We start from the raw sequence: 110,490 nt of genomic DNA, 5'->3' as shown, positions 1-110,490 counted from the left end.
CCGCGAGTCGAGGGGTGGACTGGCCTTCGACTCTCAGGTGCGCGAACTTCACCTCTTCAGGCTATCGGGCCGCCGCGCGATCTCGCTGTGCACGATGTACAACGAAGCTCGCTCCAGGCACCGCCGCGTCGACAAACGGGCCGGCGCGGTCGGCGCTACTTCGCGGCCGGACGCAGCCGCAATTCCTGCATGCCGCCGTCGACCGCGAGTGAGACCCCGGTGGTCGACCCCGAGATGGGACTCGCGAGATAGGCGACCGCACCGGCCACCTCGTCGGCGGAGACGAGACGGCCGTGCGGCTGGCGTGCCTCGAGAGCGGCGCGCTCGGCGGCCGGGTCGGCAGCGGAATCGAGCAGCCTGCCGATCCACGGAGTGTCGGCGGTGCCGGGGTTGACGGCGTTGACCCGGATGCCTTCGCGCAAGTGGTCGGCGGCCATCGCCCGGGTGAGCGCGGCGACCGCGCCCTTGCTCGCGGAGTACAGCGCGCGCTCGGGGAGGCCGGCCGTCGCCGCGATCGAGGCGGTGTTGACGATCGCCGCTGACGGGGAGTGACGGAGGTAGGGCAACGCCGCTCGGGCCACCCGCACCATGCCGAGCACGTTGATGTCGAAGACCCGGTGCCACTCGGCATCGGGGTTCGATTCGATCGTGCCCTGGGCGCCGATGCCGGCATTGTTCACGACGATGTCGATGCGCCCGAGTTCGGTCGCGACCCGCTCGACGCCGGCGCGTACGCTTTCGTCGTCGGCCACGTCGACCGCGACCGCCAGGTCGGCGTGCGCCGCGGCATCCGGTTGCAGATCGAAGACGGCGACCCGGGCGCCGCCCTGCTGGAGTCGTGCCGCGATGGCGTCGCCGATTCCGGATGCTCCGCCGGTGACGATCGCGACGAGGCCGCTGAATTCGCTGCTCATGAGGTGTCCTTTCGGGTCAGGCGGAGACGTAGTTCTGACGCTGGCGCCCGAGACCGTCGATCTCGAGCTCGACGACGTCGCCGGCGGAGAGGTACGGGAACCGGCCCGACAACGCCACGCCCTCTGGGGTGCCGGTGAGCACGAGATCCCCGGGCTCGAGCGTGAGGTACTGGCTGAGCGTCCAGACGATCGTGTCGATGTCGAAGATGAGGTCGCTCGTGCGCGAGTCCTGTCGCGGCTCGCCGTTGACGAAGCTCCGCAGCCGCACGTCGTCGGCGTCGAGCTCGTCGTCGGTCGAGAGCCACGGGCCGATCGGGCAGAACCCGGGCGCGCTCTTGCCCTTCGACCATTGGCCGCCCGACACGGCGATCTGCCAGTCGCGCTCGGAGAGGTCGTTCACCACGACGTAACCTGCGATGTGCGCCCGCGCCTCGGCGGGGGAGTCGAGGTAGCTCGCACGCGCCCCGATCACGATGCCGAGTTCGACCTCCCAATCGGTCTTCTCGCTGCCGCGGGGGATCGCGACGTCGTCGTACGGGCCCACCACCGTGTTCGGGGCCTTCATGAACATGACGATCTGCTTCGGCGGCTCGGAGCCCGATTCTGCTGCATGCGCCGCGTAATTCATGCCGACGCAGTAGACGGCCGACGGCCGGGCGATCGGAGCGCCGATGCGCAGGTTCGCGGCCCCCGGCACTTCGGGCAGCTCCCCGGCGGCGCCGGCGGCGCGGGCACGTTGGATGCCATCGCCGCTCAGGAAGGCGCCGTCGATGTCGTCGGTGATCGCCCGCAGGTCGAGCGCGCGATCGCGGTCGAGGAGAACGGGGATCTCTGTGCCGACGTTGCCGAGCCGGGCGAATCTCATGCTGGTCCTCTCCATCGGGTCTGCGCCGCAGGAACATCTGAACTCTGGCTGGGGCGCAGGCGGAATCAGACAGATTCTTGCACATCTGGCCGCGGTTGACACAAGAGACATCGGATGTTTATGCTCGGGATGCCACGAAAGGACCTCATGAGCATCATCGTCAGCGTTGATACCCGGGACATCCGCTTCCCCACCTCCCTCGAACTCGACGGGTCGGACGCGATGAACCCCGACCCCGACTACTCGGCGGCGTACCTCACGATCCGCACCGATGCGAATGACGGTCTCGAAGGTCACGCGTTCGTCTTCACGATCGGCCGTGGCAACGACGTCGAGGTGGCGGCCCTCGACGCCCTTCGCGCACACCTGCTCGGCCATGACGTCGAAGCGCTGCTCGACGACATGGGCGCGGCCTGGCGATTGCTCGCCCACGATTCGCAGCTGCGCTGGCTCGGCCCCGAGAAGGGCGTCATGCACATGGCGATCGGTGCCGCGATCAACGCGCTCTGGGACCTCAAGGCCAAGCGCGCCGGGCTGCCGTTGTGGCGCCTGCTCGCCGAGCTCTCTCCCGAGCAGCTCGTCGCTCTCGTCGACTTCCGCTACCTCAGCGACGCGATCACCCCCGCCGAAGCCCTGCAGATGTTCCGCGCTGCCGAGCCCGGCCGTGCCGAGCGCACGGCCGAGCTCCTCGAGATCGGCTACCCCGCGTACACGACCACACCGGGCTGGCTCGGCTACTCCGACGAGAAGCTCGATCGGCTCTGCCGTGAAGCGGTCGCCGAGGGGTATCCGCAGATCAAGCTCAAGGTCGGCGCCGATCTCGCCGACGACATCCGTCGTCTCGGCATCGCTCGCGCCGCCGTCGGCGACGGGTTCCCGATCGCCATCGACGCGAACCAGCGGTGGGACGTCGATGCGGCGATCGAATGGGTCAAGGCGCTCGCCGAGTTCGACGTGGAGTGGATCGAAGAGCCCACGAGCCCCGACGACATCCTCGGTCATGCGGCGATCGCCCGCGGAGTCGCACCGATCAAGGTGGCGACCGGCGAGCACGTGCAGAACCGCATCGTCTTCAAGCAACTCCTCCAGGCCGGCGGTATGGACGTCATGCAGATCGATGCCACACGTGTGGGCGGCGTCAACGAGAACATCGCCAACCTGCTGCTCGCCGCCAGGTTCGGCGTGCCCGTCTGCCCGCACGCGGGCGGCGTCGGGCTCTGCGAAGCCGTGCAGCATCTCTCGATGTTCGACTACGTCGCGCTTTCGGGCACGATGGAAGGGCGCATGATCGAATTCGTCGACCACCTCCACGAGCACTTCGTGACGCCGGCCGTCGTGCGCCGCGGCCGCTACGTCACGCCCACCGCGCCGGGCGCAGGCACCGAGATGTACGCGGCATCCATCGACGAGTACACCTGGCGCGGCGCGCACGTCGGCGAGGTGTCGGCATGACGGCAGACGTCACCACCGCCGAGCGGCTCGGGCCGCTCGGCTACGGCGCGGCCTCGGTCGGCAACCTCTACCGCGAGGTGAGTGATGCACAGTCGCATGCCGCGCTCGCCTCGGCGTGGGACGGCGGCATCCGCTACTTCGACACCGCGCCGCACTACGGGCTCGGCCTCTCCGAGGAGCGCCTCGGGGCCTTCCTCGCCGACAAGCCGCGCGAGGAATTCGTGATCTCGACCAAGGTGGGCCGGCTCCTCGACCCGAATCCCGACTTCGCGGGCGGCGACGACCTGGCCTTCGACTTCGCGGTGCCGGACCGCACGGTGCGACGCTTCGATCCGAGCGAGGCAGGCATCCGCCGGAGCATCGAAGATTCGCTCGAGCGACTGCGGCTCGACCGCATCGATATCGCGTATCTGCACGACCCGGATGCGTACGACCTCGATCGCGGGATCGACGAGGGGCTGCCCGCGCTTGCGAAGCTGCGCGACGAAGGCATCGTCGGTGCCATCGGCATCGGCACCAACGACGCGGATGCCGCGGCACGCGCCGTGCACGAGGGCGAACTCGACCTCGTGATGATCGCCGGGCGCTACACGCTGCTCGAGCAGCCGGCGCTCGCGGAACTGCTGCCGCTCTGCGAAGCCCGGGGTGTTGGTGTGGTCGCCGCCGCCGTCTTCAACTCGGGCCTGCTCGCCACCGACCAGCCCGCCGCGAACGGCCGGTACAACTACGGCGCAGTGCCGCCGGAGGTGCTGGCCCGCGCGACGAGACTCGCCGACGTCTGCCGCGCCGAGGGCGTCGACCTTCCGGTTGCAGCGCTGCAGTATCCGCTGCGGCATCCCGCCGTGCGATCGGTCGTCGTCGGATCGGCTCGCCCGGCCGACATCGCCGAGAACGTCGCCCGCATCCACGCGTCGCTGCCCGACGGCCTCTGGTCTCGACTGCACGAAACGGGGCTCATCCCGTGACCGGCGCCATCCGCACGATCGACGCGCACCTGCACCTGTGGGATCGCGCCGTGAGCGACTACGCGTGGATCACGCCGGAGCTCGGTGCGCTCGATGCGGACTTCGGGCCGGCCCAGGCGCGGGCGGAGCTCGACGCCGCCGGGATCGACGCCGCGATTCTCGTGCAGGCCGAGGACTCGCTCGCCGATACTCGTTTCATGCTCGACGTCGCCGCCCGCCACGACTGGGTGGCGGGTGTTGTCGGCTGGGTCCCGCTCGACGATCGCGCAGCCGCGTTCGCCGCGCTCGACCTGCTCGACGGCGAACCCGCGCTCCGCGGCATCCGTCATCTCGTGCACGACGACCCGCGGAGCGACTTCCTCGACCTGCCCGAGGTGCGTGCCTCGCTCGCCGAGGTCGCGCATCGCGGGCTCGCCTTCGATGTGCCCGACGCGTGGCCGCGTCATCTTCGTGCCGCGGGCGATCTCGCCCGGGCGATCCCGCAGCTCACCGTGGTGATCGACCACTTCGCGAAGCCGCCCGTCGGTCGTGACGACTTCGATGCCTGGCGCACCGAACTCGAATCGGTCGCGGCGCTGCCGAACACCGTTGCGAAGTTCTCGGGGCTGCACCTTCCGGGCGTTCCGTTCGACGCCGAGACGATCGGGCGGCTCTGGGAGCTCGGGCTCGACGCATTCGGGCCCGATCGGTTGATGTACGGCGGCGACTGGCCGATGTCGATACCGCACGGTGGCTACCAGCCGACGTGGGCGGTCATGAGCGGATGCATCGACGTACTCGCTCCCGAGGAGCGCGCCGCGGTCCTCGGCGGCACCGCGGAGCGCGTGTACTCGGTCGGAGGGATCTGATGTTTTCGGTACTTTGAAGACAATTCAGCAACAATTTCGAGCAATACCGGACGAAACATCGGATGAGTAGTACACTCATCCCGAAATCTCAAGGAAGAGAGGCGCACGTGCTGAGTGGCATCCACCCGATCCTCGGCGGCCAGTTGCTGGCCGCGCTCGATCGGCTCGGTCACGGCGACGAACTCGTCGTCGCCGACGCGAACTTTCCGGCGCACCGCGTCGGCGCACTCGTCATCGAGGCGCCCGCCCTCGCGGCCGCCGAGGTCGTCGGTGCGATCCGCACTGTTCTTCCGCTCGACGCCCATGAAGGACCTTCGGTGCTGCTCATGGCTGCCGAACACGGAGTGCGGTCGGCGGTGCAGCACGAACTCATCGCAGCAGCCGACACCACCGCCGATCGGGTCGAGCAGCTCGAGAGATTCGCGTTCTACGACCGGGCGACCGCTGCGCAACTCGTCGTTCGCACGGGCGAGCTGCGACCCTACGGCAACGTCGTGCTCCGCAAGGGCGTCGTGAACGAGTACACGCCGACGGGAGCAGCACGATGAGCGCCGTCGAGGCCGCCACGTCGCTGCTCGACATCGAGGGGGTCAGCAAGGGGTTCCCCGGCGTGCAGGCCCTCGCCGATGTGCAACTCGAACTGCGACACGGCGAGGTGCTCGCGCTCGTGGGCGAGAACGGGGCCGGCAAGTCGACGCTGATGAAGCTGCTCGCCGGCATCTACACCCCCGACGCCGGCATCTTCCGCCTGAACGGCGAAGAACTCGTGATCGAGGGCCCTCGGCACGCGCAGGAACTCGGCATCTCGATCATCCACCAGGAGTTCAACCTCATGTCCGACCTCACGGTCGCGCAGAACATCTTCATCGGCCGCGAGCGCCGAACCGGCGGCATCTTCCTCGATGAGCGCGCGCTCAATCGCCGCGCTCAAGACCTCTTCGACCGGCTCGGGCTCGCGCTCGACCCGTCGGAACCCGTCGAGCGCCTGACCGTCGCGCGTCAGCAGATGGTGGAGATCGCCAAGGCGCTCTCGTTCGACGCGAAGGTGCTCATCATGGACGAACCGACGGCCGCCCTGAACGACACCGAGGTCGACGTGCTGTTCGAGCTGATCCGCCGCTTCCGCACACCGGAAACCGGCGTCATCTACATCTCGCACCGCATGGAGGAACTCGCACGCATCTCCGATCGCATCACGGTGCTTCGCGACGGCCGATACGTCGGCACGCGAATCACGGCCGAGACGGAACCGCGCGAGATCATCTCGCTGATGGTGGGTCGCGAGATCGTCGGCGAACAGCGCCCTGCATCGGCGGCGGCGAGCGGGGAGCCCGTGCTCTCGGTGCGCGGCCTGACGACGCGAAACCTGCTGCGCGATGTCGGCTTCGACGTGCGGGCCGGCGAGATCCTCGGCTTCGCCGGGCTCATGGGGGCCGGCCGCACCGAGGTCGCCCGCGCGATCGTCGGCGCCGATCGCATCGAATCGGGCGAGATCCTCGTGCACGGGCGGGCGGTGAACATCTCGAACCCCGCCGAGGCGGCCCGTCACGGCATCGGCTATCTCTCAGAGGACCGGAAGCAGCTCGGCGTGCTGCTCGAGCGCAGCGTGCGGGAGAACATCGTGCTGGCCTCGCTGCGCGACTACGTCTCGGGCCTCGGATTCGTGAACGGCTCGCGCATCGAGGCGACCGGTCGCGAGTACGTCGAGAAGCTCCGCATCAAGACGCCATCGACCGCGCAGTTGGTCAAGAACCTCTCCGGCGGCAACCAGCAGAAGGTCGTCATCGCGAAATGGCTCGCGAAGGACTGCGAGGTGCTCATCTTCGATGAACCGACCCGCGGCATCGACGTCGGGGCGAAAGAGGAGATCTACACACTGCTCCGACAGCTCGCCGACCAGGGCAAGGCGATCATCATGATCTCCTCCGAACTGCCCGAGGTGCTCCGGCTCGCCGACCGCATCGCGGTCATGGCCGAGGGTCGACTCACCGCGATGCTCGACAACGCCGAGGCCACGCAGGAGAACCTCATGGACTACGCCACCCGATTCAGCAGCGAAGGAACGATCGCACGATGACCCCGACGACAACGCAACCGCCTGCACCGAACCCGTCGACGACGGCATTCGCCGCGGTCGAGGCCGGTGCACCTCGCCTCGCCTGGCTGCGCGGCTCGCTGCAGCAACTGCTCGCCTTCGCGAGCCTCATCGTGATCGTTGCGGCCTTCTCCTTCGCGAGTCCGCACTTCTTCACGACGAACAACCTCGTCTCGATCCTCACCGCCGCCACGGTCACGGGCATCCTGGCACTCGGCACCACGTTCGTCATCATCACCGGAGGCATCGACCTCTCCATCGGCACCGGCATGGTGCTCTGCGGCGTGATGGCCGGGGTGTTCCTCACCTATCTCGGCTGGCCGATCTGGGCGGGCGTCGCTGCCACGATCCTCTTCGGCGGGCTCATCGGGCTCATCAACGGCGTCAACATCTCGGTGTTCGGCATTCCGCCGTTCATCGCGACGCTCGGCATGATGCTGATCTCGGCTGGACTCTCACTCGTGATCTCGGGCACGAAGCCGATCTACTTCAACGACACTCCCGAGTTCCAGTCGATCATGAACCTTTCGATCATCCCCGGCGTGCGGTTCCCGCTCGGCGTCGCGATCTTCATCGTCATGATCGTGGTCGCGGCCGTGCTGCTCTCGAAGACGATCATCGGGCGCTACACCTTCTCGATCGGCTCGAACGAGGCGGCGACCGCTCTCTCGGGCGTCAATGTGCGGCGCTGGAAAATCCTCATCTACACCCTCGCCGGTCTCTTCGTGGGCCTCGCCGGGGTGCTGAGCGCTTCACGTCTCTCGTCAGCCCAGCCCACCGGCGGCATGGGCCTCGAGCTCGAGGCGATCGCCGCGGTCGTCATCGGCGGCACCTCGCTGCAGGGCGGCAAGGGATCGATCATCGGCACCGTCATCGGCGCGCTCATCATGGCCGTGCTGACGAACGGCCTCCGAATCATCTCCGTTCCGCAGGAATGGCAGTCGGTCGCCGTCGGCGTCGTCATCCTCGTCGCCGTCTACCTCGACATGCTTCGACGTCGCCGATCGTGAGCGGCCGGCTCGCGGTCTCCAGTTCGTGCACCACTTCCACCCGTTCCACCACGAGTACCCACAACACCAAGGAGTGACCATGTTCAAGAAGCGAACGATGGGCGTCATCGTCGGCGCCGTTGCCGCAGCCCTCGTGCTCGCCGGCTGCGCGAGCGACGGCGGAGGCTCGGAGACGGGCGCAGAGGGCGGCGACAAGCCGTACATCGCGCTCGTCTCGAAGGGCTTCCAACACCAGTTCTGGCAGGCCGTGAAGTCGGGCGCCGAGCAGGCGGCAGAGGAGTTCGGCGTCGAGATCACGTTCGAGGGTCCCGATACCGAGGCCGACGTCGACCAGCAGATCCAGCAGCTGCAGACGGCGCTCGACAAGAGCCCCGCTGCGATCGGGTTCGCAGCCCTCGACAGTCAGGCCGCCGGCCCGCTGCTGCAGCAGGCAAAGGACTCGAACATCCCGGTCATCGCGTTCGACTCCGGGGTCGACAGCGACATCCCGCTGACGACCGCCGCGACCGACAACCTCGCTGCCGCCGCTGAGGCGGCCAAGCACATGGCCGATGCAGTCGGGCACGAGGGCAAGGTCGCCCTCGTCGTGCACGACCAGACGTCGGTGACCGGCCAGGAGCGTCGCGACGGCTTCGTCGGCTACATGGAGGAGAACGAGCCGGGAATCGAGATCGTCGACATCCAGTACGGCGGCGGCGACCAGGCGAAGTCCGCGGACCTCGCGAAGGCGATCCTCGCCGCGAACCCCGACCTGAAGGGCATCTACGGCTCGAACGAGGGCTCCGCGATCGGCGTCGTGCAAGCCGTCAAGGAACTCGGCATCGACCCGGCGCAACTGGCCGTCGTCGGATTCGACTCCGGTGAGGCGCAGATGGACGCGATCCGCGACGGCCTCATGATCGGCGCGATCACGCAGAACCCGGTCGGCATCGGCTACGAGACGGTGAAGGCGGCGGTCGAGGCGCTCGACGGCAAGAAGCTGCCGAAGACCATCGACACGGGCTACTACTGGTACGACGCGTCGAACATCGACGACGAAGAGATCCAGGCCGTCCTCTACGAGTAAGCGCCGGATGTAGCGGGGGCGTCGGCTTCGGCCGGCGCCCCCTTCGTCGTGGTCGAGCTCGTCGTGTTCGAGCCTGTTGTGTTCAGCTCGTCGGGCTCAGAGCGCGGAGCGCAGCCACTGCTCGACGCCGCTGACGTGCACGACGGTGAGCGCCGATGCGAGATCGCCGTCGCCCGCGGCGATCGCGTCGAGGATCGCGTGATGCTCGGAGAGCGTGCGTTCGACCGCGTTCTCCTGCGTGATGCCACGCCAGATGCGGGCACGCACCGTGTGGCTCGAGAGCGAGTCGATGAGGCTCGCCAGATAGGCGTTGCCCGCGGCTTCGGCGATGCCGCGATGGAACTCGAGATCGTGCTCGACGAGTGCTTCGACCCCCGCGGCGTGGTCGACGCTCGCGACGATCTCACGCAGTCGGTCGACGTCGTCGGGGCCGGCGTTGCGCGTCGCGAGGGCGGTCGCTGCGGGTTCGAGAATGCGTCGCACCGCGAAGATCTCGAGCACCGAGTGGTCGTCGTGGAGGTCGACGACGAACGACATCGCCTCGAGCAACAGACGCGGTTCGAGGCTCGTGACGTACGTGCCATCGCCGCGGCGCACGTCGAGCACCCGAATCACCTCGAGTGCCTTGACCGCTTCGCGAAGCGACGAGCGCGACAGGCCGAGCCGTTCGCTGAGCTCCTTCTCAGGAGGCAGCCGATCGCCAGGGGCGAGTTCGCCCGCGATGATCATCTCTTTGATGCGCAGGATCGCTTCGTCGGTGACGGCCATACGGTGATCGTAGCGCGAGCCGGGCGAGACATCAGATCTTTGTGCCCGCGGCGCGCCAGAGATGCATCGAGGCGTAGCTGCGCCACGGTGCCCAGCGTCCGCTCATAGCCTGGAGATCGGCCGGCGACGACGCGAGCCCGAGATTCGCGGCGCCGTTGCGCAGCGCCAGGTCGCCGGTGAGCAGCACGTCGGGAGCCCGGGTGACGCGCATGGCCACGTAGCCGGCGGTCCACGGGCCGATGCCGGGAACGCCGAGCAGTTCGGCCTGCAGTTCGTGCCGTTCGCACTCGGGTGCCACGATGAGCGCGCCGGAGGCGAGCCGGGTCGCGACGTCGACGATCGTGCGCACGCGCGCAGCCGGACCCCTGACCACGGCGTGCCCGTGCTCGGCGATGGTCGCCGCGGTCGGGAACAGTACTGTGGGGGCGCCATCGGTGTGCGGTGGCACTCGTTCACCGAGTTCGGCAGCGAGCCTGGCGAGCGCCGTGCGTGCCGCCTTGACCGAGATCTGTTGGCCGATCAGCGCGCGGAAGACGAGTTCGTGCGGATCGAGGCATCCTGGCACCCGGATGCCGGGAGTCTCGGCGACGGATGCCGCGAGCGCCGGGTCGCGGGCGAGCAGCGCGTCGATGGCCACCGCATCGGCGTCGAGATCGAAGAGCCGGCGCACCCGGGCGACGAGCGGCGGAAGGTCGGCGAGCGTCGCGAGCCGCGCCTCGACCTCGATGGCCGGCGCGGTGGAGTCTCCCGCTGAGGAGAAGGCGACGACGGCAGGCCCGCCGGGGAGGCGGAGGGTGCGCTCGTAACGGTCGTCACCGGCACGTTCGACGCCATCGAGTGCCCTGGCTGCCAGCCAGGCGAAGACGCCCGCCGCGTCGAACGGCGCGCGTGCGGGAAGCCGGAGGCGCACCACGCCGCTCTCGACCGTCTGGTCGAGCGGTGCGACCCCGGGGGCGCCCGATGACGCCGAGGGTGCCGGGCCACGCTCGCGCCCTCGTGCCGCGGCGCGGAGCTCGAGCGGACTGCGCTCGTAGACCTCGCGGATCGTGTCGTTGAACTGCCGAATGCTGCCGAAGCCGGACGCGAAGGCCACGTCTGCCGCGGGAAGCCTCGTCGAGGTGAGCAGCGCGCGTGCGGTCTGAGCGCGGTGCGCGCGAGCGAGTGCGAGCGGGCCGGCACCGAGCTCGGCCGTGAGCACCCGGGTGAGGTGCCGCGATGTGTAGCCGAGTCGAGCCGCGAGCCCGGGAACGCCCTCGCGCTCGACGACGCCGTCGGCGATGAGGCGCATGGCCCTGGCGGCGAGATCGTCGCGCAGATCCCACTGGGGGGAGCCGGGCACAGCGTCTGGCAGGCACCGCTTGCAAGCGCGGAGGCCTGCCTCGTGGGCCGCAGCCGCAGTGAGGTAGAAGCTGACGTTCTTCGGCTTCGGGGCGACAGCCGGGCAGCTCGGCCGGCAGTAGATGCCAGTCGAGTGCACGCCCGTGATGAACTGCCCGTCGAAGCGGGCGTCTCGCGCCTGCATCGCCCGGTATCGCTCGGCGAACAGGGGGTCGTCGAGCGGCTCGATCGCGAGTCGGCGGTTCGTCGTGGTGCTCGTCATGGCACCAGCCTTGCACGCCGCACCGACATCGACCGGCGGAAATCGGACACCAGCGGGTTCGCCATAGGGTGGAGGAATGCCGCACGCCGTCGTGTCCCTCCTGCAAGACGCCCTCGGGGCCGCCGTGTCCACTGCCGACGTGGATCTCGAAGCGAGTCGTGAAGACCGATCGGGCTGGCGCAGCGCCACCCCGCCGATCGCCGTCGTGCACGCGACATCCGTCGCCGAAGTGCAGCAGACCATGCGCATCGCCCACGCGACAGGCACACCCGTGGTGCCGAGAGGCGCCGGGACCGGCCTCGCCGGAGGGGCGATCGCGAGCACGGGAGCCATCGTGCTCGACCTGTCGCGCATGAACCGGGTGCTCGAGGTCTCCGAGGCCGACGAACTCGCCGTCGTCGAGCCGGGCGTACTCAACGGCGACCTGAACGACGCGCTCGCCGCTCGCGGGCTCTGGTTCGCACCGGATCCCGCGAGCCGCGCCATCTCGTCGATCGGGGGCAACATCGCGACCAACGCCGGCGGTCTGCTCTGCGCGAAGTACGGGGTGACGCGAGAGGCCGTGCTCGGCCTCGCGGTCGTGCTCGCCGATGGCCGGCTGCTGCGCACCGGGCGCCGAACGGTGAAGGGCGTCACGGGCTACGACCTCACCGCGCTGTTCACCGGTTCCGAGGGAACCCTCGGTGTCATCGTCGAGGCGACGGTGCGACTGCGACCCATCACCGCGGGCGAGATCGTGACCGTGGCAGCGGTGTTCCCCGACGTCGAGACCGCCGCCGCGGCATCCGCTGCCGTCACCGCCGCTCGCCTGCGGCCCGCGGTGCTCGAACTCATCGACGCCGTGGCGCTCGCCAGGGTCGCGCGCTTTCTCGGACCGGCCGAACTCGCCGGCACCCCGCTCGAGACCGTCACCCGCGCCGAGACGTTCCTGCTCGCCCAGAGTGACGGAGCCGGCGCCGCCGACGAGGCGGCGGAGATCGCACGCCTGTTCGCTGCCTCGGGTGGCCGGGTCACGCTCTCGACGGATGCCGCGACCGGCGACCGCCTGCTCGGCATCCGCCGGGCGATGCACCCCGCGCTCGCCGCGTCGGGGCAGGTGCTCATCGAAGACGTGGCCGTGCCGCGCTCGCGCCTGCCCGAGATGTTCCGCGCCATCGAGGAGATCGGCCGCCGCCACGGCATCGAGATCCCGACGATCGCGCACGCGGGCGACGGCAACCTGCATCCGAACTTCGTCTACACGGGCGATGAGGTGCCCGCGCACGTGTGGGCCGCCGCCGACGAGATGTTCCGCACCGCGGTCGCACTCGGCGGCACGCTGACGGGAGAGCACGGGGTCGGGGTGCTGAAGCGACGGTGGCTCGCCGACGAGCTCGGCGACGACTCGTTCGAGCTGCAGCGCGGCATCAAGGCGCTCTTCGACCCGACCGGCATCCTGAATCCCGGGGTCATGTTCGAGCCGCCGCTGCCGCCTGCTCGATAGGCTGCCCGGGTGACCTCCGTGGCCCCAGAACCCGCCCAGAATCCGTCGCCGGCACCGCCGATCTGGACCGCGCCTCCGAAGACCCGCGGCGGCGGCCTCGTGTTCGCGATCATCGGCATCGTGGTCGGCGGCCTGATCGGCCTGCTCGTCATCGCCTACATCGCGATCAGCCTCGGCCTGCCCACGCTCGCGATCGGCTCGCTCCTCGCGCTCGTGCCGCTCGCGCTCGTGCTGCTCGCCGTTCGCTGGATCGACCGGTGGGAGCCCGAGCCGCGCTGGGCACTCTGGTTCGCATTCCTCTGGGGCGCAGCCGTCTCGGTGGCCGTCGCGCTCATCGTCGACCTCGGAGTGCAGCTCGCGCTGGTCTATGCCGAGCCCGGCGGTGCCCGCGACGAGGCGATGCAGGCCGTCGTGCAGGCGCCGATCGTCGAGGAGCTCGCGAAAGGCGTCGGAGTGCTCCTGGTCTTCGCCTTCTCGCGATCGCACTTCGATGGCCCGGTCGACGGCATCGTCTACGCCGCGACGGTCGCGGCGGGGTTCGCGTTCACCGAGAACGTGCTGTACTTCGGTGCCGCGCTCGCCGAGGGAGGTGCCGCATCGCTCGGCGCGACCTTCGTGGTGCGCGGGCTGTTCTCGCCGTTCGCGCACGTGCTGTTCACCGTGTGCACCGGGCTCGCGATCGGCATCGGCGCCCGGCGCGGCGGGGGAGCGGGGGTCATCGGATGGTTCCTGCTCGGGCTGCTCGGCGCGGTGCTGCTGCACGGGCTCTGGAACGGATCGCTGACGTTCGCCGACGACGCCATCGGGCTCTACTTCACGGTGCAGGTGCCCATCTTCATCGGTGCGGTGCTGCTGACGTTCTTCCTCCGCAGGCAAGAGGTGAGGGTGACCCGCCGGCGCCTCGCCGAATACGGCGCCGCGGGCTGGTTCAGCCCGGCCGAGGTCGAGATGCTCGCGACGCCGGGCGGGCGACGCCAGGCGCGCGCGTGGGCGCGGTCGCAGACTCCACCGCGCACGGGCGCGATGAAGAAGCTGATCACGGCGGCCACGCACCTCGCCTTCACGAGGCAGCGCATCGCGACCGGACTTGCGGGGGAGCGCGTCTTCGCCGACGAGCAGACGCTGCTCGCAACCGTCGTCGAAGAACGCCGAGTGCTCGTCAGCTGACCGCTGCGCGCATCGGGCACGCATCACGCGCGCTGCAGGCCGCGTGCCAGCGCAAAGAAACTCGCCGCCCTGTGGTGTGGCACTGCCGACATCTCTACCAGGCGACGAGTTCTCGAATTCCAGAGTGCATCCTGTTCGCAGTCAGCGCAAGAGGGTGGTGGACGGTTGTCCGCGATTGCGAGTGAGTCAGGAACCTGTTTGGCTGGAGACATGACCGATACGAACAGCAAGCCCGAGATCGACGCGCCCGACGGCCCGGCTCCCACCGAGCTCGTGATCGAAGACATCGTCGTGGGTGACGGCGCCGAGGCGCAGCCCGGCTCGACGGTCGACGTGCACTACCTCGGCGTCGAGTACGACAGCGGCGAGGAGTTCGACTCCTCGTGGAGCCGCAACCAGTCGATCAACTTCCCGCTCCGGTCGCTCATCAGCGGCTGGCAAGAGGGCATCCCCGGCATGAAGGTCGGCGGCCGACGCAAGCTCACCGTTCCGCCGCAGCAGGCCTACGGCCCAGCCGGCGGTGGGCACCAGCTCTCGGGCAAGACCCTCATCTTCGTGATCGACCTGCTCGGCGTGAGCTGAGACGGGCCGACGCATTCTCCGAAGGCCGGTGGGCATCTGCTCGCCGGCCTTCGTCGCGCCTGCGGGCTTGGCGGCCGCCCCGGCTACGCTGATCTGACCCGCCCCTCGACCCGAGGACACGATGACGTGACCGATCGCCTCCTGCGTTTCTTCCTGCCGTACCTCCTGCTCTCACTGCTCCACCTGGTGCTGCTGCACACGGGCCCGGGCCAGGCGATCACGCTCTCCAAGGCGCTCCTGATGCCCGCGCTCGTGTTCGCGGTGATCGCGGCGCTCCGACCGATGCGAACGCCGACGCCGTGGTGGCTCATCGCCGCGATCGTGGCCTCCTGGGCGGGCGACGTGCTGTTGTCGTTCCCGGGGTTCTTCGTGCCCGGGCTCCTCGGCTTCCTCGTGGCGCATCTCGCGTACGTCGTGCTGTTCCTGAAGCTGCCGGCTCCAGCCGGTCGCACACGCCTGCCGATGTGGACGCTCGTGTACGTCGGCTGGTACGGCGTCTTCCTGGCCCTGCTGGCCCCGCACCTCGGCGCGCTGCTCATGCCGGTGGCACTCTACGGCGCCGTGCTTGGGCTCGTGGGCGCGCTCGCGGGCGGGCGGGGTGGTCTCATCGCCCTCGGCGGGGCGCTCTTCGTGGTCTCCGATTCGGTGCTCGCGCTCGGCCGGTTCCTGCCGGGCTACGAGTTCGCGCTGCACGACCTCGTGGTGATGCTCAGCTACCTCGCGGCGCAGGGCCTCATCGCGTGGGGCGTCGTGTCGGCGCTGCGCGCTCGGGCTCCGTTCGGTCCTGCACGAGGTCGACGAGCTTCCGCCACGGCCCCGTGAGCTGGCGCTCGGCGAGGGTCGCATCATGGGCGCGCGACGCCGGCGCCGAGTCCTGCAGTTCGCACCGGATGCGGTAGACGAACCGATCGGGCTCGGGCGGCAGGGGCGGTGGCTCGCTCCACGGGATCTGCTCGATCAGCACGTACCAGTCGTCGGAGTCGGGCTGGTCGTCGACACGCACGTGCCAAGTCAGGCGCAAGCCCGCGAGGCCGCCCGAGCGCGACACGATGACGTCCATGGTCGTGATGGTACTCCCGTGCGCCTGCCTGCCGACAGCGGACTGGCGCCGCCGCGTGCACGACCTGCCGGCGCGCTCAGGCTTCGGGCGCGGGCAGTTCGATGCCGACCGCAGCCCAGCCGCGGGCGATCGCGCGCTCCTCGCCGCTGTCGGCACCGTAGCGCTCGCGCGCCGAGCGCACGGTCTCGGCGGCGAAGCGATCGAAGTCGGCGTCGATCGGCAGTCGCCCCGAGGTGAGCACGTCGTACCAGACGCGCCCCACGTGCTCCCACGCGAAGCCGCCGAGCTCGACGGCGGCGAGGGCGAAGGCGCGGTTCGGAATGCCCGAGTTCAGGTGCACGCCACCGTTGTCGTCGCTCGTCTCGATGTAATCGCGCATGTGACCGGGCTGCGGATCGCGACCGAGCACGTCATCGTCGTAGGCCGTGCCCGGTTCGAGCATCGATCGCAGCGCGCGGCCCTGCACCTGATCTGTGAAGATGCCCTCGCCGATGAGCCAGCTCGCCGCGCCCGCGTCTTGACCGAGCGAGTACTGCTCGACGAGCGCGCCGAAGGCGTCGGAAACGTGCTCGTTGAGCGCACCCGACTGACCCTGGTACCGCAGCTTCGCCGTGTGCTCGGTGACGCCGTGGGCGAGTTCGTGGCCGATGACGCTCAGCGAATCGGTGAATCCCCGGAAAATCTCGCCGTCGCCGTCGCCGAAGACCATTCGCTCGCCGTCCCAGAAGGCGTTGTCGTAGCGGTCGCCGAAGTGCACGGTCGCCTCGAGCGGCATGCCGGCGCCGTCGATCGAGTCGCGGCCGAAGACCCGGTCGAACATGCGGTGCGTGTCGCCGAGCCCGTCGTAGGCGTCGTCGACGGCGTCGTCGCCCGTGGCGCGCTCGCCTTCTCGGCGCACGAGTCGCCCAGGGAGCGACTCCCGGCCCTCGGCATCGGAGATGCGACGATCGGGCGACGACGGCACGTCGGGAAGCAGGCTCGGAAGGTCGTGCAACGGCTCGATGCCGAGTCGCGCGGGAGGCTCGCGCAGCAGCGCTCGCCTCGCCGCCTCGGCGGCGAGGGGAAACCGCGGACCGGCCGCGTGGGCGATGCGGTCGAGCAGGTAGGGAGGCACGATCTGCTGCATGGCTCGATGCTCGCATCAGCCGGCGACATCCGCGAGGCGCCGCGCCCGGATGCGCTCGCACGCAGCGGCGACATCCGCGAGGCGCCGCGCACGGACGCGCTCGCACGCAGCGGCGACATCCGCGAGGCGCCGCGCACGTAGGCTTGACACGTGACCTCCGCTCCGCTCCTCGGCCTCCTGCTCGACGTCGACGGCCCCATCGCGAGCCCCGTGACGCGATCGATCGCCATTCCGTCGATCGCGCGCGACCTCGCGGCGCTCGCGAATGCCGGCAACCCCGTCATCTTCAACACAGGTCGATCCGATGCCTTCATCGCCGAGCAGGTCGTGCCGCCCCTCCTCGCCGCAGGACTCGAGCCCGGTGCCCCGGTCTGGGCGATCTGCGAGAAGGGCGCTGTCTGGGCCGAGATCGATCGCGACGGACTCGGCGAGGTCTTCGTCGACCTCGAACTCGCGATGCCCGCGGACTTCGCCGCCGACATGCGCGCCTACGTCGCGGCGCACTTCGACGACTTCGCCTTCTTCGATGAGACCAAGCGAGCGATGGTCTCGGTCGAGCAGCACGTGCACGTGGCATCCGCCGACTACCTCGAGGCCCAGCCGCGCTTCGATGCGCACGCCCACGAGTCGCTCGCAGGCCGCGGATTCGGCACCGTGCGCGAGCGCGATGAACGACCGGATGCCGCGGGTCGCGTGCACTGGCGCATCGATCCGACCATCATCTCGACCGACGTCGAGTCGGTGCGTCTCGGCAAGGACCTCGGCGCCGAGCGCGCCGTCGCGCTGCTCGCCGAACGAGGCATCCGCCCGCAGCACTGGCGCACGATGGGCGATTCCCGCGGCGACTACCGCATGGCCGACTGGCTGCATGAGCGCGGCGAGCACGTGCGGCACGTCGACGTGCGGCCGGCCGAGGGCATCCCGGCCACGGGGTATCCGGTGCTCACCGCCGGCGATCTCATCCACGACGAGGCCGGCGCCGTCTTCCTCGCCCGATGGGCAGAGGCTGCGCGTCGCGGCGAACTCGGCGACGACGAATAGGCGGCGAGCGGATGTCGCGCACGAACGACGAGCAGGCACCCGAGTCGAACGACGCGCGCGCCGCGGCATCCGCTGAACCGCCGGCGCTGCGAACGCACCCCATCGCGCTGCTGCCGGCTCTGCTCGTGTGCGGTGCCGCGGTGTTGCTGTTCGGCTTCATGCTGCCGATCGCCGGCTACTCGATGCTCGCGGCCGGCCTCCTCGCCGCGTGGCTGTGCGACCGGTCGGGCCGCACTGAGCGGCTGCTCGCCGACCTCGCGCTCATCGCCATCGGGCAGGTCATCATCTCGACGGTGCCGCTGAAGGCCGATCTCAGCGACGAGGGGATGGTGCGATTCGCGGTGGTGCTCGGGCTCGCCGTGCTCGTGCCCTACGTCATCTCGCGGTTCGTGTACCGCGAGCACGTCATCCGCTTCCCGTGGCGCACCGGCCGACGCTGGAATCGCACGCAGTGGCTCTACCTGATCTTCGTGACGCTCGCCGGCTGGTTGATCCTGCCGTTCTACTTCATCACCTCGGGTTCGTACCAGAACTGGCCGACGGTGACGGAGCCCGACACGATCGCGCGCCTGTTCGTCGGCGTCGCCGCCGTCGGCACGTGGGACGAGCTCTTCTTCGTGTGCACCGTCTTCGTGCTGCTGCGCCGGCACTTCCCGTCGTGGCAGGCGAACCTGCTGCAGACGATCGTGTTCGTGTCGTTCCTGTGGGAGCTCGGCTACCAGTCGTGGGGGCCGCTGCTCACGATTCCGTTCGCGCTCATTCAGGGCTACACCTTCAAGCTGACGAAGTCGCTGACGTACGTGTTCGTCGTGCACATGCTCTTCGACGCCGTCGTGTTCGCGGTGATCGTCTACGCGCATACGGGGTGGCCCGCGATCTTCCTGCTGGCGCCGTAGATCCCGCGCCGTCGCTGCACCTCAGAACGGTGGAGGTATCTCCGCGGCTGCCGGGGCTGCGGCAGTCGAATCGAACGTGCCGACCGGATCGGGCGGTATCGGATCGGGCAATGGCGCTCCCGAAGACCTCGCCTCGGCGTGCTGATCGCTCGTGAACCCATCGCCCGCCGCGACCGAAATGAAGGGCCTTTCGGGGAGCGTGCGGAGCAGGTGCCCGGCCGGGGAGGTCCAGCGCATGACTCCACCAGGCTCATGCACCACGCGCCATCCGCTCTCATGTTTCAAGCGATGGTGGTGACGACAGAGTGCCGCGAGGTTCGACGCCTCGGTCGAGCCGCCGTGCGCCCACGCATCCGTATGGTCGAGGTCGGCGAACTCGGCGCGGCGTGAGCAGCCCGGGAATCGGCAGCGTCCGTCGCGTGCTCGAACGAAGCCGTCGAGGTCGGCCGGCGCGCGGTACTGCTCGCGACCGTAGCTCAGGGCTGCGCCGGTATCGGGATGCACGAGGATGCGCCGAATCGATGGCGCGTGCGCGGCGAGTCTGCGCGCGGCGTCGGCATCGATCGGGCCGTACCCCTCGAGCTCGGCCGGCTCGTCGGAGAGCCCGAGCAATGTCATCACCGGCACCGTGACCATGATGCGCGGCCGCACCGCGCCGGTCGACCCCGCGTGCGTGCGGGTGCGCTCGTCGTCGGCGAGTGAACCGCCGAGGAGCAGGTCGGCCGCGATGTCGGCGGCGCGCTGAGTCGCCGTGCGCGAGTCGGCCGAGCAGGAGCCGATCTTCTGCGAAACAGCCGAGCGAGTGTCGACGGATGCGTCGCGCGCCGCGAGCGCGTCGACCCGGTGCTTGATCGCGAGCGCGCGCTCGGCCTCGAGCAACACGCTGAGCCACGCCATGCCGTCGGGCGCGGGGTCGAAGCAGACCCGACGCTCATCAGCGGCCCGGGTCCGCCGGTCGCTCAACGCCTCGGGATGCAGCCGCTCGCGCACCCGGCGCATGCGGCGACGTACCTCGGTGTTCGTCGAGACCATGCCGTCGTTCATTGAAGCTGCTGCGGCGTCGAGGGCTACACGCTCAACGGCATCGGCGACCGCGGGAGGCAATGCCTGCGTGAATTCGAGCACCGATCGCACCTGAGTGAGCCCGAGGTCGCCGCGCTCGAGCGCCTCGAGCGTCGCGGCGCGCGGGCCGGTGAGCCGCTCGGCCTCGGCGACCATGCGCGCAGCGGAGGTCTCATGCTGGCCGAGGGTCGTCGCGAGTTCGGCGATGAACGATCGTTCGGCGAGATCGCGCTGGGCAGTGGTGCTCTCATCGGTCACACCCTCGAGCTCGACGGCGAGAGCGCGGGCTCGCGCGATGCGCCGGTACTGATCGGCCTGGATCTGCCGGATCATGCCGTCGAAGGCAGAGATCGCCGTCAGCTCCCATGTCAACGCCGCCTCGGGCGGTGCGATCACGGTGGCTGACATGACTCAATCCAAACAGCACCCACTGACACTCGAACGGCGGAGAAACAGCGGTCAGGCACTCAATTCCGAGTACTTCCCACATTGCCGTGCTCAGTCGATTCGCTCGACCGGTGCTCCGTGCTGCCGCAGCCACTCGAGCAGCACGACCGCGTGGTTGACCTGCTCGTCACGAGCCCCGAAGAGCAGCGTCACCCGGTCGTGCTCGTCGCCGAGCGCGACCAGCGCGCGGGCAGCATCGCTCTCGTCGAGCTCGCCGCGGTACTGCGCCGCGAACTCATCGAACCGCTCGGGTTCGTGATGCCACTCGGTGCGGAGCTCGGGGGAGGGCGCCACGTCCGTGTTCCATGCGTCGAGCTCGGCGCGCTCCTTCGAGACGCCACGCGGCCAGAGTCTGTCGACGAGCATGCGATAGCCGTCGGATGCCGCGGCGGGATCGTAGACCCGCTTGATGACGAATCCCATGAGGTCAGTCTGCCCCGGGGCATCCGTGGTGCCAAGCGCCTGCGCCCGCAACGGAAGTCGGTCAGCTCTCGCGCCGATTGCGCAGCCCGGCGACGACGAGGCCGATGCCGACGAGCGCGATGACCGGCCCGAGCACCGCCCAGAGCGTCGAACCCGTCATGGCACTGCCGCCGACGAGCCCGATGCCCTGCAGCGTGAAGACGACGCCCATGATGACGACGAGTGCACCGACGACGACGAGAACTGGCTTGCGCATTCCGGAAGCTTCCCGCACCGCTGGCCGAGCCGCAAGCACTCACGCAGCTCGACCCGACCCGCTACTTGAGCTGCCCGCGGATCTCGCCTGCCGGGTTGCTCGCGTTGTGCACGTTGACGTAGTAGGCGCGGGGATCGTCGTCGATCGCGGCGAGAACTGCGGGCGGCGGAGTCGCGCACCCCGAGGTCTCGAAGCTCGTCGCGCTCTGCACGGTCAGCGGCACGACGACGGGCCCTGCGGCGTTGCGCTCGGCGACGTGGATGTGCGCAGCCGTCGCCGGAGCCGAGAGGCCCGTGACCGAGAGCTCCCAGCAGAGTTGCGATCCGTCGATGTCGTACGAGAACGTGCCACGTGCCCCGCCGAGACCGTGGTTGCCATCGAGGGTGGGCGCCGGCACTTCCTGGCCGGTGTTCAGCGGGATGGCCGGGCTGTCTGGGGGTGCGGCCGCTGCGACGCCGGCACCGCCGAGGGTCAGCGCGGCGACGAAGGTCAGTGCGAGGGCGCTCGTGCGGGCATGGTTGCTCGAATTCATGACGTTCACTCACTTTCTCGGGTTTGACCGAACGCTACGCCGACCACGAGCTTGCATCAAGAGGCCGGTTCGAGTGCCGCGCGAGCGGGCGGCCACGCGGCATCCGCTCTGGTAGAGTATTGAGGTTGCCGTCATGACGGCCGCGCACAAAGAGAGCCCAGGCATTCGGCCACGGGCAGCGCGCAACGAAGAGAAAGGGGATCCCATCTATGGCACTTGAAGCTGATGTCAAGAAGGCGATCATCGAAGAGTACGCGACCCACCCCGGTGACACTGGATCCCCCGAGGTTCAGATCGCGCTCCTCACGAAGCGAATCAAAGACCTCACCGAGCACCTGAAGGAGCACAAGCACGACCACCACTCGCGTCGTGGCCTGCTCCTCCTCGTCGGTCAGCGTCGTCGTCTGCTCGGCTACCTCGCCGATGTGGAGATCAACCGCTACCGCAAGCTCATCGAGCGTCTCGGTCTGCGTCGCTAAGCAGAGTCGTCTCTGCGGCTCTCGCTGATACCGCGAACTTCTTCGAACGGGTCGTCACCTCCGGGTGGCGGCCCGTTTCGCGTTTCTCGGCGGCCCGTCGACGACGGGTAGCGCCGCTACTCGCCGACGCGCGCTCGATGCGCCCGGGCGGCCATACGATTGCCGCACCGCGTGCTGCAGAATCGGCGCGACGCGTTCTTCGAGAGGTCGACGAAGACCCCGGCGCAATCGTCGGCCTCACAGCCGCGCAGGCGATCCATGCTGTCGGCGCGGATGACGTCGACGAGGGCCATCGCGGCTTCGACCAGAATGCGCTCCGCGAGCGGCGCCTCTTGCGAGGTCGCGTGCACGTGCCAGTCGAGATCGTCGTGCCGCACGAGTCGAGGGGTCGCGTGCGCCTCGGCGAGGATCGCGTTGACCTCGACCACGGCGTCGTCGCGGTCCAGTCGCCAGAGGGCGCGCAGCCGGTCGCGCGCCGCCGCCACTTCGGCCACCTCGGCGGCGTCGCCGTCGCGCCGGCCGGTGTACCACCACGCGTCGAGCACTGCCGCGAGCTGCTGCGGGGTCGAGAGTTCGTCGACGCCCGATTCGGATGCCTCGGGCACCGTGTCCGCGAGCGCGGCGACGAAACTGAGCGAAGCGATGGTGTCATCGGTGAAAATCATTTGACTCCTGACGCGGACAGCGAGTAACGTCACGAGCATAACGCTGTTCGGTCATGACGTGGCCGTGGCGTCCCGAAACGAAGGAGACGCGGATGCGCGGTTCGAAGGGCCTTCTCGGCATCGTGCTGGGCCTCGGAGCAGGCCTCGCGTTCGGTGCGGGCGGTGCGGTCGTCAAGCCGCTGCTCGAGTCGGGCTGGTCGCCCGGTGCCGCCGTCTTCGCGCGCATCAGCGTGGCCGCGCTGGCCCTCATCGTGCCGGGGCTCATCGCCCTTCGATTCGACCTCCGACCGCTCTGGCGTGCGCGCTGGACCGTGCTCGCCTACGCGCTGATCGCGGTGGTCGGCACCCAAGTGGCGTTCTACGCCTCCATCGCCCTCATCCCGGTGAGCACGACGCTGCTCATCGAGTACCTCGCGCCCGTCGCGCTCGTGCTGCTCGCCTGGGCGCGACAGCGCCGGGCTCCGCAGGCCGTCGTGCTCGTCGGGTCGGTGCTCGCGATCGCGGGGCTCGTGCTCGTGATCGGCCCGGGCGGCGGCGGACTCGACGTCGTCGGGCTGCTGCTCGCTGGCGTCGCCATGATCGGCGTCTGCGTCTACTACGTGCTCGGCGAGCGAGCGGATGCCTCGGTGCCGCCGATCTCTCTCGCGGCGAGCGGTTTCGTGGTCGGTGCCGTCGTGCTCGGTGCCGCCGGTTTCGTCGGCGCCCTGCCGTTCACCGCGAGTTTCGCCGAGGTGCCGTACTTCGGCACGATCGCGCCGTGGTGGGTGCCGGTGCTCACGGTCGGCCTCGTCTCGACCGCCTTCGCCTACGTCGCGGGCATCAGCGCCATCCGCCTGCTGGGCGCGCGGCTCTCGTCGTTCCTCGGTCTGTCCGAAGTGATCTTCGCCGCGATCGTCGCGTGGTTCGTGCTCGGCGAGGCGATCGGGCCTCTGCAGGCGCTCGGCGGCCTGCTCATCCTCGGCGGCATCGTGCTCGTGCGATTCGAGCGGCCGGCGGGCCTGCCGGCGACGGCACTCGACGTCGATCTGGTGCCGGTACCTGCCGACGTCGGCCACCGTCGGCGTCGGCGCCGGGCGGCTCCGCCGGCGAGCCCGAATGTTGCGCCACGCGTGTAACAGGCGGCTCACCGGGCGTAGCGTCAAGTCATGACGCGCGCCGACTGGACCGAACTCGCCGACACGACCCAGGCGGTGCACGCCGGCAACGCCGTCGACGCCGGGTCGGGTGCGATCCGAACCCCGATCGTGATGGCGAACTCCTATGCCCTGCCCGACGACCCGTCGACGATGAGCTGGTCGGGCACCGAAGAGCCGCTCTACACGCGCAACTCGGGCACGAACCAGATCGGCCTGCAGCGGAAGCTCGCGATCCTCGAGCACGGTGACGACGCCGTCGTGCTCGCGAGCGGGGTTGCGGCGCTGCACGCCGTGTTCTTCACCTTCCTGAAGTCGGGCGACCACGTGATCGTGCCGGACGTCTCGTACGAGGCGACCTTCCGGCTGTTCACCGAACTGCTTCCCGACAAGTACGGCATTCACGCCGACTTCGTCGACACGAGCGACCTCGCCGCCGTGCGCGCGGCCGTGCGACCCAACACCCGCTTGGTGCACATCGAGGCGATCGCGAACCCGACGACGAGGGTGACGGATGTCGCCGCCGTCGCGGCGATCGCGCACGAGGCCGGCGCCCTGCTCAGCGTCGACTCGACCTTCACCCCGCCGCCCTTCTTCCGGCCGCTCGACCACGGCGCCGACCTCGTCGTGCATTCGCTCACGAAGTACATCAACGGGCACGGCGATGCCATGGGCGGCGCCGTGATCGGCCGTCGCGAACTCGTGACCCAGCTGAAGGCCGACGCCATGGTCGACGTCGGCGGGGTGATCAGCCCGTTCAACGCGTGGCTGATCATGCGCGGATCCGTCACCCTGCCGCTGCGACTGCGGCAGGCCTTCCCGACCGCGCTGCGCGTCGCCGAGATGCTCGAGGCCGACCCGCGCATCGCGTTCGTCGCGTATCCGGGGCTTGCCGGGCATCCGCAGCACGACCTTGCACGAACGCAGTTCGGCGGGGCGTACGGCGGCGTGATGTCGTTCGCCGTCGACGGCGGCCCCGAGGTGCAGAACGCCTTCGTCGCGGCGTTGCGCATCGTCACCTCTGCGGTGTCGCTCGGGCACGACGAGTCGCTCATCGTGCACGTCGGCACGACCGGGCCGCGCGTCGCGTTCTACCCCGACGGCTTCAAGCGCTACGGCCACTTGCGATTCTCGATCGGGCTCGAAGACGCCGACGATCTCATCGCCGACCTGCGGCAGGCGCTCGACGCGGCCGTCGGACCCATCGAAAGCTGACCGGCGACACGATCAGCGCGGCCGGCTGCGCCGCTGCCGCCCACCGCACCCGCTGCCTAGACTCGGATCATGCGTTTCGGCATCATCATCCTCCCGCAGCACGACTGGCCCGACGCCGCCCGCCACTGGCGCGGGGCCGAAGAGCTGGGCTTCGACCACGCGTGGACCTACGACCATCTGTCGTGGCGCGGACTCGCAGGGGAGCGCTGGCACGCCACCGTGCCCACCCTCACCGCGGCCGCCCTCGTCACCGAGCGCATCCGTCTCGGCACCTTCGTGGCGAGCCCGAACTACCGCCACCCGGTGCCCTTCGCGAAGGATGTCGCGACGCTCGACCAGATCTCGGGCGGCCGCCTGATGCTCGGCGTCGGCTCCGGCGGCACGGGCTTCGACGCCTACGTGCTGGGGCAGGCGGAGTACACACCCCGCCAGCGGTTCGCCCGTTTCATCGAGTTCGCCGAGGCTCTCGACCTGCTACTGCGATTCGAGCAGCCGGGCTCCGACGGCATCTCGTTCGAGGGCGAGTGGTTCACGGCGTCGGGCGCGAGAATGGTCGGCGAGCCGGCGCAACGCCCGCGCACGCCCCTGCACATTGCCGCCGAGGGTCCGAAAGGGCTGGAGTTCGCGGCCCGGCTGGGTGACGGCTGGGTGACGACCGGTGGCACGATCGACGACACCGATGGGTGGTGGCGGCACCTGGCCGAGCTGAGCTCGCGGCTCGATGATGCCTGTGCGACGGCGGGCCGCGACGTGTCGAGCCTCGATCGCATCCTCTCGCTCGACTCCGAGCCGCGCTACAGCCTCGCGAGCGCCGCGGCCTTCGAAGACGCCGTGGGGCGCGCGGCCGAGCTCGGCTTCACCGATGTCGTGGCCCACTGGCCACGAGAGCACGGGCTCTACGCCGGCGATGAGGCCGTGCTCGACGACGTGGCGCAGCTGATGCAGAAGTTGCGCTGAGGCGGCCCACGGCCACCGTGCGCCTCGGCCCTGCGTCGCGAACGGCATCCGTGCCCGCGATAGCCTGAATGCCATGCCTGCGCCCCGTTCGAAGCCCCTGCTCGAGTGGGAGCCGCTACCGTTCCTCGTCGTGCTCCTACTGCTCCTGCTGACCGGCATCGTCCGACCGCAAGCCGCGCCGTGGCTGCTCTGGCCGTTCGTGCTCCTCATCGTCGCCGCGGTCGCGTGGCTCGTCGTGGGCCTCGTGCGTGGCGGCCGGCCCGCGAACCCCGACCGCTGGGGCGACCTCACCGATCTCGAGGGCCTCGAACTCGTCGATGCGACGCGGGTGGAGCGCGCGGTGCGCACGGTCGTGCCCGTCGTCGACACGTACCGCCACCAGCCGGCGATCGAGTTGGCCCGACTGCACGGCGGAACCGAGCAGCACGCCGTGCTCGTGCCGCGCGCGAGCCGCTGGCTCTCCCGCCGCTACCGCGTGGGCGTGCAGCTCGTGGGCGGCGATCGGCCGCGTCACGCCGGGTTCCTCGGAGCTGCGGCCGACGATCGATGGCGCGAACTGCTCGACGGGCGTCGCGAGCGCGGGGCCTACGTTCGCGTGCCGGCGCTCGTCACGGGCGGTTCACGTCCGTTCGGCGTCGAGCTCGATCTCAGCGGACTCGAAGCGCTCGCGGCCGACGACGACTGACGGCGACGATCAGGCCGTCGCCTCGGTCTCATCCTGCGCGGTCTCATCCTGTGCGGCCGCGTTCTCTTGCGCGGCGAGGTCGGCGCGCACCTGCTCCATGTCGAGGCCGCGCACCTGGGAGACGAGCTCGTCGAGCATCGGCCGGGGCAGGGCGCCCGCCTGGGCGAAGACGCCCACGCCGTCTTTGAAGGCCATGATCGTCGGAATCGAGGTGATGTTCATCGCGGCGGCGAGCTGCTGCTGGTCTTCGGTGTCGACCTTCGCGAAGGTGAGGTCGGGGTTCGCCTCGGCGGCGGCCTCGTAGTTCGGCGCGAACTGCAGGCACGGGCCGCACCAGCCCGCCCAGAAATCGACGAAGACGGTGCCGCCCTCGAGGATCGTCTTCTCGAAGGTATCCAGGGTGAGTGCCACGGTAGCCATGCCTCCAGCCTAAGCGCGCTCGCTGTGCCCGCGCCCGGTGCCGGCTCCGAGCGAGCTGGGTGCCGCCGCCCGGTCGCGATTCGCCGCGCGAACCGCCTGTGCTGTCGGCTGTCGCCGGTATCGTGAAACCGTGGTCGCATTCGGAGGCGCACTCGGTTCGTTCCGTCGGCGCGGCACGGTCGTCGACGGGCGATCGCAGCCGGAGTCCGCGGCCGATGCCGCACGTCTGGCCGATGAGGCGATTCCCGACCTCGATTGGCGTGTGTTCCCGCCCGAGGCAGAGCACTCGATGTTCGCGGCTCCGAGCGGTGCGCTCGCCCGAGTCGCCCTCGGTCCGGCCGGCGGGCCTCGCGTGGTGCTCGTGCCGGGTGCCACGGGCTCGAAAGAGGACTTCGTGCTGATGATGCCGCTCTTCGCGGCCGCCGGCTATCGGGTCGAGTCCTTCGACTTGGCCGGCCAGTACGAGTCGTGGCGAGCCGGGCCGTGGAACCTCGAGCGGCCGCGCTCCAGTTACGACCAGCGGCTGTTCCTCGACGACCTGCTCGCCGTGCTCGACGACGGTGCCGGCCCGGCGCACGTGCTCGGCTACAGCTTCGCCGCAACGCTCGCCGAGCTCGCCCTGCTGCAGCGACCCGACCGATTCGCGAGCCTCACCCTGCTGAGTGCGCCGCCCGAGCCCGGTCAGGCGTTTCGCGGCGTCAAGCGCATCGGGCAGATCAGTGGGTTCACGTCACCGCGGCAGGGGGCAGCACTCATGCTGTGGGGCATTCGCAACAACCTCAACCGGGTGCCCCCGCGCCGCCTCGAATTCGTGCGCGAGCGGTTCGCCCTGACCCGCCGCGAGAGCGTCGACGACATCATCGCGCTCATGATGCACACCCCCGACCTGCGCACCGGCCTCGCTGCGTCGACGGTTCCCAAGCTCGTCGCGATCGGCGAGCACGACCTCTGGCCGCTGAGTCTGCACGAACGGTTCGCCCGCGAGATCGGTGCGCATCTCGCGGTGTACCCGACGGGGCACAGTCCGTGCGAGACGACCCCGCACCAGTTGGTGCGCGACATGCTGGCGCTCTTCGCCGCGACCGACGTCACGCCGTGAGCTTCAAGCCGGCAGCGGCTCGTCGCCCTCGCGATCGCGGGCCTGGCTGCCCGGCGACTCGATCGCCGCCGCCCACACCCACGCGGGCGCGCGGCGGCGGTCGGCGCGCCGTCTGAGGGGCGGCCATTCACGTGATTCCACCGACAGGGTGTGGAAGGCCATGCGCAGCCGGCGACCGAGTCCGCCGAGCGTGTCGAATGGCCGGGCAGAGACGCCGACGATGAGCCCGCGATCGCGCACGACCGTCATGCCCGGCTGCATCCACCACGCAAGGTCGAGGTCGTCATGCAGGTCGGCGCGGTCGCGGTGCACGATTCCCCGGAGCTCCTGCCACGCGTCGGCGCGAATCGCGTAGTTCGAGCCGAAGATCGGCGGGTGCCCGAGCAGCGCGCCGATCACGGTGAAGTAGCCGCCGATGTAGATGTTGCGCGCCACCCAGCGCACGAGCGCATTCCGACCGTAGAAGGTGCCGCCGTTCGTGACGACGGCCGGCCGGTCGGGTCGGCTCATGCGTCGTTCGATCTCGACGATCCAGTCGGGGGCCGGCAGGGAGTCGGCGTCGAGTCGTGCCAGCACGGCACCGGATGCCGCGTCGAAGCCTGCCGCCGTCGCCGGCCAGATACCGCGCTGCGGCTCGCGCACCACCCGCGCGCCCGCCCGCGTCGCGACCTCGGCCGTGGCATCCGCGGAGCCGTTGTCGACCACGATGATCTCATCGGCCGGCCGCTGCTGCCGCACGAGCGCGTCGAGGCAGGCGGCAAGGTACTCCGCGTCGTTCAAGCTCGGAATGATGACCGAAATCGTGCCCATCACGGCGAGTCTAGCCATCGCATCCCGTCTCGACGCAGCTTCGCTGCGTCGTGGCCGCCGAATTCGAACGGGGACTGTCGCGCGCGCATGGAGAACACATAGGCTGACCCGCGAACCGGGGTCAATGGGGACGTACCGGTCACGGAAGGGACGACGATGTATCCATCTGCAACACTTTCCAGACGCGCCCGAACGGCGGTGATCGCAACCGCGGCGATCGCCGGGCTGGCGCTCGTACCGACCGGCGCGGCGATGGCGGCGCCATCGGGTGCGGGGTGCGACAACCGCACGAACAACACTTACGAGAAGCTTCTCGAGTGTGTTCGTGTCGATGGCGTGCTCGAGCATCAGCAGGCCCTGCAGGCCATCGCCGACGCCAACGACGGCAACCGTGCAGCCGGCACCACCGGCTACACCGAGAGCGTCGACTACGTCGTCGAGACGCTCGAGGCCGCCGGGTGGAACGTCGAGCTCGATGAGTTCGACTTCACCTACGTGCCACCGCCGGTCCTCGAGCAGCTCTCGCCGATCGCGGCGGAGTACGAGTCGGCGGTCTTCACCGGCACGGGCTACGGGGACATCACCGGCAACGTGGTTCCGGTCGACATCGTGCTCGCACCCCCGCGCGATCCGGTGACGAGCGGCTGCGAAGACAGCGATTTCGCCGGCTTCCCGGTCGGGTCCATCGCGCTCATCCAGCGCGGCACGTGCGAATTCGGCGTGAAGGCGATCAACGCTCAAGAGGCGGGCGCTGCGGCCGTCATCATGTTCAACCAGGGCAACACCGAACTACGGTCGGGGCTTCTGACGGGAACGCTGTTCGGCGTCAACCAGACTCCGCTGAGCATCCCGGTCGTCGGGGCGAGCTTCGCCGACGGCGCCGCGCTCGCGCAAGCGGGCTCGACCGCCCACGTGGTGGTCTCCTCGCCCGAGTCGCGGCCTCAGGTGAACGTGATCGCCGAGCTGCCGGGCAAGAACGACGCCAACGTCGTGATGGCCGGAGCGCACCTGGACTCGGTGCAGGCCGGCCCCGGCATCAACGACAACGGCAGCGGCTCGTCGGCGCTGCTCGAGATCGCACAGCAGGTGTCGAAGCTGAAGCCCGAGAACACGCTGCGGTTCGCATGGTGGGGTGCCGAAGAGAGCGGACTGCTCGGCTCGCGGGCCTACGTCGCCGACCAAGTCGCAGCAGGCACGCTCGACGAGGTCGCGCTGTACCTGAACTTCGACATGGTGGCCTCGCCCAACTACATCTTCATGGTGTACGACGGCGACGAGTCGGGCTGGGAGGCTCCTGAGGGCGTCCCGATCCCCGAGGGCTCGACGCAGATCGAGGATCTCTTCGAGAGCTACTACACCTGGGCGGGCGTGCCATATGACGACGCGCAGTTCAGCGGGCGCAGCGACTACCAGGCGTTCATCCAGAACGGCGTGCCGGCCGGTGGCCTGTTCACCGGCGCCGAAGTCGTGAAGACCGAGGAGCAGGCGGCGATCTGGGGCGGCACCGCGGGAGCGCAGTACGACCCGTGCTACCACCTCGTGTGCGACACGATCGACAACCTCGCGCTCGATGCGCTCGACGTCAACACCGACGCGATCGCGACGGCGGTGCTGACCTACGCGTACTCCACCGAGACGGTGAACGGCGTGGTCGGCAAGAAGGTGCCCGGCAACTTCATGCTGCCGGCGCCGGGCGGCCCTGAGGGCACGGTCAACCTGCCGGGCGGCGGCGGGCTCTCGCCCGACCACGGCCACGAGCACGACGAGATCGACTGACACCGGCTGAGCGCGGTATCAGGGGCGGGCAGGCCATGGGCCTGCCCGCCCGTTCGTGCGCCCGCGCGCTGCATGCACCGGCGAAGGTGCGGGGTTGATCGATCGGGAATACTGTGCAGGAGGCATCCGTTTGCTCAGATGTATGCAAAAGCATGCAATACGGAACTCCCACGAGGATGAGCCCAGGAGGGCACCATGCAGTTCGGAATCTTCACCGTCAGCGACATCACGCAAGACCCCACGACGGGACGAACCCCGAGCGAGCACGAGCGCATCACCGACGTGCTGACGATCGCGCAGCACGCCGAGGAGGTCGGCCTCGACGTCTTCGCCCTCGGCGAGCACCACAACCCGCCCTTCTTCTCCTCGTCGCCCACGACGACCCTCGCCTACATCGCGGCGAAGACGTCGAAGATCCAGCTGACGACCTCGACGACCCTCATCACGACGAACGACCCCGTGAAGATCGCCGAAGACTTCGCGATGCTGCAGCACGTGGCCGACGGCCGCGTCGACCTGATGCTCGGCCGCGGCAACACCGGCCCCGTCTACCCGTGGTTCGGCAAGGACATCCGCCAGGGCATCGACCTCGCCCTCGAGAACTACGCGTTGCTGCACCGCCTGTGGCGTGAAGACTTCGTCGACTGGGACGGCCGCTTCCGCACCCCGCTGCAGGGCTTCCAGTCGACGCCGCGACCCCTCGACGACGTGCCGCCATTCGTCTGGCACGGCTCGATCCGCAGCCCCGAGATCGCCGAGCAGGCCGCCTACTACGGCGACGGCTTCTTCGCGAACCACATCTTCTGGCCGGCATCGCACACCCAGCGCATGGTCGCCCTCTACCGCCAGCGCTTTGCGCACTACGAGCACGGCACCGCCGAGCAGGCGATCGTCGGCCTCGGCGGCCAGGTCTTCATGCGCAAGAACTCGCAGGACGCGGTGCGAGAGTTCCGCCCGTACTTCGACAACGCACCCGTCTACGGGCACGGCCCGAGCCTCGAGGAATTCACGACGCAGACCCCGCTCACGGTGGGCAGCCCGCAAGAGGTCATCGACAAGACCCTCGGCTTCCGCGACTACGTCGGCGACTACCAGCGTCAGCTCTTCCTCATGGACCACGCCGGCCTGCCGCTGAAGACCGTGCTCGAGCAACTCGACCTGCTCGGCTCCGAGGTCGTGCCCGTGCTGCGGCGCGAATTCGCGAAGAACCGCCCGGCGACGGTTCCGGATGCCCCGACGCACGACTCGCTCGTCGCGGCGCGCAACGCCGCGAAGGCCGTCGGCGGCGCGAACGAGGCACCGAGGGGCGCCGCCTTCGGCGCCGCAGCCGTGAAGGGAGCCTGAAATGACCACGCGCACACTGGCGGTCGTCTCGGCCGGGCTCAGCCAGCCGTCGTCGACCCGCATGCTCGCCGACAAGCTCAGCGACTCGACGGTCGCCAAGCTCGCGGAGCAGGGCATCGACACGACTGTCGAGACCTTCGAACTCCGGGATGTCGCGACCGAGATCATGAACCACATGCTCACGGGCTTTCCGAGCCCCAAGCTCGAAGCCGTCATCGAGGCCGTGACGGGAGCCGACGGACTCATTGCGGTGACGCCCATCTTCACGACGAGCTACTCGGGTCTCTTCAAGTCGTTCTTCGACGTGGTCGACAGCGCCGCGCTGACGAGCCTGCCCGTCGTGATCGGCGCAACGGCCGGCACGCCGAGGCATTCGCTCGCGCTCGACTACGCATTGCGGCCGATGTTCACCTACCTGCACGCGATCGTGGTGCCCACTGGCGTGTTCGCCGCCACGGGCGACTGGGGCGAATCCGCCGACAGTGTGAAGACGTTGCCGGCTCGCATCGACCGGGCCTCCGGCGAACTCGCCGCGCTCGTGGCATCGAGCGACCGTTCGACGAGCGTGCGCGACCCGTTCGCGCTCGACCGCCCGTTCGGTCACCTCATCGGCGGTCTGACGGGGGAGTGAGCGGGCCAGGCTCGGTTCCGGCTGACCCCGCGGGCCTCGATGCGCGTCGAGCATCGAGGCCCGCGACCACGCGGTCGACGACCAGCCCGAGCACGATCGCGACGGGCACCGAGATCGCGATCGCGACGAGCGGCGAGTCACTCAGCAACTCGCCCACGATCGCGCCGATCGCGACGTTGAAGCCGGCCCAGGCGATGCCGGCCGCGATCGACAACGGCAGGTACTTGCGCAGCGGCACGCGGCCCGCCCCGGCGGCGAGGTTCACGGCGATGCGGGCGAATGGCACGTACCGAGCCGTGAAGACGAGCACGGCGGTGCGCCGGTGCACCGCGGCACGAACTCGCGTGATCGCGGCTCCGATGCGACTCGTGCGCTGCCACTTCCAGCGATCGAGGCCGACCCGTCGCCCGATCAGGTAGCAGAGTCCGTCGCCGACGGCGGCGCCGACCGCTGCCACAGGAACGATCGCAATGAGCGATGGCGATCCCGTCGTCGCCGACAGCGCGGCGAGTGCCACGACGGCCGTCTCGCTCGGCAGCACGACGAGGAACGCGTCGCCCACGACGAGCGCGAAGAGCACTGGCACGAGCCACGCGGATGCCGCGAGTTCGCCGATCCACGCGTCGTCCATGCCCCCGTTCTAGACGGGCGAGGTGAACGGCGGATGTCGCGAGGCGACGACGAGCCGCGCGCGATCAGTCGTCGACTCAGTCGTCGAGGACGAAACTCACTTCGAGCACGACCGACCATGCGGTGATCTTGCCGTCGGTCGCTTCGACCTTCTGCTCCTTCACCCACGCGCCGCTCACGTTGCGCAGCGTCTCCGATGCGCGGGCGACGCCGGCCGCGACCGCGTCTTCGAAGCTCGTCTCCGAGCGAACCGAGATGGTGGTGATTCGTGCGACGGAAGCCATGGAATTCCTCCTTGAACGATGCCTTGCGTACTCGCCCATCATCCGCTGCACCGCCGCCGAAAGCGAGGGCTTGACGCAATCCGCGCCTCGACGGGGAAGCGGCGGCCGTGCGAACGGCGCTCGACGAATCGGTGAACCCTCGGGGTTCGGGTGGGATTTCGTCGATCGAACGGTGCTGCGAGCCTCACGCTGGAGGCGTGAAGGTCGTCCTCCTCGCAGAATCGTTCCTCCCGCACATGAACGGGGTGACGCACTCGCTGCTGCAGGCGCTGCGTCACCTCGAGCGTCGTGGCCATGACGCGCTCGTCATCGCTCCGCGTTCCGGACCGATCGACCACTCGCTGTACGGTGCCCGCGCCGTGCTCCTGCCGTCGATGCCGCTGCCGAGCTACCCCGACGTTCGGGTGACACTCGCGAGCGCCAATCGCCTCGCCGCAGTGATGCGGGCGCACGAAGCCGACGTCGTGCATCTCGCCTCGCCGTTCGTGCTCGGCTGGCGGGGAGTGCTCGCGGCCGAGTCGCTCGGCATCCCGTCGGTCGCGGTCTACCAGACCGACATCCCCTCGTACGCCGAGCGATACGGCGTGCCGGGCGCGGCGCCCGCGCTCACCCGGCACCTCGGTCGCCTGCATCGCCGGGCGACGCTGACGCTCGCACCGTCGACCTCGGCCGTCGATCGGTTGGAGTCGCTCGGGGTCGACGGCGTGCGGCTGTGGCGCAGGGGCGTGGACACCGAGCGCTTCTCGCCGACGAGGCGAGACTCGGCGTGGCGCCAGATGGTCGCGCCGGGCGGCGAGACCATCGTGGGCTACGTCGGCCGGCTGGCGCCCGAGAAGCAGGTCGAAGACCTGCGCGCCATCGCCGAGCTGCCCGGCGTGCGGCTCGTCGTCATCGGCGACGGCCCGTCGCGCCCGGCGCTCGAGCGGATGCTGCCGTCGGCCGTGTTCACCGGGTTCCTCGGCGGCGACGAACTCGCACGCTCGATGGCGAGCCTCGACGTCTTCGTGCACCCCGGCGAGAGCGAGACCTTCTGCCAGACGGTGCAGGAGGCGCTCGCCAGCGGCGTGCCGGTGGTCGCCACCGGGCGCGGCGGGCCACTCGATCTCGTGCAGAACAGCGTCAACGGGTGGTTGTACCGGCCGGGCGACCTCGACGACCTGCGGGAGCGTGTGCGCGACCTGACGGGCGACCACGCGAAGCGCCGCGCCTTCGGCGAGCAGGCGCTCGCCTCGGTCGCGGGGCGGGGTTGGGACCGCCTCGGTGACGAGCTCATCGGGCACTACGAGGAGGTGCTCGGTGGCAGGCGGGGTTTCACCCCGGATGCCGCGGGGCGGTCGTCGACAGTGTCGCCGCCGTCACTCCCGACCGCGCAGCCGCCGACGCCGCCGCAACTCACCGTGCGCGCGACGATCGAGTCGCCCGAGTCGCCCGAGTCGCCGGGATCTGCGCCACTGCGGCCGGCCGCGCTGCACTGGACGCGCTACGTCGCGGTCGGGGACTCGCTCACCGAAGGCCTCTGCGACGGCTCCCGGATGCCGGCGGGGGAGTACCGCGGCTGGGCCGACCGCCTCGCAGCGCTCCTCGCCGTCACGAGCCCCGCGGCCGAGCCGGTGCGATACGCGAACCTCGCCGTGCGCAGCCGTCGAGTGCGCGATGCGGTCGACGTGCAACTGCCGCAGGCGGCCGCGCTCGGCGCCGACCTCGTCTCGGTGTTGATCGGTGCGAACGACCTCGTGGGGCGACGGGCCGATGCCGAAGAACTGGCGGCGCGGCTTGGCGTTGCGGTGACGCAGCTTCGCGAGACCGGTTGCGACGTACTGCTCGTCACGGCCTTCATGCCGCAGCGGCCGGCGTCTCGCCTCTTCGCGCGCCGCTTCACGATCTACAACGCGCGGCTGCGCGAACTCGCCGCCGCTTCGGGCTCGATGCTGCTCGACCTCGATGCTCGCCCCGACCTGACGGGGAACGAGCGGTGGGCCGAAGACCGGGTGCACCTGAACGCGGCGGGCCATCGCGGCATCGCCTACGCCGCCGCACGCCTGCTCGGCGTGCCCGACGCGATCGAGCTCGGCGCGTTGGAGCACGCGATGCACGACGTCGGCGACGACCCGTCGGCGACGTCGGTCGGAGACCTGGAATGGCTGCGCCGCCACGCGCTGCCCTGGATGCGCCGCCGGATCCGCGGCCGTGCGGCGGGTGACGGGCGCGAACCGAAGCGCGCAGCACTGCTGCCCGTCATCGCGCCGACCGGGAACCCATCGCCGTCGGCGGTCGAGCGGGTGCGCCCGTCGGCGGTGCCGACCGAGTGAGCGGGATCAGCCGCTCTTGCGACGGAACTCGCGCTTGTGGTCGGCGGGCCCCTGCGTGTGCTGAGCGGCGCCGCCGCCATCGAGGTGCGCTTCACCTGAACGCTTCTTCGCGGCGTTGTTCTTGCGATCGAGCGCCTCGCGGAACTTGCGCTTCGCCTCGTCGGACGGGCCCGGTGTCTTCTGCTCGTCGGAACTCATGCATTCGAGTCTGGCACGGATGTCGGACCGACGCGCACGCCCGGGTGCGCCGAGCAGGCGCGCGCCACGCGACATCCGCTGTTCACCGGCCGAAAACGGGTGCTCTGCTAGCATAGGGAGAGGTTGCCCGTGCGATTCGTGCGGGCGATCGTCTGGAGCAGGCCGGCAGGAAGCTGGTCCCCTGTGGTGGATTACCAAGCCGTGCGGTTTGGTGGACTTCTACTGGTGGCCAGCGTGAACGCATCGATCGATGCGCTTCGTAATGCCTGTTCCTGCTCCTCTGTATGAGTCGCGCCCACACGGGGTGCGACGGTAAACAAAGGAGACGACCTCTTGGAAGGTCCTGAAATCACGTTCGCCGAAGCCGTCATCGACAATGGCAAGTTCGGCACCCGCACCATCCGCTTCGAGACCGGACGTCTCGCGCAGCAGGCGCAGGGCTCCGCCGTCGCCTACATCGACGAAGAGACCATGCTGCTCTCGGCGACCTCGGTCTCCAAGCAGCCGAAGGAGCACTTCGACTTCTTCCCGCTCACGATCGACGTCGAAGAGCGCATGTACGCCGCGGGCCGCATCCCGGGCTCGTTCTTCCGTCGCGAGGGCCGCCCCTCGACCGAGGCGATCCTCACCTGCCGCCTCATCGACCGCCCCCTGCGCCCCTCGTTCGTCGAGGGCCTCCGCAACGAGGTGCAGGTCGTCGTCACCGTGCTCGCCATCGAGCCCGACGAGTACTACGACGTGCTCGCGATCAACGCAGCGTCGCTCTCGACGCAGCTCTCGGGCCTGCCCTTCTCGGGCCCCGTGGGCGGCGTGCGCGTCGCGCTCATCGACGGCCAGTGGGTCGCGTTCCCGAAGTACTCGCAGATCGAAGACGCCGTGTTCAGCATGGTCGTCGCCGGTCGCGTGGTCACCGAGGCCGACGGCTCGCAGGATGTCGCGATCATGATGATCGAGGCCGAGGCCACCGACAACGCGTGGAACCTCATCCAGGCCGGCGGGGTCAAGCCCGACGAGGCCGTCATCGCGCAGGGCATCGAGGCATCGAAGCCCTTCATCAAGCAGCTCGTCGAGGCGCAGCAGTCGGTCGCGAAGACCGCCGCCAAGCCCACCGCCGACTACCCGACGTTCCCGCCCTACCAGGCTGCGACGAAGAGCGTCGTCGAGGCGATCGCCCTCGAAGAGCTCAAGGGCATCTACCAGATCGCCGGCAAGGTCGAGCGTCAAGACGCCGACGACGCCCTCAAGGCTCGTGTCAAGGAGCAGGTCGCCGCCAAGGTCGAAGCGGGCGAGCTGCCCGAGTCGGCCAACGCCGAAGTCTCCGCCGCGTACAAGTCGGTCACGAAGCACGTCGTTCGTTCGCGCGTGCTCGAAGAGGGCGTGCGCATCGACGGCCGCGGACTCGCCGACATCCGCCCGCTCGACGCCGAGGTGCAGGTCGTGCCCCGCGTGCACGGTTCGGCCATCTTCCAGCGCGGCGAGACCCAGATCATGGGCATCACCACGCTGAACATGCTGAAGCTCGAGCAGTCGATCGACTCGCTGAGCCCGGTCACCAAGAAGCGCTACATGCACAACTACAACTTCCCGCCCTACTCGACCGGCGAGACCGGTCGCGTCGGGTCGCCGAAGCGTCGCGAGATCGGGCACGGCGCACTCGCCGAGCGCGCACTCGTGCCGGTGCTGCCCACGCGCGAGGAGTTCCCCTACGCCATCCGCCAGGTCTCCGAGGCGCTCGGCTCCAACGGCTCGACGTCGATGGGCTCGGTCTGCGCCTCGACGCTCGCGCTGCTGAACGCCGGTGTGCCCCTGAAGGCGCCCGTCGCCGGCATCGCGATGGGCCTCATCTCCGACACCGTGAACGGCGAGACCCGCTACGCGGCGCTCACCGACATCCTCGGCGCCGAAGACGCGCTCGGCGACATGGACTTCAAGGTCGCCGGCACGTCGGAGTTCGTCACCGCGATCCAGCTCGACACGAAGCTCGACGGCATCCCCGCCTCGGTGCTCGCCGGCGCGCTGACGCAGGCGAAAGACGCTCGCACGACGATCCTCGCCGTGCTGAACGCCGCCATCGACGGCCCCGACGAGATGGCCCCGACCGCGCCCCGCGTGATCTCGGTGCAGATCCCCGTCGACAAGATCGGCGAGCTGATCGGCCCGAAGGGCAAGACGATCAACGCGATCCAGGATGAGACCGGCGCCGATATCTCCATCGAGGAAGACGGCACCGTCTACATCGGCGCGACCGACGGCCCCTCGGCCGAGGCCGCCCGTGCCCAGGTCAACGCGATCGCGAACCCGACCAACCCCGAGGTCGGCGAGCAGTTCCTCGGAACTGTCGTCAAGATCGCAGCGTTCGGCGCGTTCGTCTCGCTGCTCCCGGGCAAAGACGGCCTGCTGCACATCAGCGAGGTGCGCAAGCTCGCCGGTGGCAAGCGCGTCGAGAACGTCGAAGACGTGCTCGGCGTCGGCCAGAAGATCCTCGTCGAGATCACGAAGATCGACGACCGCGGCAAGCTGTCGCTCGCCCCGGTGCTGGCTGAAGACGCCGACACCGAGGGTCGCGAGACCGCCGGCACGCACGCCGAAGAGCCCGCAGAGGGCGCTGACGCGTAGTTCGCCACCGCGAAACACGGATGCCCCGCCCGAATCATTCGGGCGGGGCATCCGTCGTTCGTGCAGCCGATGCGCACCCGACCGCGTGCCGCCCGCGAACCCCCGGTGATACGGTCGGCACATGCCCGCCGGTGCCGAGTCGGTTCGAGGCCCGAGCACGGTCGCGGCGACCGCACTGCTCGTGCTCATCCCGGCCTGGCTCGCGGCACCGCTGCTCGAGCTCACCAGGGGCGATCGGTTCGCCGACACCGATGACCCTGCAGCGGGTCTCGAATTCCTCGAGCGCTCCGCTGGCGCGGTCGTGCTGTCGGGCATCGCCGTGCTCCTCGCCGCTGCGGCCCTCGTCGTGGCGGCTTCGGCGTTCGAGGTGCTGCTCGCCCGGCAACCGCCGGGCGCGACCACGTCCGGCATCCGCGCGGTCTCGGCCTCCGCGTACATCGGCGCGGGGCTCCTGGTGCTCGCGGGAGCATTGCGCATCTCGAGCCCCGGGCCGCTCACCCACCTCGCCGACCTGAACCCGGAGTGGGGACGCACAGGCTACCTCGTCATGCACCTCGTCGGCACCCAGGGTGCCACGGCGGGCGCGCGGCTCGCGATCGCGGCGTGGATGCTGGGAGTCGTGATCATCGCCGTTCGGCGACGGCTGCTGCCGGCATGGGTGCACGTGCTGGCGCCGGTGCCCATCGTGCTGCTGCTCTCGATCGTCGGCCCGCTGCTGTCGATGGCGACGGCGGCCGAGCCAGTGGTCGGCGGAGCCGCGTGGATCGTGCTCATGCTCGTGTTCTTCGTCGGCGTGCCGCTGTGGTGCGCGGTGCTCGCGGTGTGCCTCCTCGTGCGAGCCCGCGGTGCGCGCCGACGGCTCCCACCGGATTGAGCCACCCGAGCACGACGACGGCGCTCGCGGCGCTGGGCGCCCGCCTGCCCTACAGCAGTCCGTACATCGACGACCGGTAGGCCGCATCGCGTTCGGCGAGCGCCGTCTCTGCGGCGGCCCGTGCCTCGAGGCGGCGCAGGAGTCGGTCGCGATCGTTGCGGCGAGCGGCCCGCTGCATGCCCCAGCGGGCGAGGCGGAGTCCGCTGCGCACGGCCCAATCGGCGAGCAGTCCGGCGTTGCGGGACAGCCCGGTGGTGCCGGAGAGCGCGGTGTCGGGGGAGAGGAATGCCGTGTTCATGATCGTTCCTTCGGCGTGTCGTCGCTCGCCTCGCCGCGTACGAGCGGGAAGGCGTTGATCTGGATCTGCACCGGCCGCGAACCCGGTGTCGGAGTGCGCTTGTAGGCATCGATGTACTTCTTCAGCACGACATCGATGTCGGTGACGAGCCCGTGCAGCTGATCGGGCGTGAGTCGCAGGTTGATCGTGTCGCTCGTGGCGATGTCGAGCCACTCGGGCTCGAAGACGTCGTCACCGTCGGCCACGAACTCGCGGAAGTTCTGCTCCCGCGCCCGGTACCACTCCTCTTCGAGGAACTTCACTGCGAGGCGCTCGGCGCTGCCCGGGCGCAATTCGCGTGCGTCGGGAATGGCGATCGAGCCGGGGCGCCGCTCCCACCAGCGCTCACGGCCCTTGCCGCGCGATCGGTCCTCCTGCACGAGGCCGGCGCGCTCGAGCTGGCGCAAGTGGTAGCTCGTCGATCCGCTCGATTCGCCGAGTCGCTCGGCGAGCCCGCTCGCGGTCATCGGCCCGTACGACGACAACTCGTCGTAGAGGCGCACGCGGAGCGGGTGGGCGAGGCTCTTCAGGCTCTCGCTCGTGAGCACGTGATCGACGCCGGGATGGCGCGTGCTGCTGGGCTGGGCCTCGATGTCGTTCGTGTGATCCATGATGCAAAGATACCGCTGCAAAGAAACCTTTGCAAGGGTTTGTTTGCAACTCGGATCAGCGATCGAGGAGCGGCCTCAATCGGTAGGGGATCAGCTCGCCCATCGCGAGCGACGTCTCTGTGCGCTCGACGCCCTCGATCGCGAGGATCTCGCCGTCGATGCGGAACAGATCGTGGGCGTCACGGCACACGACGCGCACGAGCAGATCGATCGAGCCTGAGAGGCCGTGAGCCTGGATCACCTCGGGGATGCGGGCGATCTCATCGACGACTTCGCCGAGCAGTTTCTGTCGCACGTGCACGGCGATGAATGCCTCGAGGGGGTAGCCGAGCGGCGCGGGATCCATGCTGCGTTCGAAGGAGAGGAAGGCGCCGGATGCCTCGAGGCGGGCCATGCGCGCCTGCACCGTGTTGCGCGAGAGCCCCAGCCGGTCGGCGAGTGCGACGACCGTCGCCCGCGGATCGGGTGCCAGTGCGGTGAGCAGGGCCTTGTCGACGGAGTCGTAACCGGTCATAACGCCATACGTTAGCACCCGCATTCCCCAATGAACCATGCAACATGCTCAATGTCTCATTGCTTGGTTGAGCTGTGTGCCAGTTCGACGTACCATCGGGGTATCCGGCAGAGCCGCCGGGCGCGGGCAGCCCACGAAGCGCGCCCGTCGACAGCGAGGATCGACGATGACCCCATCCGACCGAGACGCCACCGGGCTCCTCACGCAGAGCGAGTCCACGCGAGCAGACGACTTCGTGCAGCTCGTCAGCCCCACCGGCGAGCGCCGGGCGAACGCTGAGTTCGACCCCTGGATCACCGATGTCGATCCGGCTGCGCTCGGTCGTCTCTACCGCGACATGGCGATCGTGCGGCGCATCGACACCGAGGCCACCGCGCTGCAGCGTCAGGGCGAACTCGGGCTCTGGCCTCCGCTCGCCGGCCAGGAGGCCGCGCAGATCGGCTCGGGCCGCGCGCTCCGCGACGACGACTTCATCTTCTCGAGCTATCGCGAGCATGCGCTCGCCTGGTGCCGCGGCGTCGAGCCCGCCGAGCTGCTCTCGGTGTGGCGCGGCAGTGCCGCCTCGGGCTGGAACCCCTTCGAGCACGGCATGGCCGTGCCGCAGATCATCATCGGCGCGCAGGCCCTGCATGCCACGGGCTACGCCATGGGGGCGGCTTGGGAGGGCACCGACACCGCGGCGATCGCGTACTTCGGCGACGGTGCCACGAGCGAGGGCGACGTCAACGAAGCGCTCGTCTTCGCGGCGAGCTTCGACGCACCCGTCGTCTTCTTCTGCCAGAACAACCAGTGGGCGATCTCCGAGCCGGTCGGTCTGCAGTCGAAGCAGCACCTCGCCCGCCGAGCCGACGGCTTCGGCATGCCCGGCGTGCGCGTCGACGGCAACGACGTGCTCGCCGTGCTCGCGGCCACCCGCATCGCGCTCGACCGTGCCCGCCGAGGTGCCGGGCCGACGTTCGTCGAGGCGGTCACGTATCGCATGGGCCCGCACACGACCGCCGACGACCCGAAGCGGTACCGCACCGACGACGAGCTCGTCGAGTGGGGCGGCCGCGACCCGCTGGCACGCGTGCTCGCACTGCTCGATGCATCCGGTGTCGACATCGAAGGGCTCCAGCGCGACGTCACGGCCGAGGCCGACCGGGCGGCCGCCGAGCTGCGCGCCGCCGTCACGACCATCGCCGATCCGGCGCCGCTCACGGTCTTCGACAATGTCTACGCCGAGCCGAACAGCCATCTCGAGCGACAGCGCGAGCACTACACGCGCTACCTCGCGATGTTCGACACCTCGTCGGCGGAGGGCAGCGACGCCGCGGCATCCGCGCCGGCCGAAGGAGACGCACGATGACCACGCTCACGCTCGCGAAGGCTCTGAACGCCGGGCTGCGTCGCGCCCTCGCCGACGACGAGAAGGTCGTCTTGATGGGAGAGGACATCGGTACGCTCGGCGGCGTGTTCCGGGTCACCGATGGATTGAAGGCCGAGTTCGGGGCGAAGCGGGTCGTCGACACGCCGCTCTCGGAGGCCGGCATCGTCGGCACCGCCGTCGGGCTCGCCTACCGCGGGTTCCGGCCGGTCGTCGAGATCCAGTTCGACGGCTTCATCTACCCGGGCTTCGACCAGATCGTCGCGCAGGTCGCCAAGCTGCACTACCGCTCACGCGGCAACGTGCGCATGCCGATCACCATCCGCGTGCCGTTCGGCGGCGGCATCGGTGCCGCCGAACATCACTCGGAGTCGCCAGAGGCCTATTTCGCGCACACGGCCGGGCTTCGCGTCGTCGCCTGCTCGAATCCCGCCGATGCCTACGTCATGGTGCGACAGGCGATCGCGAGCGACGACCCGGTGCTCTTCTTCGAACCCAAGCGCCGCTATCACGTGAAGGGCGAGGTCGATGAGACGGCGAGCCTTGCCGATGCCCGCCCCATGGGTGTCGCGACGACCGTCGCCACGGGCACGCACGTCACCCTCGTCACCTACGGCGCGCTCGTGCAGACGGCTCGTGACGCCGCGGTCGCCGCCGCCGAAGACGGAATCTCGATCGAGGTCATCGACCTGCGCTCGCTCGCTCCGGTCGACTACGCGACGATCGAGGCCTCGGTGCGCCGCACGGGGCACCTCGTGGTCACCCACGAGGCCGGCCAGCAGGGCGGGGTCGGCGCCGAACTCGCCGCCTCGATCACCGAGCGCTGCTTCGAGTTCCTCGAGGCGGCACCCGTGCGCGTCACCGGGCACGACATCCCGTATCCGCCGGCCAAGCTCGAGCGGCACCACCTGCCCGACCTCGATCGCATCCTCGACGGCGTCGATCGAGTGCTCGGCCGACCGAACTCGCTGAGCGGGGTGGAGGCGTGAGCGCGATGATCCGCGACTTCGCACTGCCCGACCTGGGTGAGGGCCTCACCGAGTCCGAGGTCGTCGCGTGGCGGGTCGCCATCGGCGATCGGGTCGAACTGAACCAGATCATCGCCGACGTCGAGACCGCCAAGGCGGTCGTCGAGCTGCCGTCGCCGTTCGCCGGCATCGTGACGGCGCTGCACGCGGCAGAGGGCGAGACTGTCGAGGTCGGCGCTCCGCTCTTCTCCTGCGACACGGGTGAGTCGGGCGTCGCATCCGAGGGCGACGGGACCACCTCGGCGCAAGCTGAGCCGGCTTCGCAGGCGACCGCTTCGGAGCGCGCGAGCGAGTCGACTGCGACGCCGGATGCCGCGCCCGGGCCGAACCTCGTCGGCTACGGCGCCGCCGCTGAAACCGGCCCCCAGCGGCGCGCACGCCGCTCGGCCCTGACCGAAGACCTCGTGCCCTCGGTGCCCGAGCCGGCGAACGAGGGTGCCACGGCGCCGGCATCGGCATCGGCATCCACATCGGCGCCCGCGCATGATGCCGAGTCGCGGCCCGAGCGTCCTCGCTCGACCCCACCGGTGCGCAAGCTCGCACGAGACCTCGGCCTCGACCTCGAGACCATCGCCGGCACAGGTGAGCGCGGGCTGATCACGAGGGATGACGTCGAGCGTGCGGCATCCGGAGCCTCGTCGGCCGGGCCCGACGACGTCTCGTCGCTGCTGTCGAGCGGCGACGCAACCGCCACGACCGAGACGCGCATCCCGATCAAGGGCGTGCGCAAGCACACCGCCGCGGCGATGGTGCGAAGCGCCTTCACCGCTCCGCACGTCACCGAGTTCCTCACGGTCGACGTCACCGCGACCATGGAGCTGATCCGCAGCCTTCGCACCGATCGCGAGTTCGGCGCGCACAAGGTCACACCGCTCACCGTGGCCGCGAAGGCGGTGTGCCTGGCGGCGCGGCGCACTCCCGAGGTCAATTCTCGCTGGGACGAGCAGGCGCAGGAGATCGTGCGGTTCGCGGGTATCAACCTCGGCATCGCCGCCGCGACCGAACGCGGACTCGTGGTGCCGAACGTCAAGGGCGCCGAGCGGCTGACGCTCGCCGAACTGGCCGACGCGATCGCCGCGCTCGCCGAAACCGCTCGTGCGGGGCGCACGAGTCCAGCCGAATTGTCGGGCGGCACGATCTCGATCACGAACATCGGCGTCTTCGGCATCGACGCCGGCACACCCATCCTCAACCCCGGTGAGGCGGCGATCCTCGCCATGGGGGCGGTGCGCCGGCAGCCGTGGGAGCATCACGGCGAGATCGCCCTGCGCGAGGTGATGACCCTGAGTCTCTCGTTCGACCATCGACTCGTCGACGGCGCTCAAGGGTCGCGGTTCCTCGCCGACATCGGCGCGATCCTGCGCGAGCCGGGTCGTGCGCTGACGATGGTCTGAGCCCATCGGCTTGTTCGCACCGAGCCGGCCTCTGGTGCGACGTCGACGGCGGCGAGAGGATGGACGCATGAACGCTCGCGACATTCTCTCGCCCGCCGAGACCGCCGACGCTCTCGCCGGCACCACATTCGTGCACATCGAGGAGCACCTCATCGGGGCGTACTCGACGGCCGACTTCGCGAGTGCCGTGCGGTTGCTCGACGCCGTGGCGCTCGTCGCCGAGGAGTTGAACCATCACCCCGACGTGCGCCTCGGCTGGGGCCGGGTCGAGTTCGAGCTGAGCTCGCACGACGCCGGCGGGGTCACCTCGCGCGACGTGGTGCTCGCCGAACGCATCGGCGGCATCGCCGAAGCACAGGGTGCCGCGCCCGGGAACTGAGGCCGATCGCGTCGAGGCCCGGTTCCTCGTGCGCCGCGGCGCGCTCCTTCGGAACTCAGCGCAGCACGTAGAGCAGTTGCTCGGTCTCGACGCCGCGCGCGTCCGCGAACGCGAGGTCGAGACCGATGCGCCGGAACCCGAGCCCGTCGAGCACGGCGATCGCGCGTGCGTTGTCGGCGGCGACCTTCACGTGCACCGGACGTGCCTCGAGGTCGTCGAGCAGCAGGCGAAGGGCCCGGGTGGCGATGCCGTGACCCCAGTGCGCACGACTGATCCACGCGTCGACGAGCCAGCCCTCGACGTCGCGCCGGATGGCGACGTCGCCGACGACCCGGCCATCGGCGCGCACCGTGCAGACCCGGGCCGACGGGTCGGTGATGAGTCGCTTCCAGCGCTCCTCGAACGCCGTGCGATCGGCGCAGTCGTCCGTGGTGAATCCGGCCATCTGCATGGCGACGGGGTCGTGCCTGGCGTCGAAGAGTTCGTCGAGATCGCCCGCGCGGGTCGCGCGCAGGGTCACGACATGAGGCTCGCCCATGCCATTTCCTCCAAGATGCCGCGGATGGTGCCGTCGGCTGGTCTGCGCCCAGGGATGCGGGCGCTGTGGGGAGTGGAATTCAGGAGACCGAAGGCCGCGTGAGCCCGGAACCTGAGCTCCGCCTCGGCCCGATCGGGCCGGAGTCGGGAGAGCACGTCGACCCAGTGCTCGACGTAGCGGCGCTGGAGGAGGCGCACTTCGTGACGCGCGCCGAGATCGAGCTGCTCGAGCTCTCGGTCTTGCACGAGGATGACGTCGGCGTCGCCGAGTGCGAAATCGACGTGATGCGCGATGAGCGAGCGGAGCATGGCTGCCGCGTCGGGCGCCTCGCCGAGCACGCGCTCGGCGCCGTCGAGCAGGGTTTGGCTCGCGCCCTGCAGGATGGCCGCGAGCACCGCGGCCTTGCCCGGGAAGTGCCGATAGACCGCCGGGCCCGAAACGCCCACGGCGGCGCCGAGGTCTTCGATGGTCACGCCCGCGTAGCCGCGCTCGGCGAAAAGGGTCGCCGCGGCGCCGAGGATCGCCGCGCGACGGTCGGCCTTCTGACGGCTGCGCTCGGTGAGGGTCGGAGCCGAGGCCGGAGCCGAAGCCGCAGCCGAAGCCGCAGTTGAAGCCGAAGCGGGAACCGGGTCGGCCGCGCCGAGTGTGCTTGCCATGTCGGTGAGTGCTCGCTAACATCGGGGATCGAGTTAGTGCACACTAACCGAAATCCGGCGTCGTTCACAAGAGGGCGCGCCGTCGACGAAGACAGGCGGACCGGATGGGAATCCTGCACACGGCCATCGATCCCTCGAGCGAGCGGGCACGCACGAACGCCGCAGCACTCGCCGAGCTCGTCGCTGAACTCCGATCCCGCGTCGCAGCCGCAGCGCTCGGCGGTCCCGAGGGCAGCCGTGAGCGTCACGTCGCACGCGGCAAGCTGCTGCCGCGCGACCGGGTCGACCGTCTGCTCGACGAGGGCAGCCCGTTCCTCGAGCTCTCGCCGCTCGCGGCCGACGGGCTCTACGGCGGCGACTCGCCCGGTGCCGGCATCATCACGGGCGTCGGCCTCGTGCACGGGCGCCCGGTCATGGTGGTGTGCAACGACGCCACCGTGAAGGGCGGCACGTACTATCCGATGACGGTGAAGAAGCACCTGCGCGCGCAGGAGGTCGCCAGGGAGCACCGCTTGCCGTGCATCTACCTCGTCGACTCGGGCGGCGCGTTCCTGCCGCTGCAAGACGAGGTCTTCCCCGATCGCGAGCACTTCGGTCGAATCTTCTTCAACCAGGCGCAGCTCTCTGCCGCTCGCATCCCGCAACTCGCCGCCGTGCTCGGCTCGTGCACCGCCGGCGGCGCCTATGTGCCGGCGATGAGCGACGAGTCCGTGATCGTGCGCAACCAGGGCACGATCTTCCTCGGCGGTCCGCCGCTCGTGAAGGCGGCGATCGGCGAGGTCGTCACGCCTGAAGAGCTCGGCGGCGGCGAGCTGCATTCCCGCATCTCGGGTGTCACCGACCACCTCGCCGACGACGACGAGCACGCCCTCGAGATCGTGCGCGACATGGTCGCGACGCTGCCCGAGCAGCAACTGCGGGCCTGGGCAGTGCGAGAGCCGCGACCACCGGCGGTCGATCCGGCGGGCCTCACCTCGGCGGTGCCCGTCGACGTGCAGGAGCCGTACGACGTGCGCGAGGTGATCGCGCGGCTCGTCGACGGCAGCGAGTTCGCCGAGTTCAAGCGCGAGTACGGCGACACCCTCGTCACGGGCTTCGCGCACCTCGACGGGCACCCGGTCGGCATCGTCGCGAACAACGGTGTGCTGTTCAGCGAATCGGCCATGAAAGGTGCCCACTTCATCGAGCTCTGCGACCAGCGGGGCATCCCGCTCGTCTTCCTGCAGAACATCTCGGGCTTCATGGTGGGGCGTGATGCCGAGGCGGGCGGCATCGCGAAGCACGGCGCGAAGATGGTCACCGCTGTGGCGACCACCCGTGTGCCCAAGTTCACCGTCGTGATCGGCGGGTCGTTCGGCGCCGGCAACTACTCGATGTGCGGCCGTGCGTACTCACCGCGGTTCCTCTGGATGTGGCCGAACGCACGTATCTCGGTGATGGGCGGCGAGCAGGCGGCATCCGTGCTCTCGACCGTGAAGCGCGACCAGCTCGCGGTGAAGGGCGAACAGTGGTCGGATGCCGCGGCCGAGGCGTTCAAGGCCCCGATCCGGGCGCAGTACGACGACCAGGGCAGCCCGTACCACTCGACGGCACGGCTCTGGGACGACGGCATCATCGATCCGGCCGACACCCGCACGGTGCTCGCGATGGCGCTCGAGCTCGCGAGCCGCACGCCGCTGCCCGAGCCGGCGTTCGGCCTCTTCAGGATGTGAGCCGGCTCACGATCCCGATGCCGCAGCCGCAGCGCTGACCTCGCGCACCGCTTCGTCGACGCCGCGATTCCACGGCGCGCCGTGCCCGGGCAGCACCCAGGTGGCGGCGATGCCCTCGAGCCGATGGAGCGAGGTGAGCGCCTCGGCGGGGTCGTCGGTGAACGGCGCCGGCTGTGGACCGCTCGCGCCCGTGAGCACGTGCCTCGTGGTGAGCGCGTCGCCGACGAACACGGCGTCGGCGACCGGCACGTGGATCGCGATGCTGCCGGGGGAGTGACCGGGGAGGCCGATCACGCGCGGCGTGCCGGGAAGGTCGAGCACGTCGCCGTCATGGACGGCGACGACCTCGGTGAGCGGCGTCGTGCGCAGTCCGTTCTTGCGGAGCGCGTACCAGAGGAATCGAGCCGTCGGGCCGATCTTGAGGCGACCCCACTCGGGCTTCGAGGTCACTTCGCCTCGAGCTCGCGCCGCGTCGGCCTCGTGGACGTAGACGGGTACACCGTGCTCACGGTGCAGCCGCTCGGCGAAACCGATGTGGTCGGAGTCGCCGTGGGTGAGCACGACGCCGCGGACGTCGTCGAGCGAGCGGCCCATCGCCTCGAGTTCGGCAACGAGTTCTGGCCAGTGACCGGCGAGGCCGGCGTCGATCACGGTGACGCCCGCTGCGGTGTCGACGAGGTAGACGGCCACGATGTCGGAGCCGATGCGGTGGAGGGAGGGGCCGAGCTTCATCTGAGTCCTTGCCGTTGCGGGGTGTCGGGTGCCGATGGCTATGGTACATAGCTATCATGGCTACGGTCAATAGCTTACGCTCGAGCCGGAGGACCTGATGCCAACACCCCACCGAACCTCGCTCGCCGAGATCATCGACGCCGGGCGCTCGCTGCTCGAATCGGCCGGCCTCTCCGGCCTCACGATGCAAGCCGTCGCTGATCGGGTCGGCGTGCGCGCCCCGTCGCTCTACAAGCGGGTCAGCAATCGGCGCGAACTCATCGCCCTCGTCGCAGAGGCGACCGTTCGCGATCTCGGCGACCGCCTCGATGCGGCCGTCGATGGCGAGCCCGACCCGCGGGCAGCGCTGGCGGCGCTCGCGCGCGAGGCTCGATCGTTCGCCCGCGAGCGGCCCGTCGCCTTCGGACTCGTCTTCGCGCCGGGGGTCGACGTCGACCTCGACCCCGAGTCGCTCGCGCGGGCCAGCGCCACGGTGGTCCGCCTCGCGGGCGAGCTCGCGGGCGAGGAGCGCGCGCTCGACGCCGCCCGCACGGTGACGGCCTGGCTCAACGGATTCGTCGGCATGGAGCTCTCGGGTGCGTTCCGCCTGGGCGGCGAGGTCGATCGGGCGTTCGAATTCGGCATCGACACGCTGACGGGTGCTCTGGCGCGGGGCACGTGAGTCGCGTCGCGCGTCGTGGCGCGCGGCTCTTGCCAATTCAGTTAGCCGCAACTAACATCGGATCCAGTTAGTGAACACTAACTGTGAGCCCGCGAGCACTGTCGCAGAGAGCGGTCCGATGAAGATCATCGTCCTCGTGAAAGAGGTCCCCGACACCTACGGCGACCGCAAGCTCGACCTCGAGACGGGGCTCGCCGACCGTGCTGCGAGCGAGGCGGTGCTCGATGAGATCGGTGAGCGCGCCCTCGAGGTGGCGCTCTCCTTCGCCGACGCTCATGACGATGCAGAAGTCGTCGTCATGTCGATGGCGCCCGAGACCGCCGCTCCGACGATCCGCAAAGGTCTCGCGATGGGAGCGGCCGCGGCCGTGCACATCGCCGATCCGGGCCTCGCCGGAGCCGACCTCGGCCTCACCGCCCGCGTTCTCGCCGCCGCCATCCGCCGAACGGGGTTCGACCTCGTCATCGCCGGCAACCTGTCGACCGACGGCAGCGGCGGCGTGCTCCCCGCCATGCTGGCGGAGCTGCTCGACGTGCCCAACGCGACTGCCCTCTCCTCGATCGAGATCACGGCCGACTCGGTCTCGGGCACCCGCAGCGCCGATGACGCCACCATGCGGGTCAGCGCCACGCTGCCGGCCGTGGTCTCGATCACCGAGGCGATGCCCAGCGCTCGGTTCCCGAACTTCAAGGGCATCATGGCGGCCAAGAAGAAGCCCTTCGAGACGCTGACCGCCGCTGATCTCGGGGTTGAGCCGCACGACCTGTCGGTCGCCATGTCGATCATGACCGCCATCGCCGAGAAGCCTGCGCGTGCAGCAGGGCTGAAGGTCACCGATGAGGGCGACGGCGGCACGAGGATCGCCGAGTACCTGGTCGAGAATCGACTCGTCTGAGAGGAACACCATGCCCGACCACCCCGCGGATTCGATCCTCGTGCTCCTCGAGACCTCGCCGAACGGCGAACTCGCAACGAGTGCTTCCGGCCTCCTCGGCGCCGCAGCCCTCATCGGCACGCCGGTCGCGCTCGCGGTCGTCGCTCCTGGCGAGGCAGGCACGATCGCCGAACAGGCTGCTGAGCGCGGGGCGGCGAGGGTGCTCGTCGTCGAGACGGACTCGATGCGGACGCAGCTCACGATCCCGCACGTCGATTGCCTCGCAGCTGCCGTGGCAGCCGTCGCGCCCGACGCCGTGCTCATCCCGAACTCGATCGACGGCCGCGATGTCGCTGGCCGCTTCGCCGCTCGCACCGGCGCCGCGATCGCCGTCGACGTCATCGGCGTCTCCCGCGACGACGAGGGCATCCTCGTCCACCACTCCGTCTACGGCGGTGCCTACACGGTGGCTTCCGCGGCCACCTTCGGGCCGATCGTCATGACCGTGCGCCAGGGCGCCGTCGACGCGCGTGCCGAGGCGCAGGCGGTGGCGCTCGAGTCGCTCGAGGTGTCGGCCTCGGGCGCGGCGTCAGCGGTCATCGAGTCGGTCGAAGCCGTTGCCGAGACGTCGAGCCGGCCCGAACTGCGCGGGGCGAAGCGCGTCGTCTCCGGCGGCCGCGGCCTCGGTTCGGCCGAGCAGTTCGCGCTCGTCGAAGAGCTCGCCGACGCGCTCGGCGCCGCGGTCGGTGCATCACGCGCCGCGGTCGACGCCGGCTACATTCCGGCGAGCCATCAAGTGGGGCAGACCGGCGTCTCGGTCTCACCGCAGCTCTACATCGCGCTCGGCATCTCCGGCGCGATCCAGCACCGTGCCGGCATGCAGACGGCCAAGCACATCATCGCCGTGAACAAAGACCCCGACGCGCCGATCTTCGAGGTCGCCGATCTCGGCATCGTCGGCGATGTCTTCACCGTCGTGCCGCAATTGGTCAGCGCCCTCGCCGAGCGGAAGCGGTGACCAGTGGCCGCTCACGCGCGGAACCTCCGCCGCGGACTTCCTCGCGAGCGCGGCGGTGCTGCCTGGCCGCCTGCCGGTGAGGCGCCCGAGATCCCTGCAGCTGCAGCTGCATCTCCTGCTCCTGCGGAAGCGGCGCGAGCTGCCTCGGCTCCGGTTGCCGCAGTGACGGCTCCGGCCACACCAGCGACCTCCGCGGGTGTGGCGCCCGCATCGAGCGTTCGCAGGGGGCTTCCGCGGGTCGCGGGCGGTGAGGCATGGCCGCCTGCCGGTGAGGCGCTTCCCGCTGGTGTCGAGGTCACGGATGTCGCGGCTGACGTCGCGGCACCGCCGAGTGGTCCCGACCGATCGACCGGCGCGTCCGCCGGTGCGGAACCGACGGCCGTGCCCTCGGCACCCGCTACCGCGCCCGGCACGCCGCACGCGCGCGCGGTTCGCCGCGGGCTGCCGCGGGTCGTCGGGGGAGACCCCTGGCCGGCCGCGAGAGTCGTGCCGGCCACAGCATCGCCGGCGCCGGTCGAAGCTGCGACACCGTTGCCGACGATCCCCGGGGCTGTCGCAGCAGCAGCGGCAGCACCACCTGCCACAGCCGCTGCCCCTGCCAACGCCGCGGCCCCTGCACCCGCCGCAGCGGCTGCACCGGCGGCCGCTGCACCGGGGCCGCTCCCGACACCGAAGGCGCCGTCTCCCGCCACTACGACGGCGGCTCCGGCGAGCGTGCTCCCTCCATCCGCTCCCACGCGCCGTGGCCCGCTCTCGCCGAAGCAGTGGGCCGGGGCATCCGTCGTCGGTGTACTCGCGATCATCGGCGCCGCGACCATCGTCGTGCAGCTCACGCGGTGGTTCATCGGGCTGGACTTCATGCAGGACTTCCTCGCGAGCTACCCCGGCGAGACGCACCTGCCGCAGAACGCGCCGGTGGGGCTGCCGGCCTGGCTCGGCTGGCAGCACTTCTTCAACGCCTTCCTGATCGTGCTCATCATCCGCTCGGGCCTTCAGGTGCGCGCCGAGAAGCGGCCGGCGGCCTACTGGACGCCGCGATGGTCGAAGAACGGGCGGGGCAAGATCAGCCTGACGCTGTGGTTCCACCAGGCGCTCGACATCCTGTGGCTCGTGAACGGCCTCGTCTTCGTCGTGCTCCTGTTCGCGACCGGGCAGTGGATGCGCGTCGTGCCGACGAGTTGGGAGTACCTGCCGAACGCGATCTCGGCGGGTCTGCAGTACCTGTCGCTCGAGTGGCCGCTCGAGAACGGCTGGGTCAATTACAACAGCCTGCAGGTGCTCGCCTACTTCGCGACGATCTTCATCGCGGCCCCGCTCGCCGCGCTGACCGGGGTGCGCATGTCGGGGTTGTGGCCGAAGCAGGCGACCACGCTCAACCGCATCTACCCCGTCGAGTGGGCGCGCGCCGTGCACTTCCCGGTGATGCTGTACTTCGTCGCCTTCATCGTGGTGCACGTGGTGCTGGTGTTCACGACGGGGCTGCTGCGCAACCTGAATCACATGTACGCGGCTCGCGACGCCGATGACTGGCTGGGCTTCTGGATCTTCGTCGCGTCGCTCGTGGCGATCGCGGCGGCGTGGGTCGCGGCTCGGCCCACGGTGCTCGCCCCGATCGCGGCGCTGTTCGGCAAGGTCGGCCGGTAGCTGCGCCTCGGCCGATGCTTGTCATTTCAGTTAGCGACCGCTAACGTATATTCCAGTTAGTGCGCGCTAACTGGATGGCGCGCGGACTTCGTCGCAGAGAGGCGCGGATGGTCACGCTCAAGAGCTCGCCCGATCGTGCATCGGGGCCGAAGCCGCGCAGTTCTGCGCCGCGCCCCTTCGACCGGGTGCTCGTCGCCAACCGCGGCGAGATCGCCGTTCGCGTCATCCGAACGCTGCGGCGCCTCGGCATCCGCTCGATCGCCGTGTACTCCGATGCCGACGCCGACGCGCCGCACGTACGGCTCGCCGACGAGGCCGTGCGCATCGGGCCGGCGCCCGCGACCGAGAGCTATCTCGACCCCGAGCGCATCATCGCCGCCGCCCTCGAGACGGGCGCCGAGGCGGTGCACCCCGGCTACGGCTTCCTCTCGGAGCACGCCGGGTTCGCGCGGGCCTGCCGAGACGCGGGGCTCGTGTTCGTGGGCCCTGGCATCGAGGCGCTCGAGGTCATGGGCGACAAGATCCGCGCGAAACACCACGTCGAACGGTCGGGGGTGCCGACGGTACCTGGAGTGGCAGACCCGACCCTCGATGATGCTGCGCTGCTCGAGGCCGCCGGAGCCGTCGGCTTCCCGGTGCTCGTGAAGCCCTCTGCCGGTGGCGGAGGCAAGGGCATGCAGATCGCCCGCGATGCCGCCGAACTCGAGGCTGCCCTGCCGGCCGCACGGCGCATCGCACTCGCCGCCTTCGGCGACGACACGCTGCTGATCGAGCGGCTCATCGAGCGACCGCGTCACATCGAGGTGCAGGTGCTCGCCGATGCGCACGGCACCGTCGTGCACCTCGGCGAGCGCGAATGCTCCCTGCAGCGCCGACACCAGAAGGTCATCGAGGAGTCGCCCTCACCGCTGCTCGATGCCGCGACTCGTGCGCGCATCGGGCAGGCCGCGTGCGATGCCGCCCGCAGTGTCGACTACCTCGGGGCAGGCACGGTCGAGTTCCTGGTGTCGGATGTCGCCCCCGACGAGTTCTTCTTCATCGAGATGAACACCCGGCTCCAGGTCGAGCACCCCGTCACCGAGCTCGTCACCGGCGTCGACCTCGTGGAACAGCAGCTCCGCATCGCCGCGGGCGAGCCGCTCGCCCTGACCCAGGAGCAGATCGAACTCCGCGGGCACGCGATCGAGGCACGTGTCTACGCCGAGACGCCGCACCGCGGCTTCCTTCCATCGACGGGTGAGGTGCTTGCATGGCGAGCTCCGGTCGGCGAGGGGGTTCGCGTCGATGCTGGAATCGACGAGGGGCTCGAGATCACCGCCCACTACGACCCGATGATCGCCAAGGTCATCGCGTTCGGCACCGACCGTGCGCAGGCACTCGAGCGACTCGATCGCGCGCTCGCCGACACCGTCGTGCTCGGCGTCGATACGAACATCGCCTTCCTCCGGCGCCTGCTCGCCGACCCCGCCGTGCGCTCGGGTGACCTCGACACCGGACTCATCGACCGCATGCCCGAGGTCGACCATGTCGAGCTGCCGCCCGCGCTCCTCGACGCGGCCGCGCGCGCCTTCGTGTCAGAACAGACCATCGGCCGGCGCTCGTCGACCTCCGCTGCGTCGACCGCCGCCGGGCCGAGCACCTGGCAGTCGGCCACGGGCTGGCGTCCGGGCGCCGTGCGCCGCAGCGCGGTGCTGCTCGCTCCGCGCGATCATCCGCTCGACGTTCGACCAGTCGTGACGCCGCCCGACGACGTGGTCTCCGTCGGCGCAGACGCCGATGCCGATGCCGGCGACACCGTCGTGCGGGTCGGCGCCGACGGTGCCGTCTGGGTGCATCACGACGGCGCATCGGCCGCGCTCATCCGCATCGACCGCCGCACGCACGCTGAGCAGCGTCGCGCCGCGGCCGAGCGCGGGGGCGGCCTCGCCGCCGACCCCGAGCTGCGCGCCCCGATGCCGGGCACGGTCACCGCTGTGTTCGCCGTCGACGGCGACGCCGTCGAGGCCGGCGACGCCATCGTCGCGATCGAGGCGATGAAGATGGAGCACCGCGTCGTCGCCGCGGTCGATGGCACGGTGCGGCTCAGCGTCGCCGTCGGCGACCTCGTCGCCCGTGACCAGGCGGTCGCACGCATCGAGCCGCGCCCCGCGGCATCCGAGCCCACGTCGACCGACGGCCCTCACGAGGGCGCCGTCGCACACCCGTCCCACCAGGAATGAGGAACATGATGCACGACCTGAGTCCCGAGGAAGTCCAGCTGTACGACATGGTCTGCGAGTTCGCCGACACCGTGGTCGCTCCGCAGTCGTACGAGGCCGACCGCAGCCACACCCTGTCGATGGACGTCGTCGCCCAGATGGGCGAACTCGGCCTCTTCGGCCTCCCGTTCCCCGAGCAGTACGGTGGCCAGGGCGGCGACTACATGGCGCTCGGACTCGCGATCGAAGCCCTCGCCCGCGTCGACCAGTCGATCGCGATCACCCTCGAGGCCGCCGTCGGGCTGGGAGCCATGCCGATCTTCCGTCATGGAACCGAGGAGCAGAAGGCCGAGCGCCTGCCCGACCTCGTCGCCGGTCGCGCGCTCGCCGGGTTCGGCCTCACGGAATCGGAGGCGGGTTCCGATGCCGGCGCCACCCGCACGACGGCAGTGCTCGACGGCGACGAGTGGGTCGTCAACGGCTCGAAGCAGTTCATCACCAACTCGGGCACACCGATCACGAGCTTCGTCACCGTGACCGCCGTGACGGGGGAGCGCACACGCCCCGACGGCTCGGTCTCCAAGGAGCTGTCGACGATCATCGTGCCGAACGGCACTCCCGGATTCACCGTTGCGCCGGGGTACGACAAGTCGGGGTGGCGCGCCTCGGACACGCACCCGCTCACGTTCGACGACGTGCGGGTGCCCGCTGCCAACCTGCTCGGCGAGCGGGGCCGCGGCTTCGCCAACTTCCTTCGTGCGCTCGACGAGGGGCGCGTGGCGATCGCCGCCCTCGCGACGGGCGCCGCGCAGGGCTGCCTCGACGAGGCCGTCGCCTACGCCAAGACGCGCAACGTCTTCGGAGTGCCCATCGCCTCGCACCAGTACATCGCGTTCACGATCGCCCAGATGCAGGCGCGCGTGCACACCTCCCGGCTCGCCTGGCACGACGCGGCCCGTCGCGTCGACGCCGGCCTCCCGTTCAAGAAGGAGGCCGCGATCGCGAAGCTCGTCGCGAGCGATGCCGCCATGCTCAACGCACGCGATGCCACGCAGATCTTCGGCGGCATGGGGTTCATGAACGAGAGTCTCGTGGCGAGGCACTACCGTGACTCGAAGATCCTCGAGATCGGCGAGGGCACCAACGAAGTGCAGCTCATGGTCATCGCACGTGAGCTCGGGCTCGAGTAGGAGGTCGCCATGACGGATGTCCCGATGCGCGAGGTCGTGGAGCGCGGTCTCTGGTTCGAGGAGTTCGAACCCGGCACGCGCTACCTGCACCGGCCGGGGCGCACGGTCACCGAGACCGACAATGTGCTCTTCACGACGCTCACGATGAACACGCAGGCGCTGCACCTCGATGCGGCATGGTCGGCCACCCAGCCGTTCGGCCAGCGGCTCGTGAACTCGATGTTCACCCTCGCGACGATCGTCGGGGCATCCGTCGCCCAGCTCACGCAGGGCACGATCGTCGCGAACCTCGGCTTCACCGAGGTCGCGTTCCCGGCGCCGCTGTTCCACGGCGACACGCTCTACAGCGAGAGCACCGTGCTCGAGACGCGGCCATCGGCGTCGCGGCCCGGGCAGGGCATCGTGACACTGCGGCACACCGGCCGCAATCAAGACGGCGTCGAGGTCGCTCACGCGACGCGATCGGTGCTCGTGTGGTTCCGCGAGGCGGGCGAACGCCAGGCCGCGATCGCCGTCGCCGAGCGGGCCGAGCGGGCAGCGGGCATCGAGACGAACGGATGACGCATCCGCCGTTCCGGTTCGGCCCCGCGCTGCTCTTCTGCCCGGCCGACCGACCCGATCGCTACGCGAAGGCGCTCGAGCGCGCCGACGCCGTGATCCTCGACCTCGAAGACGCCGTCGGCGACGATGCGAAGCACGACGCGCGGCGCGCCCTGCTCGAGACCCCGCTCGACCCCGAGCGCGTGATCGTGCGGGTGAATCCCGCCTCGGGCCCGCACCTCGCCGACGACCTGGCGGCAATCGCCCGTTCCGACTACCGCACCGTGATGCTCGCGAAGTGCGAGGGCACGGCCGATCTCGTCGGTCTCGCCGAGTTCGAGGTCATCGCGCTGTGCGAGACCGCGCGCGGCGTGCTCGCCTCGAGCGAGGTCGCCGCCCTCCCGAACGTGTCGGCGCTCATGTGGGGCGCCGAAGACCTCGTGGCGTCGCTCGGCGGCTCCTCGAGCCGATTCCCAGACGGCCGCTACCGCGACGTCGCGAGGCACGCCAGGTCCCAGGTGTGTCTCGCGGCGGCCGCTCACGACATCGCCGCGATCGACACCGTGCACCTCGAGATCGGCGACGTCGACGGACTCCGAGCCGAGGCCGAAGACGCCGTGGCGGTCGGCTTCGCGGCAACGGCGTGCATCCACCCGACCCAGGTCGAGGTCGTGCGCGCGGCGTACCGGCCCGACCCCGAGCAGCTCGAGTGGGCGCGGGCGGTCACCGACGCGGCGGCGCAGCACCCTGGGGTCTTCGCATTCCGCGGCGACATGGTCGATGCCCCGGTGCTGCGCCAGGCCGCGGCGTTGCTGCGGCGCGCCGGCTCCTGACGGACCGGCAACGCATTCGAGACGACCGAAGACGATGACGGATGCCGCGGCGCGCGCTGCGGCATCCGTCCCCTCGCTCGTGCGACCCGGCCGACCCGGCCGACCTGGCCGGTCAGACCGGTCAGACCGTCAGGTCACGTCGTCGGAAGACGAGCCATCCTGCCGGTCAGACCGTCAGGTCACGTCGTCGGAAGACGAGCCATCCGACGACCAGGAAGAGCGCGACTCCGGCGAGCAGCATCCACATCTGCCAGTCCCAGCCGTTCGTCAGCGGGTCGCCGGCGAACGCCCAGGAGTACGGCGACCAGTCGTGGAGCCAGGCGAGGTCGTCGGTCTGGTTGCCGATCGCGTTCGAGACGTACCCCAGCACGGCGACGCCGGCACCCGCTCCGAGCGCCCAGCTGCGGCGGCCCGAGACCGCGCCGACCATGATCGACGCTGAGGCCGACAGCGCGGTGAGTCCGACGAGCGCCGCCGCCGTCGCGACGAGGGCGCCGAACTGGATGTCGAGCTCCGACGGCCCGTTCAGTACCGCGACGAGCACGACCGCGACGAGCCCGAGCCAGGCGAGCTTGACGAGAACAGCGGCGCTGCGTTCAGCGAGCACCTGCCCGCGCGAGACACCGTGGGCGATCGTCAGCTCGAGCTGGCCGTTCTCCTCATCGTTCGCGATCGCACCGGTGCCCCAGCCGACGCCCGCGATCGTGAGCAGCACGAAGCCGACGAGCGCGAAGAACGTCGACTGCGCGTACCCCGCGCCGGTGCCGATCGCGTCGTAGCCGAGCGTCTTCACGAGTTCGGGCGGCATCGAGTCGATCATGCTCTGCAGCTGGCCACCGCCGCCGAGCGAGGGGTAGAGCGGCAGGTAGAGCAGCAGCGCCGCTGCGACGCCGGCCGTCCAGCCGAGCAGCCCACGCCAGGAGTCGGCGAGACTGCGGCGGAACAGGGGGAGCACCCGGCTCATCGTTCGCCCCCCGCACCGTTGTAGAGACCGAGCACGGCTTGCTCGAGCTCGGGCTCCTCGATCGTCAGGTCGATGAGCTCATGGCGGCCGACGGCTTTCACAAAGGTGTCGACATGCGCGTCGAGCTGCGCCTCGAATGCGGCCGCGCGCGGTCGGTCTGCGACGCGGCGCACGCCGGTGATGCCCGGCAGCCGCTCGAGCGTGTCTGCGACCAGTGCCGCCGATGGCTCGGGCACGACGACGCGAACCCGGCGCACTGCGCTCTCCCGCAGCTGCGCGACGGTCGAGACCTGCACAATGCGACCGGCGCGCAGCACCGCGACCTCGTCGGCGGCCTGCTGGATCTCGCTCAGCACGTGCGAGCTCAGGAACACGGTCTGCCCGCGCTCCTTCGCCTCGCGAAGCATCGTCAGGAACTCCTGCTGCACGAGCGGGTCGAGGCCGCTCGTCGGTTCATCGAGCACGAGCAATTCCGGTTCGTGCATGAAGGCCTGCACGAGGCCGAGCTTCTGCTTGTTGCCCTTCGAGAGGCTGCGCACCGGGCGGCCGAGCTCGAGTCCGAGGCGCTCGGCGAGCGAGTCGACGACGCCGAGCCGCACGGGCCCGGAGATCTCGGCGTAGTGGGCGAGGAAGTCCCGCCCGCGTGCCCGGGTTGCGAGATGCAGTTCGCCGGGCAGGTAGCCGATGCGCTGGCGGAGCGCAGCACCGCCCGACCGTGGCGATTCCCCGAGCACCCGCAGCTCACCGCCGCTCGGGCGGATGATGTCGAGGAGCAGGCGCATCGTCGTGGTCTTGCCGGCGCCGTTCGGGCCGATGACACCGAAGACGTTGCCCCGCGCGATGTCGAGGTCGATGCCGTGGAGCGCGGTTCGCGATCCGTAGCGCTTGACGAGCCCGCGCGTCGTGATAGCGGGCGTTGCAGATGCGGTCATTCCAGTCCTTGTCGAGTCGAGTCGTCGACGGATGCCGCAGTGCAGCACCGTCAGGGTGAGTGATCGAGCACGCTGCGCGGAGGGTCGGGGTCTTGATTCGGATTGCCGGGCCCCTTGTCGGAGCGCAGGGTGCCGCCCGTTTCGACCGTGCCCTCGAGGGCGATGCGAGCCGCGTCGAGCACGCTCGAGTCCGTATAGAGCCCGTGCGTGTAGAGCTCGAGCGTCGGCACGGTCATGCGCCGGATGCCGGCGACGCTCGCGATCGACGAGCCGAGCACTCGCGTGAGTTGGTCGCGGAGCAGCAATGGAGCGAGCCCGTTGAGGGTGATCATGATCGCGCGCATCTCGGGGTCGGCACTCGGTTGCATCGTGCCGTTCGCGACCCCGTCGTCGAGCATCGCGGCCGTCTCGCGGAGCAGTCGGTCGAAGAGCCGGTTTCCGCCGTCGCCACCGGCTGCGAGCATGGTCGCGAAGTAGTCGATGAACGGCCGGAACTGCTCGGGCGAGTCGAGCCAGCCGCGCAGGGAATCGGCGATCGCCGGTGCCGAGCTCTTCGCCTTCTCGCCCATGAGCTCGGCGACGAGCCATTCGTCGCAGGCCTGGCGCAAGCCGTCTTTGGAGCCGAAGTGATGCATCACGAGGGCAGCGCTGACTCCGGCATCGCGGGCGATGTCGCGCAGGCTCGTGCCGTCGTAGCCGTGCTCGCCGAATCGCGTGATCGCCGCGTCGCGAATTCGCGCGGCCGCGGTGACGTCTTCGGTTGAGGCTGAACGCATGTTCATGATGCTAAACAGTTGTTCAGTCGAGTGCAAGCGGCCGCATCAGCGTCGCCGAGGCGAGCGGGGCGCTGCAAACGATTCGATAACAGTTCACCCGCCGTTCCGCGGTTCTCGCGACCCCGCCACGTAGTCTCGGAGTCAATCCTGGGGAGGAGGGGAGAGATGGCCCGACGACACGTCTACCAGCCGCACACCGCGAACGCGGCCGGCGCTGCCCTCGCGCTCGCCGAAGATCCGTCGCGCGAGAACGCTGCCGAGGCCCTCGCCGCTCCGGCCGTCGACGGCTCGCGCGTCGACGTGCTGATCTCGAACCCGATCTCGGGGCCCATCCTCATGCCCCACCGAGTGCCCATCGGCGACACCGGAATCGACGTGCATCCCCTCGCCCTCGGTGCCAGCACCTTCGGTTGGACGCTCAGCACCGAGCAGGCCTTCGACGTGCTCGATCGATTCGCCGGCATCGGCGGCTCGCTCATCGACACCGCCGACAGCTACGCCGCGGGCCGCAGCGAGTCGATCATCGGCATGTGGATGTCGTCGCGCGGCACGCGTGATCGCATGACCGTCGCGACGAAGGTCGGGCACCACCCCGATCACCGGGGCCTGTCGCCGGTCGACATCGCCGCGGCCGTCGACGACTCGCTGTCACGTCTCGGCATCGAACGCATCGACCTGCTCTACTTCCACGGCGACGACGCGGCGGTGCCCCTCGAAGAGAGCCTCGGCGCCGTCGACGCCCTCATCTCGGCCGGCAAGGTGCGGGCCATCGGCGCCGCCGACTTCGCTCCCGAACGACTGATCGAGGCGCGCGTGCTCGCCGCCAACGGGCTGCCGCGCTTCCAGGCGCTCACCACGAAGTACAACCTCATGGAACGACGCCCCTTCGAAGGTGCGCCCGAACTCGTCGCGCACGCCCAGGGGCTCGCGGTGCTGCCGTACTTCGGTCTCGCGAACGGGTTCCTCGGCGGCAACGTGCGTCGGCGTGCCGAGGTGCGTCACGATGCGCGCGGCGAGCGTCAGGCGCGCCACCTCGGGCGGCGCGGGCACCGCGTGCTGGCCGCGATCGATCAGGTCGCATTCGCCCACGGCGTGCAGCCGGCGACGATCGCCCTCGCGTGGCTCCTCGCCAAGCCCACGGTCGTCGCGCCGGTGGTCAGTGCGAGCCGGCCCGATCAGGTCGACGCGCTGATCGCCGCGGCATCCGTCGAACTGCAGCGTTCGGAGATCGTCGAGCTCGACCGCGCCTCCGACTGATCCGGCGGCGGCTCCGAACCTGCACCGCGTCGGCCGAGCATTCCCGACGCCGGTGGCATAGGCTGATCCGGATGAACGGCGCTGTCGACCTCCCACTCGGCCAGGCCGAACTCTCGTTCACGGCCGCCGGCGACGCGCGAGTTCGGCGCAGCGTGCTCCCATCGGGCGTACGGGTGCTGAGCGAGCAGGTGCCCGGTAGCCGCAGCGCGACCATCGGGTTCTGGGTCGCCGTCGGCTCGCGCGACGAGCAGCGAGCGGATGCCGCGCGGCCAGCGACGTACGGTTCGACCCACTTCCTCGAGCATCTGCTCTTCAAGGGCACGAGCACGCGCTCGGCCCTCGACATCGCGATCTCCTTCGATGCCGTGGGCGGCGAGCACAACGCGCTCACCGCGAAGGAGTACACCTGCTACTACGCCAAGGTGCAAGACCGCGATCTGCCCATGGCGGTCGCCGTGCTGGCCGACATGTTCACCTCGTCGCTGCTCGACCCCGACGAGTTCGAGAGCGAGCGAGGCGTGATCCTCGAAGAGCTCTCGATGGCGGGCGACGACCCGGGTGACGTGGCGAACGAGCGCTTCTTCGAGGCCGTGCTCGGCCCGCACCCGCTCGGTCGGCCGATCGGCGGCAGCCCGGCGACCATCCGCAGCGCGACCCGCGACGGCGTGTGGGAGCACTACCGGGCGAACTATCGCCCGCAAGACCTCGTCGTCACGGTCGCCGGCGCGGTCGATCACGACCTGCTGCTCGCCGAGCTCGATCGCGCGCTCGCGACCGCCGGTTGGGATCCGGCCGCCCCCGGAGTGCCGGTGGAGCGACGCTCGACCGCGCCCTCGCCACTCGAAGCCGGTGCCGCCGTCACCGTGGTCTCACGGCCGACCGAACAGGTGAACCTCCTGCTCGGCGTGCCCGGCCTCGTCGCGACCGACGATCGACGACCCACGATGAGCGTGCTGAACGCGATCTTCGGATCCGGCATGTCGTCACGGTTGTTCCAGCAGGTGCGCGAGCGCCGCGGCCTCGCCTACTCGGTCTACTCCTTCGCGCCGGGCTACTCCGACGCCGGCCTCTTCGGCATGTATGCGGGGTGCGCCCCCGCCAAGGCCGGCACCGTCGCGTCGCTCATGCGCGACGAACTCGAGCGGCTCGCCGAGCACGGCGTCACCGCCGACGAGTTGCGCCGGGCTGCGGGGCAGCTCGCGGGCGCCTCGGCGCTTGCACTCGAAGACTCCGACACGCGCATGTCCCGGCTCGGCCGCGCCGAGTTGACGCTCGGCGAGTTCGCCGACCTCGACGAGGCCCTGCGCCGCATCGCACTCGTCGCCGCCGCCGACGTGCAGCACCTCGCGGCCGATCTCGCCGCCCGACCGTTCTCGCTCGTCGCCGTCGGCGCGATCGAGGAGTCGGTCTTTACCGGGGCGGCCGACGCCGTCGCCACGACGCCCGTCGTCGCCTGATCGCGGCACCCGCCCTGCACCAGAGGATCCGATACCAGTGGCACACCATCTCTACCTCGTCCGGCACGGCGAGCAGCTCGATGCCGAGCACGGCCTGCCCGATGGACCCCTGTCACCGCGCGGTCGGCGTCAGGCCGAGCTTCTCGCCGAACGACTCGGTGGAGTGCCGTTCGACCACGCCTGGCATTCGCCACTGCAACGCGCGACCGAGACGGCCGAGATCATCGCGGCCAAGATGCCGGCGCTGCATCCCGAGCCCTCTGCGCTGCTCTTCGACTGCATCCCCTCCGGGCCCGCGCCAGAGACTCCGAAGGCGTACGACCCCTTCTTCGGGTCGGTGACCGAGGCCGAGATCGAGGCCGGCAGTGCGCAGATGGCCGACGCGGCAGCCGAGTTCCTGCGCTCGCACCGCGAAGACCGGCACGACCTGCTCATCACCCACAACTTCGTGATCGCGTGGTTCGTGCGCGAGGTGCTCGGCGCGCCCGAGTGGCGCTGGGTGTCGCTGAATCAGGCGAACTGCGCCCTCACCGTGCTCACGCAGAAGCCCGGCCGGCCGTGGAGCCTCGTCGCCCACAACGACATCGCCCACCTGCCGCCCGAGCTGCGCACGGGCCTGCCCGAGCCCTACGCGCTCTGACGCGAGTCCGCGCGTCGAGGCGGCCGTCGACGAGCCCAGTGGACCGTTGCCGATCGCGGCTTCAGCCGAGACGCCGGCCGAACCAGTGCGTCGCGTTCGGGTTCTCGTTGTACGGTTCGATCTCGACGTAGCCGCTCGATCGGTAAAGCCGGCCGGCGGCCTCGAGGCTCGCATTCGTGTCGAGCACGATCTCGCTCGCGCCGAAGCCTTCGGCGCGCCGCTCGAGTTCCTGAAGCAGGCGCCTGCCTTCGCCGGCACCGCGTGCCGAGGGCGCAAGCCAGAGGTGCTTCAGCTCGTAGCGCTGCGCCGAGGTTCCCGGATGCGACGGGATGCGCCGAACCCCGCCGCATCCGACCGACTCACCCGCCTCGTCGACGGCGACGATGAACACGCCGGCCGGGGGAGTGAACTGGCGGGCATCGGGCCACGCCGGCCGGTACTCGCCCTGCGAGACGGGAAACCCGAGGGCGCGCTCCGCGAAGTACTCGCCGAGCAGCGCGTGCGCATCGGCATCGGTCACGGAGGCGTCTCGGAAGCGCAGCATGCCTCCACACTATGACGGGCGTGCCGGGCCTGGGCACGGGCGGGAGGCAGCACGAGGCATCCGCCGCGCCCCTGCGCGCTTGCTAGGGTGAAGCCGTGACGATACGGGTCGCCGTGGCCGGAGCCACGGGCAAGATGGGGCAACTGGCGGTTCGGCTGATCGAGGAGTCCGACGATCTCGAACTCCATGCGGCACTCGACTCGCGATCGAGCCTCGATCTCATGCTCGGCGCCGACGTCGCCCTCGATGTCACCCACCCCGGCGTGAGCGCCGAGATCGTGGAGTTCGCCGCCGGTGCCGGAATCCCGATCGTCGTCGGCACCTCCGGCTGGTCGAGCGACCGCATCTCCGAGATCTCCGCCTTCGTGCGGGGGCACGCCGATGCCGGCGCCGTGCTCTTCGTCCCGAACTTCTCGATCGGCAGCGTGCTCGGCACGGCCTTCGCCGCCCTCGCCGCCCCGTTCTTCGACTCGATCGAGATCGTCGAGGCGCACCACGCGGGCAAGGTCGACTCGCCGTCGGGCACGGCGGTGCGCACCGCCGAACTGATCGGCGACGCCCGCACCGGCGACGGGCCGGTCGCGGCGCCGCACGCCGATCAGCGCGCGCGCGGCCAGTTGGTCAGCGGCGTGCCCGTGCACAGCCTGCGCATCTCGGGCGTTGCGGCCGAGCAGCGCGTCGTCTTCGGCGGCGACGGCGAGACGCTCACGATCACCCACTCCACGCTGTCGTCGCGTTCCTACGAGACCGGCATCCTGCTCGCCCTGCGCAGTGCGCCTGCGGCAACCGGGGTGACCGTCGGGCTCGACAAGCTGCTCGACCTCGGGCTGCCCGGCGCGACTCGATGACCACGAAGATCGGCGCGCTCATCATGGCCGCGCTGCTCGTGCTCTACATCGCGCTCGTCGGCTGGCGTGCGGTGCAGTTCATGGCCACGGGCGAGCCCGTGGCGATCGCCATGGGCGTCGCGCTCGTCGTGCTGCCGATCATCGCCGTCTGGGCGCTCTGGCGAGAGCTGTCGTTCGGCGTGCGTTCCCACGAACTCGTCAAGCGGCTCGACGCCGAGGGCGGTCTCGACCTCGAGCTGCCCCTGTTGCCGAGCGGGCGGCCCGAGCGGGGTGCGGCCAAGGCCGAACTCGACGGGTTCATCTCGGCCGCCGAGGCCGAGGCCGAGTCGTGGCGCGCGGCGTTGCGACTCGGGCTCGCGTACGACGCGGCCGGCGATCGCCGCAGCGCACGGCAGGCTGTGCGGCGAGCGATCGAATTGGAGCGCGCCGAGCGCTGACGCGGTATCCGCCCGCCGGCGACGCGGCGCGGCAGGGTGCGCGCGTGGCGCGGGCGCGGCCTGGCACGCCGTCGGCAGGGTACTCAGGCCGCCGAGGGCGGGGCGCTGAGCATGGCGTCGAGCGCCGACTCCACCGTGGCGTGCTGAAAGCGGTAGCCGTCGTCGATGAGCCGCTGCGGTCGCACCTTCTGGCTCGCGAGCAGCAGCTCATCAGCTGCACGCCCCAGGGCGAGTTCGAGCACGCGCTCGGGGACACCGAAGGCGTAGGGCCGATGCATCCGCTCCGCCATGGCCCGCAGGACCCGGTCGGCCGTGGCCGGCGTCGGTCCGACCACGTTCACCGGGCCCGACAGCGACGAGTGCAGCAGGTGCACGAGCGCGCCGACCTCGTCGTCGAGCGCGACCCACGGCCAATGCTGGCCGCCGGTGCCGAATCGCGCCGAGACGCCGAGCCTCGTGAGCGTGCCGACGCGTTTCAGCGCGCCGCCGTGCCCGACGACGACGCCCGTGCGGAAGGTGACCGTTCGGGTCTCTTCGGGCGCGAGCTGCGCCGCGGCCTCCCAGCGGCCGACGACCTCGGCGAGGAACCCCGTTCCGGGGCTCGAGTATTCGGTGAGGAGCTCGCCGGGGCGGTCGCCGTAGTAGCCGACCGCCGAGGCATTGAGGAAGACCGCGGGCGCCCGCCTCGCCTTGCGCATGGCATCGGCGAGCGTGCGCGTCGCCGTGATGCGCGAGTCGAGGATCTCTCCTCGGTACGACCTCGTCCATGGCAGTCGTGCCAGTGACGCGCCCGAGAGGTTCACGACCGCGTCGACACGATCCATCACGGTGAAATCGATGATGCCGGCCGCCGGCGACCACGCGGCCTCATCGGCCTCATGGGCGCGACGTCGCACGAGACGCACGACCTCGTGGCCCTCGGCGGTCAGCGCGCCGACGAGCGCGGTGCCGATGAATCCGGAGGCGCCGGCGACGAGAACGCGCATGGATCAGGCGAGCTCGGCTTCGATCGTGATCGGAACCCCCGCGAGTGCCTGCGAGATCGGGCAGTTCTTCTTCGCGTCTTCGGCGAGCGCCTCGAATTGCTCTTCGGTGAGGCCCGGCACGCGTGCGCTCACGAGGAGGTGGCTGCCGAGCACGCCCTTGCCGGCCTCGAAGGTGACGGCGGCGGTGGTCTGGATGCTCTCTGCCGGGGTGCCCGACTGGGCGAGCCCGAGCGAGAGCGCCATCGAGAAGCACGAGGAGTGCGCGGCCGCGAGCAGTTCTTCGGGGTTGGTCGTGGCGGCCACGCCCTCGGAGCGCGCCTTCCAGTTCACCGGGAAGCTGGCGAGCCCCGATGAGTCGAGGGCGACATCGCCCGAACCCTCGAACAGCGTGCCCTTCCAGACGGTGGTCGCTTCACTCGTGACTGCCATGTGATCCTCCTCGTCGAACCGGGATCCCAGCCTATCGGCGAGCGGCGCCGACGGTCAGGTTCCCGGGATGATCCGGGCGCGAGCGAGGAGCAGGTAGATCTGGCAGCCGAGGCAGAAGTCGAAGGCCGCGTTCAGGAATGCCGCGATGAACGCGATCGCCGCGGCGATCGGCGCGGCGTACTCCACACCGAGCAGCGAGAGGATGACGCCCGCGAACGTCACGGCGAAGCCGATGCCCTGCGCGAAGGTCGGCGGGCGCGGGTCTTCGAGCGCGACGGGCGGCGCGAGCCGAGGCCGCACGAGTCGCGCGAAGATGAGCCCGTACGGGTGGCGCCGAACTCCGGCGAAGGCGCCCCACGCGAACAGCACGGTGAGGGCGACGAGCAGCCAGAATGCGACGGCGTCTGCGCCGGCGACGGCGAGCACCACCGTGGCGAGGAGCAGGGTCGCGGTGATCGCCGCGCCGAAGCGTGGGCCTCGCGGGTCGATGCCGGCAGGGGCGCCGGCCGGTGCGGCTGCCGGTGCGATGACGGATGCCGCTGCTGACGGATCACGATGAGATGGCACTGGGACTCCTCAAGAGGTCGTCGAGACGTTCGCGCACGGCTGCGGCGCGGGGGAGGCCGGCGATGCGGGCGCGGATCGCACCATCGCCATCGAGCAAGAGGGTGGTCGGCGTCTCGGTCACCCGGAACCGGCCGGCGAGATCGGGCCGATGCGTGAGATCGACCTCGACGTGGCTCGCACCGTCGTGTTCGTGCGCGAGCTGCGCGAGCAGGCGACCGGTCGCCGGGCAGCGGGCGCAGAACTCGGTCGTGAACTGCACGAGGGTGGCTCGCTCGCCGAACGCGGCGATGCCGAGGTCGTCGGGTCGCACGACATCGCCGGAGCCCTGCTTCGCGACGCCCTGCCTCGATCGCCACACGAGCCCGATCACCGTGGTCGCGATGAGAAGGGCTGCGCCGGTCGCGAGAGCGGGGAGCCAGTCCATGCGGTCGAGCGTACGCAGGCCGCGACGGCCCGTGCGGAGTGTGACCGACGATGACGCGGCTGCCGCGGCATCCGCTCGCCTTCGCCGAAGTGTCGCCGGTGCGGGTTAGCCTTGTGGGGATGGCCGAGACGATCTCAACTCCGTACGAAGACCTGCTGCGCGACGTGCTCGAAAACGGCACCGTCAAGACCGATCGCACGGGCACCGGCACGCGCAGCGTGTTCGGTCGTCAGTTGCGGTTCGACCTCTCCGAGGGTTTCCCGCTCGTCACGACGAAGCGCGTGCACTTCAAGTCGATCGCCTACGAGCTGCTGTGGTTCCTGCAGGGCTCGTCGAACGTCGGCTGGCTGCGCGAGCACGGCGTGACCATCTGGGACGAATGGGCGGATGCCTCGGGCGAGCTCGGTCCCGTCTACGGGGTGCAGTGGCGCTCGTGGCCGACGCCCTCGGGCGAGCAGATCGACCAGATCTCCGACGTCATCGAGCAGATCCGCACCAACCCCGACTCGCGGCGGCTCATCGTCTCGGCGTGGAATCCCGCCGACATCCCCTCGATGGCGCTCGCGCCGTGCCACGCGCTCTTCCAGTTCTACGTGGCCGATGGCAAGCTCTCGTGCCAGCTCTACCAGCGCAGCGCCGACCTCTTCCTCGGCGTGCCGTTCAACATCGCCTCGTACGCGCTGCTCACCCACATGATCGCGGCGCAGACCGGGCTCGAGGTCGGCGACTTCGTCTGGACCGGCGGCGACTGCCACATCTACGACAACCACGTCGAGCAGGTGACCGAGCAGCTCTCGCGCGAGCCGTTCGCGCCGCCGACCCTGCGCCTCGCGCGCACGCCCGACTCGGTCTTCGACTACGAGTACGGCGACTTCGTCGTTGAGGGCTACCAGCACCACCCTCCGATCCGCGCGGCCGTCGCCGTATGAGCGAAACGGATGCCTCGAGGCTCCCGGATGCCGCTGGAGCCTCGAAGGCCTCGGCCGCTTCGGATGCCTCGGCGGCTTCGGGCCCCGCGGCGCAGGCCCAGCCGAAGCTCGGCCTGATCTGGGCCGAGGCGTACCGCGGCGTGATCGGGGCCGGCGGCGTAATGCCGTGGCACGTGCCCGAAGACCTGGCCCACTTCAAAGAGATCACGCTCGGCAGCCCCGTCGTGATGGGACGCAAGACCTGGGACTCGCTGCCCGAGCGATTCCGCCCGCTGCCGGGCCGCGCGAACATCGTCGTCACCCGTAATGAGGAGTGGGCGGCCGAGGGCGCGACGCGCGCCGGCTCGATCGACGACGGGCTGGCGCTGGCCGCGGCATCCGACCCCGAGTGGATCTGGGCGATCGGCGGCGGCGAGCTCTTCGCCCGGCTCATCGACCGGGCCGATCGGCTCGAGGTCACCGAGCTCGACCTCGACATCCCGGGCGATGCCTACGCCCCCTCGATCGACATGAGCTGGCGGCTCGTCGAGACCGACGGCCCCGCGGCCCACGTCTCCCGCACGGGCGTCGGTTACCGCTTCCGCCGCTACGAGCGCCCCTGACAGTCCAACGCGCCCCTCGGCGGCATGGTCGCGCCATGGGCACATGCCGGCCAACGGAATCCGATACCGGTTCGTGACCTGTACCCGGGCCTGACGCGGGTCTCCTGCGTATGCGGTCGTGCTAGCTTTTGCTGGCCCGAACCTGTTGACCCTCTGTGAGGCCCCCGTGCACTCCCCACGCCCTGCGCACGTTCTCGCCAGCCTCTTCGCGGTGGTCCTGTCGGTCGTCGGCATCGCGACACCCGCCGCGGCCGTCGACTCCGCCAGTGCGTTCGTGGGTACGATCACCGGCCCAGACGGTTCCCTGCTCGGTCCGCAGGATCGCGTCGAGATCAGTGTCCATGACCCCCGCTGGAACAACATCGTCGCATCGACCATTGCCGAGCCGGGAACGGGGCAGTTCGAGTTGCCCATCCCCGCGGGCAGCTATCCGGTGAGCTTTCGCTACACGGGCCCATCCGGGCTGCTGAGCGAGTGGTGGGGCGATACGTACTCTGCGTCCGACCGTGAACTGGCATTGGTCGAGCCTGCAGTTTCCACTCGGCTCGACGTCCGGCTCGGACAGGGGGCGACACTCAGCGGCCGCGTCACGGGACGGGGCGGCTCGCTTGCGGGCGTTGCGGTCGAAGTCGCACTGCCGTCTCAGTTCGATCAGTTCCTCAACCCCCTTCCGAAGGTCGTGACTGCCGCGGACGGCTCCTATATGACGGCGGCGACACCGCCAGGGGCGCGCAAGGTGACGTTCACGGGCGGAACGGGTTGGAAGACCGTCATCCAACCGTCGGTCGAACTCGCGGAAGGTGCGAACGTCCTCGACGTCGATTTGACGCCGTTGGGCTCGATCTCCGGCCGTGTCACCATGCGGTCCCGCGGAGACGTCGTCCCAGCGCACGGGCAGGTCGAGATTCACCGTCTATCCCAATTCGGGTGGGGATGGACTGGCTGGAGCGTCTGGATCGAGGAGGATGGGAGCTACACGGTTCCGAATCTCGAGGGTGATGTGAAGCTCAGGTTCGTTCCGTTCGGGGGCGCCTTCCCTGAGTACTGGAATGACGCAGAGTTCATTTCGGGTGCAGAGATCATCACCATCGCCGGAGGGGAGCACGTGAGTGGCGTCGACGCCGAAGTGGACGAGTGGGCGTTTGCCCACGCCGAAGTCCGCTATCAAGCCGATGCCACGAGACCGCCTCAGCCACTCGACTCCGTCAGTGTGTCGTGGTGGTTGTTGGACGAGGACAGCGGGACCTACTCCATGGCCCACGACGCCGGCAACAGTCCGTATGACGGAACCTACAGCTCGCCTCCGTTGCGGGAGGGCACCTATGCGGTGCAGTTCGCCGCGGATCCATATTCGGGAGTGGGATCCGAGTACTACGCAGGCGCCCGGTACTTCTATGAACGGACGGATGTCGTCGTCAAGGCGGGTGAGCGGATTGATCTCGGCGAGATCATCCTCGAGCCGAGGTACTTCGATATCAGCCGAATCGCAGGCGCCGACCGGTTCGAGACTGCCGTCTCCGTCTCGAAGACGCTCATACCGAACGGGCAGCATGCACCCGTCGTGTATTTGGCCGACGGAATGAACTTTCCCGATGCGCTGGCCGCGGGGCCGGCCGCCGCACGCAACGGCGGGGTTCTTCTGATGACGAGAAAGGACGCTGTGCCAGCGGCAGTCCTCGACGAGATCCGGCGTCTCGAGCCCGAACGGGTCGTCATCGTCGGCGGCACCTCCGTCGTATCCGACGACGTCATCGACGACCTACGTGCGGTTGTCGGGGCATCGGTCTCAATTGAGCGGCTCGGCGGTGCATCGAGGTACGCAACGGCCGAGCTGATCATCCGGGACGCCTTCGACGACAGCACGAGCAGATACGCGGTCATCGCCACCGGAGCTGACTACCCCGATGCGCTGGCTGCGGGACCCGCTGCTGGGCTTCTCGCTGCCCCGGTGGTGCTCGTGAACGGCTCGGCGGCGATCGATCAAGGCACCACCGCCCTGCTCGACGACCTCGGCGTGACCGACGTGTACATCGTCGGCGGCGACGCAGTCGTGGGCTCCGAGATCGAGGAGGGACTCACCGCGGCCCTCGGATACGGCCATGTCACCCGCCTTGCGGGCCGTGATCGGTACGAGACCGCAGCATCGATCGCGAGCGAGGTGTTCGGTGCGAGCGACACCGCCTATATGGCCACCGGTCTCGGCTTTGCGGACGCCCTCGCTGGCGGGCCGCTCGCAAGCGCGGCGGGTGCCCCTCTATATCTCGCCCGCCCCGAATGCGTGCCGGCACCAACCCTGCTCGGGTTGCTCGAACACCAGGTTGCCGGAGTGACGCTCCTCGGCGGCGTTCCCACTCTCGGACGGGCGGTCGAGCAGCTCGCGATGTGCTGATGCCGTCGCGTCAGCGGCGCGCACCGCGTCTTCCGGCGGACCCGATACGCTGGAGGGCGTGACTTCTGAGAATCCCTTCGGACAAGTGCTCGTCGCGCTCGTCACGCCGATGACGGCTGACGGCGAAGTCGACTGGGCCGGGGTCGAGAAGCACATCGACGATGTCATCTCCTCCGGCGCCGACGGCATCGTGGTCACCGGCACCACGGGCGAGACGTCGACCCTCACCGACCCCGAGAAGATCAAGCTCGTCGAGGTCGGCAAAGACGTCGCCGCGGGCCGCGCGAAGATCATCACGGGCGGCGGCTCGAACGAGACGGCGCACGCGATCGAGCTCTACAAGCACAGCGAGCAGGCCGGCGCCGACGGCATCATGATCGTCACGCCGTACTACAACAAGCCGACCCAGGCCGGCATCCTCACGCACTTCCGCATGGTCGCCGACGCGACCGACCTTCCAGTCATCCTCTACGACATCCCCGGGCGCACCGGCGTGCCGATCAAGTACGAGACGATCCTCCGGCTCGCCAAACACCCGAACATCCTCGCGGTCAAAGACGCGAAGGGCGACTTCTCCGAGGTCAGCCGGGTGCTGAACCAGACCGACCTGCTCTACTTCTCGGGTGACGACGCGAACGTGCTCCCGCACCTCTCGATCGGCGCGACCGGGCTCATCGGCATCACCGCGAACATCGCGCCGGCGCCCTACCGCCAGATGATCGACGCGGTCAACGCCGGCGACCTCGCGACGGCGACCGCCGCGCACCAGCAGCTCGAGCCGCTCGTGCGCGCCGTGATGACGCACGTGCCGGGCACGGTCGCCGCGAAGTACATCCTGCACGGCCTCGGCCGCATCGGCAGCCCCCGAGTGCGCCTGCCCCTCGTCGGCCCTGAAGAGTGGGAGGCCGCCCTCATCGAAGACGAGATCGACCTCGTCACGGGCATCCCCGGCGCCGATTTCCACAACTTCCGCCCCGACCGCAACGCCGCCGCCGGCGGAGCACTGCCGAAGGTGGCGGGCACCACGCGCTAGACGCGCACTCGCGAGCTCGCTCGCTCCATGAGACATCCGCGGTCCTGAATGGCCGCACCGAACTGAACACCGCAACAGAAGGAGGGCCCATGCCCGACGTCGTCATCGATCCCGCACCGCTCGAAGCCGGAACGCTCCGCATCATCCCCATCGGCGGCCTGGGGGAGATCGGCCGCAACATGACCAGCTACGAGATCGACGGCAAGATCCTCATCGTCGACTGCGGCGTGCTGTTCCCCGAAGAGCACCAGCCCGGGGTCGACCTGATCCTGCCCGACTTCGGATTCCTGAAGGACCGCATCGACGACATCGTCGGCGTCGTGCTCACGCACGGCCACGAAGACCACATCGGCGCCGTGCCGTACCTGTTGCGCCTGCGGGGCGACATCCCGCTGATCGGCTCGCAGCTCACGCTCGCGCTCATCGAGGCGAAGCTCAAAGAGCACCGCATCAAGCCCTACACGCTCACGGTGAAAGAGGGCGGGCACGAGCAGATCGGCCCGTTCCGGCTCGAGTTCATCGCCGTCAACCACTCGATCCCCGACGCCCTCGCCGTGGCGATCAGGACCGACGGCGGCACCGTGCTCGCGACCGGCGACTTCAAGATGGATCAGCTGCCGCTCGACGGCCGCCTGACCGACCTGCGCGAGTTCGCGCGACTCGGTGAAGAGGGCGTCGACGTCTTCATGGTCGACTCCACGAATGCCGATGTCCCGGGCTTCACGCCGCTCGAGCGATCGATCGGTCCCGTGCTCGACGAGGTCATCAACCGTGCCCCCCGCCGGGTCATCGTCGCGAGCTTCTCGAGCCACGTGCACCGCGTGCAGCAGGTGCTCGACGCCGCGTGGGCGAACCACCGCCGGGTCGCGCTCCTCGGCCGCAGCATGGTGCGCAACATGACGATCGCCGCCGAGCTCGGCTACCTCAAGGTGCCAGAGGGCGTGCTCATCGACTACAAGAAGGCCGGCGACATCCCCGACGACCAGATCGTCTACATGTCGACGGGTTCGCAGGGCGAGCCGATGGCCGTGCTCTCGCGCATGGCCAACCGCGATCACCAGATCGAGATCGGCGACGGCGACACGGTGATCCTCGCCTCGAGCCTCATCCCGGGCAACGAGAACGCCGTCTACCGCGTGATCGACGGGCTGACGAAGCTCGGCGCGAACGTCGTGCACAAGGCCAATGCCAAGGTGCACGTCTCGGGTCACGCGGCGGCCGGCGAGCTGCTCTACTGCTACAACATCCTGAAGCCGAAGAACGTGCTGCCGATCCACGGCGAGTACCGTCACCTCTTCGCGAACGCGAAGCTCGCGCAAGACACGGGCATTCCCGCGAAGAACACCTTCATCGGCGAGAACGGGTCGGTCTACGACCTGCGCGACGGCGTGCTGAAGGTCGCCGGCCAGCTCGACCTCGGCTTCGTCTACGTCGACGGTTCGACCGTCGGCGAGATCACCGACGCCGATCTGAAAGATCGCCGCATCCTCGCCGAAGAGGGCTTCATCTCGGTCATCGTCGTCGTCGATTCGACGACCGGCCGGGTCATCACGGGCCCCGAGATCCATGCGCGGGGCTTCGCCGAAGACGCATCCGTCTTCGATGACGTCAAGCCGAAGATCATCGCGGCCCTCGCCGAGGCTTCGCAGAGCGGCGTGCACGACGCGCACGCGCTCTCGCAGGTCGTGCGCCGAGTACTCGGCGGCTGGGTGAACCGGCGCTTGCGTCGTCGGCCGATGCTCGTGCCGCTCATCATCGAGGCGTAAGCAGCACCGGCACCGAGCGAACCGGACGACACGACGCGACGCGCGACCGAAGGGCCGCGCGTCGCGTCGTGTCGTTGGCGCGCCGTCGCGCCACGCACGCTCGGGGATGTCCCCGAATCCACCCTGAGACGGATTCCGCGGCCCGTCCCGAGTCCCTAGGGTGGTGAGGATGCCCGGCGGCCTCCGCGCCGGGCGACCTCGTGTAAGGAGTGCCGTGGGCGTCTGGCGCAAGTGGATCTTCCCGATCGTTCGAGTCGTGCTGGTGGCGGTGATCGCGATCGCACTCGCGAAGCTCGCGTTCTTCCCCGATCGGGCAGACGCCGACGCCGAGTCGATCTCGCCGACCGGCACCGTCGTCGAGCCGCAGGTCGCCGTCGAACGCGGATCGATCGCCAACGACGTCGTGCTCACCGGCACCGTCAACGCGGATGCCTCTGCTCCCGTGAAGGCGACGGGCACGGGCAAGATCGACGAGATCTTCGTCGCGGCGGGGCAGCAGGTGACGGCGGGGCAGAAGCTCTTCGACATCAAGGTCGAGGACCAGCCCGAGCCGGTCGAGTCGACGGGCCCCGATGGGCTGCCGATGACGACGATGCCGCGAACCACATTCCACTTCGAGAAGGTGCTGGCGCCCACGGCCGGCGTGCTCTCGTCGCTCGACGTCATCGCCGGGCAGCCGGTCGCAACGGGTGACGTCACCGGGCAGGTCGCCCCGCCGAGCTTCAACGTCACCGCGACGCTCAGCCCCGAGCAGCAGTACCGGCTGACGAGCGCGCCGACCGAGGCGCTCGTGACGATCGCGGGCGGCCCGGCGCCGTTCACCTGCGGTGGTCTCGTGATCTCCACGCCGCTCTCGGGCGCGGGTGGCAGCCCCGCAGGCGGGGCCGCAGGGGCGCCCGGCGCGCCGGGTGCACCGAGTGGCGGCAGCGGCGGCGAGGCATCCGGCGGCACGACCGTGCGCTGCGCAGTGCCGGGCGATGTCCGCGTCTTCCCCGGCCTCTCGGCACAGGTCAAGATCTCCGCCGGCAGCGCGGCCGACGTGCTCGTCGTGCCGATCACCGCGGTCGAGGGCGGCGCCGAGACCGGCAAGGTGTGGGTCATCACGCCCGACGGTGAACGTGCCGAGCAGGCCGTGCGCCTCGGGCTCAGCGACGGTACCCGGGTCGAGGTCGTCGATGGGCTCGCCGAGGGCGATCAGGTGCTGCAGTTCGTGCCGGGCGCGCCTGGCGAGAGCGGCGCGGAGGGCTGCGTGCAGACCCCCGACGGCGCGATGATGTGCGGAACCGTCACCCAATGACCCTCATCGAGGCGCACGGTGTCGGTCGCACCGTCGAACTGCCCGACGGCCGGCCGCTGACGATCCTGTCGAGCGTCGACCTCACGGTGTCCGAGAGCGACCGGGTGTCGATCGTCGGGCGTTCGGGCTCGGGCAAGTCGACGCTCCTGAACCTGCTCGGCCTGCTCGACGCACCGACCGAGGGTGAGCTGGCGTTCCTCGGTCACGATGTGCGTCGCATCGGCAGCGGTGCTCGAGACCGCCTGCGCGGGCGTGAGGTCGGGTTCGTGTTCCAGCAGTTCAACCTGTTGCCGGGGCGCACGGCCCTCGAGAACGTGCAGACACCCCTGCTGTACTCGGGCGGCCGCGAGTTCTGGCGGCGCGAGCGCATCGCCCGCGAGATGCTCGAGCGCGTGGGACTCGGCGAGCGACTCACGACCAAGCCCGAGCGGCTCTCGGGCGGCGAGCAGCAGCGTGTCGCCATCGCCCGTGCGCTCGTGCGGCGCCCGCGGCTCATCCTGGCCGACGAGCCGACGGGTGCACTCGACCTCGAGACCGGCGCCGAGGTGATGGCGCTCATCGAATCGGTCGCCGCAGAGACCGGCGCAGCGCTCGTCACGATCACGCACGACCCCGCGATCGCCGCGCGCTCGAATCGGCACCTCCGGCTCGTGAGCGGCCGGTTGCAGGCGACGGATGCCGCTGCTGACGCATCCGCACCGGTCGGGTCGTTGCACCCGCCGGCGACACCCGATGCCGATGCCGATGCCGAAGCCATAGCCATAGCCGAAGCCGATGCCGACGTCGAGGCGGTCGCATGAGCGGCTGGCCGGCCCGCACGGCGACCGGCATGGTGAGCACCGTCGTCGAAGCCCTGGAAGAGCTGCGCATCCACCGAGGCCGCGTGCTGCTCTCGCTCATCGGCGTCGCGATCGCCGTCTGCGCGCTCGCGACGGTCGTCGGGGCCGGCGCGATCGCCGAGCAGGCGGGTCGCGAGATGCAGGAGCGGTTCGGCGGCCGCCCGGCGACCGTGTCGTTCAACGCGAGCACCGGCAGCGGCGCGGTCGACACCGAGGCCGCCGCCACCGCGTGGCAGACCGCCCTCGACCGGCATGGCATCGAATACGCGAGCCGTTCGGGCTGGGGCAGTCTCACGGTGCAGTTCGCCGATGGCGCGGTGCCCGTGTCGATGCAGGTCGTCGATCCCGACTACGGGGTCATGCACCGCGTGCGTCTCATGGACGGGGCGTGGTTCTCGGAGCGCGACGCAGATCGGCTGGCTCCCGCCGTGATCGTCAACGAGGCGTTCTGGACTCGCCTCGGCAGCCCGCCGCTCGCGAGCCACCCCACGGTCGAACTCGTCGGTCGGGGCACGACCACGGGCGTGATCACGGGCGTGACCCCCGCGCAGAGCGAGTGGGACACCGAGCCGACCGCCATGATCCTGACCGATGCGTTCGTGCCCCTGCAGTCCGCCACGACCGATCCGATGATGGGCGCGTACTCACCGTCATACGAGATGTGGATTCCCGATGGCTCGGCCGTCGAGCTCACGGAATCGGTGAAGCAGGCCTTCAAGGCGGAGTTGGGCGAGGGGGCGACGGTCGACGGATGGCGCAGCGACTACGCCGCGCAGGAGGGAGACCCGTTCCTGCCGATCAAGCTGCTGGTGGTGGGCGTGGCGGTCGTGATCCTGCTGCTCGGGGCGCTCGGACTGCTGACGATCGCCCTCGTGACGGTGCGCGGTCGCATCCGCGAGATCGGCGTGCGGCGCTCCTTCGGCGCCACGGCGGGCCGGGTGTTCTTCTCGGTGCTCATGGAGACCGTCGTCGGCACGTTCGTGGCGGGCGTCGTCGGCGTCGGCGTCGCGATCGCCCTCGTGCGGAGCCCGCTCATGGGCATGCTCCTCGGTGGGGCCGAGATCCAGGACATGCCCGGGTTCCCGGTCGAGGCCGCGCTCATCGGCATCGGGTCGGCGGTCGCGGTTGGGGCCCTCGCCGGGTTGCTTCCGGCGCTCGGAGCGGTGCGGGTGAAGGTCATCGACGCCATCCGCTTCTGACCCCGTCACACGAAACATCGCGGAAACACGGCGAGCGTAGCCTCCGGCACATGGCGGCATTCAGCGTGCGGCCGGCCCTCCCGAATGACGGCTCGTTCCTCGCCGACATGGTGGTCGAGGCGGCGAACTGGCGGTCGGGAGGCATCCGGCCGAGACCCACGGTGCTCTCCGACCCCGTCTGCCGCGGGTACGTCGCGGGGTGGCAGCGCCCCGCCGATCGCGGTGTCATCGCGGTCGACGACGGCGGGCGGGCAGTGGGCGCCGCGTGGTACCGACTCTTCGCGGCCGGTGCCGCGCACGGCTTCGTCGCCGTCGGCGTGCCGGAGGTGATCATCGGCGTGACGCCGCTCTGGCGCGCGCAGGGCGTGGGCCGGGCGCTCATGCAGGCCCTCGCCGACACCGCACGCACCGCCGGGTTCTCGCGGCTCACGCTGAGCGTCGAGCACGGGAACTTCGCCGAGACGCTGTATCGCTCCGAGGGCTTCACGGTCGTCGAGACGCATGCGGGCCGCGACACGATGGTGCGGTCGCTGCGCTGACGCACGGCGATCGGGCGAGCGGATGCCGCGACGGATCGTCAACACTCGCGTCGGGCTGACGCCCGGTGTGGGCGCGCGGCCGTAGCCTTATGGGCATGGCTACGAGCACCAGGTCGAACGGTCGTGCCGCTGGCACGCCATCGCGTGCTTCGAGTGCCCGCACGGCGCCCACGAAGAAGCTGCCCGCTGCGAGCACCCGTGCCGCCGCATCGAAGAAGCCCCCGGCGACCCCTGATGGGCCGAACCTCCTCGTGCGCGCGTGGATGGGCATGGCGCACGTGATCGGCGGTGCAGCCCGTGCGCTCGGGCCCGAGACGCTCTCGAAAGAAGAGCGCCGCGACGGGCTTCCCTTCTTCATCGTCGTGCTCGCCATCGTCGGCGCCGTCGTCGAGTGGTTCTTCATCAACGACCCGATCGCGCAGGCCTTCGACTCGTGGACCTTCGGCGGCCTGTTCGGTCGCGTGGCGTTCGCGCTGCCCGTCGTGATGCTGCTGTTCGCCGTGTGGCTGTTCCGCCACCCGAGCTCGGTGCACGACAACACCCGCATCGGCATCGGCCTGGGTCTCCTGCTCCTGACGGTCTCGGCGCTCTGCCATCTCTTCGGCGGCCAGCCCGAGCCGCGCGAGGGCATGGCGGTGCTCGCGCGCGCCGGCGGCATCCTCGGCTGGATGGTCGCCGCTCCGCTGACGGCACTGATCACCCAGGCCGGCGCGTCCGCCGTCGTGATCGTGCTGCTCTTGCTGTCGTTGCTCATCATCACCAAGACACCGCCGAACCGCATTCCGGCTCGCTTCCGCGAGCTGTACGAGTGGCTCTTCGGTGCAACGCACGACGAGCCCGTCACCGAGGTCGGTCCCAAGCAGGCGAAGCGCGATCGCAAGAAGACGGCGCAGACCGAGCTCGACGGCATCGATGCGCTCGAGGGGGCGGCCGACGGCGATGACGAGCCCGCCCGCGGCGGCCTCGTGCCGTGGTGGCGGCGCAACGACTCGAACCGCGAAGAAGACCCGGCGTTCGCCGCTCCCGGCGTCGAGGGACTCACCGAGGTCTTCGGCCCGGGCTCTGCGGCCGGCAGCTTCGAGACGCCGCTCGAGGGCGTCGGCGAGCCGAGCTACAACACCGAGGTGCTCGGCGACCTCGCGCGCGCCGAGTCCGCACTGCAGCAGTTCACGGGCGACGTGCCGCGCGGTGGCACCTCGCTGCGCGGCGACGACGCGGGCGCGACGAACGTGCTGGCCGTCTTCGACGACGCCGGCCCCGCCGACGTGTCGCCCGCTGCGGCGGAGCCGTCCGAGTTCGAGGCCGAGGCGGCATCCGAGCCCGACCGGCCCTACAACCTGCCGGCCGCATCGAGCCTCGCCGCCGGACCGCCGCCGAAGACCCGTTCGCAGGCGAACGACGACGTCGTGCGACAGATCACCGCGGTGCTCGACCAATTCGGCGTCGACGCGAAGGTCACCGGATTCTCGCGCGGGCCGACGGTCACGCAGTACGAGATCGAGCTCGGCCCGGGCGTGAAGGTCGAGCGCGTCACCGCGCTCTCGAAGAACCTCGCCTATTCCGTCGCCTCCAACGAGGTGCGCATCCTCTCGCCGATTCCCGGCAAGAGCGCGATCGGAGTCGAGATCCCGAACGCCGACCGCGAGACGGTGACCCTCGGCGACGTGCTGCGCTCGACCGCGGCGGTCAACGCGAAGCACCCTATGACGATCGGCGTCGGCAAAGACGTCGGCGGCGGCTACGTCGTCGCGAACCTCGCGAAGATGCCCCACCTGCTCGTGGCCGGCTCGACCGGCTCTGGCAAGTCGAGCTTCGTCAACTCGATGATCACTTCGCTCCTCATGCGAGCGAAGCCCTCAGACGTGCGCATGGTGCTCATCGACCCCAAGCGCGTCGAGCTCGCGCCGTATGCGGGCGTGCCGCACCTCATCACCCCCATCATCACGAACCCGAAGAAGGCCGCCGAGGCGCTCTCCTGGGTCGTGAAGGAGATGGACATGCGGTACGACGACCTCGCGTCGTTCGGCTTCCGCCACATCGACGACTTCAACAAGGCCGTCGTTGGCGGCGAGATCGTGCTGCCCGCCGGTTCCGAGCGCAAACTCAAGCCCTACCCGTACCTGCTCGTCGTGGTCGACGAGCTCGCCGACCTCATGATGGTCGCCCCGCGCGACGTCGAAGACTCGATCGTGCGCATCACCCAGCTCGCGCGCGCCTCTGGAATCCACCTCGTGCTCGCAACCCAGCGGCCGTCGGTCGACGTCGTGACGGGCCTCATCAAGGCCAACGTGCCGTCACGGCTCGCCTTCGCGGTGACGAGTGTCACCGACTCGCGCGTCATCCTCGACCAGCCCGGCGCCGACAAGCTCATCGGCCAGGGCGACGCGCTGTTCCTGCCGATGGGCGCCTCCAAGTCGATCCGCGTGCAGGGCGCATGGGTCACCGAGGCCGAGATCGAGAAGGTCGTCAAGCACGTCACGCGGCAGGCACGACCCGAGTACCGGCAGGATGTCGCGGCATCCGTCGAGCGCAAAGAGATCGACTCCGACATCGGCGACGACCTCGAACTGCTGCTCGCGGCCGCCGAGCTCGTGGTGTCGACGCAGTTCGGTTCGACGTCGATGCTGCAGCGCAAGCTGCGCGTCGGCTTCGCGAAGGCCGGCCGTCTCATGGACCTGCTCGAGTCGCGCGAGATCGTCGGCCCGTCAGAGGGGTCGAAGGCGCGCGACGTGCTCGTGACCGCCGAGCAGCTGGCCGGCGTGCTCGCGCGACTGCGCGGCGAGGAGCCCGCCGGCGCCCCTGCACCTCGTGCAGCAGCTCCCGCAGCATCCGCGCCGTCAGCCCAGAGCGGCCCGCTCGGCGACGGCCTGGCATCGACCGAGGCCTACGACGCGCCAGACGCGCGATACGACGACCCCGTCGGCCGGGCGAGCGAGGGACTGCCCGAGGTCGAGGCGGAGTCCGACTCCGACGAAGACGCGTGGGGTCTCACGGGCCGCGACTGAATCGCGAAGCGGCCGTCCGTGCCCGGTAGTCTGAGGTCATGACCTCTTCCGCCGGCAGCCCCGCGCGATCGGCGAACTGGAACCTTCCGAACGCGATCACGGTCGTGCGCATCCTCGCCGCACCGGTGCTCTTCTGGATGCTGCTGGCCGACGCGGGCGCCGACGGCTGGCTGCGGTGGGCTGCGGCGGTGCTCTTCATCCTGGCCATCGCCACCGACGGCATCGACGGGCACATCGCTCGATCCCGTGGGCTCGTCACCGATCTCGGCAAGATCCTCGATCCGATCGCCGACAAGCTGCTCACGAGCGGCGCCCTCGTGTGCCTCTCGATCCTCGGCGAACTGCCGTGGTGGGTCACCGCGATCATCGTGGCGCGCGAGGTCGGCATCACCGTCTGGCGACTCGTCGAACTGCGTCGTGGCAATGTCGTGCCGGCGTCGTCCGGCGGCAAGCTCAAGACGGTCGTGCAGTCGGTCGCGATCTCGTTCGCACTCGCTCCCTTGTGGCTCGTCCTCGGCGAGTGGGTGCACTGGGTGAACGGCGTGCTCATGACGGCTGCCGTCGTGCTGACACTCTGGTCGGGGCTGCTCTACGTGCGCGACGCCATTCGCCTCGCGCGTGCCACGCGCGAGGCGAGCTGAGCGAGGCGGGCGGATGCCTCGTGCCGCAGCCGACCTGGCCGAACGCCTCGTCGCCGAACTCACGAACCGGGGCCTGCGCGTCGCCGTGGCCGAGTCGCTGACCGGCGGACTCGTCGTCGCCGAGCTCACGAGCGTGCCAGGGGCATCCGTCGTCGTGAACGGCGGTGTCGTGGCATACGACACCGCGGTGAAGCGATCGGTGCTCGGCGTCTCGGCCGAGTTGCTCGCTCGCGAGGGTGCGGTGCATCCCGAGGTCGCCCGGCAGATGGCCGATGGCGTGCGCCGCGTGCTCGCCGTCGACGGCCGCGCGGCCGATCTCGGCATCGCGACGACCGGCGTCGCCGGCCCCACCTGGCAAGACGGCGAGCCACCCGGAACCGCGTATGTCGGCGTCGCGTTCGAGGGCGAGATCGAGGTCGTGTCGCTCGAATTGCAGGGCACGAGGGGCGAGATCAGGGCCGCGTCGGTGCTGGCCGCGCTCGATGCCGTGCTCGAACGACTGGCCCGCGACTGATGCCGGGCTGCCGGCGACCGTCATCGACCGCTCGTCGAGTTCATCGAAATCCCAATGCGCACGGCGGAATAGTCATCGTGAACACCCTGTTACATGTGGCAGGTTCACACGAAAGCCCCAGTGTGCAACGCTAGATTGGAAGCCACGGAGAGTCGGGTAGACTGACGCTCCCGTTTCCGACTCCAGCGGAGTCGCAGGCAGAGAGAAGGAGGTTCCCGATGGTCCTGGTTCGACAGGAGATCGGCGATGTGCTGAGGGACTTCCGCCTGCAGAAGGGCCGCACCCTTCGCCAGGTCGCGTCCAAGGCGAGCGTCGCGCTCGGCTACCTGAGCGAGGTGGAGCGCGGTCAGAAAGAGGCTTCCTCCGAGATCCTCGCTTCCGTCGCCGACGCACTCGACACGCCCATCTCGGTGATCATGCACGAGGTCGGCGATCGCATCGCAGTGCTCGAGGGCCTCTCAGTGGTGCCCGACAGCCTGCCCGACGAGCTCGTCGCCGAGTTCGACGCCGACATGATGGTCCGCTGACCACTCCCATACGCAACGCAGATCGGCCGGTCCTCGGACCGGCCGATCGTCTTTTCGAGAGGCACCGGTGAAGCTGAGCGAGTTCCAGACCGCCGTCGCCGACGAGTTCGGCGCGGGGTACGGCGGTGTGATCGTGAACGACCTCGTGCTCACCTCCCTCGGCGGCCGCACCGCGCGTGAGGCCCTGGCTGCCGGCGCGAGGCCGCGAGAGGTGTGGTTCGCCCTCTGCGAGGCGACCGATGTGCCCGAAGAGCGTCGGCACGGAGCCGGACGCCCGATACCGGGGGAGTCCCGCCCGCCGCGGGGCATCTGAGCGTTCGGTCTGCTCGATACCGCAACCGAAGGCATGTTCGACACGCGGGTGTTTCTTCGAAGGTGTGTTCGGAGACTGCGCTAGGCTCCTCAACAGCAGGAGCAACAGCGCATCCGTCCACATCCTCGTCGAGTCTGGCGTCGGATGTCGGTGGCCGGTCATACGGTCGATGCGTCGGAACACACCGCAAACGCCTTGTCGCGAGACGCCGCGGGTCAGCACCAATCCATTGGGGCCCGCAACGTGGAACGACAGCCTAGAGGCAGCAGCAATCGAGCATCGAAGGAGCCCACCATGGCATCACCAGCAGACCGCGAGAAATCGCTTGAGACAGCACTCGCGCAGATCGATCGCCAGTTCGGCAAGGGCTCGGTCATGCGCCTCGGGAGCGAAGATCGCGCTCCCGTCGAGGTCATCCCCACCGGTTCGATCGCCCTCGACATCGCGCTCGGCATCGGGGGCATCCCGCGGGGCCGCATCGTCGAGATCTACGGCCCCGAGTCCTCCGGCAAGACCACGCTGACGCTGCACGCCATCGCCAACGCTCAGAAGGCCGGCGGCATCGCGGCATTCATCGACGCAGAGCACGCGCTCGACCCCGAATACGCGAAGAAGCTCGGCGTCGACATCGATGCGCTCCTCGTCTCCCAGCCCGACACGGGTGAGCAGGCGCTCGAGATCGCCGACATGCTCGTGCGCTCGGGCTCGATCGACCTCATCGTCATCGACTCCGTCGCGGCGCTCGTGCCCCGCGCTGAGATCGAGGGCGAGATGGGTGACTCGCACGTGGGTCTGCAGGCGCGCCTCATGTCGCAGGCGCTCCGCAAGCTCACCGGTGGTCTCAGCCAGACCAACACGACCATGATCTTCATCAACCAGTTGCGCGAGAAGATCGGCGTCTTCTTCGGCAGCCCCGAGACGACCGCCGGTGGCAAGGCGCTGAAGTTCTACGCGTCGGTACGACTCGACATCCGTCGTATCGAGACGATGAAAGACGGCACGGAGGCGGTGGGTAACCGCACTCGGGTCAAGGTCGTGAAGAACAAGATGGCGCCGCCGTTCAAGCAGGCGGAGTTCGACATCCTGTACGGCACCGGCATCTCGCGCGAGGGTAGCCTGATCGACTTCGGCGTCGACCAAGCGATCGTCAAGAAGTCGGGCGCGTGGTACACCTACGACGGCGATCAGTTGGGCCAGGGCAAAGAGAACGCCCGCAACTTCTTGCTGCAGAACCCCGACATCGCCGCCGATATCGAGCAGAAGATCCTCGTCAAGCTCGGCGTCGGGCAGCCGGCAGGCACGGCGGCCGCACCGTCGAACGTCGAGTCCATCGAGCCGAAGCTCGGGCGCAAGGGCGCCTGACGCATCGAAACCTCGCTATCCGAGCGATCGAAACCTGACCCATCGAAGATGAGGAAGACCGGGGGGAGCCAGCAATGAGCGACGAATCATCCGAGCGGCTCGCCCCGGTCACCTATCTGCCCTGGGCGAAGGAGCCGACAGCGCGGAGTCGTGAGACCCCGGTTCGTGAGGAGCGGGTTCGTGAGGCGCGAGTTCGCGAGTCGCCGATCCAAGAGGTGCCCGACCACGAGGCATCGGGTTCAGACGAGACGGGTGCCGAGCGCGATGCGCGCGTCGACCGGCTCGTCGTGTCGAGGCTTCGTCGATCGGCGCTCTCGGTGTCCGAGGTGCGGGCAGTGCTCGTCGAGCACGGCCTCGATGACATCGAGGTCGAAGAATGGCTCGAGCGTTATGAGCGGCTCGGTTACCTCGACGACGCTCGGCTCGCCGAGCAGGTCGTGCACAGCCACGGTGTGCGCCGCGGTCGCGGCAGCGGGGCCATCTTGCAGGAGCTCGGCCGTCGCGGTGTCGACAACTCGCTCGCCCGAGCAGCCGTCGAAGACCTCGATCCCGAGACCGAGCTCGAGAACGCGCGCACCGTCGCCGAACGCCGCGCTCGACAGCTCAGGGGTCTCGACCGCCAGACGGCGGAACGACGCCTCTCGGCCTTCCTGCAGCGACGGGGATACCCCGGCGACGTCGTGCGCGAGGCGGTGTCGGCGGCACTCGCAGCTGATCGCTCGTAAACTGGTGCGATCATGAGCACCATTCACGACGTCTCCCTTCACGAGATGCCCCGCGACCAGCTCGCCGAAGCGGCAATGACGCCGCGCACGTACGAGGTCCGCACCTTCGGGTGCCAGATGAACGTGCACGATTCCGAGCGTCTCTCGGGCTCACTCGAGGCAGCGGGCTATGTTCCCGCCGACGGGGCCGAGGCCGACATCGTGGTGATCAACACGTGCGCCGTGCGCGAGAACGCCGATAACAAGCTCTACGGCAACCTCGGCCACCTCGCGTCGGTCAAGCGGCGTCATGCGGGCATGCAGATCGCCGTCGGCGGTTGTCTCGCCCAGAAAGACAAGAACGTCATCCTCGAGAAGGCGCCGTGGGTCGACGTCGTCTTCGGCACGCACAACATGGGCTCGCTCCCGAGCCTGCTCGAGCGCGCGCGCCACAACGACGAGGCGCAACTCGAGATCCTCGACGCCCTCGAGGTGTTCCCGTCGACCCTGCCGACCAAGCGCGATTCGGTCTCCAGCGGCTGGGTGTCGATCTCGGTGGGCTGCAACAACACCTGCACGTTCTGCATCGTCCCGGCGCTCCGCGGCAAAGAGAAAGATCGCCGCCCGGGCGACGTGCTCGCCGAGATCCAGACGCTCGTCGACGACGGAGTCGTCGAGATCACCCTCCTCGGGCAGAACGTCAACTCCTACGGCGTCGAGTTCGGTGATCGGCGGGCCTTCGGCAAGCTGCTTCGGGCCGCCGGCCAGATCGACGGCCTCGAACGCATCAGGTTCACCAGTCCGCACCCCGCGGCCTTCACCGACGATGTCATCGATGCCATGGCCGAGACGCCGAGCGTGATGCCGCAGTTGCACATGCCGCTGCAATCAGGCTCCGACCGCATCCTCAAGGCGATGCGCCGCTCCTACCGTTCAGAGAAGTTCCTCGGCATCCTCGACCGCGTGCGGGCACGCATCCCCGACGCCGCGATCTCCACCGACATCATCGTCGGCTTCCCCGGCGAGACCGAGGCCGACTTCCAAGAGACCCTGCGCGTCGTCGAGGCCGCACGATTCGCCTCGGCATTCACGTTCCAGTACTCCATCCGACCCGGCACGCCGGCGGCGACCATGGAGGACCAGGTGCCGAAAGAGGTCGTGCAAGAGCGCTACGAGCGGCTCATCGCACTGCAGGAGCACATCTCCCTGGAAGAGAACCAGCGCCTCATCGGCCACCCGGTCGAGGTGCTCGTCTCCACGAGCGACGGCCGCAAAGACGCAGAGACGCACCGACTGAGCGGGCGCGCCGAAGACAGCCGGCTGGTGCACTTCGAGGCGCCGGCCGGGTCGCAGCTTCCCCGGCCCGGCGACGTCGTCTCCGTGACCGTCACCCAGGCCGCGCCCTTCCACCTGATCGCCGACGCGGTCGACGACTCACCACTCCGCATTCGACGCACCCGCGCGGGCGATGCGTGGGATCGCGCACAGGCCGAGAGCTGCGCAGTGCCGGCGGCTCCCGGTGCGTCCGCTGCGGGGCGGGTCTCGCTCGGCCTCCCGGTGCTGCGCACGCGCGGCACCGAGCCTCTCGTCGCCCCCGGCGTCGGCACGATGCCGATCTACGACCCCACCGACGCCCAGCGCTGACGTGAGCCTCATCGCGATCGTCGGGGCGACCGGCACCGGCAAGTCCGCGTTCGCTCTCGACCTCGCTGAAGGGCTTGCGCGAGCGGGCCGGGCCGCCGAGGTCGTCAACGCCGACGCGATGCAGCTCTACCGCGGCATGGACATCGGCACGGCGAAGCTCCCGGTCGGTGAGCGACGTGGCGTGCCGCACCACCAGCTCGATGTGCTCGACGTCGTCGACGAGGCATCCGTCGCCGCCTATCAGACTGCGGCGCGCTCGGCCGTCGACGAGGTGCTCGGGCGCGGCGCAGTGCCGCTGCTCGTCGGCGGATCCGGTCTCTACGTCTCCTCGGTCATCCACGACTTCCGGTTTCCGGGCACCGATGCCGCGGTGCGCGCCCGTCTCGAGGCCGAGCTGGCCGAGCAGGGGCCCGGCTTGCTGCACGCGCGCCTGCGAGAGCTCGACGCCGTCACCGCTGCGAGCGTCGATGCGCAGAACGGGCGCCGGCTCGTTCGTGCACTCGAGGTCATCGAGGTGACCGGAGAGCCGAAGGCGGCCCGCCTTCCCGACGAGCCCGTGGCCTGGCGGCCGCACCACACGGTGCACCTGCGCAGCGAGCGGGCGACGCTCGTCGAGCGGCTCGACGCGCGCGTCGAGGCGATGTGGCGCGAGGGGCTCGTCGACGAGGTGCGCGGGCTGATTCCACGGGGCATCGAGCGTGGCGTGACCGCCGGCAGGGCCATCGGCTACGCCCAAGCGCTCGGCGAGCTCAGCGGGCGACTTTCGAGCGCCGACGCCATCGCCGAGACGCAGCAGCTCACCCGTACCTACGCTCGACGTCAGGTGAGCTGGTTCAAGCGATATCGGCACGCCGTCATGATCGACGCCGATGACGCAGCCGCCCGTGCCACGGAACTGGCCCGGCTCGCGGCCATAGACTGATCCGATGGCGTTCGATCTGCGGTTCACCAAGGGCCAGGGCACTGGCAACGATTTCGTGCTCTTCAGCGACCCCGAGGGCGAGTCGGCTCTGACTCCGACGCAGATCGCCGCGGTGTGCGATCGCCGCTTCGGCGTGGGCGGCGACGGCGTGATCCGCGCCGTGCGCTCGGCGAACCTCGACGACGGCGCAGCGGTTCTCGCCCAGAATCCCGATGCCGTGTGGTTCATGGACTACTGGAACGCCGACGGAACGGTGTCCGAGATGTGCGGCAACGGCATCCGGGTGTTCACGAGCTACCTGCTCGACCAGGGTCTCGCCGAGATCCCGGCAGATGGATCGATCGCGATCGGCACGCGCGCCGGCGTACGCACGGTGCGTCGCACGGCGACGGGCTTCGAAGCAGATCTTGGACTGTGGCGCCTCAGCGGCGGCGAACCGGTCGTGCGGGGCAAGAGCCTGCCTGTCGCGAGGCCCGGCCTCGGCATCGACGTCGGCAATCCGCACATCGTGGTCGCCCTCGCCGACGACGAAGAGCTCGATGCACTCGACCTCGCGTACCAACCCGTGATCGAGCCCGCCCCAGAGGCGGGCGCGAACGTCGAGTTCGTGGTTCCTGCCGAGCCGCTCGTCGAAGGCGGGGTCGGGCGCATCCGCATGCGAGTGCACGAACGCGGCTCGGGCGAGACGCTCTCGTGCGGCACCGGTGCCGTGGCCTCGGCGCTCGCGGTGCGCTACTGGGCCGGCGAGGCGGCGCCCGACACGTGGCGCGTGCAAGTGCCCGGCGGCGTGCTCGGCGTGCGCATGTTCCAGGCCGACGACGGTGAGCACGTGGCCCTGTCGGGGCCGGCCGAACTCGTGTTCGACGGCGTGCTCAGCCTCGCCTGAATCGGTTCGGCCTGCGCCGGCCGGCGTGCCGTTTCGTCAGCGAGCGGATTCCGCGGCGCTCACCTCGAGCACCCGGAAGCCCTTCTCCTGCGCCGCCCGGTCGATCTCGAGCCCGAGTTCCTCGCCGATCCAGCGCTGCAGGGACTCGGCGCCCAGGTGTTTCGCCACGACGAGCCATGCGCTGGCGTCGTCGTCGAGCCGGGGGAGCCAGCGCTCGAGCATGGCATGCAGCTCGGCCTTGCCGACGCGGATCGGCGGGTTCGACCAGATTCCGGCGAATCGCACGTCGGCGGGAACGTCGTCGGGCAACACCGCGTTGACGTTGGTGATGCCGAGGCGAGCCGTGTTGCGACGAACCAGGTCGAGGGCGCGCTCGTTGACGTCGACCGCCCACACCGTGGCATCCGGTGCCCGCAAGGCCAGCGAGATCGCGATCGGACCCCATCCGGTGCCGAGATCGAGCAGCTCGCCGGTGGCCGGCGGCGCGGGCGCTCGATCGAGCAGGATGCGCGTGCCGGCGTCGAGATGCTCGGGGCTGAAGACCCCGCCGGCGGTCGAGAGCGTGAGTTCACGCCCCGCCAGCCGGGCGGTGATGGTGCGGAGAGTGGCCTCGCCGCCCGGTCGAGAGGAGAAATAGTGGTCGGAGGCCATACAGGGGAACCTATCGCAGCCACGGGAACTAGGGTTAACACGATGAACGACGGCGAACAGAACTCTGCAGACGACGCGGTCGAGCGTGTGCTCAGGGGCGCGGAGACCAGGGCGGGCGTGACCCGGTTCGGTTCCGCCGACGCCGAGGCGCTGATGACGCCCACCGCGGCCTTCGGCGACGGTTCCGACACCGACGGCGAGCAATACGATCGCGAGGCGCGGGCCGGCCTGCGCCGCGTCGCCGGCCTCTCGACCGAGCTCGAAGACGTCACCGAGGTCGAGTACCGGCAGCTGCGTCTCGAGAACGTCGTGCTCATCGGCGTGTACTCGCAGGGCTCGCAAGACGAGGCCGAGAACTCGATGCGCGAACTCGCCGCCCTCGCCGAGACGGCGGGTGCCCGAGTGCTCGACGGTGTGCTGCAGCGCCGGCCGAACCCCGACCCCAGCACCTACCTCGGGCGCGGCAAGGTCGAGGAGCTGCGCCACATCGTCTCCTCGCTCGGCGCCGACACCGTCGTCGCTGACACCGAGCTCGCACCGAGCCAGCGCCGTGCACTCGAAGATGCGATCAAGGTGAAGGTCATCGACCGCACCGCCGTGATCCTCGACATCTTCAGCCAGCACGCCAAGAGCCGCGAGGGCAAGGCCCAGGTGGAGCTCGCGCAGCTCGAGTACCTGCTGCCCCGCCTGCGCGGCTGGGGCGAGTCGATGTCGCGCCAGGCCGGTGGCCAGGTCGGCGGCGCCGGTGCGGGCATGGGTTCGCGCGGTCCGGGTGAGACGAAGATCGAACTCGACCGCCGGCGCATCCACTCGCGCATGGCGAGGCTGCGCAAGCAGATCGCGGGCATGAAGCCGGCCCGTGAGGCCAAGCGCGCCAATCGCAAGCGCAACGCCGTGCCATCCGTCGCGATCGCCGGGTACACGAACGCCGGCAAGTCGAGCATCCTGAACCGCATCACGGGCGCCGGCGTGCTCGTCGAGAACGCGTTGTTCGCGACGCTCGACGCGACCGTGCGCCGCAACACCACCGCCGACGGCCGCGTCTACACGATCGCCGACACCGTCGGATTCGTGCGCAACCTTCCGCACCAGCTCGTCGAGGCCTTCAGGTCGACGCTCGAAGAGGTCGGCGACTCCGACCTGATCGTGCACGTCGTCGACGCCGCGCACCCCGATCCCGCCGGGCAGATCGCCACGGTGCGCGACGTCATCGGCGAGGTCGGCGCCCGCGACATCCCCGAGCTCATCGTCTTCAACAAGGCCGACCTCGTGACTGCCGAAGAGCGGCTCGTGCTCCGCGGCCTCGCGCCCTCGGCGATCTTCGCCTCGGCGCGCACGGGCGAGGGAATCCCCGAGGTGCTCGAGGCGATCTCGCGCATGATGCCCGACCCGGCCGTCGAGATCGACCTGCTCGTGCCCTACGACCGCGGCGACATCGTCTCGACCTTGCACGAGACCGGCCGCGTGCTCTCGATCGAGTACGCCGAGGCCGGTACCCGCGTGCGCGCACTGGCGTCGCCCGAGCTCGCGGGTCAGCTGGCCGATTTCGTGGCCGCCGATACCGGCGCCTGAGCCGCGCCGCCGTCACCTCGCGTCATACACGCACCGACGCCGCCGATGCGGCGTATCGTCGCTCCTGATCGATCAGTGATCGGCCCACGCCGATCACCTGGAGCGACCGCCGAGCCCGGCACCCGCCCGCGAGACCCACCCGCCGTTCCGGCCGGGGGAGCGCGGCTTGCCGTGTCTCCGCCGTTGCCGCTTGCCACGCAGGAGCACCATGGCCGCGACCGCCTCCGACCCGCCGGGCGACTGTCCGTCGTTCGTGCCGGTCTCCTTCGAGCTGTTCCCGCCGCGCACCGACGCAGCCGCGATCGCCCTCGGTCGTACGATCGATCGCCTCGCCGAGGTCGACCCGGCCTTCATCTCGGTGACCTTCGGTGCCGGGGGCAGCTCGCGTCAGCGCTCCCTGACCGTGCTCCGCTACATGCTCGAGCACACCAGGGCCGAGCCCATGGCGCACCTCACGTGCGTCGGCTCCTCGCACGTCGAGGCCAATCGGCTCGTGCGCGAGTTCCTCGACGCCGGCATCACGAGCTTCCTCGCTCTGCGCGGCGATCCACCGGCCGATGCCGACCCCGACGCCGGCATCGGCGACCTCGGCAGCGCCGCCGAGCTCGTGCAGCTGATCCACCGGGTGCAGGAGGAGCGCGAGCCGTTCGAGCAGGTGCGCGTGCCCGGCAACCCTGGCGCCTCGCGCATTCGCGAACGTCCGCGCCCGGAGCGAGTGGCCGTCGCGGCGTTCCCGACCGGGCACCCGCGCTCGCGCGGCGTCGGTCAAGACATCGACACCCTGCTCGCGAAGGAGATCGCCGGGGCGAACCTCGCGATCACGCAGCTCTTCTGGCGGGCCGACGACTACCTCGGCTTCGTCGAACGCGCACGCGCCGGCGGGGTCACCATCCCGATCCTGCCCGGCATCATGCCCGTCACGACGCCCGCGCGCCTGGCGCGACTGACCGAGCTGACCGGCGTCGAACCGCCCGCCGAACTCTCGATCAACCTCGAGATCGAACCGGATGCCGCGGCGCAGATCGAACTCGGCGTCGCCTTCGCAACCCGGCTCGCCGCCGACGTGCTCGCCGGCGGCGCTCCCGGACTCCACCTGTACACCTTCAACCGCCATGAAGCCGTGCTCGACGTCGTCGACCGGCTCGGGATCCGTGCCGACCGGCTCGCCCATGAAAGGAACACCACACGATGACCACCTCCGCCTTCCCCGACGGCACGATCCTCGGCTACCCCCGCATCGGGCGACGACGCGAGCTCAAGCGCGCCGTCGAGTCGTTCTGGGCCGGATCGCTCACCGCCGACGAACTCGAGCAGGAGGCCGCGCGGCTCCGCTCCGTGACCCGCGAGCGACTCGCGGCCCTCGGGCTCGGGCGCACCGACTCGGCCATTCCGGAGTCGTTCTCGTACTACGACCAGGTGCTCGATGCCGCGATCACCGTCGGCGCCGTGCCCACTCGGTTCGCCGGGCTCACCGATGAGCGTGGCGGCGTCGACCTCGGCGGCTACTTCACGATCGCGCGCGGCGCCGGCGATGACGCGCCGCTCGAGATGACGAAGTGGTTCGACTCGAATTACCACTACCTCGTGCCCGAGATCGCGCCCGACACCGCGTTCTCGCTGCATGCCGAGCGCATCCTCGCCGAATTCGCCGAGGCGAAGGCCGCCGGCTTCCTGACGCGCCCCGTCATCGTCGGCCCCGTCACGTTCCTGCTGCTCGCGAAGGCGGCCGATGGCGCCCCGGCCGGCTTCGAGCCGATCGACCGGCTCGCCGACCTCGTGCCCGTCTACGTCGAGCTGCTCGAGCAGCTCGCCGCGGCCGGCGCCGAGTGGGTGCAGCTCGACGAGCCCGCCCTCGTCAGCGAGAGCATCGACGTCGCCCGCGGCCGGGTGATCGAATCCGTCGGCGTCGCCTATGACGCGCTCGGCGCGATCGAGGCACGCCCCGCGATCTTCGTCGCGGCGCCCTACGGATCGCTCGACGACGCCCTGCCGGCTCTCGCGGCGACGCCAGTCGACGCGATCTCGCTCGACCTCGTGCGCGGCGCGCTGCCCGAGGGCATCGATGCCGCGACCGCCGAGTCGCTCGCGTCGAAGACCCTGGTGGCCGGCGTCATCGACGGCCACAACATCTGGCGCGGCGACCTCGATGCCGCCTTCGAGCAGGTCGAGGCCGTGCAGCGGCTCTCAGCGTCGGTCGCGGTCGCCACCTCGACGTCGCTGCTGCACGTGCCGCACGACGTCGACGACGAGACCGCCCTCGACGCGCGACTCGTGAGCTGGCTCGCCTTCGCCGACCAGAAGGTCGGCCAGGTCGCCGTGCTCGCCCGCGGGCTCGTCGAGGGGCGCGCAGCGATCGAGGGCGAGCTCGCCGCGGCATCCGCTGCCCTCGCCGACCGCAACGACGCACCCGGCGTTCGCGTGCCCTCGGTGCGCGAGCGGCTCGCCGCTCTTGGTGAGCAGGACTTCACCCGGGCCGACTACGACGAGCGCGTCGCAGCGCAGGCCGTGCTCGACCTGCCCGCCCTCCCGACGACGACCATCGGCTCCTTCCCGCAGACGAGCGAGATCCGCCGGGCCCGGGCGCGTCTCGTGAACGGCTCGCTGACGAGCGAGGACTACACGAGACTCATGCGCGAGGAGATCGCCCGGGTCGTCGAACTGCAGGAGGAGCTCGGCCTCGACGTGCTGGTGCACGGCGAGCCCGAGCGCAATGACATGGTGCAGTACTTCGCCGAGCTGCTCGACGGCTTCGCGGTCACCCAGCACGGTTGGGTGCAGTCCTACGGATCGCGGTGCACGCGCCCGTCGATCCTGTGGGGCGACGTGTCGCGTCCGCGACCGATGACCGTCGAATGGTCGGCCTTCGCACAGTCGATCACCGAGAAGCCCATGAAGGGCATGCTCACCGGGCCGGTCACCATCCTCGCGTGGTCGTTCGTCCGCGACGACCAGCCGCTCGGCGACACCGCACGGCAGGTGGCCCTCGCGCTGCGCGACGAGATCACCGACCTCGAGGCGGCCGGCATCCGCGTCATCCAGGTCGACGAGCCGGCACTCCGCGAGCTGCTGCCGCTCAAGCTCGCGGCGCAGCCCGCCTACCTCGACTGGTCGGTCGGCTCGTTCCGCCTCGCGACCGGTGGGGCGACACCGGCGACTCAGGTGCACACGCACCTCTGCTACTCGGAGTTCGGCGTCGTGATCGACGCGATCAAGAACCTCGACGCCGACGTGACCTCGATCGAGGCGGCCCGCAGCCGCATGGAGGTCGTCGACGATCTCGAGACGAGCGGCTTCGACCACGGCATCGGCCCGGGTGTCTACGACATCCACTCGCCGCGCGTTCCGAGCACCGATGAAGTGCAGACGCTGCTGGAGCGCGCCGCTGCGGCGATCCCGTCGGCCCGGCTCTGGGTGAACCCCGACTGCGGGCTGAAGACCCGCGGCTACGACGAGACGGTCGAGTCGCTGCGGCACATCGTCGAGGCGACGCGCGCCGTGCGTGCACAGCTCGACGCACCGGTGCTCGCAGGGTAGGTCTGACCGAGCGGGTGTCCCTGTGTGCACAACTCGCGCTCTGATGCTCGCAGGGTAGGTCTGACCGAGCGGATGTCGCGGCTCGCGGCATCCGCTCGGCTCGTGCCGGGCTGATGCTCAGGCACGACGCGTACGGTCGGCGCATGCAACTCGCGGTCCACGAATCAGGCGGGGGCTCGCGAACTGCGGTCCTCATCCACGGCATCATGTCGGATTCGCGCGCCTGGCATCGGGTCACTGCCGAACTCGAAGGCCGCGGATTCCGAGTGTTGGCCGTCGATCTGGCCGGTCACGGACGCAGTCCGCGAGCCCTGCGGTATTCGCCGGCGGGCTGGGCCGACGACGTCGTCGAGACGCTCGTTCCACTGCTCGACGGGCCGCCCGACGTCGTGATGGGGCACTCGCTCGGCGGCCTCGTGGCCAGCCTCGTGGCCGATCGACTCGCGCCGCGTGCCGCGATCTACATCGACCCGGCATTCTCGTTCCCGAAGGGTGTCAAGGGCTGGGCGTTCAAGGCGTTCTTCGCGATGGCGCCACGGCCGCGTCGCTCCGCCCTCGTGCGCATGAACCCGAAGTGGAGCGCGGTCGACGTCGACATCGAGCTCGCAACGCTTCGCGACTGGGACAAGCGCACCATCCTCGGCTTCACCGACACGCGACGGCTCGTGCCGCCCGCGAGCCTCGTGGCTCCCACACTCGTGGTGCTGGCGGAGAAGAGCCTGCTCATCACGGCGAAGGTCGCACGACAACTGCGCATGCAGGGCATGACCGTCGAGACGGTGGCCGGCACCGGCCACACCGTCTTCCGCGACGATCACGCCGGATTCATGGACGCGGTGCTCGACTGGCTGCACGGCCTCGCGCCGACCGGGGCCGCGACGACGGTGCGCACGTCGCAGCTCACCGCGTAGCGCCTCGGTGCGGCGTTCAGACCGCGCGCAGCACCGCGACGACCTTGCCCAGCACCTCGGCGTGGTCGCCGACGATGGGTTCGAAGGCGCTGTTGCGAGGCAGTAGCCAGGTGTGCCCGTCGCGCTGACGGAACACTTTGACGGTCGCCTCGCCGTCGAGCATCGCCGCGACGATCTCGCCGTTCTCGGCCGTGCGCTGCGAGCGCACCACGACCCAGTCGCCGTCGCAGATCGCCGCGTCGATCATCGACTCGCCGACGACCTTGAGAATGAAGAGCTCGCCCTTGCCGACGAGCTGGCGGGGGAGCGGGAAGACCTCGTCGATCTGCTGCTCGGCCATGATCGGCACTCCGGCCGCGATGCGACCGACGAGCGGCACCATCGCCGCATCACCGACCGGGGTCGGGGTCGATGAGGTGACCGTGCGGTCGGTCACGCCGGGCAGCTCGATCAGCACCTCGAGTGCACGGGGGCGGTTGGGATCACGACGGAGGTAGCCCGCGAGTTCGAGTTGGTTGAGCTGGTGCGTCACGCTCGACAGTGAGGAGAGGCCCACCGCATCGCCGATCTCGCGCATGCTCGGCGGGTAGCCGCGGCTCGACACGGAGCGCTGGATCATCTCGAGGATCGCGATCTGCTTGGCGCTCAAGCTCTTGCGGCGGCGTGGCCTTCCGGCCGCCTGCACGTCGTCGATGTCGGTGCTCAAGGTCTCCGCCCCTCGTAACGACCGTCTCGCGGTCGAATGTCGGTGGTGTCTGGTCGACTGTCTTCCAGATATTCGAAACTGTATCCGCCTCACGCGCGTGCGGCAAACATTCGTTCGAGTGTGTCGGAGATTCGGTCCGCGAGTTTCCGGCGATCGGTTCTTGCAATGCCGGTTCTTCGAAGATATATTCGGAACAGAGTTTCGCATCCGGCCCTCCCGGCCGAGGGTCGGGTGCGACTCCTACAGGAGGTGTGACATGAGCGCAGCGATCGCAACGACCGGCTTCCAGCCCGCACGGGCTCGTCAGGCGGAGGCGACGATGACGCCACCGCGTTCGCGCCTGCGTCTCACACGGCGCGGCCGCGTGGTCTTCACCGGCCTCGCCTCGGTGCCGCTCATCGTGTGGGCGTTCATCGCCGTGCTCGGTTCCGGTGTCGCGGCTGCCGATATCGACTCGGCGGGCTCGTCCTTCGAGGCTGCATCCTTCGAGTACGTGACCGTCGGTCAAGGCGACTCGCTGTGGGCGATCGCCGAGTCCGTCGATCCCCATGCCGACGTGCGTGAGGTCATCGACGAGATCATGCGCCTCAACGCTCTCGACGACGCGGTCGTCGAGCCGGGCCAGCGCCTCGCGCTGCCCGTCGTTCCGTGACGCACGTCTGAGAATCACCCCGCGGTTGCTCGTTAGCATGGAGCGGTGACGAGTCTCGAAGACCTCCCCATCCGCGACGACCTTCGCGGTCGTGCTCCGTACGGTGCCCCGCAGAAGGCCGTGCCGGTCGCGTTGAACGTCAACGAGAACACCCATCCGATCCCCGAGGCCGTCGCCCACGACATCGTGGCGCGCGTCGCCGCCGCCATCCTCACGCTCAATCGGTATCCCGACCGCGAGTTCGGCGAACTCCGACAGGCTCTCGCCGACTACCTCGGGCACGGTCTCGACGCGGCGCAGATCTGGGCGGCGAACGGTTCGAACGAGGTACTGCAGCACATCCTGCAGGCCTATGGCGGCCCGGGGCGCTCAGTGCTCGGCTTCGCGCCCACGTATTCGATGTATGGACTGCTGGCGTCCGGCACGGGCACCGAGTGGCTCTCAGCGGGCCGCGACGACGAGTTCGAGTTGAGTGCTGCCACTGCGGTGGCCGCGGTGCTCGAGCACGACCCCGACATCGTGCTGCTCTGCGCGCCGAACAACCCGACCGGAACGCCCCTCTCGATCGAGACGATCGAAGCGGTCGCCGATGCGGCGCGCGGCATCGTGGTCGTCGACGAGGCGTACTTCGAGTTCGCCGAACCCGGCACCCCGAGCGCCCTCACGCTGCTCGACGGTCGACCGCGACTCCTCGTCTCGCGCACGATGAGCAAGGCCTTCGCCTTCGCCGGGGCGCGCGTGGGCTACCTGGCCGGCGACCCGGCAGCGATCGACGCCTTGCGTCTGGTGCGCTTGCCGTACCACCTCTCGGCACTCACCCAGGCGGCGGCGCTCGGCGCCCTCGCGCACTCCGACGAGATGCTCGCGATGGTCGACGAGATCCGCGGACAGCGCGAGCGCATCTCGCTCGAGCTGTCGCGCCTCGGCTTCCACCCCTATCGCAGCGGCTCGAACTTCGTGCTCTTCGGCGGCGTCGACGATCCGAGAGCCGTCTTCGAGCACCTGCTCGCGCGCGGCATCCTGATTCGCGAGGTCGGCATCCCGGGTCACCTGCGGGTGACGGCCGGCACCGAGGCGGAGACCACGGCCTTCCTCGAGGCGATCGCCGTCTCGGCACCGAACGGCGCGAATAAGATGGCGTCATGACCGCATCGAGCGCATCGCGCACCGCCCGGGTCCAGCGCGAGACGAGCGAGTCGAGCATCGACCTCTCGATCGACCTCGACGGCACCGGCGTCAGCGACATCGAGACGAGCGTGCCCTTCTACGACCACCTGTTGACGGCGTTCGCCAAGCACTCGCTCACCGACCTCACCGTTCGGGCGCGCGGCGACATCGAGATCGACGTGCACCACACGGTCGAAGACGTCGGCATCGTGCTCGGACAGGCCATCAAGCAGGCGCTCGGCGACAAGCGCGGCATCTCTCGGTACGGCGACGCGCTGGTGCCGCTCGACGAGGCGCTCGCTCAGGCGGTCGTCGACATCTCGGGCCGGCCGTTCCTGGTGCACACCGGTGAGCCTGCCGGATTCGAGTTCCACCTCATCGGCGGGCACTTCACCGGCTCCATGGTGCGGCACGTGTTCGAGGCCATCGCGTTCAACGCGGGTCTCACCGTGCACGTGACCGTGCTCGGCGGGCGCGATCCGCACCACATCGCCGAAGCCGAGTTCAAGGCGTTCGCCCGGGCGTTCCGCCTGGCGAAGGCGCTCGACCCACTGGTCTCGGGCGTGCCGTCGACGAAGGGCGCCTTGTGAGCCGCAGCCGGCGCGTCGTCGTGCTCGACTACGGTTCGGGCAACGTGCACTCGGCCGCGAAGGCGCTCGAGCGTGCGGGCGCCGAGGTGACCGTCACGGCCGATCGCGCCGCGGCCCTCGAGGCCGACGGCCTCGTGGTGCCCGGTGTCGGCGCCTTCAGGGCCGTGGTCGACCAGTTGCACGCCGTTCGCGGCGAAGAGATCATCGATCGGCGTCTGGCCGGTGGCCGACCGGTGCTCGGCATCTGCGTCGGCATGCAAGTGATGTTCGAGCGCGGTGTCGAACGCGGCGTCGACACCGAGGGTCTCGGCGAATGGCCGGGCACGGTGACCGAGCTTCCCGCGCCGGTGCTGCCGCACATGGGCTGGAACACGGTGGAGCCAGGCGCGGGCTCCGCCCTGTTCGCCGGCATCGAAGACGAGCGCTTCTACTTCGTGCACTCCTTCGCCGCGCAGCAGTGGCTGCTCGATGTCATGCCGCCATTCCCAGCGCCCGCGCTGACTTGGGCCGAGCACGGCGGCCGTTTCCTCGCGGCGGTCGAGAACGGCCCGCTCTCGGCCACGCAGTTCCACCCCGAGAAGTCGGCCGACGCCGGCATCCGTCTGCTCGCCAACTGGCTCGGCACCCTCGAGTGAGTCGCTAGCACGTCGCGTGCATCTCGCTCCGATCGAGGTCGGGCTAGGATGCTGTGACTGTGCCGACTCGCAAGGCGCGACCGCGACGACTAGGACAGTGAATGAGTGAATTCAACAAGACCCCCCGCCTCGTGCTGCTACCGGCGGTCGACGTCGCCGGCGGCAAGGCGGTTCGCCTGACGAAGGGCGAAGCCGGCACCGAGACGAGCTACGGCGACCCCGTCGACGCGGCCGTCGACTGGGCCGACCAGGGCGCCGAGTGGATCCACCTCGTCGATCTCGACGCAGCCTTCGGCCGCGGCTCCAACGCCGGCGTGCTGAAGAAGGTCATCCGGCAGGTGCGCGGGGTCAACGTCGAACTCTCCGGCGGCATCCGCGATGACGAATCGCTCGAGCACGCCCTCGAGATCGGCGCCAAGCGCATCAACCTCGGCACCGCAGCACTCGAGAACCCCGAGTGGGCCGCTTCGGTGATCGCCCAGTACGGCGAGGCGATCGCGGTCGGCCTCGACGTGCGCGGCACGACCCTCGCCGCGCGCGGCTGGACGCAGGACGGCGGCGATCTCTGGCAGGTCATGGACCGCCTCGAAGAGGCGGGCGCCGCGCGCTACGTCGTCACCGACGTCACGAAGGACGGCACGCTGCAGGGTCCGAACATCGACCTGCTGCGCCAGGTGATGGACCGCACGCACCGGCCGGTCGTCGCATCGGGCGGCATCTCGAGCCTCGACGACATCGTCGCGTTGCGCGAACTCGTGCCGCTCGGTCTCGAGGGCACCATCGTCGGCAAGGCGCTCTACGCCGGCGCGTTCACGCTCGTCGAGGCACTGGATGTCGCCTCGCAGTGATCCCGGCAGCGAGCCGGGCCGCCGGGTGACGGATGCCGCGGCATCCGTCGGTGGGTCGAACCCCGGTTCCGGGGCGCTCGACCCCGCGGCCGATTCGGCCGGCGTGCCATGGGCCGGCCGTTCCTTCCAGCCGAACACGCATGCCGCCGACGACGGCAGTGCACCCGAGGCCCTCGACAACGCGCTGACCGCCTTTCGCTCGGGCGACGCTGGCCAGGCCGCCGTCGTCGTCGCGTTCTCCCGCGCTCGCCTGCTGATCCCGTTGCTCGCCGAGCTCGGTGACGGCGGCGCTGAGAGGGGGGCGCACGGCCTTGCCGTCGACAAGAGCCAGGAGCTCTCGATCGTCACCGTGCAGGGGCCCGACGGTCGCAAGGTGCTGCCGGTGTTCGCGTCGGTGCAGGCGATGTCGCGATGGAACCCGCTCGCCCGACCCGTGCCGGCCGATGGCGTGCGGGTGGCCCTGGCGGCTGCCGATGACGGCACCGATCTCGTCATCCTCGATCCCGGGTCGCCGAGCGAGTTCGTGCTTCGCCGGCCTGCCGTCTGGGCGGTCGCGCAGTCGCTCGACTGGCAGCCGCCGTTCGAGTCGCGCGATGTCGAGGCCGCGTTCCGCCGCTCGATCGATCGCGAGCTCGCGGTGCTCGGCGTGACGCTGCTCGCCGGTGATCCCGACGCGCGCCTGGCCGGCCCCGAACTGGTGGTGCGACTCGAACTGATCGCAGGGCTCAGTCGAGAAGAGCTCGACGCGACCACCGCGCGCCTCGCGCGTCGCTGGGCGGCTGACGATGTCATCGCGACATCGGTCGACTCGCTCACGGTGAAGCTCGTCGGCGGTCGAGCCGGCTAGCAGTCGTTCGACATCGACGTCGACATCGACATCGACATCGACATCGCCTTCGCCGCTGCCGTCCTCGCCGGAACTGGGAGATTGACGGCGCCTATCGCGCGGCGCACAATCGGGTTGTGCGCACGGCGCACGGAATCCAGGTGCGAGATGGACGACGGGGTCACAACAGCCGGCGATGGGGTCTACGGCGAGGTCATCGATGCGGCGGGTCGCCATGCGCGCGCGTGGCTGTCAGGGGTGGGCGAGCGACCGATCCCGCCGCATGCCACGCCCGACGAGATCAAGGATCGGCTCGGACGGGTGCTGCCCGACGGCGGCGAGCCCGATCTCGAGGTGATCACCCGGCTCGCCGAAACGGTCGAACCCGGACTCATCGCGATCGGCTCGCCTCGGTTCTACGGCTGGGTCATCGGCGGCACGCAGCCCGTCGCCCTGGGCGCCGACTGGCTCGTCTCGGCATGGGATCAGAACGCCGGGCTGCGCACGATCACGCCGGGCGCGATCGCGGTCGAGGAACTCGCCGCGACGTGGCTGCTCGACCTGCTCGGGCTGCCGCCCGAAAGCGACGTCGGCTTCACGACCGGGGCGACGATGGCGCAGTTCTCGTGCATGGCCGCCGCGCGCAACGAAGTGCTGCGCCGCGCCGGCCGGGACGTCGAGGCCGAAGGGCTCACGGGCGCCCCGCGGGTGCGGTACATCGCCGGCGAGGAGCGACACGGCACGGTCGACCTGGCGGCGCGGTACCTCGGCCTGGGCGGCCCGATCACGGTCCCGGCCGATGAGCAGGGCCGCATCCGCGTCGAGCAGCTGCGAGCCGTACTCGCGTCGGGCTCCGGGCCGGCGATCGTCGCGCTGCAGGCCGGCAACATACACTCCGGCGCGTTCGACGACTTCGCGGCCGCGATCGAGGTCGCTCATGCGGCGGGCGCCTGGGTGCACGTCGACGGCGCCTTCGGACTGTGGGCGGCCGCGTCACCGCGACTCCGGCCGCTGACGGTCGGGTTCGAGCACGCCGACTCGTGGTCGACGGATGCGCACAAGACCTTGAACGTGCCGTACGACTGCGGCATCGCGATCGTCCGCGATCCCGCGGCCATGCGCCGCGCGCTCGGCATGCACGCGAGCTACCTGCAGGCGACCGATGTCGGTGCCGATCCGCACGAGAACGTGCCTGAGCTCTCGCGGCGAGCACGCGGCGTGCCGACGTGGGCCGTGCTCAGGTCGCTCGGTCGCGACGGCGTGGCCAGGCTGGTCGACGGGCTCGCCGATGCGGCACGGGGCATCGCCGACGGCCTCGGCGAGCTCGCGGGCGTCGAGGTGCTGAACGAGGTCGTGTTCACCCAGGTGTGCATCGCGCTGGAGACCGATGAAGCGACCGCGGCCCTCAGCGAACGGCTCTGGAACGAGGGCGAAGTGCTCGCCATGACCTCGCACTGGCACGGTCGCACGGTCGTGCGGTTCTCGGTGAGCAACTGGCGCACGGACGCCACGGAGGTGCGCCGTACCGTCGCCGCGGTCGCACGGGCCCTCGCCGCATCCGACCCGGCTGAGGCGCCGCCCGCCGACTAGCGGGCGTCGATCCGGCGAATCGCCGCGACGTCGGCGGCATCCGCTTGAATGGAGTCATGACGAAGGCGCTCGAGGCGTTCTCGCCCGCGACACGGGCGTGGTTCACCGAGTCCTTCAGCGCACCCACGGCGGTGCAGCAGGGTGCGTGGGAGTCGATCGCGCGAGGCGAACACTCGCTCGTCGTGGCGCCGACCGGGTCGGGCAAGACCCTCGCCGCATTCCTCTGGGCGATCGACCGGCTGCACCACGAGGGTGCCGACGCCGGCACCACCGGCACGCGGGTCATCTACCTCTCACCGCTCAAGGCGCTCGGCGTCGACGTCGAGCGCAACCTGCGGGCGCCCCTCATCGGCATCGCCCGCACGGCTGCGGCTCACGGACTCGAGGTGCCGGAGGTGTCGGTCGGCGTGCGCTCCGGCGACACGCCGCCGGCCGAGCGACGTTCGCTCGTCGCCCGCCCACCCGAGATCCTGATCACGACGCCCGAGTCGCTCTTCCTCATGCTCACCTCCGCGGCGCGCGAGACGCTTCGCGGCGTGCAGACGGTCATCGTCGACGAGATCCATGCACTCGCGGGCACGAAGCGCGGTTCGCATCTCGCGCTCTCACTCGAGCGGCTCGACGAGCTCACGGCGCAGCCGGTGCAGCGCATCGGACTCTCGGCGACGGTGCGCCCGCACGAAGAGGTGGCTCGCTTCCTCGGCGGCACCCGAGCGGTCACGATCGTCGCGCCCGCGTCGGGCAAGCGGTTCGACCTCCGGGTCACGGTTCCCGTCGACGATCTCGCCGACCTCGCCGGCGAGTCGAGCTCGGGCTCGGTGTGGCCGCACGTCGAAGAGGCGATCCTCGACGAAGTGCTCGCACACCGGTCCACGATCGTCTTCGCGAATTCGCGTCGACTGGCCGAGCGACTCACCGCCCGGCTCAACGAGCTGTGGGCCGAACGCACGGCCGTGGTCGACGAGATCCCCGACGCCGGTGACGCAGAGCGCCTTGAGGCCGAGACCGAGACCGAGACCGAAATGGCGGATGCCGCGGCATCCGCCGTTCTCGGCGACGTGACCGCCCTGTCGCCCGACCGAGCGGTGTCGATGCCGACTCGGCGCGCGCCGGCGGCGGCCGTGGGTGCCTCGGGCATCACGGGAGGTGCCCCAGCCGTGATCGCCCGCTCGCACCACGGCTCGGTCAGCAAAGAGGAGCGGGCGCTCGTCGAGGCCGACCTGAAGTCGGGCCGGCTGCGCTGCGTCGTGGCGACCTCGAGCCTCGAACTCGGCATCGACATGGGGGCGGTCGACCTCGTCATGCAGGTCGAGTCGCCGCCTTCGGTCGCGAGCGGACTGCAACGCCTCGGCCGCGCCGGTCACCAGGTCGGCGAGGTCTCGAAGGGGCTCATCTTCCCGAAGCATCGCGCCGACGTGCTGCACTCCGCAGTCGTCGCCGAGCGCATGATCGGCGGTGCCATCGAAGCGCTGCGCATCCCCTCGAATCCGCTCGACGTGCTCGCGCAGCAGACGATCGCGGCGACCGCACTCGACGACTGGGACGTCGAGTCGTGGTTCGAGCTCGTGCGTCGCGCGGCGCCCTACGCGACCCTGCCGCGCTCGGCCTTCGATGCAACGCTCGACCTGCTCGCCGGCCGGTATCCGTCCGACCGATTCGGCGAGCTGCGCGCGCGCATCGTGTGGGATCGCGATGCCGGCACGATCACCGGCCGGCGCGGCGCCCAGCGGCTCGCCGTCACGAGCGGTGGCACGATTCCCGACCGCGGCCTGTTCGGGGTGTTCATGGTCGGCGAGGCCGGGCCGGGGCGGCGCGTCGGCGAGCTCGACGAAGAGATGGTCTACGAGTCGCGGGTCGGCGATGTCTTCGCGCTCGGCGCCACGAGCTGGCGCATCCAAGAGATCACGCACGACCGGGTGCTCGTGGCGCCCGCCTTCGGCGAACCCGGCCGGCTGCCGTTCTGGCGCGGCGACGGCATCGGCCGCCCTGTCGAGCTCGGGGCGGCGATCGGCGGGTTCATCGCCGAGCTCGCCGGCGCACCCACGGCCGATGCGCTCGCACGCAGTCGCGTCGCCGGACTCGACGAGCGGGCCGCCACCAACCTCGTGAAGTTCATCGACGACCAGCGCGCTGCGACGCGGGTGGTGCCCGACGCGACGAACCTCGTGGTCGAGCGGTTCCGTGACGAGCTCGGCGACTGGCGCATCGTGCTGCATTCGCCGTACGGCATGCGCGTGCACGCACCGTGGGCGCTCGCGATCGGCGCCCGCATCCGCGAGCAGAGCGGGGTCGACGCCAACGCGGTGGCGAGCGACGACGGCATCGTGCTGCGCATGCCCGACACCGGCGACGATCCTCCGGGCGCCGAGCTCTTCGCGTTCGAGCCGGCCGAGCTCACCGAGCTCGTCACGGCGAACGTCGGCGGGTCGGCGCTCTTCGCGGCACGGTTCCGCGAGTGCGCGGCGCGCGCGCTCATCCTGCCGCGCAGCAATCCCGGCAAGCGGTCGCCGCTCTGGCAGCAGCGCCAGCGGGCGTCGCAGCTGCTCGAGGTCGCCCGTGATTTCCCCGACTTCCCGATCGTGCTCGAGGCCGTGCGCGAGTGCCTGCAAGACGTCTACGACCTGCCGGCCCTCACCAAGCTCGCCGAGCGCATCGAACGGCGCGAGCTGCGGTTCGTCGACGTCACCACCGAGTCGCCGAGCCCGTTCGCCTCGAGCCTGCTCTTCGGCTATGTCGGCGCCTTCATGTACGAGGGCGACGCACCGCTCGCCGAGCGGCGGGCGGCCGCCCTCTCGCTTGATCCGGGGCTGCTGGCCGAGCTCCTCGGCACGGTCGAGTTGCGCGAGCTGCTCGACCTCGAGGTCGTCGACGAGGTCGAACGCATGCTGCAGCGCGTGCACCCCGAGCGGGTCGCGCGTGGCGACGAGGGCGTGGCCGACCTGCTGAGCGATCTCGGTCCGCTCACCGCCGACGAGGTGGGCGCTCGCGTCGATGACGAGACGGATGCCGCGGCGGCGCTCGCCTCGCTCGTGCAGATGCGGCGGGCGGCGACCGTGCGGTTCGCCGGCGAGTCGTGGTTCGTCGCGGTCGAAGACGTCAGCCGGCTGCGCGATGCCCTCGGGGTGCCCATCCCGCCCGGGCTTCCCGAGGTGTTCGGCGAGCCCGTGCGCGATCCGCTCGGCGACCTCGTCGCCCGCTTCGCGCGCACGCACGGGCCCTTCACGGCCCATGCCGTCGCCGCGCGCTTCGGCATCGGTCACGCCGTGGCATCCGCTGCGCTCGCTCGGCTCACCGGCGAGCGTCGCGTGGTCGAGGGCGAGTTCCTGCCGCACGGGTCGGGCATGGAGTGGTGCGACACCGGTGTGCTGCGGCGCATCCGCCGGCGCTCGCTCGCCGTGCTCCGCAACGAGGTCGAACCGGTCGAGCCGCGCGAGTTCGCCCGCTTCCTGCCGTCGTGGCAGCACGTCGGCGGCCGGCTCACCGGCATCGACGGCGTCGCCGCCGTCATCGAGCAGCTCGAGGGCGCTCGCATTCCGGCGTCGGCGTGGGAGGCCTACGTGCTGCCCGCTCGGGTGAGCGACTATCGACCCGGAATGCTCGACGAGTTGACGGCCGCCGGTGAAGTGCTCTGGGCCGGCGCCGGCTCACTCGCGGGCGATGACGGCTGGATCAGCCTGCACCTGGCCGAGGCCGCGGAGCTCACGCTGCCGCAACCGGCGGCCGCGCCGCTCGACCCGCTCGAGGCCGAATTGATCGCGGTGCTCGGCGGTGGCGGCGGATTCTTCTTCCGGCAGTTGGCCGAAGCCGTGGGCTCCGAAGACGATCGCGCCCTCGCCGACGCGCTGTGGCGGCTGGTCTGGGCCGGTCTCGTGACGAACGACACCTTCGCACCGGTTCGCGGCCTGCTCACCGGTGGGGGAGCGCACAAGACGGCGGCGCCCACCCCCCGCGCACGGTTGCGTGCCGGCTCCCTGTCGCGCCGGTCGCTCGCGGCGACCGTGCAGGCCGGGCGCACCGCAGCCGCACGAGCCAATCCGGCGCATGCCGCCGGGCGCTGGTCGGTGCTGCCGCTCGCGAGCGCGGCGGCGACGCCGAGGGCGCACGCCCTCGGCGAGGCGTTGCTCGAGCGCTACGGCGTCGTCACTCGCGGCTCCGTCGTGGCCGAGGGCCACCTCGGCGGGTTCGCGCTCGCCTATCGAACCCTGTCGGGATTCGAAGACTCGGGTCGAGTGCGACGCGGGTACTTCATCGACGGCCAGGGCGGGGCGCAGTTCGCGACGGGCGCTGCCGTCGATCGGCTGCGGGCCGCCCCGAAGGGTGACGCGATCGCCCTCGCGGCGACCGACCCAGCAAATCCCTTCGGCGCTGCGCTCGACTGGCCCGACCCCGTCGGGGACGGCACGCACCGGCCGGCACGCAAGGCCGGGGCGTTCGTCGCGATCGTCGACGGCGAGGCCGTGCTCTACCTCGAGCGCGGTGGTCGCACGGCCCTCATCCTGACCGACGACGACGAGGCGCTGACGGCGGCCGCGACCGTGCTCACCGCGGCCCTCACTCGCGGTCGTTCCGAGCGTCTCAGAGTCGAGACGGTGAACGGCGCACCCGTCTTCGGGTCCGTGCTCGACCGGCCGCTGCGCGCAGCCGGATTCCGAGAGACGCCACGGGGGCTGCGCTTCGATGCCCGAGGGTGACACCGTCTTCCAGGCGGCACAGCGCCTCGACGCCGCGCTCGCCGGCCGCATCGTCACCCGGTGCGAGCTCAGGGTGCCGGCCTTCGCGACCGTCGACCTCACGGGCGAGCCCGTGCATTCCGTGGGCAGCCGCGGCAAGCACCTCTTGATGCGCATCGGCGCTCACGTGGTGCACTCGCATCTCAAGATGGAGGGGGAGTGGCGGGTCTTCCGACCGGGCGAGCGCTGGAATCGCCCGGCGTGGCAGGCACGGGCGCTCATCGAGGTTGCCGATGCCGCCGCGGTCGGCTTCGACCTCGGAACGCTCGAGGTGTTCCCCGCCGACGAGGAACGATCGCGACTCGAGTACCTCGGGCCCGACCTGCTCGGCGCCGACTGGCACCCGCAAGAGGCCGTGCGGCGACTCTCGAGCACGCCAGAGGCGCCCATCGCCGTCGCACTCGGTGAGCAACGCAATCTCGCCGGTCTCGGCAACGTCTACGTCAACGAGCTCTGCTTCCTCCGCGGCATCCTGCCCACCCGGGCCGTCGCCGACGTGGAACTCGAGCCCCTCGTCGCGCTCGCCAGCCGGGTCATCCGTGCCAATCGCGATCGCCGAGCGCGCACGACGACGGGCGACACCCGTCGCGGCCGACAACTGTGGGTCTACGGCCGCGGCGGAGAAGCCTGTCGGCGCTGCGGCACCCGCATCGAGCACGGTCGTCTCGGCCGCAACGAACTCGAGTTGCGGGAGTCGTGGTGGTGCCCGAACTGCCAGCGCTGAACCGTGAGGCTCAGCTGACCGGGCCGGTCCACTTCTCGCCCGGCCCCTGCCCGATCGGGTCGGGAATGACCGAGGCCTCGCGGAACGCGAGTTGCAGCGAACGCAGTCCGTCGCGAAGGCTCCGAGCGTGCATGTCGCTGATCTCGGGCGCGCCGGCGGTGATGAGACCCGCGAGCGCGTTGATGAGCTTGCGCGCCTCATCGAGGTCGATCTGCTCTTCGGGGTCTTCCGCGAGTCCGACCTTGACGGCGGCCGCGCTCATGAGGTGCACTGCGGCGGTCGTGATGATCTCGACCGCGGGTACCTCGGCGATGTCGCGCGTGGCGCCCTCGACCGTGGTTTCGTCTGAACTACTGTTCACGAACTTCCTCTGCTAGACTACTTCGGGCTCCGGGGCTTCACCCCGGTACGAAAGTGGAGATTCTCCCACCCGCGCATACCGCTTCATCAAGGTTACCGGGTCGATTGCACTCCGCTCCCACGTCGCAAGACAGGGGAGTAGGCAGGGTGCCGCATGATTTGCACGGTGGGATTCCGTGCGCAATGCGTGGATTTCTCCTTTCGTCGTCGGGCGGCAACCGCCTCCCGACCGAGCGAATCAGCTTGAGTAGAGGAGAACACGCATCAGCGATCCCCGTACAAACGACCGTATCCGCGTCCCCGAGGTCCGACTCGTGGGGCCTGCCGGAGAGCAGGTCGGCGTCGTGAAGATCGAGGTGGCCCTGCGGCTCGCGCAGGAGGCCGATCTCGATCTCGTCGAGGTCGCTCCGAACTCGAAGCCGCCGGTCGCGAAGATCATGGACTACGGCAAGTTCAAGTACGAGGCTGCGCAGAAGGCGAAAGAGGCCCGGCGCAACCAGGCGAACACCATCCTCAAAGAGGTGCGGTTCCGTCTCAAGATCGACAAGCACGACTACGAGACGAAGATGAAGCGCGCGGTCGGCTTCCTGAAGGCCGGCGACAAGGTGAAGGCCATGATCCTCTTCCGTGGTCGCGAGCAGTCGCGCCCCGAGATGGGCGTGCGTCTCCTGCAGCGCTTCGCCGAAGACGTGGCCGAGTTCGGCACCGTCGAGCACAACCCCACGATCGATGGCCGCAACATGGTCATGGTGATCGGGCCCCTCAAGAACAAGTCCGAGGCCAAGGCCGAGGCGAACGCACAGCGTGCTGCGGCGAAGGCGCGACCGGCGGCGGATGCCCCGGCCGAAGCAGAGCCGCAGACGGCAGAGCCCGCCGAGGGCTGAGCCAGACACACCCGTCCGCCACTCGCGTGGCGGCAGAACCAAGGAGAAAGACGAGATGCCGAAGCAGAAGACCCATTCCGGGTCCAAGAAGCGCTTCAAGATCACCGGCAGCGGCAAGATCAAGAAGCAGCAGGCCGGGATGCGCCACAACCTCGAGGTCAAGTCCTCGAAGCGCAAGGCCCGCCTGAACCAGGACAAGATCGTGTCGGCTCCCGACGCCAAGGTCATCAAGAAGCTTCTCGGCCACTGAGCCGCAGACCCGTTAAGGAAGAAACAGAGTCATGGCAAGAGTGAAGCGGGCGGTCAACGCCCACAAGAAGCGCCGGGTCATTCTCGAGCGCGCCCAGGGTTACCGCGGCCAGCGTTCGCGTCTGTACCGTAAGGCGAAGGAGCAGGTCACTCACTCCCTCGTCTACGCATACCGCGACCGTCGCCAGAAGAAGGGCGACTTCCGTCGCCTCTGGATCCAGCGCATCAACGCCGCGTCGCGTGCGAACGGCCTCACCTACAACCGACTGATCCAGGGCCTCGGCCTTGCGGGCATCGAGGTCGACCGTCGCATCCTCGCGGAGCTCGCGGTCAACGAGCCCGCCACGTTCGCGGCGCTCGTCGAGTCGGCCAAGAAGGCCCTCCCTGCCGACACCTCGGCACCGAAGACCGCCGCGTAAGAAGGCGCTGCATTCTTCGGCGGCCGACACCTCGGCACCGAAGACCGCCGCGTAAGAAGGCG

General features: G+C 69.9%; 113 protein-coding genes (1 of these 113 only partly in view). 79 read left to right on the top strand and 34 right to left on the bottom strand.

Going from position 1 to position 110,490, the window contains the following annotated elements:
• The 3 genes from H521_RS0113290 to H521_RS0113280 form a co-directional block, all read right to left on the bottom strand.
• Nucleotides 1–52 carry the beginning of a fumarylacetoacetate hydrolase family protein gene (locus H521_RS0113290; protein WP_022893521.1) on the bottom strand. Its footprint begins 824 nt before the window's first position, so only the first 52 of its 876 coding nucleotides appear in the window; the start codon lies at nucleotides 50–52; its stop codon lies beyond the left edge, outside the window.
• Between the two features lie 103 nt (nucleotides 53–155).
• Complete coding sequence (locus tag H521_RS0113285; protein ID WP_022893520.1) at nucleotides 156–914, bottom strand: SDR family NAD(P)-dependent oxidoreductase; 759 nt, start codon at nucleotides 912–914, stop codon at nucleotides 156–158.
• 16 nt (nucleotides 915–930) lie between these two features.
• Nucleotides 931–1,779 carry a fumarylacetoacetate hydrolase family protein gene (locus H521_RS0113280; protein ID WP_022893519.1) on the bottom strand — a complete coding sequence of 283 codons (849 nt, stop codon included), beginning with the start codon at nucleotides 1,777–1,779 and terminating at the stop codon, nucleotides 931–933.
• Nucleotides 1,780–1,926: 147 nt separating this feature from the next.
• Between H521_RS0113280 and H521_RS0113275 the strand changes: the two genes are divergently transcribed.
• The 7 genes from H521_RS0113275 (at nucleotide 1,927) to H521_RS0113245 (ending at nucleotide 9,215) form a co-directional block, all read left to right on the top strand.
• Nucleotides 1,927–3,231 carry an L-fuconate dehydratase gene (locus H521_RS0113275; RefSeq protein ID WP_022893518.1) on the top strand — a complete coding sequence of 435 codons (1,305 nt, stop codon included), beginning with the start codon at nucleotides 1,927–1,929 and terminating at the stop codon, nucleotides 3,229–3,231.
• Nucleotides 3,228–4,196, top strand: a complete 969-nt coding sequence (locus tag H521_RS23295) for an aldo/keto reductase (protein WP_022893517.1) — start codon at nucleotides 3,228–3,230, stop codon at nucleotides 4,194–4,196. Before H521_RS0113275 ends, H521_RS23295 begins: the two co-directional genes overlap by 4 nt.
• Nucleotides 4,193–5,044 (top strand): amidohydrolase family protein, encoded by an 852-nt coding sequence (locus tag H521_RS0113265; RefSeq protein WP_022893516.1) that lies wholly within the window; start codon nucleotides 4,193–4,195, stop codon nucleotides 5,042–5,044. Before H521_RS23295 ends, H521_RS0113265 begins: the two co-directional genes overlap by 4 nt.
• A 62-nt stretch (nucleotides 5,045–5,106) precedes the next feature.
• Nucleotides 5,107–5,592, top strand: coding sequence for an RbsD/FucU family protein (locus tag H521_RS0113260; RefSeq protein WP_245560991.1), 486 nt, complete (start codon nucleotides 5,107–5,109; stop codon nucleotides 5,590–5,592).
• Entirely contained in the window at nucleotides 5,589–7,121 is a 1,533-nt protein-coding gene (locus H521_RS0113255; protein WP_022893514.1) for a sugar ABC transporter ATP-binding protein, read from the top strand. Before H521_RS0113260 ends, H521_RS0113255 begins: the two co-directional genes overlap by 4 nt.
• The gene (locus tag H521_RS0113250; RefSeq protein ID WP_022893513.1) at nucleotides 7,118–8,149 is read left to right on the top strand and encodes an ABC transporter permease; all 1,032 of its coding nucleotides are present in this window, start codon (nucleotides 7,118–7,120) and stop codon (nucleotides 8,147–8,149) included. The genes H521_RS0113255 and H521_RS0113250 overlap by 4 nt, the downstream gene beginning before the upstream one ends.
• A 79-nt stretch (nucleotides 8,150–8,228) precedes the next feature.
• Nucleotides 8,229–9,215, top strand: a complete 987-nt coding sequence (locus tag H521_RS0113245) for an ABC transporter substrate-binding protein (protein ID WP_022893512.1) — start codon at nucleotides 8,229–8,231, stop codon at nucleotides 9,213–9,215.
• Between the two features lie 96 nt (nucleotides 9,216–9,311).
• Here the strand turns inward: H521_RS0113245 and H521_RS0113240 are convergent, their stop codons facing one another.
• Nucleotides 9,312–9,983 carry a FadR/GntR family transcriptional regulator gene (locus H521_RS0113240; protein ID WP_022893511.1) on the bottom strand — a complete coding sequence of 224 codons (672 nt, stop codon included), beginning with the start codon at nucleotides 9,981–9,983 and terminating at the stop codon, nucleotides 9,312–9,314.
• 31 nt (nucleotides 9,984–10,014) lie between these two features.
• Nucleotides 10,015–11,583 (bottom strand): DNA-3-methyladenine glycosylase 2 family protein, encoded by a 1,569-nt coding sequence (locus H521_RS0113235; RefSeq protein ID WP_022893510.1) that lies wholly within the window; start codon nucleotides 11,581–11,583, stop codon nucleotides 10,015–10,017.
• A gap of 76 nt (nucleotides 11,584–11,659) precedes the next feature.
• Between H521_RS0113235 and H521_RS0113230 the strand changes: the two genes are divergently transcribed.
• The 4 genes from H521_RS0113230 to H521_RS23280 all read left to right on the top strand — a co-directional run bounded on the left by H521_RS0113230 (nucleotide 11,660) and on the right by H521_RS23280 (nucleotide 15,637).
• Nucleotides 11,660–13,066, top strand: a complete 1,407-nt coding sequence (locus H521_RS0113230; protein ID WP_022893509.1) for an FAD-binding oxidoreductase — start codon at nucleotides 11,660–11,662, stop codon at nucleotides 13,064–13,066.
• 9 nt (nucleotides 13,067–13,075) lie between these two features.
• On the top strand, nucleotides 13,076–14,233 hold the full coding sequence (locus tag H521_RS23290; protein ID WP_022893508.1) for a PrsW family intramembrane metalloprotease: 1,158 nt from the start codon (nucleotides 13,076–13,078) through the stop codon (nucleotides 14,231–14,233).
• Nucleotides 14,234–14,443: 210 nt separating this feature from the next.
• Nucleotides 14,444–14,815 carry an FKBP-type peptidyl-prolyl cis-trans isomerase gene (locus tag H521_RS0113220; RefSeq protein ID WP_022893507.1) on the top strand — a complete coding sequence of 124 codons (372 nt, stop codon included), beginning with the start codon at nucleotides 14,444–14,446 and terminating at the stop codon, nucleotides 14,813–14,815.
• A gap of 126 nt (nucleotides 14,816–14,941) precedes the next feature.
• The gene (locus H521_RS23280; RefSeq protein WP_022893506.1) at nucleotides 14,942–15,637 is read left to right on the top strand and encodes a lysoplasmalogenase; all 696 of its coding nucleotides are present in this window, start codon (nucleotides 14,942–14,944) and stop codon (nucleotides 15,635–15,637) included.
• On the opposite strand, the gene H521_RS25525 is transcribed toward H521_RS23280, so the two are convergent.
• Together H521_RS25525 and H521_RS0113205 are read right to left on the bottom strand one after the other, a co-directional pair.
• On the bottom strand, nucleotides 15,549–15,875 hold the full coding sequence (locus H521_RS25525) for a protealysin inhibitor emfourin (protein WP_022893505.1): 327 nt from the start codon (nucleotides 15,873–15,875) through the stop codon (nucleotides 15,549–15,551). The two genes, H521_RS23280 and H521_RS25525, sit on opposite strands and share 89 nt — an antisense overlap.
• A 76-nt stretch (nucleotides 15,876–15,951) precedes the next feature.
• Nucleotides 15,952–17,001: a M4 family metallopeptidase gene (locus H521_RS0113205; RefSeq protein ID WP_022893504.1), complete on the bottom strand. Its 1,050-nt coding sequence runs from the start codon at nucleotides 16,999–17,001 to the stop codon at nucleotides 15,952–15,954.
• A gap of 6 nt (nucleotides 17,002–17,007) precedes the next feature.
• Here H521_RS0113205 and H521_RS26595 point away from each other — a divergent pair, with 6 nt between their 5' ends.
• The 3 genes from H521_RS26595 to H521_RS0113190 are packed head-to-tail and all read left to right on the top strand — an operon-like array spanning nucleotide 17,008 to nucleotide 18,938.
• The gene (locus H521_RS26595; RefSeq protein WP_022893503.1) at nucleotides 17,008–17,142 is read left to right on the top strand and encodes a hypothetical protein; all 135 of its coding nucleotides are present in this window, start codon (nucleotides 17,008–17,010) and stop codon (nucleotides 17,140–17,142) included.
• A gap of 9 nt (nucleotides 17,143–17,151) precedes the next feature.
• Nucleotides 17,152–18,042, top strand: coding sequence for a hypothetical protein (locus H521_RS0113195; protein WP_022893502.1), 891 nt, complete (start codon nucleotides 17,152–17,154; stop codon nucleotides 18,040–18,042).
• An 11-nt stretch (nucleotides 18,043–18,053) separates the two neighbouring features.
• On the top strand, nucleotides 18,054–18,938 hold the full coding sequence (locus H521_RS0113190; RefSeq protein ID WP_022893501.1) for a CPBP family intramembrane glutamic endopeptidase: 885 nt from the start codon (nucleotides 18,054–18,056) through the stop codon (nucleotides 18,936–18,938).
• Between the two features lie 21 nt (nucleotides 18,939–18,959).
• Here H521_RS0113190 and H521_RS23275 read toward each other — a convergent pair whose 3' ends face one another.
• The 4 genes from H521_RS23275 to H521_RS0113170 form a co-directional block, all read right to left on the bottom strand.
• Complete coding sequence (locus tag H521_RS23275) at nucleotides 18,960–20,408, bottom strand: HNH endonuclease signature motif containing protein (protein WP_022893500.1); 1,449 nt, start codon at nucleotides 20,406–20,408, stop codon at nucleotides 18,960–18,962.
• A 90-nt stretch (nucleotides 20,409–20,498) separates the two neighbouring features.
• Nucleotides 20,499–20,870 carry a DUF488 domain-containing protein gene (locus tag H521_RS0113180; protein ID WP_022893499.1) on the bottom strand — a complete coding sequence of 124 codons (372 nt, stop codon included), beginning with the start codon at nucleotides 20,868–20,870 and terminating at the stop codon, nucleotides 20,499–20,501.
• 61 nt (nucleotides 20,871–20,931) lie between these two features.
• Nucleotides 20,932–21,126, bottom strand: a complete 195-nt coding sequence (locus H521_RS0113175; RefSeq protein ID WP_022893498.1) for a hypothetical protein — start codon at nucleotides 21,124–21,126, stop codon at nucleotides 20,932–20,934.
• Between the two features lie 61 nt (nucleotides 21,127–21,187).
• Nucleotides 21,188–21,658 (bottom strand): CHRD domain-containing protein, encoded by a 471-nt coding sequence (locus tag H521_RS0113170; protein WP_026482264.1) that lies wholly within the window; start codon nucleotides 21,656–21,658, stop codon nucleotides 21,188–21,190.
• A gap of 209 nt (nucleotides 21,659–21,867) precedes the next feature.
• Here H521_RS0113170 and rpsO point away from each other — a divergent pair, with 209 nt between their 5' ends.
• Entirely contained in the window at nucleotides 21,868–22,137 is a 270-nt protein-coding gene (gene rpsO / locus H521_RS0113165) for a 30S ribosomal protein S15 (protein ID WP_022893496.1), read from the top strand.
• Nucleotides 22,138–22,253: 116 nt separating this feature from the next.
• Here rpsO and H521_RS0113160 read toward each other — a convergent pair whose 3' ends face one another.
• On the bottom strand, nucleotides 22,254–22,802 hold the full coding sequence (locus H521_RS0113160; protein WP_022893495.1) for a CGNR zinc finger domain-containing protein: 549 nt from the start codon (nucleotides 22,800–22,802) through the stop codon (nucleotides 22,254–22,256).
• A gap of 92 nt (nucleotides 22,803–22,894) precedes the next feature.
• Between H521_RS0113160 and H521_RS23270 the strand changes: the two genes are divergently transcribed.
• The 4 genes from H521_RS23270 (at nucleotide 22,895) to H521_RS0113140 (ending at nucleotide 26,792) form a co-directional block, all read left to right on the top strand.
• Nucleotides 22,895–23,917 carry an EamA family transporter gene (locus H521_RS23270; protein WP_022893494.1) on the top strand — a complete coding sequence of 341 codons (1,023 nt, stop codon included), beginning with the start codon at nucleotides 22,895–22,897 and terminating at the stop codon, nucleotides 23,915–23,917.
• 30 nt (nucleotides 23,918–23,947) lie between these two features.
• On the top strand, nucleotides 23,948–25,150 hold the full coding sequence (locus H521_RS0113150) for a trans-sulfuration enzyme family protein (protein WP_022893493.1): 1,203 nt from the start codon (nucleotides 23,948–23,950) through the stop codon (nucleotides 25,148–25,150).
• A 69-nt stretch (nucleotides 25,151–25,219) separates the two neighbouring features.
• Nucleotides 25,220–26,107 carry an LLM class flavin-dependent oxidoreductase gene (locus H521_RS0113145; protein WP_022893492.1) on the top strand — a complete coding sequence of 296 codons (888 nt, stop codon included), beginning with the start codon at nucleotides 25,220–25,222 and terminating at the stop codon, nucleotides 26,105–26,107.
• Between the two features lie 73 nt (nucleotides 26,108–26,180).
• Nucleotides 26,181–26,792 (top strand): hypothetical protein, encoded by a 612-nt coding sequence (locus H521_RS0113140; RefSeq protein ID WP_022893491.1) that lies wholly within the window; start codon nucleotides 26,181–26,183, stop codon nucleotides 26,790–26,792.
• Nucleotides 26,793–26,801: 9 nt separating this feature from the next.
• Here the strand turns inward: H521_RS0113140 and H521_RS0113135 are convergent, their stop codons facing one another.
• Nucleotides 26,802–27,212, bottom strand: coding sequence for a thioredoxin family protein (locus H521_RS0113135; protein ID WP_022893490.1), 411 nt, complete (start codon nucleotides 27,210–27,212; stop codon nucleotides 26,802–26,804).
• Between the two features lie 130 nt (nucleotides 27,213–27,342).
• Between H521_RS0113135 and H521_RS23265 the strand changes: the two genes are divergently transcribed.
• On the top strand, nucleotides 27,343–28,311 hold the full coding sequence (locus H521_RS23265) for an alpha/beta fold hydrolase (RefSeq protein ID WP_022893489.1): 969 nt from the start codon (nucleotides 27,343–27,345) through the stop codon (nucleotides 28,309–28,311).
• Nucleotides 28,312–28,314: 3 nt separating this feature from the next.
• Here H521_RS23265 and H521_RS23260 read toward each other — a convergent pair whose 3' ends face one another.
• Nucleotides 28,315–29,121, bottom strand: coding sequence for a glycosyltransferase family 2 protein (locus H521_RS23260; protein WP_022893488.1), 807 nt, complete (start codon nucleotides 29,119–29,121; stop codon nucleotides 28,315–28,317).
• Nucleotides 29,122–29,319: 198 nt separating this feature from the next.
• On the opposite strand from H521_RS23260, the gene H521_RS0113120 reads away from it, so the two are divergent.
• From H521_RS0113120 to H521_RS0113110, 3 genes are all read left to right on the top strand, one after another.
• A complete protein-coding gene (locus H521_RS0113120; protein WP_022893487.1) occupies nucleotides 29,320–30,897 on the top strand; it encodes a M28 family peptidase in 1,578 nt (525 codons plus the stop codon).
• A 195-nt stretch (nucleotides 30,898–31,092) separates the two neighbouring features.
• Entirely contained in the window at nucleotides 31,093–32,241 is a 1,149-nt protein-coding gene (locus tag H521_RS23255) for an LLM class flavin-dependent oxidoreductase (RefSeq protein ID WP_022893486.1), read from the top strand.
• A gap of 1 nt (nucleotide 32,242) precedes the next feature.
• A complete protein-coding gene (locus tag H521_RS0113110; protein WP_022893485.1) occupies nucleotides 32,243–32,872 on the top strand; it encodes an FMN reductase in 630 nt (209 codons plus the stop codon).
• Here H521_RS0113110 and H521_RS23250 read toward each other — a convergent pair.
• Together H521_RS23250 and H521_RS0113100 are read right to left on the bottom strand one after the other, a co-directional pair.
• Entirely contained in the window at nucleotides 32,847–33,503 is a 657-nt protein-coding gene (locus H521_RS23250; RefSeq protein WP_022893484.1) for a DedA family protein, read from the bottom strand. The genes H521_RS0113110 and H521_RS23250 overlap by 26 nt on opposite strands.
• Before the next feature lie 76 nt (nucleotides 33,504–33,579).
• Nucleotides 33,580–33,786 (bottom strand): dodecin family protein, encoded by a 207-nt coding sequence (locus H521_RS0113100; protein ID WP_022893483.1) that lies wholly within the window; start codon nucleotides 33,784–33,786, stop codon nucleotides 33,580–33,582.
• A gap of 197 nt (nucleotides 33,787–33,983) precedes the next feature.
• Here H521_RS0113100 and H521_RS25520 point away from each other — a divergent pair, with 197 nt between their 5' ends.
• On the top strand, nucleotides 33,984–36,095 hold the full coding sequence (locus tag H521_RS25520) for a glycosyltransferase (RefSeq protein WP_022893482.1): 2,112 nt from the start codon (nucleotides 33,984–33,986) through the stop codon (nucleotides 36,093–36,095).
• A gap of 6 nt (nucleotides 36,096–36,101) precedes the next feature.
• Here H521_RS25520 and H521_RS0113090 read toward each other — a convergent pair whose 3' ends face one another.
• Entirely contained in the window at nucleotides 36,102–36,293 is a 192-nt protein-coding gene (locus tag H521_RS0113090; protein ID WP_022893481.1) for a DUF5302 domain-containing protein, read from the bottom strand.
• Nucleotides 36,294–36,626: 333 nt separating this feature from the next.
• Between H521_RS0113090 and H521_RS0113085 the strand changes: the two genes are divergently transcribed.
• Together H521_RS0113085 and H521_RS0113080 are read left to right on the top strand one after the other, a co-directional pair.
• On the top strand, nucleotides 36,627–38,909 hold the full coding sequence (locus H521_RS0113085) for a polyribonucleotide nucleotidyltransferase (RefSeq protein ID WP_022893480.1): 2,283 nt from the start codon (nucleotides 36,627–36,629) through the stop codon (nucleotides 38,907–38,909).
• Between the two features lie 121 nt (nucleotides 38,910–39,030).
• Complete coding sequence (locus tag H521_RS0113080) at nucleotides 39,031–39,783, top strand: hypothetical protein (RefSeq protein ID WP_022893479.1); 753 nt, start codon at nucleotides 39,031–39,033, stop codon at nucleotides 39,781–39,783.
• Nucleotides 39,784–39,832: 49 nt separating this feature from the next.
• Here H521_RS0113080 and H521_RS0113075 read toward each other — a convergent pair whose 3' ends face one another.
• From H521_RS0113075 to H521_RS0113065, 3 genes are read right to left on the bottom strand one after another with little or no spacing between them, the layout of a single operon-like run.
• Complete coding sequence (locus tag H521_RS0113075; RefSeq protein ID WP_022893478.1) at nucleotides 39,833–40,081, bottom strand: hypothetical protein; 249 nt, start codon at nucleotides 40,079–40,081, stop codon at nucleotides 39,833–39,835.
• Complete coding sequence (locus tag H521_RS23240) at nucleotides 40,078–40,731, bottom strand: ArsR/SmtB family transcription factor (protein ID WP_022893477.1); 654 nt, start codon at nucleotides 40,729–40,731, stop codon at nucleotides 40,078–40,080. Before H521_RS23240 ends, H521_RS0113075 begins: the two co-directional genes overlap by 4 nt.
• 55 nt (nucleotides 40,732–40,786) lie before the next feature.
• Nucleotides 40,787–41,245, bottom strand: a complete 459-nt coding sequence (locus tag H521_RS0113065; RefSeq protein ID WP_022893476.1) for an Lrp/AsnC family transcriptional regulator — start codon at nucleotides 41,243–41,245, stop codon at nucleotides 40,787–40,789.
• A 166-nt stretch (nucleotides 41,246–41,411) separates the two neighbouring features.
• On the opposite strand from H521_RS0113065, the gene pdhA reads away from it, so the two are divergent.
• The 4 genes from pdhA to H521_RS23230 all read left to right on the top strand — a co-directional run bounded on the left by pdhA (nucleotide 41,412) and on the right by H521_RS23230 (nucleotide 45,412).
• On the top strand, nucleotides 41,412–42,593 hold the full coding sequence (pdhA, locus tag H521_RS23235) for a pyruvate dehydrogenase (acetyl-transferring) E1 component subunit alpha (RefSeq protein WP_022893475.1): 1,182 nt from the start codon (nucleotides 41,412–41,414) through the stop codon (nucleotides 42,591–42,593).
• A complete protein-coding gene (locus H521_RS0113055; RefSeq protein WP_022893474.1) occupies nucleotides 42,590–43,600 on the top strand; it encodes an alpha-ketoacid dehydrogenase subunit beta in 1,011 nt (336 codons plus the stop codon). The genes pdhA and H521_RS0113055 overlap by 4 nt, the downstream gene beginning before the upstream one ends.
• A 5-nt stretch (nucleotides 43,601–43,605) precedes the next feature.
• Nucleotides 43,606–45,033 carry a dihydrolipoamide acetyltransferase family protein gene (locus H521_RS0113050; protein ID WP_026482262.1) on the top strand — a complete coding sequence of 476 codons (1,428 nt, stop codon included), beginning with the start codon at nucleotides 43,606–43,608 and terminating at the stop codon, nucleotides 45,031–45,033.
• A gap of 67 nt (nucleotides 45,034–45,100) precedes the next feature.
• Nucleotides 45,101–45,412, top strand: a complete 312-nt coding sequence (locus tag H521_RS23230; protein WP_022893472.1) for a 4a-hydroxytetrahydrobiopterin dehydratase — start codon at nucleotides 45,101–45,103, stop codon at nucleotides 45,410–45,412.
• A gap of 55 nt (nucleotides 45,413–45,467) precedes the next feature.
• Here the strand turns inward: H521_RS23230 and H521_RS25870 are convergent, their stop codons facing one another.
• Together H521_RS25870 and H521_RS25865 are read right to left on the bottom strand one after the other, a co-directional pair.
• Nucleotides 45,468–45,950 carry a GNAT family N-acetyltransferase gene (locus H521_RS25870; protein WP_022893471.1) on the bottom strand — a complete coding sequence of 161 codons (483 nt, stop codon included), beginning with the start codon at nucleotides 45,948–45,950 and terminating at the stop codon, nucleotides 45,468–45,470.
• Nucleotides 45,929–46,606: a TetR/AcrR family transcriptional regulator gene (locus tag H521_RS25865; protein WP_022893470.1), complete on the bottom strand. Its 678-nt coding sequence runs from the start codon at nucleotides 46,604–46,606 to the stop codon at nucleotides 45,929–45,931. The genes H521_RS25870 and H521_RS25865 overlap by 22 nt, the downstream gene beginning before the upstream one ends.
• A gap of 104 nt (nucleotides 46,607–46,710) precedes the next feature.
• On the opposite strand from H521_RS25865, the gene H521_RS0113030 reads away from it, so the two are divergent.
• A complete protein-coding gene (locus H521_RS0113030) occupies nucleotides 46,711–48,318 on the top strand; it encodes a carboxyl transferase domain-containing protein (RefSeq protein ID WP_022893469.1) in 1,608 nt (535 codons plus the stop codon).
• A 6-nt stretch (nucleotides 48,319–48,324) separates the two neighbouring features.
• On the opposite strand, the gene H521_RS0113025 is transcribed toward H521_RS0113030, so the two are convergent.
• Complete coding sequence (locus H521_RS0113025) at nucleotides 48,325–49,050, bottom strand: MBL fold metallo-hydrolase (protein ID WP_022893468.1); 726 nt, start codon at nucleotides 49,048–49,050, stop codon at nucleotides 48,325–48,327.
• 97 nt (nucleotides 49,051–49,147) lie between these two features.
• Between H521_RS0113025 and H521_RS0113020 the strand changes: the two genes are divergently transcribed.
• The 8 genes from H521_RS0113020 to H521_RS0112985 all read left to right on the top strand — a co-directional run bounded on the left by H521_RS0113020 (nucleotide 49,148) and on the right by H521_RS0112985 (nucleotide 58,008).
• Nucleotides 49,148–49,711 (top strand): TetR/AcrR family transcriptional regulator, encoded by a 564-nt coding sequence (locus H521_RS0113020; protein ID WP_022893467.1) that lies wholly within the window; start codon nucleotides 49,148–49,150, stop codon nucleotides 49,709–49,711.
• Nucleotides 49,712–49,829: 118 nt separating this feature from the next.
• Entirely contained in the window at nucleotides 49,830–50,606 is a 777-nt protein-coding gene (locus H521_RS0113015) for an electron transfer flavoprotein subunit beta/FixA family protein (protein WP_022893466.1), read from the top strand.
• Nucleotides 50,607–50,616: 10 nt separating this feature from the next.
• Nucleotides 50,617–51,603: an electron transfer flavoprotein subunit alpha/FixB family protein gene (locus H521_RS0113010; RefSeq protein WP_022893465.1), complete on the top strand. Its 987-nt coding sequence runs from the start codon at nucleotides 50,617–50,619 to the stop codon at nucleotides 51,601–51,603.
• A gap of 162 nt (nucleotides 51,604–51,765) precedes the next feature.
• A complete protein-coding gene (locus H521_RS0113005) occupies nucleotides 51,766–53,247 on the top strand; it encodes a cytochrome b/b6 domain-containing protein (RefSeq protein ID WP_342663063.1) in 1,482 nt (493 codons plus the stop codon).
• A gap of 107 nt (nucleotides 53,248–53,354) precedes the next feature.
• The gene (locus tag H521_RS0113000) at nucleotides 53,355–55,466 is read left to right on the top strand and encodes an acetyl/propionyl/methylcrotonyl-CoA carboxylase subunit alpha (protein WP_022893463.1); all 2,112 of its coding nucleotides are present in this window, start codon (nucleotides 53,355–53,357) and stop codon (nucleotides 55,464–55,466) included.
• 5 nt (nucleotides 55,467–55,471) lie between these two features.
• The gene (locus H521_RS0112995) at nucleotides 55,472–56,635 is read left to right on the top strand and encodes an acyl-CoA dehydrogenase family protein (RefSeq protein ID WP_022893462.1); all 1,164 of its coding nucleotides are present in this window, start codon (nucleotides 55,472–55,474) and stop codon (nucleotides 56,633–56,635) included.
• Nucleotides 56,636–56,644: 9 nt separating this feature from the next.
• A complete protein-coding gene (locus H521_RS23225) occupies nucleotides 56,645–57,196 on the top strand; it encodes a MaoC family dehydratase (RefSeq protein ID WP_022893461.1) in 552 nt (183 codons plus the stop codon).
• Complete coding sequence (locus H521_RS0112985; RefSeq protein ID WP_022893460.1) at nucleotides 57,193–58,008, top strand: HpcH/HpaI aldolase/citrate lyase family protein; 816 nt, start codon at nucleotides 57,193–57,195, stop codon at nucleotides 58,006–58,008. The genes H521_RS23225 and H521_RS0112985 overlap by 4 nt, the downstream gene beginning before the upstream one ends.
• A 166-nt stretch (nucleotides 58,009–58,174) precedes the next feature.
• Here H521_RS0112985 and H521_RS25860 read toward each other — a convergent pair whose 3' ends face one another.
• From H521_RS25860 to H521_RS23220, 3 genes are read right to left on the bottom strand one after another with little or no spacing between them, the layout of a single operon-like run.
• Entirely contained in the window at nucleotides 58,175–58,972 is a 798-nt protein-coding gene (locus H521_RS25860) for an ABC transporter permease subunit (RefSeq protein ID WP_026482259.1), read from the bottom strand.
• Nucleotides 58,969–59,904, bottom strand: coding sequence for an ABC transporter ATP-binding protein (locus tag H521_RS0112975; RefSeq protein ID WP_022893458.1), 936 nt, complete (start codon nucleotides 59,902–59,904; stop codon nucleotides 58,969–58,971). Before H521_RS0112975 ends, H521_RS25860 begins: the two co-directional genes overlap by 4 nt.
• Nucleotides 59,905–59,954: 50 nt before the next feature.
• A complete protein-coding gene (locus H521_RS23220; protein ID WP_169513992.1) occupies nucleotides 59,955–60,680 on the bottom strand; it encodes a TetR/AcrR family transcriptional regulator in 726 nt (241 codons plus the stop codon).
• A gap of 165 nt (nucleotides 60,681–60,845) precedes the next feature.
• On the opposite strand from H521_RS23220, the gene H521_RS0112965 reads away from it, so the two are divergent.
• From H521_RS0112965 to H521_RS0112955, 3 genes are all read left to right on the top strand, one after another.
• On the top strand, nucleotides 60,846–61,937 hold the full coding sequence (locus tag H521_RS0112965) for an aldo/keto reductase (protein ID WP_022893456.1): 1,092 nt from the start codon (nucleotides 60,846–60,848) through the stop codon (nucleotides 61,935–61,937).
• 71 nt (nucleotides 61,938–62,008) lie between these two features.
• Nucleotides 62,009–63,394 (top strand): M16 family metallopeptidase, encoded by a 1,386-nt coding sequence (locus tag H521_RS0112960; protein WP_022893455.1) that lies wholly within the window; start codon nucleotides 62,009–62,011, stop codon nucleotides 63,392–63,394.
• 37 nt (nucleotides 63,395–63,431) lie between these two features.
• On the top strand, nucleotides 63,432–64,034 hold the full coding sequence (locus tag H521_RS0112955) for a histidine phosphatase family protein (RefSeq protein WP_022893454.1): 603 nt from the start codon (nucleotides 63,432–63,434) through the stop codon (nucleotides 64,032–64,034).
• Between the two features lie 61 nt (nucleotides 64,035–64,095).
• Here the strand turns inward: H521_RS0112955 and H521_RS0112950 are convergent, their stop codons facing one another.
• Entirely contained in the window at nucleotides 64,096–64,578 is a 483-nt protein-coding gene (locus H521_RS0112950) for a GNAT family N-acetyltransferase (RefSeq protein ID WP_022893453.1), read from the bottom strand.
• 95 nt (nucleotides 64,579–64,673) lie between these two features.
• On the opposite strand from H521_RS0112950, the gene dapB reads away from it, so the two are divergent.
• Nucleotides 64,674–65,426 carry a 4-hydroxy-tetrahydrodipicolinate reductase gene (dapB, locus tag H521_RS0112945; protein ID WP_026482257.1) on the top strand — a complete coding sequence of 251 codons (753 nt, stop codon included), beginning with the start codon at nucleotides 64,674–64,676 and terminating at the stop codon, nucleotides 65,424–65,426.
• Entirely contained in the window at nucleotides 65,423–65,863 is a 441-nt protein-coding gene (locus H521_RS0112940) for a hypothetical protein (RefSeq protein WP_022893451.1), read from the top strand. Before dapB ends, H521_RS0112940 begins: the two co-directional genes overlap by 4 nt.
• A gap of 83 nt (nucleotides 65,864–65,946) precedes the next feature.
• Here H521_RS0112940 and H521_RS0112935 read toward each other — a convergent pair whose 3' ends face one another.
• Genes H521_RS0112935 through H521_RS0112920 form a run of 4 tightly spaced genes read right to left on the bottom strand, consistent with a single transcriptional unit; the run spans nucleotide 65,947 to nucleotide 68,269 of the window.
• A complete protein-coding gene (locus H521_RS0112935; RefSeq protein ID WP_022893450.1) occupies nucleotides 65,947–66,849 on the bottom strand; it encodes a TIGR01777 family oxidoreductase in 903 nt (300 codons plus the stop codon).
• 3 nt (nucleotides 66,850–66,852) lie between these two features.
• Entirely contained in the window at nucleotides 66,853–67,278 is a 426-nt protein-coding gene (locus H521_RS0112930; protein ID WP_022893449.1) for an OsmC family peroxiredoxin, read from the bottom strand.
• A gap of 54 nt (nucleotides 67,279–67,332) precedes the next feature.
• Entirely contained in the window at nucleotides 67,333–67,806 is a 474-nt protein-coding gene (locus H521_RS0112925) for a DUF4395 domain-containing protein (protein WP_026482256.1), read from the bottom strand.
• 22 nt (nucleotides 67,807–67,828) lie between these two features.
• Nucleotides 67,829–68,269 carry a TlpA family protein disulfide reductase gene (locus H521_RS0112920; RefSeq protein ID WP_022893447.1) on the bottom strand — a complete coding sequence of 147 codons (441 nt, stop codon included), beginning with the start codon at nucleotides 68,267–68,269 and terminating at the stop codon, nucleotides 67,829–67,831.
• 119 nt (nucleotides 68,270–68,388) lie between these two features.
• Here H521_RS0112920 and H521_RS0112915 point away from each other — a divergent pair, with 119 nt between their 5' ends.
• The 19 genes from H521_RS0112915 to dapF all read left to right on the top strand — a co-directional run bounded on the left by H521_RS0112915 (nucleotide 68,389) and on the right by dapF (nucleotide 89,380).
• Entirely contained in the window at nucleotides 68,389–69,198 is an 810-nt protein-coding gene (locus H521_RS0112915; RefSeq protein ID WP_022893446.1) for a thymidylate synthase, read from the top strand.
• Nucleotides 69,195–69,800: a dihydrofolate reductase gene (locus H521_RS0112910; RefSeq protein ID WP_022893445.1), complete on the top strand. Its 606-nt coding sequence runs from the start codon at nucleotides 69,195–69,197 to the stop codon at nucleotides 69,798–69,800. The genes H521_RS0112915 and H521_RS0112910 overlap by 4 nt, the downstream gene beginning before the upstream one ends.
• A 211-nt stretch (nucleotides 69,801–70,011) precedes the next feature.
• Entirely contained in the window at nucleotides 70,012–72,189 is a 2,178-nt protein-coding gene (locus tag H521_RS0112905) for a cell wall-binding repeat-containing protein (RefSeq protein ID WP_156891431.1), read from the top strand.
• A 58-nt stretch (nucleotides 72,190–72,247) separates the two neighbouring features.
• Nucleotides 72,248–73,222: a 4-hydroxy-tetrahydrodipicolinate synthase gene (dapA, locus tag H521_RS0112900; protein ID WP_022893443.1), complete on the top strand. Its 975-nt coding sequence runs from the start codon at nucleotides 72,248–72,250 to the stop codon at nucleotides 73,220–73,222.
• A gap of 89 nt (nucleotides 73,223–73,311) precedes the next feature.
• Nucleotides 73,312–74,988, top strand: a complete 1,677-nt coding sequence (locus tag H521_RS0112895) for a ribonuclease J (protein WP_022893442.1) — start codon at nucleotides 73,312–73,314, stop codon at nucleotides 74,986–74,988.
• A 214-nt stretch (nucleotides 74,989–75,202) separates the two neighbouring features.
• Complete coding sequence (locus H521_RS0112890) at nucleotides 75,203–76,285, top strand: efflux RND transporter periplasmic adaptor subunit (protein ID WP_022893441.1); 1,083 nt, start codon at nucleotides 75,203–75,205, stop codon at nucleotides 76,283–76,285.
• On the top strand, nucleotides 76,282–77,085 hold the full coding sequence (locus H521_RS0112885) for an ABC transporter ATP-binding protein (RefSeq protein ID WP_022893440.1): 804 nt from the start codon (nucleotides 76,282–76,284) through the stop codon (nucleotides 77,083–77,085). Before H521_RS0112890 ends, H521_RS0112885 begins: the two co-directional genes overlap by 4 nt.
• Nucleotides 77,082–78,323 (top strand): ABC transporter permease, encoded by a 1,242-nt coding sequence (locus tag H521_RS0112880; protein WP_022893439.1) that lies wholly within the window; start codon nucleotides 77,082–77,084, stop codon nucleotides 78,321–78,323. The genes H521_RS0112885 and H521_RS0112880 overlap by 4 nt, the downstream gene beginning before the upstream one ends.
• Before the next feature lie 50 nt (nucleotides 78,324–78,373).
• Nucleotides 78,374–78,862 carry a GNAT family N-acetyltransferase gene (locus H521_RS0112875; protein WP_022893438.1) on the top strand — a complete coding sequence of 163 codons (489 nt, stop codon included), beginning with the start codon at nucleotides 78,374–78,376 and terminating at the stop codon, nucleotides 78,860–78,862.
• Between the two features lie 89 nt (nucleotides 78,863–78,951).
• Nucleotides 78,952–81,867 (top strand): DNA translocase FtsK, encoded by a 2,916-nt coding sequence (locus tag H521_RS0112870; RefSeq protein ID WP_022893437.1) that lies wholly within the window; start codon nucleotides 78,952–78,954, stop codon nucleotides 81,865–81,867.
• Nucleotides 81,868–81,905: 38 nt separating this feature from the next.
• Nucleotides 81,906–82,508: a CDP-diacylglycerol--glycerol-3-phosphate 3-phosphatidyltransferase gene (gene pgsA / locus H521_RS23215; protein ID WP_022893436.1), complete on the top strand. Its 603-nt coding sequence runs from the start codon at nucleotides 81,906–81,908 to the stop codon at nucleotides 82,506–82,508.
• Nucleotides 82,509–82,521: 13 nt separating this feature from the next.
• The gene (locus H521_RS0112860; RefSeq protein ID WP_022893435.1) at nucleotides 82,522–83,022 is read left to right on the top strand and encodes a CinA family protein; all 501 of its coding nucleotides are present in this window, start codon (nucleotides 82,522–82,524) and stop codon (nucleotides 83,020–83,022) included.
• A gap of 218 nt (nucleotides 83,023–83,240) precedes the next feature.
• Nucleotides 83,241–83,549, top strand: a complete 309-nt coding sequence (locus H521_RS0112855) for a helix-turn-helix domain-containing protein (protein WP_022893434.1) — start codon at nucleotides 83,241–83,243, stop codon at nucleotides 83,547–83,549.
• A 67-nt stretch (nucleotides 83,550–83,616) separates the two neighbouring features.
• Nucleotides 83,617–83,862, top strand: a complete 246-nt coding sequence (locus H521_RS0112850; RefSeq protein WP_022893433.1) for a DUF3046 domain-containing protein — start codon at nucleotides 83,617–83,619, stop codon at nucleotides 83,860–83,862.
• 294 nt (nucleotides 83,863–84,156) lie between these two features.
• Complete coding sequence (gene recA / locus H521_RS0112845; protein ID WP_022893432.1) at nucleotides 84,157–85,224, top strand: recombinase RecA; 1,068 nt, start codon at nucleotides 84,157–84,159, stop codon at nucleotides 85,222–85,224.
• Nucleotides 85,225–85,298: 74 nt separating this feature from the next.
• The gene (locus H521_RS25085; protein ID WP_022893431.1) at nucleotides 85,299–85,949 is read left to right on the top strand and encodes a regulatory protein RecX; all 651 of its coding nucleotides are present in this window, start codon (nucleotides 85,299–85,301) and stop codon (nucleotides 85,947–85,949) included.
• 45 nt (nucleotides 85,950–85,994) lie between these two features.
• Entirely contained in the window at nucleotides 85,995–87,572 is a 1,578-nt protein-coding gene (gene miaB, locus H521_RS0112835; RefSeq protein WP_040424683.1) for a tRNA (N6-isopentenyl adenosine(37)-C2)-methylthiotransferase MiaB, read from the top strand.
• A gap of 1 nt (nucleotide 87,573) precedes the next feature.
• A complete protein-coding gene (miaA, locus tag H521_RS0112830) occupies nucleotides 87,574–88,494 on the top strand; it encodes a tRNA (adenosine(37)-N6)-dimethylallyltransferase MiaA (protein WP_022893429.1) in 921 nt (306 codons plus the stop codon).
• Between the two features lie 4 nt (nucleotides 88,495–88,498).
• A complete protein-coding gene (gene dapF / locus H521_RS0112825) occupies nucleotides 88,499–89,380 on the top strand; it encodes a diaminopimelate epimerase (RefSeq protein WP_022893428.1) in 882 nt (293 codons plus the stop codon).
• A 36-nt stretch (nucleotides 89,381–89,416) separates the two neighbouring features.
• On the opposite strand, the gene H521_RS0112820 is transcribed toward dapF, so the two are convergent.
• Complete coding sequence (locus tag H521_RS0112820; RefSeq protein WP_022893427.1) at nucleotides 89,417–90,031, bottom strand: class I SAM-dependent methyltransferase; 615 nt, start codon at nucleotides 90,029–90,031, stop codon at nucleotides 89,417–89,419.
• Between the two features lie 42 nt (nucleotides 90,032–90,073).
• Between H521_RS0112820 and hflX the strand changes: the two genes are divergently transcribed.
• The 4 genes from hflX (at nucleotide 90,074) to H521_RS23200 (ending at nucleotide 96,048) form a co-directional block, all read left to right on the top strand.
• Nucleotides 90,074–91,603, top strand: a complete 1,530-nt coding sequence (gene hflX, locus H521_RS0112815; protein WP_022893426.1) for a GTPase HflX — start codon at nucleotides 90,074–90,076, stop codon at nucleotides 91,601–91,603.
• A gap of 208 nt (nucleotides 91,604–91,811) precedes the next feature.
• Complete coding sequence (locus H521_RS23205) at nucleotides 91,812–92,795, top strand: methylenetetrahydrofolate reductase (protein ID WP_022893425.1); 984 nt, start codon at nucleotides 91,812–91,814, stop codon at nucleotides 92,793–92,795.
• Nucleotides 92,792–95,137, top strand: coding sequence for a 5-methyltetrahydropteroyltriglutamate--homocysteine S-methyltransferase (gene metE / locus H521_RS0112805; protein WP_022893424.1), 2,346 nt, complete (start codon nucleotides 92,792–92,794; stop codon nucleotides 95,135–95,137). The genes H521_RS23205 and metE overlap by 4 nt, the downstream gene beginning before the upstream one ends.
• 143 nt (nucleotides 95,138–95,280) lie before the next feature.
• Entirely contained in the window at nucleotides 95,281–96,048 is a 768-nt protein-coding gene (locus H521_RS23200) for an alpha/beta fold hydrolase (protein WP_084512353.1), read from the top strand.
• Between the two features lie 16 nt (nucleotides 96,049–96,064).
• Here H521_RS23200 and lexA read toward each other — a convergent pair whose 3' ends face one another.
• A complete protein-coding gene (lexA, locus tag H521_RS0112795) occupies nucleotides 96,065–96,742 on the bottom strand; it encodes a transcriptional repressor LexA (RefSeq protein ID WP_026482253.1) in 678 nt (225 codons plus the stop codon).
• A gap of 268 nt (nucleotides 96,743–97,010) precedes the next feature.
• On the opposite strand from lexA, the gene H521_RS0112790 reads away from it, so the two are divergent.
• The 9 genes from H521_RS0112790 to H521_RS0112745 all read left to right on the top strand — a co-directional run bounded on the left by H521_RS0112790 (nucleotide 97,011) and on the right by H521_RS0112745 (nucleotide 108,516).
• Nucleotides 97,011–97,406: a LysM peptidoglycan-binding domain-containing protein gene (locus H521_RS0112790; RefSeq protein ID WP_022893421.1), complete on the top strand. Its 396-nt coding sequence runs from the start codon at nucleotides 97,011–97,013 to the stop codon at nucleotides 97,404–97,406.
• A gap of 45 nt (nucleotides 97,407–97,451) precedes the next feature.
• Nucleotides 97,452–98,552, top strand: a complete 1,101-nt coding sequence (locus tag H521_RS0112785) for a histidinol-phosphate transaminase (RefSeq protein ID WP_022893420.1) — start codon at nucleotides 97,452–97,454, stop codon at nucleotides 98,550–98,552.
• Entirely contained in the window at nucleotides 98,549–99,163 is a 615-nt protein-coding gene (gene hisB / locus H521_RS0112780; RefSeq protein ID WP_022893419.1) for an imidazoleglycerol-phosphate dehydratase HisB, read from the top strand. The genes H521_RS0112785 and hisB overlap by 4 nt, the downstream gene beginning before the upstream one ends.
• On the top strand, nucleotides 99,160–99,798 hold the full coding sequence (gene hisH / locus H521_RS0112775) for an imidazole glycerol phosphate synthase subunit HisH (protein WP_022893418.1): 639 nt from the start codon (nucleotides 99,160–99,162) through the stop codon (nucleotides 99,796–99,798). The genes hisB and hisH overlap by 4 nt, the downstream gene beginning before the upstream one ends.
• A gap of 101 nt (nucleotides 99,799–99,899) precedes the next feature.
• The gene (gene priA / locus H521_RS0112770) at nucleotides 99,900–100,646 is read left to right on the top strand and encodes a bifunctional 1-(5-phosphoribosyl)-5-((5-phosphoribosylamino)methylideneamino)imidazole-4-carboxamide isomerase/phosphoribosylanthranilate isomerase PriA (RefSeq protein WP_022893417.1); all 747 of its coding nucleotides are present in this window, start codon (nucleotides 99,900–99,902) and stop codon (nucleotides 100,644–100,646) included.
• Nucleotides 100,630–101,493 carry an SseB family protein gene (locus H521_RS23195; protein WP_022893416.1) on the top strand — a complete coding sequence of 288 codons (864 nt, stop codon included), beginning with the start codon at nucleotides 100,630–100,632 and terminating at the stop codon, nucleotides 101,491–101,493. Before priA ends, H521_RS23195 begins: the two co-directional genes overlap by 17 nt.
• Nucleotides 101,494–101,640: 147 nt before the next feature.
• Nucleotides 101,641–103,062 carry a pyridoxal phosphate-dependent decarboxylase family protein gene (locus H521_RS0112755; RefSeq protein WP_022893414.1) on the top strand — a complete coding sequence of 474 codons (1,422 nt, stop codon included), beginning with the start codon at nucleotides 101,641–101,643 and terminating at the stop codon, nucleotides 103,060–103,062.
• A gap of 56 nt (nucleotides 103,063–103,118) precedes the next feature.
• A complete protein-coding gene (locus H521_RS0112750; RefSeq protein WP_022893413.1) occupies nucleotides 103,119–107,753 on the top strand; it encodes an Lhr family ATP-dependent helicase in 4,635 nt (1,544 codons plus the stop codon).
• On the top strand, nucleotides 107,740–108,516 hold the full coding sequence (locus H521_RS0112745; RefSeq protein ID WP_022893412.1) for a DNA-formamidopyrimidine glycosylase family protein: 777 nt from the start codon (nucleotides 107,740–107,742) through the stop codon (nucleotides 108,514–108,516). The genes H521_RS0112750 and H521_RS0112745 overlap by 14 nt, the downstream gene beginning before the upstream one ends.
• A gap of 10 nt (nucleotides 108,517–108,526) precedes the next feature.
• Here the strand turns inward: H521_RS0112745 and H521_RS0112740 are convergent, their stop codons facing one another.
• Entirely contained in the window at nucleotides 108,527–108,877 is a 351-nt protein-coding gene (locus tag H521_RS0112740) for a DUF1844 domain-containing protein (protein ID WP_022893411.1), read from the bottom strand.
• A 262-nt stretch (nucleotides 108,878–109,139) separates the two neighbouring features.
• Here H521_RS0112740 and infC point away from each other — a divergent pair, with 262 nt between their 5' ends.
• From infC to rplT, 3 genes are read left to right on the top strand one after another with little or no spacing between them, the layout of a single operon-like run.
• Entirely contained in the window at nucleotides 109,140–109,760 is a 621-nt protein-coding gene (gene infC / locus H521_RS0112735) for a translation initiation factor IF-3 (protein ID WP_084512341.1), read from the top strand.
• 55 nt (nucleotides 109,761–109,815) lie between these two features.
• Nucleotides 109,816–110,010 carry a 50S ribosomal protein L35 gene (rpmI, locus tag H521_RS0112730; RefSeq protein ID WP_022893409.1) on the top strand — a complete coding sequence of 65 codons (195 nt, stop codon included), beginning with the start codon at nucleotides 109,816–109,818 and terminating at the stop codon, nucleotides 110,008–110,010.
• A 31-nt stretch (nucleotides 110,011–110,041) separates the two neighbouring features.
• Nucleotides 110,042–110,428, top strand: a complete 387-nt coding sequence (gene rplT / locus H521_RS0112725) for a 50S ribosomal protein L20 (protein ID WP_022893408.1) — start codon at nucleotides 110,042–110,044, stop codon at nucleotides 110,426–110,428.
• Nucleotides 110,429–110,490: the final 62 nt, after the last annotated feature.

Source organism: Agromyces subbeticus DSM 16689 (assembly GCF_000421565.1).
GTDB lineage: Bacteria > Actinomycetota > Actinomycetes > Actinomycetales > Microbacteriaceae > Agromyces > Agromyces subbeticus.
This window is presented reverse-complemented; position numbering and strand designations above follow the sequence as displayed.

What these genes read in the sequence shown, in the direction of transcription:
- H521_RS0113285 (WP_022893520.1), bottom strand. Translation starts at nt 914, where the DNA reads ATGAGCAGCGAATTCAGCGGCCTCGTCGCGATCGTCACCGGCGGAGCA.
- H521_RS0113280 (WP_022893519.1), bottom strand. Translation starts at nt 1,779, where the DNA reads ATGAGATTCGCCCGGCTCGGCAACGTCGGCACAGAGATCCCCGTTCTC.
- H521_RS0113275 (WP_022893518.1), top strand. Translation starts at nt 1,927, where the DNA reads ATGAGCATCATCGTCAGCGTTGATACCCGGGACATCCGCTTCCCCACC.
- H521_RS23295 (WP_022893517.1), top strand. Translation starts at nt 3,228, where the DNA reads ATGACGGCAGACGTCACCACCGCCGAGCGGCTCGGGCCGCTCGGCTAC.
- H521_RS0113260 (WP_245560991.1), top strand. Translation starts at nt 5,107, where the DNA reads ATGAGTAGTACACTCATCCCGAAATCTCAAGGAAGAGAGGCGCACGTG.
- H521_RS0113255 (WP_022893514.1), top strand. Translation starts at nt 5,589, where the DNA reads ATGAGCGCCGTCGAGGCCGCCACGTCGCTGCTCGACATCGAGGGGGTC.
- H521_RS0113250 (WP_022893513.1), top strand. Translation starts at nt 7,118, where the DNA reads ATGACCCCGACGACAACGCAACCGCCTGCACCGAACCCGTCGACGACG.
- H521_RS0113245 (WP_022893512.1), top strand. Translation starts at nt 8,229, where the DNA reads ATGTTCAAGAAGCGAACGATGGGCGTCATCGTCGGCGCCGTTGCCGCA.
- H521_RS0113240 (WP_022893511.1), bottom strand. Translation starts at nt 9,983, where the DNA reads ATGGCCGTCACCGACGAAGCGATCCTGCGCATCAAAGAGATGATCATC.
- H521_RS0113235 (WP_022893510.1), bottom strand. Translation starts at nt 11,583, where the DNA reads ATGACGAGCACCACGACGAACCGCCGACTCGCGATCGAGCCGCTCGAC.
- H521_RS0113230 (WP_022893509.1), top strand. Translation starts at nt 11,660, where the DNA reads ATGCCGCACGCCGTCGTGTCCCTCCTGCAAGACGCCCTCGGGGCCGCC.
- H521_RS0113220 (WP_022893507.1), top strand. Translation starts at nt 14,444, where the DNA reads ATGACCGATACGAACAGCAAGCCCGAGATCGACGCGCCCGACGGCCCG.
- H521_RS25525 (WP_022893505.1), bottom strand. Translation starts at nt 15,875, where the DNA reads ATGGACGTCATCGTGTCGCGCTCGGGCGGCCTCGCGGGCTTGCGCCTG.
- H521_RS0113205 (WP_022893504.1), bottom strand. Translation starts at nt 17,001, where the DNA reads ATGCAGCAGATCGTGCCTCCCTACCTGCTCGACCGCATCGCCCACGCG.
- H521_RS26595 (WP_022893503.1), top strand. Translation starts at nt 17,008, where the DNA reads ATGCTCGCATCAGCCGGCGACATCCGCGAGGCGCCGCGCCCGGATGCG.
- H521_RS0113190 (WP_022893501.1), top strand. Translation starts at nt 18,054, where the DNA reads ATGTCGCGCACGAACGACGAGCAGGCACCCGAGTCGAACGACGCGCGC.
- H521_RS23275 (WP_022893500.1), bottom strand. Translation starts at nt 20,408, where the DNA reads ATGTCAGCCACCGTGATCGCACCGCCCGAGGCGGCGTTGACATGGGAG.
- H521_RS0113180 (WP_022893499.1), bottom strand. Translation starts at nt 20,870, where the DNA reads ATGGGATTCGTCATCAAGCGGGTCTACGATCCCGCCGCGGCATCCGAC.
- H521_RS0113175 (WP_022893498.1), bottom strand. Translation starts at nt 21,126, where the DNA reads ATGCGCAAGCCAGTTCTCGTCGTCGTCGGTGCACTCGTCGTCATCATG.
- H521_RS0113170 (WP_026482264.1), bottom strand. Translation starts at nt 21,658, where the DNA reads ATGAATTCGAGCAACCATGCCCGCACGAGCGCCCTCGCACTGACCTTC.
- rpsO (WP_022893496.1), top strand. Translation starts at nt 21,868, where the DNA reads ATGGCACTTGAAGCTGATGTCAAGAAGGCGATCATCGAAGAGTACGCG.
- H521_RS0113160 (WP_022893495.1), bottom strand. Translation starts at nt 22,802, where the DNA reads ATGATTTTCACCGATGACACCATCGCTTCGCTCAGTTTCGTCGCCGCG.
- H521_RS23270 (WP_022893494.1), top strand. Translation starts at nt 22,895, where the DNA reads ATGCGCGGTTCGAAGGGCCTTCTCGGCATCGTGCTGGGCCTCGGAGCA.
- H521_RS0113150 (WP_022893493.1), top strand. Translation starts at nt 23,948, where the DNA reads ATGACGCGCGCCGACTGGACCGAACTCGCCGACACGACCCAGGCGGTG.
- H521_RS0113145 (WP_022893492.1), top strand. Translation starts at nt 25,220, where the DNA reads ATGCGTTTCGGCATCATCATCCTCCCGCAGCACGACTGGCCCGACGCC.
- H521_RS0113140 (WP_022893491.1), top strand. Translation starts at nt 26,181, where the DNA reads ATGCCTGCGCCCCGTTCGAAGCCCCTGCTCGAGTGGGAGCCGCTACCG.
- H521_RS0113135 (WP_022893490.1), bottom strand. Translation starts at nt 27,212, where the DNA reads ATGGCTACCGTGGCACTCACCCTGGATACCTTCGAGAAGACGATCCTC.
- H521_RS23260 (WP_022893488.1), bottom strand. Translation starts at nt 29,121, where the DNA reads ATGGGCACGATTTCGGTCATCATTCCGAGCTTGAACGACGCGGAGTAC.
- H521_RS23255 (WP_022893486.1), top strand. Translation starts at nt 31,093, where the DNA reads ATGCAGTTCGGAATCTTCACCGTCAGCGACATCACGCAAGACCCCACG.
- H521_RS0113110 (WP_022893485.1), top strand. Translation starts at nt 32,243, where the DNA reads ATGACCACGCGCACACTGGCGGTCGTCTCGGCCGGGCTCAGCCAGCCG.
- H521_RS23250 (WP_022893484.1), bottom strand. Translation starts at nt 33,503, where the DNA reads ATGGACGACGCGTGGATCGGCGAACTCGCGGCATCCGCGTGGCTCGTG.
- H521_RS0113100 (WP_022893483.1), bottom strand. Translation starts at nt 33,786, where the DNA reads ATGGCTTCCGTCGCACGAATCACCACCATCTCGGTTCGCTCGGAGACG.
- H521_RS0113090 (WP_022893481.1), bottom strand. Translation starts at nt 36,293, where the DNA reads ATGAGTTCCGACGAGCAGAAGACACCGGGCCCGTCCGACGAGGCGAAG.
- H521_RS0113080 (WP_022893479.1), top strand. Translation starts at nt 39,031, where the DNA reads ATGCCCGCCGGTGCCGAGTCGGTTCGAGGCCCGAGCACGGTCGCGGCG.
- H521_RS0113075 (WP_022893478.1), bottom strand. Translation starts at nt 40,081, where the DNA reads ATGAACACGGCATTCCTCTCCCCCGACACCGCGCTCTCCGGCACCACC.
- H521_RS23240 (WP_022893477.1), bottom strand. Translation starts at nt 40,731, where the DNA reads ATGGATCACACGAACGACATCGAGGCCCAGCCCAGCAGCACGCGCCAT.
- H521_RS0113065 (WP_022893476.1), bottom strand. Translation starts at nt 41,245, where the DNA reads ATGACCGGTTACGACTCCGTCGACAAGGCCCTGCTCACCGCACTGGCA.
- pdhA (WP_022893475.1), top strand. Translation starts at nt 41,412, where the DNA reads ATGACCCCATCCGACCGAGACGCCACCGGGCTCCTCACGCAGAGCGAG.
- H521_RS0113055 (WP_022893474.1), top strand. Translation starts at nt 42,590, where the DNA reads ATGACCACGCTCACGCTCGCGAAGGCTCTGAACGCCGGGCTGCGTCGC.
- H521_RS0113050 (WP_026482262.1), top strand. Translation starts at nt 43,606, where the DNA reads ATGATCCGCGACTTCGCACTGCCCGACCTGGGTGAGGGCCTCACCGAG.
- H521_RS23230 (WP_022893472.1), top strand. Translation starts at nt 45,101, where the DNA reads ATGAACGCTCGCGACATTCTCTCGCCCGCCGAGACCGCCGACGCTCTC.
- H521_RS25870 (WP_022893471.1), bottom strand. Translation starts at nt 45,950, where the DNA reads ATGGGCGAGCCTCATGTCGTGACCCTGCGCGCGACCCGCGCGGGCGAT.
- H521_RS25865 (WP_022893470.1), bottom strand. Translation starts at nt 46,606, where the DNA reads ATGGCAAGCACACTCGGCGCGGCCGACCCGGTTCCCGCTTCGGCTTCA.
- H521_RS0113030 (WP_022893469.1), top strand. Translation starts at nt 46,711, where the DNA reads ATGGGAATCCTGCACACGGCCATCGATCCCTCGAGCGAGCGGGCACGC.
- H521_RS0113025 (WP_022893468.1), bottom strand. Translation starts at nt 49,050, where the DNA reads ATGAAGCTCGGCCCCTCCCTCCACCGCATCGGCTCCGACATCGTGGCC.
- H521_RS0113020 (WP_022893467.1), top strand. Translation starts at nt 49,148, where the DNA reads ATGCCAACACCCCACCGAACCTCGCTCGCCGAGATCATCGACGCCGGG.
- H521_RS0113015 (WP_022893466.1), top strand. Translation starts at nt 49,830, where the DNA reads ATGAAGATCATCGTCCTCGTGAAAGAGGTCCCCGACACCTACGGCGAC.
- H521_RS0113010 (WP_022893465.1), top strand. Translation starts at nt 50,617, where the DNA reads ATGCCCGACCACCCCGCGGATTCGATCCTCGTGCTCCTCGAGACCTCG.
- H521_RS0113000 (WP_022893463.1), top strand. Translation starts at nt 53,355, where the DNA reads ATGGTCACGCTCAAGAGCTCGCCCGATCGTGCATCGGGGCCGAAGCCG.
- H521_RS0112995 (WP_022893462.1), top strand. Translation starts at nt 55,472, where the DNA reads ATGATGCACGACCTGAGTCCCGAGGAAGTCCAGCTGTACGACATGGTC.
- H521_RS23225 (WP_022893461.1), top strand. Translation starts at nt 56,645, where the DNA reads ATGACGGATGTCCCGATGCGCGAGGTCGTGGAGCGCGGTCTCTGGTTC.
- H521_RS0112985 (WP_022893460.1), top strand. Translation starts at nt 57,193, where the DNA reads ATGACGCATCCGCCGTTCCGGTTCGGCCCCGCGCTGCTCTTCTGCCCG.
- H521_RS25860 (WP_026482259.1), bottom strand. Translation starts at nt 58,972, where the DNA reads ATGAGCCGGGTGCTCCCCCTGTTCCGCCGCAGTCTCGCCGACTCCTGG.
- H521_RS0112975 (WP_022893458.1), bottom strand. Translation starts at nt 59,904, where the DNA reads ATGACCGCATCTGCAACGCCCGCTATCACGACGCGCGGGCTCGTCAAG.
- H521_RS23220 (WP_169513992.1), bottom strand. Translation starts at nt 60,680, where the DNA reads ATGCGTTCAGCCTCAACCGAAGACGTCACCGCGGCCGCGCGAATTCGC.
- H521_RS0112965 (WP_022893456.1), top strand. Translation starts at nt 60,846, where the DNA reads ATGGCCCGACGACACGTCTACCAGCCGCACACCGCGAACGCGGCCGGC.
- H521_RS0112960 (WP_022893455.1), top strand. Translation starts at nt 62,009, where the DNA reads ATGAACGGCGCTGTCGACCTCCCACTCGGCCAGGCCGAACTCTCGTTC.
- H521_RS0112950 (WP_022893453.1), bottom strand. Translation starts at nt 64,578, where the DNA reads ATGCTGCGCTTCCGAGACGCCTCCGTGACCGATGCCGATGCGCACGCG.
- H521_RS0112940 (WP_022893451.1), top strand. Translation starts at nt 65,423, where the DNA reads ATGACCACGAAGATCGGCGCGCTCATCATGGCCGCGCTGCTCGTGCTC.
- H521_RS0112935 (WP_022893450.1), bottom strand. Translation starts at nt 66,849, where the DNA reads ATGCGCGTTCTCGTCGCCGGCGCCTCCGGATTCATCGGCACCGCGCTC.
- H521_RS0112930 (WP_022893449.1), bottom strand. Translation starts at nt 67,278, where the DNA reads ATGGCAGTCACGAGTGAAGCGACCACCGTCTGGAAGGGCACGCTGTTC.
- H521_RS0112920 (WP_022893447.1), bottom strand. Translation starts at nt 68,269, where the DNA reads ATGGACTGGCTCCCCGCTCTCGCGACCGGCGCAGCCCTTCTCATCGCG.
- H521_RS0112915 (WP_022893446.1), top strand. Translation starts at nt 68,389, where the DNA reads ATGGCCGAGACGATCTCAACTCCGTACGAAGACCTGCTGCGCGACGTG.
- H521_RS0112910 (WP_022893445.1), top strand. Translation starts at nt 69,195, where the DNA reads ATGAGCGAAACGGATGCCTCGAGGCTCCCGGATGCCGCTGGAGCCTCG.
- H521_RS0112895 (WP_022893442.1), top strand. Translation starts at nt 73,312, where the DNA reads ATGCCCGACGTCGTCATCGATCCCGCACCGCTCGAAGCCGGAACGCTC.
- H521_RS0112885 (WP_022893440.1), top strand. Translation starts at nt 76,282, where the DNA reads ATGACCCTCATCGAGGCGCACGGTGTCGGTCGCACCGTCGAACTGCCC.
- H521_RS0112880 (WP_022893439.1), top strand. Translation starts at nt 77,082, where the DNA reads ATGAGCGGCTGGCCGGCCCGCACGGCGACCGGCATGGTGAGCACCGTC.
- H521_RS0112875 (WP_022893438.1), top strand. Translation starts at nt 78,374, where the DNA reads ATGGCGGCATTCAGCGTGCGGCCGGCCCTCCCGAATGACGGCTCGTTC.
- H521_RS0112870 (WP_022893437.1), top strand. Translation starts at nt 78,952, where the DNA reads ATGGGCATGGCTACGAGCACCAGGTCGAACGGTCGTGCCGCTGGCACG.
- pgsA (WP_022893436.1), top strand. Translation starts at nt 81,906, where the DNA reads ATGACCTCTTCCGCCGGCAGCCCCGCGCGATCGGCGAACTGGAACCTT.
- H521_RS0112860 (WP_022893435.1), top strand. Translation starts at nt 82,522, where the DNA reads ATGCCTCGTGCCGCAGCCGACCTGGCCGAACGCCTCGTCGCCGAACTC.
- H521_RS0112855 (WP_022893434.1), top strand. Translation starts at nt 83,241, where the DNA reads ATGGTCCTGGTTCGACAGGAGATCGGCGATGTGCTGAGGGACTTCCGC.
- recA (WP_022893432.1), top strand. Translation starts at nt 84,157, where the DNA reads ATGGCATCACCAGCAGACCGCGAGAAATCGCTTGAGACAGCACTCGCG.
- H521_RS25085 (WP_022893431.1), top strand. Translation starts at nt 85,299, where the DNA reads ATGAGCGACGAATCATCCGAGCGGCTCGCCCCGGTCACCTATCTGCCC.
- miaB (WP_040424683.1), top strand. Translation starts at nt 85,995, where the DNA reads ATGCCCCGCGACCAGCTCGCCGAAGCGGCAATGACGCCGCGCACGTAC.
- dapF (WP_022893428.1), top strand. Translation starts at nt 88,499, where the DNA reads ATGGCGTTCGATCTGCGGTTCACCAAGGGCCAGGGCACTGGCAACGAT.
- H521_RS0112820 (WP_022893427.1), bottom strand. Translation starts at nt 90,031, where the DNA reads ATGGCCTCCGACCACTATTTCTCCTCTCGACCGGGCGGCGAGGCCACT.
- hflX (WP_022893426.1), top strand. Translation starts at nt 90,074, where the DNA reads ATGAACGACGGCGAACAGAACTCTGCAGACGACGCGGTCGAGCGTGTG.
- H521_RS23205 (WP_022893425.1), top strand. Translation starts at nt 91,812, where the DNA reads ATGGCCGCGACCGCCTCCGACCCGCCGGGCGACTGTCCGTCGTTCGTG.
- metE (WP_022893424.1), top strand. Translation starts at nt 92,792, where the DNA reads ATGACCACCTCCGCCTTCCCCGACGGCACGATCCTCGGCTACCCCCGC.
- H521_RS23200 (WP_084512353.1), top strand. Translation starts at nt 95,281, where the DNA reads ATGCAACTCGCGGTCCACGAATCAGGCGGGGGCTCGCGAACTGCGGTC.
- H521_RS0112790 (WP_022893421.1), top strand. Translation starts at nt 97,011, where the DNA reads ATGAGCGCAGCGATCGCAACGACCGGCTTCCAGCCCGCACGGGCTCGT.
- hisB (WP_022893419.1), top strand. Translation starts at nt 98,549, where the DNA reads ATGACCGCATCGAGCGCATCGCGCACCGCCCGGGTCCAGCGCGAGACG.
- priA (WP_022893417.1), top strand. Translation starts at nt 99,900, where the DNA reads ATGAGTGAATTCAACAAGACCCCCCGCCTCGTGCTGCTACCGGCGGTC.
- H521_RS23195 (WP_022893416.1), top strand. Translation starts at nt 100,630, where the DNA reads ATGTCGCCTCGCAGTGATCCCGGCAGCGAGCCGGGCCGCCGGGTGACG.
- H521_RS0112755 (WP_022893414.1), top strand. Translation starts at nt 101,641, where the DNA reads ATGGACGACGGGGTCACAACAGCCGGCGATGGGGTCTACGGCGAGGTC.
- H521_RS0112750 (WP_022893413.1), top strand. Translation starts at nt 103,119, where the DNA reads ATGACGAAGGCGCTCGAGGCGTTCTCGCCCGCGACACGGGCGTGGTTC.
- H521_RS0112745 (WP_022893412.1), top strand. Translation starts at nt 107,740, where the DNA reads ATGCCCGAGGGTGACACCGTCTTCCAGGCGGCACAGCGCCTCGACGCC.
- rpmI (WP_022893409.1), top strand. Translation starts at nt 109,816, where the DNA reads ATGCCGAAGCAGAAGACCCATTCCGGGTCCAAGAAGCGCTTCAAGATC.
- rplT (WP_022893408.1), top strand. Translation starts at nt 110,042, where the DNA reads ATGGCAAGAGTGAAGCGGGCGGTCAACGCCCACAAGAAGCGCCGGGTC.